Raw genomic sequence first — 115,343 nt, 5'->3', positions numbered from 1 at the left:
CAATTGGTCAGCGAAAATCCAAACTGGATTAAGTTCCTCAAAATTATTGCTGAACATCAATATTTAGAACTGGAAAAAAGAGTCTTTCAGTTACAGAAAGAATCGGCGTTACAGCGTTACTCCTCTTTACTTAAAAACCAACCTCAATATATTCAGCAAATCTCTTTGCAATATATTGCCTCTTACCTCGGGATAACACAACGACATCTTAGCCGCATTAGAAAAGAAGTTATGATTTAGACATATGTCCTATATAGGGATTGATTTTACATCTAATTTTGTTTGTATCATAACAGATAATCAATGAAAAAGATAGCAATTATCAATGGACATCCAAATAGAAATTCATTCAATTCTGGATTAGCAAATGCGTATAAAAACGGTGCTGTGGAGACTGGTGCAAGTATAAAAGAAATCAACATTTCGGAATTAGATTTTAATCCTAATCTACAATTTGGATATCAGGCAAGAATGGTGTTAGAACCCGATTTGATGGAAGCATGGGAAATTATCAAATGGGCTGATCATCTGCTGTGGATTCATCCCATTTGGTGGGGAGGATTACCCGCTATCACCAAAGGTTTTATTGATCGATTGTTTCTACCAGGATTGGCTTTTAAATATCGTCCAAATTCTGTTTTCTGGGACAAGCTTCTTTTAGGAAAAACAGCGCATATTATCAGTACTCTTGATCAACCAAGCTGGTATTACCGCATATTCTACGGGCAACCTAGCGTAAATCAACTTAAAAAAACAGTTTTACAATTTTGTGGAGTATCACCTGTAAGAGTTACTTATATAGCTATTATTAAATCTTCAAATGAAAGACAACGAAGCAAATGGTTGGATAAAGTAAAATCTTTTGGAAAAAGGCTGCTCTAACACCAATAATGCTCATTAATCTCATTCATTTACCAACTCTTAGAATCAGAGGAAGGTAAATGGATCGTTAGTATGATGATGAATAGAAAAATTCTTTACTTGTACTTGAAGTGTATTCGTTCTGATTATTGATCAGCATACGACGATACTTTAAGAATCCTTAATTTCCTAATTAAACTCATTTAAAAATTGGAGAATGACTTCTTTTTTTCTACTGGAAACAGGTATTAATTTACCATCAGTCATTTCCAATTGACCATCTTTATAATATTTTTTTATGTAGTTTACATTGATTAAATAGGATTGATGGCAACGAATAAAATCGGAATCGGGTAACATTGCTTCAAAGTGTTTGAGCACCTTAGACACCATCATTGGATTGGTGTCTTTTGTGTAAAATGTTGTATATCCTTTATCTCCATGACAATATAGAATATCTTCTACATTCAGAATTTGCGTGTATTCAAAGGTGCGCAATGCTATTCGTTTTGGTTTCGCTGGTGATTTTAAATAGTTTTCCGCCATATTCAACTGCATACTATTAAACCTAAACTCTGTATTTTTTCTGTAACACTTTTCAATCGTTTCCATAAATGTATTGGCAACCAAGGGTTTCAATAAATAACCAATGGCACCAATATTAAGGGCTTCAATAGCATATTGATTAAAGGCTGTAATAAAAATAATACTAACATCCAGTTCAAGTTTAGAAAGAAGGGATAAACTAGAACCATCTTTAAGTTGGATATCCGCCAAGATTAGATCTGGTTTGGCAACTATTAATTCTCGCTCAGCCTCTGCAATCGTTGGACTATGTCCTACAACTTGTACATAGGGAATTTCATCCAATAATGATTTTATATACAGATATATATTGTGCTCATCTTCAAGTAAGTAAATTTTCATATTATTATTTCTAATTAAAATATAAATTAAGGGGTATGTAGATTACTATTCTGTAACCACTTTCATCTTCCTTATAATTTGGTATAATTTCAATACCAGCTTTTTGATCAGGATTTGGATACAACAGATCTAATCTTTCTTTAGTGATCACTTGAGATAAAGATTTTTTGTGTTGACTTCCCTCCTTTTTTGACTGTAAACCCAATCCATTATCACAAATGGAGACATAAAGATGATTCTCTTTTTCATAGAAATCGATTTGCAAATTACCCATATAAGATAAGTTTTTAAAACCATATTCAATGGCATTTTCTACGAATGGCTGTATCAGCATCGGTGGAATCATGACATTTTCAAGATCTAAATCATGGGTATCCATATGGAAATCAAACACATCTTGATAACGCATTTGTTGTAAAAGCATATAATTCTTTAGTGACTTAATTTCTTGCTCTAGGGAGATATATTCTTCGCGATTCAATTCTAAGATATCTCGAATCTGGCGAGACAATAATATCAAATACTGATTAGCTTTTGTTTTTTGTTCGCTACTAATCAACCCTTGTAGATTCGAGATCGCATTATAGATAAAGTGAGGATTAAGCTGATTTTGTCGTGTTTTTTGTTCTAACAAAAGCTGTTTATTTTCGGCTATAATTTTTTCATGAGTACTTTTGAGTAGTTTCTGCTTATTTCGATAATATAAGAAGATCACTACACTGAGTAAAAAACCTAATAGAATCACAAACATCCACCGTTGTTGAACTAGAATTTTGTGATTAAACGCATTCGTTGTTTTCAATAAATCAATCGCTTGATCTTTTTTCTCTGTTTGATATTTTGCATTGATTTCTTGAAGTTTCTCTGTTTGAATCCGCATAAGACTACTTTTATAAACTGCAAATGTAGAATCCAATGCAGTATATGCATTTTTATAATCTCCTTTACTGGCATAGGCTCCTTGCAGATTTTTATAGAAAAACAGGGTATTATATTTTATTTTGTTTTCCTCAATAAATTCCAGTCCAGCGTTAAAGTAAAAGATTGCTGAATCCACCTGATTGTTATTCAAAAAATTCTTAGCAAAATTCGCATACGCCGTTGGATTTAAGGTTTTCGAAGTAACTAAATAATTGAAATATCTTCTAGAAGATTCAACTGCTTTTTCTGAATTTCCTTGGTTGAAAAAGTATTGTGATTCTAAGTTATGCATGCGCATGATAACAGCAGAGTCTTGTGTTTTATTCGCATAATAAATACAACTATCTAAGGTTTTCCTTAACTCCTTTTTATCATGCAGTCCTATATATTGCATGAATTTGATTTCATGATAGGCTTGGCAAATGTACACGTCTGATCGATTAGGATGATGTGCATACCAAGAATTGGTGTTTTCCAATGCTTTTCTATAATCCTCTCTATTATAATCAGCATTAGCTAACATATTATAAAACAAGAAAGTAAATACACTTTTATTCTTCAGTGCATATTCTTTGGCATTTATCAAACGTTCCATCATAGCCCCATCTGTAACATCATTAAAACTAAATTCAGCTCTAATCTTAAAATAATCTTTAAGGCTAATGAGATCGGGAGAAAGCTTATCATGATCAAGCTGCTTGAGCGCATAGCTGATCGAATCTAATTTTCTATTTAAATAATAATGATAGGCTAAAAACATCCAATTATAAGAAGATTCTTTAAAGCCATCTTCTTTGAGTAATTCATCCCGCTTTCTCTTTCCAGTCGATTTGTCCTTAAAATCCTGCACACTAAAAAAACTTAGTAAAATGTCACGGTACCTCGTCTCATTGGAATCGACCATCGTGTTGATTTTGACATCTTGCTTACTATTATTTTGTTGATGGCAAGACAATAGTAGTGTGGCGAACAAAACAACAACTAAACAACTAACTATCCAATATTTTCTATATTTTTTCATTTCAAGTTTTCAATTATCACACTATTTATCACCTTAAGCATTCTTAAAAAGAATATTTGGTTAACAAATTGATTATTCTTTTAAATAACGAAATGTTATTCGATCCGCTAATACCGATATTTCATTAAAATCAATATTTTTGTTTTATTTTTCATCAAAAACGTATTTTTTGCTAGTTTAAATAGCAAACATACTTTATAATAAAAAAAAGAAGGTTTTCAATTCATAATCGTCAATACCTAGCCAATATTCGCAACAATTTGGTCATTTCTTGTTCTTGTTTAAATTGTCAGAATGGAGTGGTATAGACATTTTTTTTAAGTCATAAATCCCAACAAATATTATGCTGTTGTGATAAAATCGTATGCTCATGAATAACATCTTGTAATCCTTATTTTTTAATTTAAGCAAAGGTATTATTGTTAATTAGCTTCGAGGTATTCTTTTAAATCTGTTATACTTTTTATATGAAGTGTCTCTGCCTGTTCTTTACGCATCATCAAGGCATAGGCATTATTGAATCCTAACGGTTTCAACCATTCTATTCCATATTGTTTCCTAAATGCTGCATCTACATACTGATACGTTTTCTCTGGACTTTTGGTGACATCTTTCATTGTTTGATTCGTTGGCTTTAAAAGAACCAAAAGACCTGTACCTGTATATTCAGGATAGAAATCAATCGCATCATTCATTAATGCATCGAAACATATTTTGGTGCCACCTAAACCTGTTTTGGTATCCACTTGATAATCTGTGTATCCCTCTATCAGCATTTTGTATATCTGGACAAGAATATATTGTTCTCCAAAAATTTTAGAGCCAATACGAACGGTGTTGGCGCTCCCATTTCTTTTATTTTGATACAACCCCGTTTGTATTAAAAAATCTTTGGCTACCTTCTCGGGTGTATGGTGTAGATGATCAGTCCGATAGTTTAGTTCAGTCATGATCGAATCATTAATTTTTCCTGCCAAAAGATTGAGTGTTTGTTTAAGTTTCGGAAACTGTTGTAACGTTTTGGTTTTTATGATGGGAACTGCATAATAGGGCGGAAATATTTTTTTATCATCCTCAAGTACATACAGATTAAAGGCTTTAATCCTACCATCTGTAGAGTATCCACTGATTACATCTAGTTCACCTTCATAAGCTGCTTTATACATGATGGCATCATTTACAACTGTAGGATTCATGTTCAAACCATAGACAGATCGCAGTCCTATATCACCATCCTGTCTACCCATAAATTCTGGTGTAAACCCTGCCTTAAGCTTATTACTTGCATCAGTAGACCATATATACACGGCAACAATACTCAGGAAAATAATGGGAATGATATAACGTAATTTATGTAGACGTTGAAAGCGAGATTTCTGCACCAATGCAATAAGCTGATCTAACAATATTGCTAACAGTGCTGCTGGAATTGCACCAGCAAGAATCATATTGATATTATTCAGTGAAATACCTCCAAAAATAAATTCACCTAAACCTCCTGCCGCGACGAAAGATGCCAACGTCGCTACTCCGACATTAATGACTGCTGCTGTTCTAATGCCTGCTATGATAACAGGTAACGCTAGCGGAAGCTCCACTTTAAAAAGTAATTGTTTCCCATTCATACCCAAAGCTTTTGCGGTCTCAGTAACGATCGGATCAACTCCAATAATACCTGTATAAGTATTGCGTATAATGGGCAGAAGTGCATAGATCAGCAAAGCAACAATGGCTGGGGTTGGTCCAATACCAAAAACGGGTATCATAAAACCAAGCAAAGCAATACTGGGTACAGTTTGCAAAATCCCCGCAACAGCAAGAATAGGATTAGCCAAAATATTCTTTTTGACGATAAGTGTGCCTAATGGAACGCCAATAGCGATTGCAAGTAATAAAGAAAGACAAGTCAATCCAAGATGTTGCACGATCTGGTTCAGCAATTTTTCATGTTGCTCGGTAATGAATTGCCATAGATTTTGTTGTATCATTGGATTTCCGTTTTTCGATAGGCATGAAATGCTTTGGTCAACTGTTCATAGCTTTCTGCATAATTGTTATGAGCAGTAAATCTTTGTAAGGTATGCCAGACACTGTCGTTTCCAGAAAAATCAATTTGCTTCTTTACTTCTTGATCAAGGACATAAGGTTGTATATCTTGTACCCTTGTTATTTTATATTCGAGTAAAAGACGATTGTTGGCAAAGAATTCACTTACAAAATCATTCTTTGGTCTATAGAGCATTTCTTTTGGCGTACCTATTTGTACAATTTTACCTTTATCCATCAAACAAATACGATGTCCTAACTCGAAGGCTTCTTGCACATCATGGGTCACCAGAATAGTGGTTTTATTTTTCAGTTCGTCCAATGATTTAAACTCGTCGTAGATGTCTGCTTTTGTGATGTTGTCTAACGCTCCAAATGGTTCATCCATCAACAAAACTGGCGTGTTCGCTACTAATGCCCTTGCAATCCCCACACGTTGTTGTTGCCCACCACTTAATTCTGCAGGAAATCTGTTAAGAAGATCTTCTGGTAGATGGAGTTTGTACATCAATTCCTCTGTTTTTGTTTGAATAATCTTTTTATCCCATTTCAATAATTCTGGAACCAAAGCTATATTTTGCTGGATGGTATAATGAGGAAATAGTCCGGCATGTTGCATCACAAAACCAATACGCATACGGAGATTTTCTATTTTTTGATTTCTTATGTTTTTACCATCAATCAAAATATCTCCGGTATCTGGTTCTATGAGTCGATTGATCATTTTTAGTGTTGTGGTTTTACCGCAACCACTAGTTCCTAAAAGCACAAACACTTCCTTATCATGAGCTTGAAAAGAAATTTGATCAACTGCGGGCTGTCCGTTATAATTTTTAGAAACTGATTCTACTGTAATCATAGGTCAAATTATTGAGCGAGTCTAATACCTGTAAATTGCCACTGTAATTTGGCTTGAAAGAAATTACGATAGGTATTTCGACTGTGTCCTTTAGGTGTTGCTACAGAAGCTCCACGCAATACCATTTGATTTACCATAAACTTACCGTTATATTCGCCCACTGCACCAGCCTCCTTTTTAAATCCTGGATAAGGTAAATATGCACTTCCTGTCCATTCCCAACGATTTCCCCAGTTAAATTTATCGGATGCTACCTCCCATTCTGCTTCTGTGGGTAAACGCATACCCTTCCATGCAGCATAAGCTGATGCTTCAAAAAAATTAACATGACAAACGGCTTCGTTAAGATTAAGTTCTTGTAAGCCCTGAAGCGTATATTGCATCCATTTTTCATCAATAAAATGCCAATAAAGTGGAGCCTTTGCTTGGGTCTGCTTAACCCAATCCCATCCTTCAGCATGCCAATGTCTGAAATCATCATAACCACCACTTTCCATAAATTGTAAATACTCACCATTTGTGACTAGACGGTTGCAGATTTCAAAATCATGCAAGTAAACCTGATGACGTCCCAACTCATTGTCAAAGCAGAAACCCGCTCCTTTAAAACCAATTTCATATACTCCTTCAGGAATTTTGATCATTTCTAATGCTTTATGATCTGCTTGGTCAGTAACAGTATCTTTTACATACACTGGAAAAAGTGGGTTATGACCTAGGATATATTTAATATCGGTCAGTAATAATTCCTGATGTTGCTGCTCATGATGAAGTCCCAACTCTAATAAAGATGCAATTGATTCGGTTATAAAATCACTTTGAAAAAAAATATGTATCTGCTGATCGACATAGGTTCTATAGCGATAAACATCGGCAACTGAAGGGCGGCTTAAATTACCCCGATCGGTACGTATTACTCTTGCCCCCACCGTTTCATAATAGCTATTAAACACAAAGTTGTACTGTGAGTCGAACACGATATAACCAGGAAAATTTGGCTGGAGTACAAAGGTTTCAAAAAACCAAGTTGTATGTCCTAAGTGCCACTTTGGAGGACTGACATCTATGATTGGCTGAACAACATAATCTTCGATTTCAAGGGGCTTACATATCGTTACGGAATGATTTCGGATGTCTATATATCTTTTTTCTAAATCAGTTATAAGACTTAATGTAGGTGTATCTGCTTTCATTATTTTCAACTTATATTTTCTTCCAGAATGAATCTACAAACCAGTTTTTTGAATCTGTAATTTCTCCTATAATATTAAAACATGAATTTTGGGCAAGTTGTTCTATATCATTCATGGAAAACTTTTGTGAAACTTCCATATAGATAGGTTCATTTTTTGCAAATGAAATCTTTTCCTCGCCGATCTGTACTTGCTGATCGACAAGACTTATCAGATAACTTCTGCAAGCACCAGTTATAGGATCGTAATGTGGATAATGTTGAAACTGATCCAATTGAAAATCGGCTTCAATTTCACGATTGATTCGCGTGAGCAGGTTCAGATTAAATGCCGCCGTGATTCCCATTTTATCATGATAAGCATTTAGAATTGTCTGCGGGTTTTTCTTCAGATCAAATCCCATCAAAAGGATATCGTCTGGAGACAAATTTTTGTTCAATTCACGACAAAAACTGAAAGTGTCTTCGAACTCCATATTCCCAATGTTACTTCCTAAAAACAATACAACTTTCTTTTTTTGAGAAAGAGAAGCGGCCTGATAGAGCATATCAAAATATTCACCTTTCAAACTGACAATAGCAAGTTTTGGCATATCTGCTTTAAGCTTGTTGTGCAATACGGTTAAGATATTGTCTGAAATATCAATAGGCATATAAGTAAAGTCTACCCCTCGTTTCATTAATTCTTTCAGCAGATAGGATGATTTCATCGCATCTCCAGCCCCCATTTCAATAAGATCGAACGGTTCGTTTTCTGCTGTTAGCATATTGGCTATTTCTACTGTTTTATTGCAAAAAATATCCAACTCACATTTTGTGAGGTAGTACTCAGGCATAGCCATGATCTGCTGAAAGAGTCCATCACCATTCTTGTCATAAAAATATTTTGATGGTAAGGTCTTGGGATTACTTTTCAGACCATCTATTACTTCTCGGTGAAACTTGATATGGGCAGTATGAGCTGTATCGTTATGGTTTGATTTTGTGTTTATATTTAATTCCATTGGCTATCCTATTATTGGTTTAGACAAGAACAACAATCTTGCCTCCTTCTGTATTGCTTTCCATAAAGATAGATGCTTCGACGATCTCCTCCAAACTTGTAAGTATGTTTAAGAACAGATATAATCTGTACTCGAAATAAACCTCTTTGAAGCAAAATCTACAATTAATCCTTATCCTGTAAGCAACCAACGATTCTGTGTTAAATGCAAAGGATACTCATGGAGTATAGCTACGATTTTTTTGTTCTTCTTTATTTATTGACATTTTATATTCTAAATTGTTTTGAATTTTTAATGTTATTAGATTTTTCGAATTGCTTGACTTCTTATCCATGCCTCGATACATAGCATAATGCTAAGTAGATATGGTATATATTGGTTAGTAATTTTAAAGTTAGCGCTATCTTTTAAGAATGAAAAACTAATTTAATTTCAAATTAAACAAGATGGAATATATACCTGATTTTTTTCTATACTTGCACATTATTATAAACTAAATATGAGCGTTAAAAGAAAAGTATTAGAACAAAAATCAAATGCGGAATTAGAGGAATACATCAAATCTGAAAGTCAATTTGTACCAGAAGCTATTGCATTTGCTTATGATATACTAAAATCAAGAGGTCGTGATTTTACAGAAGAAGAAAGTATCCATTTAGAAAACATACTTGCTAAAAGGTACAAAGAAGATGAAATAATTATTCATTCAAATCACATAAAATCTTCCAACTGTATGTTTATTTCTGCCGCATTGGGGGTAATAAATATACTACTTACACCTGCAATATTAACATCTGCCTCTTCAATTTCTGCTGCACTTCTTACACTTGCTTTTTTGGTTGGAATTGGACTTCTCATACGTAAAGGTACAGATTGGATAAAATATGTTTTATTAATCTTATTGGTAATAGGGCTATTGGGAATTCCTTATATGATTCAAAATATCTTACAAAGTCCCATCGTTGGGGTGATCAATATCATCCAAACGATATTGCAAATAATTGCACTGATTCTATTATTTACCATACCAAAGATCGATAATAAGGAGTGGATGAATGAATCGCGATCTTAGGTTTTAGAATAAATATTTATAATAATACCTATTTAACAGATGTCTAAAAAGGAATTAGTATTCCTTACTGTAAAAGATTCATTTAGCCTATGGAGGATTATTATGTAATTTGGTTATTTAACGCAATTGTTTATCTTTAAGATAACATCATATAGCATGCAAAAGCGTAACAAAAAAATTTTAGCGATCATCGGGAGTGCGACTCCAAATTCTTCCAATCAAAAGTTCGTTGAAAAAATAATTGAAAAAGTAGATCATTTCGACATCACTATGTATAATAGCTTGTCAGAATTACCGCATTTTAATACCGAATTGACCGAACACAATGTTCCAGAAAAAATAAAGAATATCCGAGAATTAATTGAACATTCGGATGGAATATTATTTTCAACACCAGAGTATATTTTCAGTATTCCAAGTGGCTTAAAAAACTTGTTGGAATGGTGTGTATCTACAATGATCTTTACGAATAAACCTATTTCTGTATTAACAGCCTCGTCAAGTGGCATAAAAGGTCATGAAGAGCTTCACCTCATATTAGAAACACTTGGCGCTATAATACGACCAGAAAATTCTATCTTGATTAAAGGTATAAAAGGAAAATTTGATCAATATGGTAACATAGATAAAGAACTACTTCAACACGTATTGTCGATCATGAACAACTTTAATAAAACAATTGAAGATTTTCGTCACTCCTCATAATAAATTTTCGTACTACAGGATAACATAGGGATTGACAACAAAATCTTAATTGAGAATAGTTAAACATTATCTTTCATATGACAGTAATTGTTGTTCTAAATGTGGAGTCATAATAAACGAGTTCAAACCAATTCCAAAAAGCTTCTATTTTTTCTTTATTAATCATTTATATCTTAAATTTAGTAAATTGGTTAACAATTAGATTGTTATTTATTTCACTATTTTATGAATATATGATTTTTCTTTATCATGAAGTATTTTATTTGTTTTTGTACGAAAAGGTAAGCAATATGATGTTGATCTAAAAAATACTATAAATGAATTTAACATAAATAGCAAAATATAATACTGAACCTAAACGACTTACAGGAACTTATTTAAATGAAAAAACAAATTATTACCGTTTTCTTTCTCTTTACAGCTTGCGGCCTCTTTGGTCAAAAAAAACTCTCTTTTAGTCCTGCACATCTTCAATGTGAATACTTTTATCAGCCAATAGGTTTGGATGAAGCACATCCTCGACTTACCTGGCAGCTTAACGATGCTAGAAAAGGAGCTAAACAAACAGCTTATCAGCTTGTTGTAGGTACCGATTCTATAGCAGTATCAAAAGGAAAATCTCTTCTTTGGAATACGAATAAAGTGACTAGTGATCGTATGTATATACGTTATCAGGGAAAGACACTTATACCATTTACAAGATATTTTTGGAAAGTCATTCTCTGGGACAAAGACGGTCAATCTGCAAGTTCTCCTATCTCTTCTTTCGAAACAGGAATGATGCAGATGCAAAACTGGCAAGGCAGCTGGATTGATGATGGTCAGAATACAGACGTAAAGCAAGCACCCTATTTTCGTAAACCTTTTCCCATAAACAAAAAAATCAAAGAGGCTCGTGCATATATTGCTGTAGCAGGTTTATATGAATTATATATCAATGGTAAAAAAATAGGTAACCATCGTTTAGATCCCATGTATACCCGATTTGACCGTAGAAATTTGTATGTTACCTATGATGTGACCAAAGAATTAAAAAAGGGTCAAAATGCTTTAGGTGTTCTATTGGGAAATGGTTGGTATAATCATCAGTCTGGAGCGGTATGGGATTTTGATAAAGCTCCTTGGCGTAATCGACCTACCTTTTGCCTAGATCTTCGGATTACCTATACTGATGGTTCTACAGAAGTTATTTCATCTGATAAAGAATGGAAAACGGCAGATGGTCCATTACGTTATAATAGCATTTATACTGGAGAACAATACGATGCTAGATTGGAACAAAAGGGATGGAATGACGTGAATTTTGATGATCGCAATTGGCAATTGGTATCCATCAGAAAAGCACCCTCTCCTCTTCTTGTTTCTCAGCAAGTTCAACCGATCCGTCTTGTTGAAACATTGAAGCCTGTGGCTATGCAAAAGTTCAATGACTCTACGTATGTTTTTGATATGGGACGAAACATTGCTGGAGTTAGCGAAATAAAAATTGTTGGAGAAGCTGGGACAATATTGAAACTTAAACATGGAGAAAGACGCTATGCAAATGGTCGTGTTGACCTTTCCAATATTGATGTTTATCACAGACCTAAAGATAGCACAGATCCTTTTCAAACAGATGTGTACATTTTAAGTGGCAAGGGGCAAGAGCATTTTCTTCCAAAATTCAATTACAAAGGCTTCCGCTATGTAGAGGTAACAAGTAATCAACCGATTCAATTAGACAAAAATAGTCTTTTAGCTTATTTTACACACAGTGATGTCACTCCAAAAGGGAGTATTAAATCGTCAAATAGTTTGTTAGATCGCTTATGGTGGGCCACAAACAATGCTTATCTATCAAATTTAATGGGATATCCTACTGATTGTCCGCAACGTGAAAAAAATGGTTGGACTGGAGATGGTCACTTTGCTATTGAAACAGCACTTTATAATTTCGATGGAATTTCTGTGTATGAAAAATGGATCGCTGATCATCGTGACGAACAACGTACGGATGGCGTACTACCCGATATTATTCCTACTGGAGGTTGGGGATATGGTACTGCAAATGGTGTTGATTGGACGAGTACTATTGCCATTATCCCATGGGAGATCTATCAATTTTACGGAGATTCTAAATTATTGGAGGATACTTATGCAAATATCAAATCATATGTTGATTATATCAAGAAACGTAGTCCTGATGACTTGACAGATTGGGGAAGAGGTGATTGGGTTCCTGTGAAATCTACTTCATCATTGGAATTGACATCTTCTTGTTATTATTATGTTGATGCCACTATTTTAGCTCGTACCGCCAAAATTTTAGGAAAAGAGCAAGATCATGTTTACTACACGTCCCTAGCTAAAAACATCAAAAATGCAATTAATAAGAAGTATTTGAATACGACAACAGGCATTTATGCAACAGGTACCCAAACCGAATTGAGTGTTCCTTTGCAATGGGGTGTTGTTCCTGAAACTCAAAAAAAACAAGTTGCTAAAAACCTAGCCTTAAAAGTAGAGCAGGCTGGTTTTCATTTAGACGTTGGTGTATTGGGTGCTAAAGCTATTTTAAATGCACTAAGTGAGAATGGTTACGCAGAAACAGCTTATCGGGTAGCTGTACAGAACACCTACCCTTCTTGGGGATGGTGGATAGAAAATGGTGCAACAACTTTATTGGAAAACTGGGATTTAGATGCCAAGCGAGATATTTCTGATAACCATATGATGTTTGGTGAAATCGGAGCTTGGTTCTTTAAAGGACTGGGAGGTATCAAACCGGATGATGAAAAGCCGGGTTTTAAACATATACAACTAAGACCTCATTTTATCGCAGACTTGAAAGCGTTTGAAGCTTCACATGATTCACCATATGGCAAGATTGTTTCTAAATGGAAATCTGAAGGAGATCAAATTAACTATGAGGTTGTTATTCCTGCAAATACAACAGCGACCTTATATGTCCCTGAAAATGTTGAAGCAGATCGTATAATGGAATTAGAAGCTGGAACTTATCATTTTAATTTCAAAAGAAAATTATAGTCATGTACTCAAAAGGTTGTCTAAAAATTTTTAGACAACCTGATCATTTCTGCTTGAAAGGATTTGTATAATTTGCTTGTTGTAAGTTTTTATTATGTACATTTGTACTAATAAATTTAGCAATCATGAGAAGTTCGGGAACTACAGATCTGCCACTCCATTACGGGAAAGTGCCTGCTTGGCTTTATGAGCGTATGTCAACCCTTGGACTTTCTATCGTGGAAGCGATATTGACAGATTATAATAAAGACGAGGTATTAAGAAGATTATCCGATCCCTTTTGGTTTCAAAGTTTTGGTGCTGTACTGGGTATGGATTGGCATTCGTCAGGAATCACAACATCCGTTATGGGGGCTCTGAAACGAGCAATTAATCCACAGTCATCTTCTTTAGGCTTATATATCTGCGGTGGCAAAGGTCGTCTTTCACGAGAAACTCCAATGGAATTGCTACGTGTTGCAGAAAAAACTGGTCTCGTTGGTGAAGAGCTTGTTCGTGCAAGTAAGTTATCTGCAAAAGTAGACAATACGGCCATTCAGGATGGTTATCAATTATATTTGCATAATTTCATCGTATCTGATAAAGGGAACTGGACCGTGATACAACAAGGAATGCATGATCAAGATGGTACCGCAAGAAGATATCATTGGCTTTCAGAAAACCTGAAATCCTTTGTTGAGGAACCTCATACAGGGATCAATGGTATATCTCAAGGTCAGATATTAAATTTAACTGCTGCTGAAGCTGCTGATAACAGAGCAGGAATATTATCGATAGTACAAGAAGATCCCAATGAGACTGTACGCGATTTTACTAAGCTCGTGATGCCTAATCGACATCATGTTTGTTCTTCAGATGTGGATCTAAAGCGGCTTGGCGCCCTCCTATATGTAACTCGCGAATTACATACGGATAATTTTGAAGAGTTATTATTATTAAAAGGTGTGGGACCAAGAACAATGCAATCTTTAGCACTTGTGAGTGAAGTAATACATGGAGGTCCCTCACGATTTAAAGATCCTGCGCGATTTTCTTTTGCACATGGAGGAAAGGATGGTCATCCTTTTCCTGTACCCATTCATATTTACGATGATAGCATTGCAATAATGAGGAAAGGTATAGAGAAATCTAAACTGGGGCAGATGGATAAACTGAAAACTATTAATAAATTGCATCAGATTGTACTTCAAGCAGAGACCAATTTCACTCCACAATTTGATGTACAGGAAATTATTCAGCAAGAACGTCGAGATTCCTGGAAATATGGGGGGAGAACTGTAATGGGAAAAGCTCAAAAACCATCGGACAATGACTCAGGATCTCAATTGTCTTTATTTTAATAATACTTAGCGGAGAATTAAAAATCTACTTAAAGCATACGTTGTCTTTCAATCATATTGAAGATTCTTTTCAATCCTATTAGCAAACGAGGTTTTGAATGATTAGCTTATTCGGGTATCAATCCAAAATTGTTCTCGATTTTTCAAAACTAATTCAGGGGTAGTACGGTTTAAGATAAATGATTGTTCTGGAGACAATAATTCTTCTAAGTCACTTTGATCTTCTACAAACAACATTCTCAAAATAGCATCATTATCGAAACATTGAATGTCTGACTCTAATAGTTTCACATCATTGTAATTGAACCAATCACGGGCCTCTTCTTTATTAAAAAATTTCAGATACATTAAACAGGAATCAAACTCACCTAATTCTTTTTCAACTTTATCTGGATAAAAACTTCTAATAAAGTCCTCATAAAGTTCACGTCTTTTATTTCGTAAAGCAAAATTACGGATAATCAATCGATGTGGATCGTATTCAATAGTAAATTTTTTGGGATTTTCTAAATATCCGTAATGTTTATTGTACTGTGCTATCCGTACATCTAAACTTTTTTTATCATTCTTCATAAACTCCCTATATATATTTGTTTATATAATAACAATCAAATACTCCTTAGTGTTTAGTTTTGAATCATTTAATTCCACGTTCTTCATTCGATACATTCCTCCGAATCAGAATTTAAGAAATAATCAAGCGTATTACCCTCGTCGAAAATAGTATGCCAGTGAATATGTGTAGAGAATCGGGCAATCTTCTAATGAAGAACGAGGAAAACAAGTATTTTATTTTATTACAAACTTTTTCACGTTTAAAGTTGTCCTTCTATTATAAGAGAAAGTTTAACTAAAGAATCATATCATGAAAAACTCAAAATTAAAAGAGGAATTTGAAAAGGTCAATGAAAGTAGTGGAACTTCACCTCATCGCTATGGTCCGGAAGCTTATAGGAAAGATAAAAAAACAATCTGCAATAAAAGTTTACTGTGGATTGGTGGTGCAATTGGTTTATTATTGATTTTGCGACATTACCAATCTGGCAAATCAATAAAAGCTTTACTTCCACTTGCAGGATTAATTGCAGGGAATTGGAAATGCCATGAAGACACAGCTCAAGTTTAATACTTATCCGTTTTATTCATTATTGTTCGCTAAAAAATACTATCGAAATTATGATTATAAATTTTAGTAACATTTACATAAAAACAAATCGATTGTTCATCAAAAATCGAAATAATCACTACACATTACTATGAGTCAAGAAAATATAAATAATAAAAGAGAAGCAGTCAAAAAATTAAAGGAATTGGCTGAAGGAATTGATTTTTGTTTTTTGTGCACAGATTTACGTAATCCTCCGTTCGAGTCAAGTCCTATGAGTGTACAAGAAGTTGATGAAGATGGCCATATTTGGTTTCTAGCATCTAAAGAAAGTGAAAAATATAAAAATTTACTAGAAAATAACCAAGCTCAACTGTATTTTTCAGACCCATCATCCATGAAGTACCTATCCATATTTGCCGTTGCTCAAATTGTTGAAGATCAAAATATAATTGACAAATATTGGAATAAGTTTGTAGAAGGCTGGTTTGAAAAAGGTCGTGAAGATCCTAATATTGTTTTATTTAAAATCATTCCTGAACATGCTCATTATTGGGATACTAAACATCATAAACTGGTTTCTTACGCGCTGACTTTGTTCAACTCGTTAGGTGGAACCCAAAATGATCAAGGTCGAGAGGGTGAGATTCGCATTTAAATTAATTTAGATATTTTAAATAAGTAAACATTATGAGAAAATTAACAGTTTTATCAGCGTTTTTATTGGGTATCATGCTGTATGCATGCAATAACAATACGCCGCAGGAAAAAGCAACAAATGAAATGGAAAAAACAGAGGAAAAAGCTCTGGATGCGGCAAATGATGCAAGAAAGGCTTCTGAAAATGCAACAACCAAAGACATGGAGAAAATCATATATTCAAACATGGCGGCTGCAAATGAAGCGATTGCTAAAATCAGTATGCCAGCTTTGGCTAATGATAAAGCGAAAGAATTGTGTGCTGATTTAGGTAAATCAATTGTAGATCGAATTAACGCAAGAACTACAGAGGAAATCATGGACTCACAAAAGGATATTCTAGAAGATAGATCTGATGTAGAAAAAGCATTAAGAGAGAAAAAAATATCTGTTGCAGATAAAGATGGTATTTTAAAATACGCTGACGATTGTATAGCAGCTGCAAGAGCAACTTTATAAGGATAATAACTTCCTAACAAATTGTAGCATGTCTCGGTAATTTAGTTTATCGAGACATTATTGTTTATGAATAAATATAATTATAACCCTATTTCAATCATTGGGCTATATACACTGGTAGGATTTAGTGACTAAAATCACAGATTATTAATTGAATGCTTGTTGCAATTTAATTTGGAATTATCTGCTATTAACTTGATATCAAAATCACAATTAATAGGGTAATAATAGGGGGTTAACAGGGGGTTAGTAGGGGATTAATAAGGGTCTACCCCTATTAAACCCCTACTAAAGCCTACTTAAATCTATCCAATCTCTATTCTACTTACGAATCTTTACCCTTTTTGAATTATTTTAAACTAAAAATAGAAATCATGGAAAAGAAACACGGTAATCAACTAAAAGATGATGCTAAATATGAGGCATTACGTCAAGCGGGAAATAGTAAGGAAAAGTCTGCGCGAATTGCAAATACTCCTGATTCAGAAAAACATAACAGCAAGGATAAATTAGAAGACAGAGCTAAAGCATCTCTTTTGAAGGAGGCTAAAACTATCGGAATAATAGGCCGTCAAAAAATGACGAAAGAAAAATTAATTACTGCAATTCGGGAACATTAGTATCTCCTTGTATACATTATGCAAGTATAACGAACAAATTGTATCTTCCAAGTTTGTTATCTCCTCCACATATACACAAAGACAATCAGCATGATAATGATTGCTACCCAAACTGCCCAATGAATGGTCTTAGCAGCAGGTACATCATCTGGTTCATTTTTAACAACTTCTGGAACTTCTTCATCTGATGAATGAGGTTTCTTATCAAAATTCTTTTCCATTTTTAATTGTTTTAATGTGGATTAGCAAGCGAATCAATAGTAGCTGAATCTGTCTTTAGCGTATCACTTTGCATAGACATCTCCTGTTGTTCACTTAAATTATAGCGGGTATTGTCACCTGCGGATGGTGGAATCTTATTATCACTACCTTCTTTATTATTTTGGCATGAGTATAAAATTCCAAAAGATAAAAATATGATGATTGCTATTCGTTTGCTGTTTTTCATAATACTATTTGGGTTTAGTTTATAACTAACTAACCTGATTTTTTTTATATTGTTTGAAACAGCTATTCATACAGGCATTAAAACATATAAAAACAAGTATAAATACGACAACATAATGTCTAGTTAAAAATTGGGTATGTTAAATTTATTGTATTAAACCATTTTTTAATGCATATTTAATTAATGAAGCTGTATTTTTGACAGATGTTTTTTCTAATAAATTTTGTCGATGTCCCTCAACAGTCCGTTTACTTAGAAAAAGTTTATCTGCAATTTGCATATTCGTAAACCCTTCTCCAATCAGTTGCAATACCTCCAGTTCTCTCGCCGTCAATCCAATCTTTTCAACGATTTGATCTACTTGCTGAAATGCTGATGGACTTCTTCGAAAATTATCTAATAACAATGTGCTCATCTCTTCACAAATAAACTTCCCACCCTTTGCTACCTGCCTTATGCAAAATAACATCTCTTCATACCCAACATTTTTAACCAAATAACCAACTATACCATTTTCAAATGCTTGCAACATAAGTTGAAGATCATTTAGCATGGAAAGTACTATTATTTTAATTGTTGGATAATCACGACGTACGTGAGAGATCAACTCCAAACCGTCCATATTCAACATATTAATATCTGTGATGAGAATATGTGGAATATTTCCATTTTTTAAAATCGCTAATATTTCATTTCCATTTTTTCCATAATCGATTACAGAAAGATCGGGCTGCGATTCTAATAATAATTTAATTCCATTTAAGACGACCTGATGATCTTCTGCTAGCATAATTTTAATCATAACTTAGTTTATTTTAAAGGAGATGTATTTTATTATTAAAAATCTGGAACTAGCTACCTCATTCTTGTATATAAAAATCCATTGTCAAAAATATGTTCGATATACACCTTTAAATTAATTGATGCAGCCTATTCATAACTTTCGATTAAAAACAAATCAAGAATTTAATCATCATTTCAGATGACTTAAAGGCAACAGGATCCTAATGTTTTAATGAGATTATATATTTTTCATTTTGATCTACTATAGCCTCCTAATTAGAATTTCCTTCTTTTCCATAGTGTATTTCATTAATTAAACGCACAAAAATCGCACCGTTAAAGATGTATTTAACTCGTAGTTAGCTCCGATGTTTTACTGATAAAATTTATATGAAATAAGTTGATTAATCTCCCGTCAGAAAGCAAATCTCTTGATGGGTATGTATATTGCGAAATTTTGCAGAAAGATAATCTTTAGCACCATGCAAACGTTCGTAGTCAGGATTTTTACTGTAACTATGTTCTATTTCAGCCAAAGCTTTTAAGACTTCTATCTCATCGATACATATTTTATATACTTGTTCAGTATAATTACCCGATTGTTGATCTTCTGTACTCTTAATGATCTTGATGAGTCTCCGGGGAAAACTTTGTTCCATAATATTGTCGTTTTTTAAGCACTTCAGTTAGTAGCTTTTTTTATTGAACAGGCCAACAACCAGCAATGTTCATTCTTTAAAAAAAGTAACATACATTATATAATAAATTGAGTATTAAAACTGAAAGAAGTGAGTTAAATACGCATTAATAATCAGACAAGAAGAAATTACGCTTTAGTACCAGACATCTCAACTTAGACTCGATCAAATTGTAAAAGTGTTTTATTATAGTAATCTATAGCTTAAACAAAAAAGACAAGCTTGACAGAATAACATGAGAAGCATTCTTAAAGTTTACTATTAAGAAAGTAAAAAAATCAATAACTTATTTCAATGTACAGGTATAAAGCCCCAATTTTTTCAGTTTTATACGGATTTAAACTTTGCTAGCTATCCCTATGTGGCAACTATTTCTTTATATAGTTTTAGTCAAACAGCTTTTAAATATATTTAAAAGCTGTTTGATGTAGTTTTATAAAGAAAACGTACTAATACGTCTAACAAAAAGTAAATAATCAAAGTCATCTTTTCTACGAAAAGATGAACATTTTTTATGTTAAAATTTCGTTCTATTATCAGGAACTCTCATCCAACGCCTAGGAAAAAATTCGATGAATCAGATAGGTATAACATGCTACACTTATGGAAACACAACTTATTAATACTGCAAAGATCATTTTATTAAAACGTCTCACACTTATCGGCGTACCCTATTTATGAATGAAAAACAAGAAAAAACAAAGGGGAATCCAATTTCTTATTGAAAGATATTGAAACTGCATTAAACCGACTGGACGAGAAGCACTATTTAGGTTTTACCATGTACTTGGAAGGATATAAATACCAGAAGATAGCCACTCATCTGCAGGCATCAGAAGGATCAAAAAAACGCATTCACAAATCTTGGAGGATGCTTCAATAGCATCATTATACTTACCGTCTGAGTACAAAGATAATCTTGTTAATATACAGCTATCAAATTGCTGTAACACGACCTATGAAGAAATTAGTAAACTAAAATTAGGAATGAATATATATAAAAAAAGAACGATTATCGTTTCCAACAGATTACCAATACGAATTGAACGTCAAGGCAATGAACTTGTATTTATTTCAAGTGAAGGAGGATTGGCTACTGGTTTGGGATCGATTTATAAGAAAGAAGAAAACATTTGGATAGGTTGGCCAGGTATTATTCCATTAAATGTAGAAGAGGAAATCTATATAAAATCTCATTTGGCCAAATTAAATTTAATTCCGGTATTTTTATCAGAAGAGGAACTAAGAGGGTATTACGAAGGATTTTCAAATGAAGTATTATGGCCCGTATTTCATTATAGTTCATCCTATGCCGTTTACAGAACGAGCGATTGGGAAATGTATAAAAAAGTAAATGAAAAATTTTCAAGACATCAATGAAAAGGATGAAGTATGGATTCATGACTATCAGTTGATGTTACTACCACAAATGGTGCGAAAATTATATCAAAATACTGCAATAGGTTATTTTCAGCATATCCCCTTTCCTAATGATGAGGTATTTAGAAGTATACCTTGGAGAGATGAATTGTTAAATGGTCTTTTAGGAGCAGATCTCATTGGTTTTCACACCTTTAATGATACGCAACATTTCTTAAATTCATGTGCACATATTCTCGGACTGAATGTACACAACAACTGTCTACACGCAGGTGGGCGTAGTATTTTTACAGAAGTTTATCCTATGGGTATCGATTTTGAAAAATTTTCCCAATTGGCACATAGTGAACCTATACTCCTACGATCTCAAGAAATAAGAGAATATTATAAAAACAGAAAAATCATCCTGAGTATTGATCGATTAGATTACAGCAAAGGAATCCTAGAGCGTCTATTGGCCTATGAAAGTCTGCTTGTGACTTATCCTGAACGACGAGAACAGGTCGTCCTCTATATGATTGTTGTACCATCACGTGATCATGTTGCTCAGTACAAGCAATTACTAGATGAGATTGATCGAACAGTGGGGCATATTAATGCTATTTATGGAAGCAACGAATGGACTCCGATTGCATATTTTTATAATTCATTTCCTATAGAAGAATTGTCTTCTCTATACGTCGCTGCAGATATCTGTTTAATAACATCCATTCGAGATGGCATGAACCTCGTATGTAAGGAATATATAGCAAGCAAAGAGACCAGCAATGGAGTTCTTATTTTGAGTGAGCTGGCTGGTGCTGCTAAAGAGCTTACTCAAGCAATCCTAATCAATCCCAATGCAACGGATCAAGTACGGGATGCCATACATACGGCTTTAGACATGCCCACTTATGAACAACGCAGAAGACTAAATGACAGTATTGAAATCGTTAAAAAATTCAACATCCGACATTGGGTAAGGTTATTCTTCAATAGACTGCGGGAGATTAAAGTATTTCAACAGAATGAAATGGCAAGAAAAATTAATCTTGACACAAAGAAAACTATTCTCAATAAATATAATCATGCTACAAGAAGGTTATTTTTTCTTGACTATGATGGTACATTAATTGGATTTCAAAATGATGCTGCTGCAGCTTCACCTACCCGATCGTTGTATGATACGCTGAATCTACTTCAGGAAAATGAAGCTAGTCAAATTGTCATCATCAGTGGAAGACCTCATGATACACTGGAAAATTGGTTTGCTAATGAGAAATACTACTTAGTGGCAGAGCACGGTGCTTGGACGAACTATCCGACACATAAATGGCATAGTGTTGCTATTTTATCTACTCGTTGGAAAATACCAGTCAAACACATCATGACAAAATTCGCTAATAATACTGCTGGTTCGGTCATTGAAGAAAAATCCTATTCTTTAGCTTGGCACTATCGTAAAGCACAACCAGGATTAGGGCAACTTCGTGCTTTAGAATTAACCGAAAGTTTACGGTATTTAGTTCAACAACATGGATTACAACTTTTAATGGGGGACAAAGTAATCGAGGTAAAAGGTAGTGAATTGAATAAAGGTAAAGCAGCGATCGAAATCGTAAATGACTATAAACCAGATTTCATTTTTGCTATCGGGGACGATGAAACAGATGAAGATATGTTTTTGGAGCTACCTCCAGAGGCCATTACCATTAAGGTTGGGAACAAAAAATCGGCAGCACAGTTCTATGTAGAAGATCAACAAGAAGCAATCCAGCTGATTGAGTATTTTGCACATAATAAAAATCAAATAGATCAGATCTCCTCACATCCTAATCACAATAAATTCAGTAATCATGAAAACAACAAAACGACATACTTACAATAGTGGAATTATTGGCAATTGTTCCTATATAGCTCATGTTAATGAAACCGGAAATATCGTATGGCTTTGTTGGCCTACATTCCAAGATTCATTTGTATTTGGAGGATTGTTGGATCAGGAAAAAGGAGGCGAATTTTCAATTCTTCCCACTTCCGACTTAACATATAAAGAACAGCATTATATTGAAAACACTAACATTCTGACAACGACATTGACATCAGCTGAGGGAACGTACCGAATTACCGATTTTGCTCCTCGATTCGAACAGTATGAACGCTATTACAAACCACTCATGTTGATTCGTAAAATAGAGCCCTTACAAGGTCAACCAAAAATTAAAGTCAGATGTATCCCAAAATATGCTTATGGAGAACAGGGGTTTGTCAAAAATAGAGGAAGCAATCATATTCAATTCGAACAAGAAGATATCAAGATCAGACTTGCAACCAATATGCCAGTCAGCCATTTTTTTGATGACATCCCCTATGTCCTAAGTGGTACTATTTATTTGGTGATGACTTTTGGAAGTCCATTTGAAGCTCCTATAGAACGTACGGCAGAAGAATTTCTGTTAAGAACAAAAGCTTATTGGCAAAAATGGATCAAGAATGCTTCCATTCCTTCCTTTTATCAAAAAGAGGTAATACGGTCTGCCTTAGTTCTTAAACTTCATCAATACGAAGATACAGGAGCCCTTATCGCGGCAAGTACAACGAGTTTACCTGAATATCCTGGTAGTGGCCGTAATTGGGATTATAGATATTGCTGGTTACGAGACAGTTATTATGTATTGACTGCCTTAAGCCATATTGGACAATTTGAAGAAATGGAAAAATATGCGTCCTATATCGCGAACATCACACAGACAGATACTGGCAGGTTGCAACCACTATATGGTATAATGGGACAGCATCGATTGGAAGAATCAACACTGGATCATCTGACAGGATATTTAGGAAATAAACCTATTCGAATCGGTAATCAGGCTTATGAACACATACAAAATGATGTATATGGACAAGCCCTAATCGCATTATTACCACTTTTTACCGACCATCGCTTTAGTCATCAAAATATGGGTTTAGCAAAATCATGGACCACTTTTATTTTAGATAAAATAAAAAATACCATCGACGAGTTGGACGTGGGAATATGGGAATTTAGAAATTTTGAAAACAGGCATTGTTATTCAAACTTATTTCAATGGGCAGGTGCTACCGCAGCACTAAAAATAGCTGAACAATATGGTTTTGAGGAGATAAAACAGGAGGCCCAACAATTAAGAGACCAAGCTACTGCTCATATCGAAAGCTGTTACGATATTAATCGACAAGTATACACGACAGCAACAGATAATGAACACTTAGATGCCTCCACCTTACAATTGATTATGATGAACTATCTGAACCCATCAAGTAACAAAGCAAAACGACATTTGGAAGAACTGGAAGCTGAATTAAAAGGAGAAAATGGATTGTTCTATCGTTATCTGTATAAAGATGATTTTGGAAAGCCAAAAGCAACATTTTTGGTTTGTGCATTTTGGTATGTGGAAGCATTGGCTTGTGTTGGGAGACTTGATGAAGCACAGGAAGTATTCAAACAGCTATTAACATATGGTAATCATTTGATGCTATTTAGTGAAGATGTAGACGATCAGGATGGAAGTCAGTGGGGTAATTTTCCACAAGCCTATAGTCATGTAGGCTTGGTAAATGCAGCTTATCGGATTTCTGTAAAATTGGATAATCCTACTTTTTTATAGTGTCTCAAGTTATTTAATGAGACATAAATTAAATTTTTTCAAACTTTTTAAAGCTGGTATAAGTTCTTTAAGTGGTATCAACCACTTAAAGCGTATTAAAGAATTTAATATTAACATAAATTTCACCCTTATAAATAGATATAGATGCGAGCAATTTGGACAGGAGCTATTGGCTTTGGGTTGGTCAATATTCCTATAAAACTATACAGCGCAACAGCAAGTAGTAGTTTAGACTTGGATATGCTGGATAGAAAGGATCAATCGAATATAAAATTCAAAAGAGTCAATGAAAAAACAGGAAAAGAAGTCGGTTGGGAAAATATCGTTAAAGGTTATTTTCTAAAGGATCATTATGTAATCTTAGAGGATGCTGATTTTGAAGAAGCCAGTCCTGAAAAAACAAAAATGATTAACCTCCATGCATTTGTACAACTCAATGAGATCGACAGTATCTATTTTGAAACTCCATACTTTATGGAACCTCAAAAAGGAGGCGAAAAAGCTTACCAACTGCTGACGAAAGCTTTAGAAAAAAGTAAAACTGCAGGTTTGGGTTCTTTTGTCATGCGCAATGTAGAGCATTTAGCTCTTGTAAAACCCTATCAAGGTGGTTTAGTTCTGAACAAAATCCGCTATCAACAAGAGATAAAGAGTATGGACGAACTTCATCTACCGAGCGCTATTAAGATTCAAAAGGCTGAAATGGATATGGCACTACAGCTTATCAAACAGCATAGTAAGGTGTTTGACATCAGCAAGTACAAAAATGAATATATGCAGGATTTGTTAAAAATCATTCAACAAAAAGATAAAGGAAAACGTGCGACCATCCGGAAGATCAATGTAGAAAATACCAAAGCAACAGAACTATTGGCTAAACTCAAAGCAAGTCTTGCTTAAAGTTTTAACAAGGCTTGCTTTAGATCAATTGGATGATCCCAAATGTTTTGCCAAGGATCAGGATTATTTTGTAGCCTGCCTGGCATGGTTTCAATATTGAAAAGAGAGATTTCTAAATTTGGATTAACTTCTTTCCAATCAAGAGGTGCACTGATCGTTGCGCCCTTCTTTGGTCGGATCGAATAAGGAGCAACCACCGTCTGTCCACTCCTATTTTGCAAGTAGTCCAGATAGATAAGACCTTTTCTTTTATCTAAATTTCTTTCTATGCTAGTCGTATCTGGATGCTTCTGTTGGACTAAGGTAGCGAGCCACTCCACAAAATTGCGAACAACTTCAAACGCATAGCGCTCTTTAAGGTAAAAATAAATATGAAGTCCTGAAGAACCTGAAGTCTTTACATGTGCCTGAACATTTACTTCATCCATGATTTCTTTAACCGTTAAAGCTACTTGAACAACTTCTTGAAAATCCATACCATTAGGATCAAGATCAAGTACAGCAAAGGTTGGTTTATCAGGTTTTTTATAAGAAGAAAGCCATGGATTGATTTCTATGGAACCTAGGTTAGCAAGATAAAGCAGCGTTTCTTTATTATTGCAGATCAGATAATTTATATCGCGATTACTACTTTCAGAAAATATACTTTTTGTTTTAATCCAACTTGGTAGATTTTTAATATCCAGATCCTTTTGAAAAAAACCTTTGCTGTTGATACCGTTTGGAAAACGATGAAGAGAAATTGGCTTATCGTGCAGGTAGGGTAACAAAAAATCACCAAACTGTTCGTAGTAAGCTAACATTTGCCCTTTGGTATATCCTTCCTCTGGCCAGTAAATTTTATCAAGATGACTTAATTGAACCAGATGTCTGTTGATTTTTAATTGTTCTTTTTCTATACTCGGAAGCTGTGTTGTTTTTATTTCTTCAGTATTCATGCTATCCTTAGTTTTATCTGTACGCAATCCCTTAAATACAGGTTGTCTCAAATGATGATCTTGTGTCCAATCACTATAATAGATTTCAGCTACTAGTTTTGGAATCAACCAAGTAACCTCTTTTTCTTTTGCGATCTTGATCGACTTATCGAATGGTTTATTCGATCTAATGAGTTTTTCAAATTCTTGATAAAGTTCTTTTAAATCACTGTCTTTAAATCCTGTACCACAATTCCCTAGATAAATAAGGCGATCATGGTCATAATAGCCCAAAACAAGTGCTCCAAAATAGTCGCGTGTACCTTGTGGTTGCGTATACCCACAGATTAACGCTTCTAGACTTTTATGTACTTTCACTTTAATCCAATCTCCTGTACGTTTGCCTCGTTGATAGCTGCTATCCCTTAATTTACCAATAATTCCTTCCCAGCCCATTTTTGCAGCAACAGATAATAAATTTGATGGTTTTTCCGCTAAGGTCTCAACAGGTAATAACGGGAAAGAAAAGTGTTTCTTCAGTGTCAAATCCAATAATTCCTTTCGCTCAAAAAGTGGAAAAGAGGTTAAATCATTTCCGTTCAATTCCAAAATATCAAATATGTAATATTTCAACAGTAAACCTGCTTTAAGTGGTTCTCCGCTTTTTAATTCCTGAAATTTAGAATAACCATTCTGATCTTCAACAACTATTTCTCCATCGAGTTGAAAATTTTGTAAAGAAATCTCTTCTAAACTTTTCACTATGCTCGGAAATAATTTATTCATTGGCAGCCCATTACGAGACACTAGATTGACTTGTTGCTTATTTACAGATGCTAACAAACGAAAACCATCATATTTCTTTTCATAAATCCAATTAACATCTTCGGGTAACTGTGAAACCAATTGGGTGAGCATGACTCCATTTTCTTTATCGGATGAATTGTCTTTTTTATTTTTAGGAGGTTCTTTGGTCTTTATACTATCTTTTTTCTTACCTTGAATTGCCGAGGTACCACGTCCTATTTTCTTGACAGCATCATCTATAAAACTCTCAATATCAAAGGATATTTGTGTTGCATATTTGTCTTTATGTTTGATCAGCAACCAGTTCTTCTCCTGACCATCCTTGATCAAAACCAATACAAATTCTCCTTTCAAGATATGTCCATGCAAGATAAATTTAAGGGAGCCATTTTCTAATTTTTTCAAAAACTGGAGAGCAGTATCGTCTTCTAAAAAATCATAATAACCAGCGTCGAAAATACTCACTTGTCCTGCCCCATAATTTCCCTCAGGAATACTTCCTTCAAAAGAAGCGTAATCGATAGGATGATCTTCTACCCTTACAGCTAATCGCTTATCTTGAGGATTCATAGATGGTCCTTTTGGCACAGCCCAGCTTTTTAAAACACCGTCTAATTCCAGTCGAAAATCATAGTGCAAACGACTAGCATGGTGGCGCTGTACCACAAAGCGCAAACGTGTTACTTTTCGAGATTTAGCGGCTCCGCTCGGTTCCTTTGTCTGATTAAAATCACGCTTGTTTTGATAGGGTGATAATTTGCCCATAACTTTTCTTTAATGAACAGCAGAATGGATCCAAATGTTCATAACATCCGCTAAAAACACATGGTATCCACTTATGATTGTAGGTGGATAGTTAAACAAAATCCATTTTCGGATGTTCTTTAAATAAAGGCAGTACAATGAAAAATATTATTCCGAAACAAAAAGAAGGAAACAAATTGGATTGTTTTGAAACAGTTGAATTCTCCACAACTGAAAATGCTGATCAAGCTTTTAAAATAGCAAAACAAAATTTATTAGAAATTAATAGCTGGCATATAATAGCAGCAATTCCAGCAGCAACATTTCAGCTAGTCGATACTACTGGACAACCATTAGAAAGGATAATACAACTGCATGACTATATAAAAATAGATATCCCAGGTCCTGGACTTCCAAGAACGGAGGGTTATGATTGGGTAAACGTTGTGCATCTGGAAGAAAAAGATATGGAGGAATTTAAAATACTATCTATCAGTCTCAAACCATGTCCTGATCCTACAAAGCAAGAAAATAAAGATACGGCACATTTTTTTGAAGGAATCGCCACCTCTACACTTATAATCGAACAACGAAATAATAGCTTATTATTTCAATATGCGGGTCGAAATGAAGTCTTGAATACCTCAAACAGTATTATTCTGGATAATGTGCGAAACTTTGTTGTTGGCTTAGGTGCAATAATGGGGGTATCTTTTCCCCAGTGGAAAGCTTTGATAAAAGGATTTGCTAATCAGGTGAAGGATTTAGATTAGTGCTTCTGTATTTTTATGTTATGCAGGTGAGGGAAAACAAAATTTTAAAACAATGTTAAGAAGCTTCTTCTTTAAGAAAATCTTCTCTACAGGGTGTAAACGAATCAATAAGCTCTCCTGCGGATATGCATTCACAACCATGTACTGAATTTGCAGGAATAATACAACTATCCCCTTCTTCTAGTGTTTGCACTACATCATCAATGATATACAGAAATTTACCTGATTTAACATACGAGATTTGTATATGTGGATGTTGATGTAGCTCACCCTTTGCCCCTTTTTCAAACTTAACTTTAGTCAGCATCATCATAGAATTAAACACGGCTACCTGCCTTTTAACTCCTTTTCCCAAATCTTCCCAAGTGTTTTGATTCTCTAGATGGAACAATTCTTCTTTCATATTTATAACAACCTATTTTACAACGGAATACTACATTAATTTAAACCTTTTTTACATAAAAAGGAATTCATTTACCATAGCTTATGAAACAATAATTAATATAATAGCAACAATAGCAGGTAATGCCTGTACAAAAAATATTTTTTTTGAGGCTGAAAATGCACCATAAATTCCTGCAATAACAACACATCCTAAAAAAAATAATGCAATATTCTTTTGCCAATACAGATCGCAAATAATAAGTGACCAAATTAAACCAGCTGCTAAAAACCCATTATATAATCCTTGATTTGCTGCCAGACCTTTGGTTGGTGTAAACAATTCTTTTGGCATAGCGTCCTTAAAGACTTCTTTTCCCTTGGTTTCCCAAGCAAACATTTCCATCCATAAAATATATAAATGCTCCACTGCAACTAAACTTATGGCAATTTTCGAATATATTTCCATTATTACTTCAATAAGGTGATCATGATAGAACTAAGATAAGTATTTTACTTTATTCTGCTTCTAAAATTATGTGTGTTGGATATATGAAGGGAATTTATCGCAATTAAAAGGGATAAGACAGAAAATTCCTCCACTTTCCCGATTCTGCAACTTCTTTTATAACAGTGTTACGCTCTTCTAAGAATCGTTTCATATATCTTTTAAGAAACATCCACTCCGCTAATCTCCCTAATATCCCCCATGGAGCGCGAAACTGAAAAATATCTTTCATTACAACTTCATCATTGATCTCTTCAAAAATATGCTGATGTTCCATAAATTCAAAAATGCCTTGAATCATTTTATCTTCAAAGAAATAAGGCTCTTTCATCTGCGTAATTCGAACTGTTAACGTTTGATAAATTCCTAAATGTTTAGCTTTCCATTTAACAGTTTCGTGCAATTTTATTAGTCCAGAGGTAACACCTGCTATTGCTTTTTCATGGGTATCCGTAGTCGATAGCATATGAAGATCAATACTTCGAGATAGATCAAATACAACTATAAGGGGTGCCTTAATGCTTGTTTCTAAAATTAAAAGGGCCATCGTTATTTTGTTTTTTATTTCTAATAGCAGCGGTTCCAATTGTTCTTTATTCTAATTTGTAGCTTAGCTTTTAGCAAATCATCCAAAAGAAATATTATGATTAATGAAGGTGAAGACGATTTAAAATTACAATTTAGGTGTTACCCATGTAATTAAACAACCTAAAAAATAACAAAAGATATCTATCCAGCTAAAACTATTTCCCAAGAGTATATAAGGAATACTTCCAGCTTGGAGGCCTAAAAAATCAGCAAACTTAAAGTATTGTAATAACTCAATAACAATAGAAAAAATGAAAATAGCTAGAAGGAGTTTTGTTTTATCTATATCACAAAAGATTTTGATCATCGTATACAATAATATAACCACAATCACATCTCCGATATAAGCCCTTAACCAAAAAATATCCTTCCATATAGTCGCTATCAAAATTTCCAAGATAAATAACAAAAAGGTCAATAGTAAATACTTGCTTGAAAATCTAAAATTAAAGCTATGTTGCATGTTTCTGAAAAAATTATTTAAAAATTCTAATGCTATGATTCTATTTCATCAACAGATTTTTTTATCTGAAGATTTTAGTGAATGAAAGGTTATCATTCATCTAAACGTTCATCTCAAATAGGGTAAATAAATTATTTTGATAATGTGTAGGCATATCTGCTGTCCCTTGTATCGAAATGGTATCTACAATGGTAAACCCACATTTTTTATAATAATCATTCAATCGATCATTTCCCGCCGTTGTATCCATTCGGATAAAAGTCTTATGTTCCTTTAGAGCTAAATCTTTTACGAAATCTATTATTTTCTTTACGAAATTCTGTCCTCTAAAGTCAGGATTAGTCGCAATACGATGAATGTAAATTGCAGGATCTGCATCCTTTTCTTTCCAAATAATAGGATCTGATGTTGTTAATAAAAATACACAAGCAATTTTACCATCAATAACTATTTTATATTGTAATTCTGATTCTATTTCTTTGAGGACAGCTTGATCGTCAAACCCTATCCAGTTAGCATTCCCTACTGAACGTTGGAATGCAATTGCTTTATGATACAACTCCATATGAGCAGATAAATCAGAGATACAGCTTTTTTCTATAATCATGACATATAAATTATGATGCAAGCAGAGACTTTGTATTAAATATTCGTATAAATATAACAGATTTGTCTTGTATTCAAATCATTTCACCTATTTCTATCGACTAAAAACAAGTTAAGTACTAAATTTTTATGATGTATATGTTTATTGAGTATAGAAGAGGATAAAATTTAACAAAAGAAGAGTAATTATATATTTTTTTGATTCATATCTTAGTAATTTTATTCCTCTTCCTTATTGCTTTTTGTATATTTGAAGCATGACTATTGAAGAACTAAAAGAATACTTTGATTCTGTTTCATTACCAAATGAGATACAAATTACGATCGATATGCATGTTTTTGATATGCCTAAATTTATTCAGTCAAATTTAGCAGCTCTTGAAAGATGGACAAAGGAAAAGGAGAAATGCCCTTCTTACTTGCGGCTCATGAACTTGAAAGATGCGCTTGAAAAGCAACATTAAAAAAGTCCGATAAAAAAAATCGGACTTTTTTAATGTTGCAATAAGCTATGCTGAGTGGCTGTAAAAATATTACGAAATACAATATTCATTTCATGCTCACGTTGAGCAGCTGCAATACCACAAAGCGGAAACAAAGCGATGATGTTTTGTTTAATTATTACTACAAAATCTCGACTTTCAACAGCAATACTGTCATATAACGACTGATTATCTTTTTTATATGTTAGATTTTGCCATGAATGTTCAGCTAATTTATAAATAGAGAGTCTGCGGGTATCAAGATCATGTTGTATCCCATCCAATAATTTAAACTTTTCCTTTCCTTTATTTTCTAACCAAATGGTATCATTAGATCGTTGAATAAAATATTTCTCAACTAAATCAAGAAAACGTTTATACATCCCTATAAAATTAGTTAATAAGGTTAATTCTGCAAATGGCATAAATGGATACTGGTACAATTGATCAGACCAAGTACTTGTTGTCTCTTTTATCAGAAAACTCCTTGATGCTTTTACAAAATGGTTTTCTACGGAAAAACTATGACTTGCGGTACATTCAAGGCCAAAAGTATCCCAGTCATAATGTATTAACACATCATCTCGATCAAAAAAGAATGATTTTACAAGTGATTCCCCATGTTCATCAAGTAACGGTATACCGTTTTCAGTTACTATACAATTTGCCGTGAAATGGGTCAAATGGGGAGCTCCTGTTGCATATTTCCAATATCCTTTAATTCGATATCCATCGTTCATTTTTTCCGCATATCCAGAAGCACGTCCGCTGCCTCCAAGACAGACCGCGGGGTTTTCAAAGATCTCTTTCCCAATTTGTGGATCAATAAACCCGACAAAAAGATTTGCTCCTGAACATAATGTGACTGTCCATGCTAGTCCCCCATCATAATAGGCTAATTCTTCTAAAAACTGGAGCCCGTCTATTAAAGGTAGTCCCATTCCACCGAGAGATTTTGGCACCCAAATCTTGAACCATTTTTCAGAAATAGCTAAATCTAATTGTTGCGAAGTCATTGATTTAGCTTGAATCGCTAATGCCTGCTGATCCTTTATTATATTAATTTGAGCTTGGTTGAGCAACATATGTAAATTCACGTTTTAAAAGTCGTTTCCAGTTAAAATAGCCAAAAAATGCCATGACAAATAAAAATAAAGTTAAAGCAGCAAACAGTAATAGACCTTTATGGTAAAGTAAAGGTATTGCCATGAGGTTACTGATGTTTAATAGTATCCAGTTTTCTATCTTCCGTTTTGCTAATAACCACATTCCTGCCCATGCTGTACAAGACACAAGTGCATCCCACAAAGGAACATCCGAATCCGTAACATGTATCAATCCAAAATAGAATATATTAAATCCAATAAAGCAAATCATCAGCACAACGATCCAATCTTTTTTCGTTGATGTCGATATAGCCTGTGATTGATTGCTGTTCTGTTCCCAATATATCCAACCGTAGATACTCATCAGCAAATAATACATATTGAGTACAATCTCTCCATACAACTTAGCAAAGAACAACGCATATATCGATATCAAGATACCAAAAATACCGAAGAGATAATTGATCGGTTTATTAGCTTTGGCAAACCATACCTGTAGAATACCAAAGCCAACAGCAAGCCATTCGGCTAAAGACGTTGCTTTGATTTGTTGAAAAAAATCTGCTAAAATTTGATCTATATGCATTCAAGTGTGTAAAATGTAAACAATACGCACTTATGGATTGGCTATAAAAACAATGTTTTTTGAAATTAAAATCCCTACGCCAGCATTATCTGGATCAGGTATATAACAACAATTGCTCGAAGTGATGAGCAATTGTTGTTATTGGGTATAATCTCAGCCTGTTTCAGTAAAAAATTACTGCAAGCACCCCATAAGTATGGTAAAAGAAATTAATCTTTAAAATTATCTAATTTCAATGCTGTATGTGTACGCTCTCTTGTCGCTTTACATAATTCAACATTATCGTTAAGGGATTGTCCATGAGAAGGGATAATCTCACGCAATTTTTTACGATACTCATCTGATTTCGCCCGATCAGGGAAACATCTTTTAAGTAATTTGATCATAATTGCTACTGAAGTAGAAGCTCCTGGTGAAGCACCAAGCAATGCAGCAATTGAACCATCTGCAGAAGACACAACCTCTGTACCGAATTCTAATACCCCACCATGTTTAGCATCTTTTTTGATTACTTGAACACGTTGGCCTGCCGCTTCAATTTTCCAATCCTCTAATTTTGCCGTTGGCATAAATTGTTTTAATGCATCCAGCTTGTCTTTTGGACTTTTCATCACTTCAGAAATGAGGTATTTCGTCAAGTCCATATTATCACGTCCTACAGATAACATAGGTTTTATATTAGACAATTTAATAGATGCAGGTAAATCAAAATACGATCCTTGTTTCAAGAATTTAGTAGAAAACCCTGCATATGGGCCAAACAGTAGCGCTTGTTTACCATCTATATAACGTGTATCTAAGTGTGGAACAGACATGGGTGGCGCACCAATTGATGCTTTTCCATACACTTTAGCATGATGTCCATTAATAACCTCTTCATTGACACATCGCAACCACTGACCACCTACTGGAAAACCTCCGTATCCTTTTGATTCTGGGATGCCTGATTTTTCTAGTAGCAACAAAGAATGTCCACCAGCACCAATAAATACAAATTTAGCATTGATTTCACGTTTTTCTCCGGTCTGTAAATCCTTTACTTCTATTTTCCAAGTGTCGTTATCATTTCTTTCAATATCACGCACTTCCTGCTTTAGATGTAAGGTAATATTATCTTTCGCATCAAGATGCTTAACTAAATCACGTGTTAATGAACCAAAATTTACATCAGTACCTAAAATCATTTTAGTCGCAGCAATTTTATCATCCGCTGGGCGACCTTTCATCATTAAAGGTATCCATTCGTTAAGAACAGCTTTATCTTCTGTAAACTCCATTCCTTTAAACAAATTATTCGGAGATAAGGCATCAAATCTTTTACGTAAAAAATCAATATCCTTTTCGCCAAATACAGCACTCATATGCGGAACTGAACGAATAAAATCTTCTGGTTTTGGAATAACTCCTTTATCAACTAAATAAGTCCAAAATTGTTTAGACACTTCAAATTGTTCAGCAATACTAATTGCTTTATCAATTTCTACAGAACCATCTTCTTTTTGTGGTGTGTAATTCAATTCACATAATGCCGAGTGGCCAGTTCCTGCATTATTCCATGCATCAGAACTTTCTGCAGCGACTACATCTAAACGTTCTAAAATCTCTATTTTAATATCTGGACTTAACTCATTAATTAGTGTGCCCAAAGTTGCGCTCATGATACCTGCGCCAATTAAAACGACATCTACCTCTTTGGTATTTTTTGTTTTTTTACTCATGTCTTTGTGATTGATGCAAATTTAATATAGATTTTTATATTAACGTAATCCTTTTGTCAAAAAACTGTACTTTTTAGAGAGACTTATTCAAAAATACCATACTTTTATTAAGAATTCCCTAACTTCCAATAAAGCGTTCATTTCCATTGGCAATTTGCCTTCAAGATCAAGGCGCTTTAAAAGCTTTAATTTCCAATTATTGTTCTAAATCATTGAATTAAATTGTGTATAATGTTGCTATTGTAGGATAGTTTTAACATTTTTGCAAGAACCCTTTATTAAATATTAATACATAAGAATGAAATTACTTGAAGGAAAAATTGCTCTTATTACTGGAGCATCAAAAGGAATAGGTAGAAAAATTGCTGAAGTATTTGCTCAAAATGGAGCAAATGTAGCATTCACATATTTATCATCTGTGGAAAAAGGTCAGGCTTTAGAGCAAGAACTTCAGGCTTTCGGAACTACTGTAAAAGGTTACCGTTCGGATGCATCAAAATTTGATGAAGCGGATAAATTAATTAGCGATATTGTAGCTGATTTTGGCACCATTGATATTGTGGTAAACAATGCTGGAATTACAAAAGATGGGTTGTTGATGCGTATGACAGAAGAAAACTGGGATGATGTTATCAATGTAAACTTGAAATCGATTTTTAATATAACAAAAGCGGCGTCTAAAGTTATGATGAAGAACCGTAAAGGGTCGTTTATCAATATGAGTTCCGTTGTTGGGGTTCAAGGGAATGCTGGTCAAGCTAATTATGCCGCTTCTAAGGCAGGTATTATTGGTTTCTCTAAATCTATCGCTAAAGAATTAGGATCAAGAAATATCCGGACTAATGTGGTTGCACCTGGATTTATTCGTACAGAAATGACGGAAGTATTAGATCCTAAAGTTGTTGAAGGATGGGAAGCAGGTATTCCATTAAAGCGTGCTGGAGAGGCTGAAGACGTTGCTAATGTTTGTTTATTTTTAGCATCAGATCTATCTGCTTATGTAACTGGCCAAGTATTACCCGTTGACGGTGGAATGTTATAAAATAATAGCATTAATGAGACAAAAAAGGTTCTTGTGTTAATTGCATAAGAACCTTTTTTGTTTTTCATTCAACTTTTAATAATATGTATATTTGCATGCAAATTTTTTAAAATCTATGAATTGGGATCGGATATTTACTATTCAAAATGAAACGGAATTTAATGAAATCTGTTTGAACACTTTTCGTTTTCAAATGGAACATGTAAGCATCTATCGGCAATATGTGCAACAATTAAATAGACCTATCAATGCGATCGATCATTTTACAAAAATCCCTTTTCTACCCATAGAACTTTTTAAAACACAGGCCATTATTGCAGATGGTTATTCACCTGAAATTACTTTTACAAGTTCAGGAACAACCGGAATGATTACAAGCAAACATTTGGTTGCAGAAAAGAGGGTCTATGAGCAAAGTTTCCGTGCAGCATTTGAGCAATTTTATGGGAAAATTGAAAATATTGCTATACTAGCATTACTTCCTTCATACTTAGAACGGACAGGCTCATCATTAATCTATATGATCAATGATTTAATGAAAAATAGTCATCAACCAGAAAGTAATTATTTTTTATATAATCATGAAGAGCTATATCAAACCTTATTACAGCTCAAAACCAAAGGCACAAAAACATTATTATTTGGAGTTACCTTTGCTTTACTGGATTTTATCGAGAAGTATCAGCTAGATTTTCCAAATTTAATCATTATGGAAACAGGTGGTATGAAAGGAAAACGTAAAGAGATGGTTCGTGAAGAAATACATGAACTCCTTTGTAATAGCTTCCATGTTCCAGGTATTCATTCTGAATATGGAATGACAGAATTATTATCTCAAGGGTACTCTGAAGCCAATGGTATATTCAGGCATCCGAATTGGATGAAGATATTAATCCGAGAAACGAATGATCCATTGACGTTAGCCGAAAACAAAAAAACTGGAGCAATTAATGTTATTGACTTAGCTAATCGCTATTCATGTTCGTTTATTGCAACCCAAGACCTCGGCAAAATCTATGATGATGGATCTTTTGAAGTCTTAGGTCGCTTTGATCAAAGTGATATAAGAGGTTGTAATCTATTAGTGCAATAATCTCTCTCTATTGCAAGCTAGGATCTTTAAAGGTATTTCCAGTACGCATATCACCAGAATCATAACCTTTCTTAAACCAAGCTCTACGTTGCGCCGAGGTGCCATGTGTAAATGAGTCTGGTACCGCATAACCTTGCGCTTCTGTTTGCAATTTATCATCCCCTACTGCTTCAGCTGCTGCCATTCCATCCATGATATCATTGTAATCAATTTTTATGTCTGACATTTCATTCACATGGTGTGCCCAAACACCAGCATAAAAATCCGCCTGTAACTCCGTCATTACCGATATCTTGTTATTTTCAGCCTCGCTCATTTTACCTCGCATCCCATTCGTTTCAGGAAGCAAGCCAACCAATTGCTGAATATGATGTCCAACTTCATGCGCGATCACATATGCCAAAGCAAATTCCCCTTTAGCGCCAAATTTGGTTGTCAATTCCTGATTAAAGGTTAAATCCAAATATATCTTTTGATCACCTGGACAATAAAAGGGTCCATACGAAGCTTTACCCAAACCGCATCCATTTGTTTCAGTACCTCCATCATAAACCACTAAAGTAGTTGGTGTATAATTTTTATTCAATTGTTGAGTAAACAGATTTGTCCATACAGCTTCTGTACTTGATAGAACTGTTCTTGAAAAATCTGTCAATTGTTGTTCTTCAGCACTAATTTCTCTAGGTTCACCAGTTTGTTCAGTTCCTGCTCCCATATTTTGAGCTTGCTGTAATAATTGAGCAGGATCACCACCCATTAAAAAACCAACAATCAATACAATAACTCCACCTATACCTCCTAAAGTCAGTTTCTGACCACCAGACATCCCTCTTCTATCTTCAAAGTTATCACTTTGTTTTCCACCTTGCCATTTCATAAATAAAAGATTTTAGTTTAATTCTAGTTAATAATTAATAGTATGCAAATATATTGTTTAGTTCATTACAAATTATATTCCAATTTCGATTTTCTTTATTATTATTCATCTTTATATGATAATTTTTCAGATACCGAATTATAAATATTCAGTATGTTTGCAACTTATCCAAATTGAGATGAAATTAGAAAATCAACTATTCGAAAGGGCGGGGAATAAATGTCAATTAAGCCAAGCAACTGAAAACTTAGTACTATATACATTACCTCCTGATTTGCAGCCCGATGTAGACAATACTATTGTTATTTCTCAAAAGTGTGCTAATCAATTAAATAAGACGGAACAACTAGACGTTGAGTATTGGAAATTTTTGCCAGACACTATGTGGTCTGAATTTCCCGCTGTTCAAGTAGCAGCATGGCGTATGTTGAGCCGTTTAAAAAATGAAGGATGGGCATCCGACGCTTTGGATATCTTGTATTTAGACGATGAAACCTTACAATGGGCAAAACAAACAGGTGATCATGAAAATGATGGATATGTAGCATTTCATTTAGATAGTATAGGTCAACAGTTATTTGATGGAGATTCAGTTGTTCTAACAAAAACATTAGATGTAAAAGGTTCTACGATACGAGCAACACTTGGTACTGTTGTTAAAAACATCAGACTTGTTTTTGATAATACGGAACAAATAGAAGGAAAGATTGATGGACAGACGATCGTAATACTGACAAAATATTTAAGAAAACAAAACTAAAAAAGAAAGGCTCCAACTATAGTTGGAGCCTTTCTTTTTTAGTTTTGTTTCGGATAATCCTTCATGTGAGCAAATTTGTAATTAGGATGTAATTTCAAGCTATCGATTAAATCACTCAATTTTTTTTGCGCTTGTCGCGTTTGAAACATATCATCATGCATCAATAACACAACATTATTCTTAGAAAATGATGTACCATTACGCAACCTGTTGTTGATTTGACGATAAACTTGACTTACCGATTCTACAGGCATACCAGATGGTTTTCCTTTTTTCCATTCACAATCCCATCCCATACTACGGTAACCGTTTTGATATAATAAATCTGCAGTACTTGACCCACTTTGCATATCAATACGCTTACGATCTGCAAAATACCAAATATTACGACCTGGAAGACGAACAATCTTATACTTCAAATTCAACGCCTTTTCATTATTATCAAAATCTTGGAATGAAGTCTCCGCATTACTATAAAAATTAGTAAACTTATTATTAGCATGACTATAACTATGATTATAACAATCCACTAACGGATTATTGAGATAACGTTCATAGTGTTTATGTAAAGTCTTACTCATTTTATCATGCTTCCCAATTAGAAAAACATTTATTTTTATATTTTTAGCCGTCGCTATTGAGTCAACAAATTGACTACCATTTAAAGGTCCATCATCAAATGTCAAATAAATATAGCGTGGAGATACCGAGTCCGTCAGTAATCTCGCGGTATCCACCTCATGATGCAGTATACTCTTTTTATCCTTAGTGGTCGTTGAATCAATTGATACTTTCTTTTCAACAGTATCTATAGGGTCTGCAACGTCTGTACTATCAACAGCGTCAATATGCTGAGCTCCATCCTTTTTTTTCTTGACATCTTCATTACATGATTGTAAAGCAATAGATGTTATTGATAATAATCCAAGGAACATCCCTAGACTGAATACTTTCTTCATTTTATAAGTTCACTGTTAACCCTTACCTAAAACCTAGTAAAAAGCTTAATTTTATGCTTAGTGGTTTTACGCTGTAAAAGTAAGATTAAATTTAACAGTAATCCAATTTTATGAAAGCTTTTTTCGTCCAAAATAAAATATTTTTTATCAAGTCATTTCCTAAACCTTATTGGATGTTTTTGAATACCTTTAAACCTTCTTTTAAATAAACAAGATATGAATTAGCTTCATAATCAGCACCTTGTGGTTTAATGAGAACTTTTTCCTTTAAAGGATCCATTAATACATAAAATGGCTGTGAATTCGATTCAAACTGATGTGCTTGCAAATAGCTCCATTTGCTTCCAATTGTTTTTAAGGTTTTACCATCAGCTGTCTTTTGCTGATCTTCAATCGCCAATTCCGTTCGGTCATCAACATATAATTGAATAATGACAATATCATTGTTTAAAACAGATCGTACATCAGGATCTGTCCATACATTGGCTTCCATTTTCCGACAATTCACACATGCATGTCCAGTAAAATCAATCATCACCATTTTATGATTTTTTTGAGCATATTCCATTCCTTCCTTGTAATCAAAAAATACATTCAATCCTAAAGGCGCATGAAATAAATTTGCATATTTACGACTTGAAACATCGACATTATGCGTAGCACTTCCTAAAGAAGCTTGATTCAAATCAAAGTCTTGTGTACTTTGTGGTGGTAAAAAGGCAGATATTGATTTTAATGGTGCTCCCCATAATCCAGGAATCATATAAACGGTAAAAGATAAGACTACAATCGCAAAAAAGGTTCTAACAACAGACAAATGTGCTAAGTTACTATCATGAGCAAATTTGATTTTACCCAACAAGTAAAGTCCCATCAATCCGAATATGACAATCCATAAACTCAAAAATATTTCCCTGTCAAACCAATTCCAATGATATGCCAAATCAACATTGGATAGAAATTTTAATGCAAAAGCTAGTTCTAAGAAACCCAACACTACTTTTACACTATTCAGCCAACCACCAGATTTTGGCATTGCTTTCATTGCACTAGGAAACAGCGCAAATAATGCGAATGGTATGGCTAAAGCCAGAGAAAAACCAAACATACCAATAGCAGGGCCTAATAAAGCGCCACTGGTTGCCGCTTGTACCAAAAGAGTACCAATGATAGGTCCTGTACAAGAAAACGAAACTAGGGCTAAAGTTGCAGCCATAAAAAAGATGCCTGCCCATCCCCCTTTATCGGACTTTTCATCCATCTTATTTACCCAAGAGCTTGGGAGGCTGATTTCAAACGCTCCTAAAAATGAAGCTCCAAAAGCTAACAACATCAAAAAGAAAAAGAAGTTAAAAATACCATTCGTAGATAATGAATTAAGAGCATCTGAACCAAAGATTAGTGTCACTGCGAGTCCTAATATCACATAAATGACAATAATAGAGATTCCATAAAACGAAGCTCGTCCAAAAGCTTTTGATCTATTTTGATTACCCTTGGTAAAAAAACTGACAGTAAGCGGTAACATCGGAAAAATACAAGGCATTAATAAAGCTGCAAACCCACCTAACAACCCGCCTAAAAATATGCCAAAAAGAGACGTTTCTTTGTTCTCTTCCCCTTTTATTATAGACTCCGCTTTCTTAACTACCGCAGCTGTATCTGCTTTTACTCCAATGACAGTATCCGCAGAAGAAGCTTCTTCCATAACACTTCCATCAACAAACTCTAACTCATCTACATTCTGTAATGTGTCGGGTTCTTGAGCATAGGAAAAAACAGGTAATATAAGCCCTATCAAAAGCAATAATTTTACGATTAAACTTTTCATAATTATACATAATAATGCCAAGAGGCAAATGGTGATTGGTTAGAAACCTGACCTCAAAAAGACGAATCCTTTTGGGTCAGATACTACTTAATTATAAACACACTACATCTAAAAATTTTTAGATGGAAACAAAAATTATATTTTCTCAGCTTTAAAAAGAGATTTTTCCAATCGACTAATTGGTTGAAATCCTGTAAAAGTCAAATCTGTAGAAATATAACCCTCCTGTATCGATTGCTCTTTAACCAGATCTGTACTTAGGTATTTTTTATTGTCATCACATAACAAGGTAACAACAACGGTATCATCAGCGAATTGTTCTTTCAGTTTAATCGCTCCAATAACATTTGCTCCCGAAGAGATGCCAACCGCTAATCCAAGCTCTTTTGCTAGTTTTTGAGCCATAATAATAGAATCGCCATCCGAAACAGAAACAATCTCATCCAATTCATTCAATTTGACAATAGCTGGAATAAACTCATCAGAAATTCCTTGAATACGATGTGAACCAATCTTATAACCAGTTGATAAAGTCGGACTTTCGGCTGGTTCCAAAGGATGTATTTTTACATTAGGATTTAAACTGCGGAGATGTTTACCAACCCCCATTACAGTCCCCCCTGTACCGACACCTGCAACAAACGCATCCGCAACTAACCCAATAGATGCTAATTGAAGACCGATCTCTTTACCAGTAGTCAATTCATGTGCCTCGGCATTAAATTGATTTTCAAATTGTCTAGGTAAAAATACACCTCCTTTTTTAGCTAGCTCTTCGCTTAACTGAATACTACCTAGAAACCCACCTTCTTCTTTACTAATCAATTGAATATCTGCACCCATGCTTTTGATAATATCAATACGCTCTTTACTCAACCAATTTGGCATAATAATCTTTACTTCATGTCCTAAAGCCTTACCTATAGCAGAAAAAGAAATACCTGTATTTCCGCTTGTCGCTTCAACAATCACATCTTCAGGTTGAATCTGACAATTCATATAAGCTTTATACATGATATATAATGCCATACGATCTTTGATACTCCCTGTTAAATTATAATTTTCACATTTTACGTAGATTTTTCCACTTTTTCCTTTATACGTATATTGCAATTCCAGCATCGGGGTATTGCCGACTAAACACCACAAATGTTTAAATCGACTATCAAGCTCAGGAGATAGACATTTACTAAATATTGCTTCGTTATTCATAATTCACTGTTTTATTGATTGTAGATGTTATTAAATTTCAATAAATAAAATTTAATTTCATCAGCAAATTTGACGTAAAACAAAATATTATTCAACATCAATTATAAAAAACAATAAATTTCGTTGAAATACCATTATATTTAAAATATTATTCAGTTTTAACCAAAGCATGCTCTACATATCAATAAAAAAAACAATATGCAATTAGATGAGACAGATATTAAATTATTAAGGTTATTGCAACATGATGCAACTTTAAGTAATAAAGAATTAGCTTTTCAAGTGCATAAATCTATCGCAGCTATTCATGAGCGAGTGAAAAAACTTAAACAACAAGGGTATATCAAAAAAACTGTTGCCATTCTAAATAGGCATAAAATCAATATCGATTTGATTTCATTTTCACAAGTATTTTTGAAAGCACACACAGCAGAAGTATTGAACGAATTTGAAAAAGAAGTCGCTAAATTTCCTGAAGTAATGGAATGTTATCAAATGGCAGGTTCCTATGATTTTATGCTTCGTATAGCAACTAAAGATATGCAAGCTTATCATGAATTTTTAAGATATCGATTAGCTGTATTACCGCATGTCAATACGGTGCAGACTTATTTTGTCTTATCTGAAACCAAAAGTGAGACGGCTTATCCTATCTAATATAACATGATAAAAACAAAAAAAGAGGAAACCGAAGTTTCCTCTTTTACTCAAACATCTATAAAAACTAACGCTTATCTTCTGCCATGTCCTTCACCTCTATTTGATCTATGATCATAGTCTTTTTTACCATGTTTATATTTTCCATTTTTATCACCATATCTATTGTCTCTATGATCTCTATGGTTATCATAACGATCATGGTCGTGACCACGGTCATGGTCATATGAATAACGGTTTCCTCTTCTAGAATCTCGTAAATTTACTTGATTTCTAGCATGAGCATACTGTCCGTAATTTCTACTATATCGATCATGATGGCTCCATGGATTTCTATCATTTACAACTACCTTATAGGTATTATAAAAATTAAAGTTACGGTATCTTCCTGGCAGATTTCCACGAGTGATCCATCTTCGACCTTCATAATAAGTATATCTTCTGTTGGGAACATCATAATATACATTTATTTCTGGAATGTAGTAATAACGTACATAATCATAACCAACAGGTCCCCATAAAGGTTGGCTACCGATATTAATGTTGACATTAACTTGAGCTTCTGCAGGTTTTGCAAAAAATAAACCGCCAACTAAAACCGCCAAGTAAACTAACTTTTTCATAACTGCTCCTCCTTATTTTTTAATATTATATTATCAATTTGTTGTAGATATGACTATACTTTGACTTAGAGGATTAATCCTCTACTGTTAATTTTTGTTAAAAGAATAAAATCCAGTGTTAATCAAGAGATTGAAAAAAACTTATCTATACATCTTCAATATTTTTCCACGATAAAAGTTTAAAATAGTTTGAAACAAAAACAAATCATTGTTTACTTTTGTCAGACCATCAATATTGATAAGTGTGATAGAAGATCCAATCTCCATGTGCCCATGCGGCCATTTGCTTCCGTATAGTGATTGTTGTCAAAAAGTTCATCTTGACCAAAAACAAGCAACATCAGCAGAACAATTAATGCGAGCAAGATATGCTGCTTTTGTCGTTGGAAATATTAATTTTCTATATGCTAGTTTTCATCCAGCTACCCGTAGGTTTCAAAACAAAAAACATATTGAAGCATGGGCAAAAGAATCCAAATGGATGCAATTACATATTTTAAGAAGTACCGTAAATGTAGTGGAATTTGAAGCACATTACTTAGATAGCCAGCTTAATTTACAAATCCATCATGAAAGATCGAATTTCAAAGAAATTCAAGGAATTTGGTATTATGTAGATGGAAAACTCCTATAGATAAAAAAGGATCTTAAAATAATATTAAGATCCTTTTTTATACTTGCAAAATGATTAGCTCAGCAATTCAGATTTTTCATCATCTTCTCTAAAAGGAGCCTCTTCATCAAATTCTCCCTCCCATTTAGCAACAACAACTGTTGCTAAACAGTTCCCAATTACATTAACTGATGTTCTGGCCATATCCATCAACTCATCAATACCTAAAATTGCTGCAATAACAAAAGTAGGTAAGCCAAACTGATCTGCGGTGGCAATTAATATAATTAATGAAGCACGTGGCACAGCTGCCACACCTTTGGAAGTAATCATCAACGTAAAAGCAATCATCAATTGTTCACCGAAAGATAAATGAATTCCAGCTGCTTGCGCAACAAAAATAGCAGCCAACGATAAATATAAAGACGTTCCATCAAGGTTAAAACTATAACCCGTTGGTATAACGAATGATACAATCTTACGCGGAACTCCAAATTTTTCCATTGCAGACATGGCTTTTGGCAAAGCAGCGTCAGAACTTGTTGTCGCAAAAGCGATGGATACGGGTTCTTTGATTGCATTTATAAACTTTAATACTGGAATTTTTAAGTAAAGTGCTACGGGTAACAAAACCAAAAGCAAGAAACCAAATAATGCTAAATACAAAGTCGCCAATAACATAAATAAATTCTTCAGAATGTCCACACCAAGATGTCCGACTGTAAATGCCATTGCTGCTCCTACACCTATCGGAGCAAAGTACATGATTAAGTTCGTAAACTTAAACATCGTTTCGGAAAGGCTTTCCGTAAAATCCACCAATGGTTTTCGTTTTTTCTCGTCCACCATAGCAAGACCGATACCGAACAAAACTGAAAAGACAACAATCTGCAAGACTTGATTATCATAAACAGCCTTTACAATATTTTCTGGAAAAAGATCCCTGAAAAAAGCGGTGAGCTTATAGACAGGATGAACATGTTGAGGTAAAGTCTCTAAAATTTGGGCATCATTGCTGATTTTAGCCACAGGCAATTCTTCGTGTGGCATATGTGCAACATCTACTCCAACACCTGCTTTGGTTAAATTTATAGCCCCTAGTCCAATGAAAATAGCACAGGTAGTTGCGCAAAAGAAATACAACATAGACTTCCATGCCATACGTCCCACTTGCTTTAAATCTGAATGCCCAGCAATACCATAAACTAAAGTCGCAAATAGAATAGGACCTACAATTGTTTTTACTAATTTAATGAAACCCTTACTCAAAGGTTGAAGTGATATCGCAATATTAGGAAAATCTAAACCCACGAAAATACCTAAGATCATACAGGTCAAGATCCAGGTCGTCAGATTTCTTCTAACAAAAGCATTCACCACCAACACTGTTGCAACAATCCATCTTACTGCCATTAAAAATGATGGAGAAAAATTGACCCAACTAAATTCGTAACAGATTGCAATAAGGACAGCAATAGTGATCGAAACAAGGGTAATTAGCCCCATTTTTGATTTAAACATCAGCAAACTTTTAAAAAGGTTAAATACAAAAATAAAAAAATACTAGGCATTCACAAATATAAATATGGCTGTTTGTAATAACTACAAACTTAGTAGAAAGGTAAAAGCATAAAAAAAGGTAGAATATTTTAATATTCTACCTTTTTCGAAATTTTATTTTAAATAGCAATTATTCAGCGTGTAACCAAGCTTTTTTTGCTAATAATTCTTCTTGAGATTCACGAACTTCTTCGTCATCTACACAACAATCTACTGGACAAACCGCTGCACATTGTGGTTCATCATGAAAACCAACACACTCTGTACATTTGTCAGAAACAATATAATACACTTCATTAGATACAGCAGCTTGGGAATCGTCAGCATCTAATGTCACCCCATCTCCGAAGTCAATAATACCATCCAATGATGTTCCATCGGAAAATTTCCAGCTCACACCTGCATCATATATTGCATTATTTGGGCACTCCGGTTCACAAGCACCACAGTTAATACACTCGTCTGTAATTTTAATCGCCATTTATAACCTCAAAATTATGATAAAAAACTATTTTTGTATTGATTTATACAATCAAATCTTTTTACACATGTTAAAATAAGAGTAATTTGGATTTTGTTGATTGTATTTAATACGACAAATATAAAACAAATTTGTGTATACACGTTTATTAATTTTTACATTTTGACAAAGAAACAACGAATAGAAGCTTTTGTAAAACTCGCAGACTTATTTCATAAGGATAATGATGAGTTAAATCAATTAATACAATCTGCTCAATATAAAAACGCATGGTATACATCTGATCATGTTGAAAAAGCTTTTGCGACTTGGAAGAGCAATTTAACTTTTGATCAATTAGAAAACTGGTTATCCTGCTATCCAGATCTTCAAAGCAATAAAACAGTAGGTTTAGTATTAGCAGGTAATATTCCTTTAGTCGGGTTTCATGATATCTTATGTGTTTTAGCTGCTGGTTTCCATGCTCAGATAAAAGTTTCTTCTGATGATGCTTCTTTGACGACTTATATTGTCAATACATTAATAGCACTAGAACCACGTTTTAAAGAAAAAATAGAATTGGTGGAGCGTCTAACAAATTTTGATCTAGTTATTGCAACAGGATCGAACAATTCATCCCGTTATTTCGAACACTACTTTGGTCAGAAACCACATATCATCAGAAAAAATAGAAATAGTGTTGCTGTAATTACCGGAAATGAATCTCCAGAACAATTAGAGGCATTGGGACATGATATTTTTGACTATTATGGTTTAGGTTGTCGATCCGTATCTAAGCTATTCTTTCCAAAAAATTATAATATCAGTCATTTTTATGAAGGAATTGAATCTTTTGAACCGGTAAATAAGCATTTCAAATACAATAATAATTACGATTATAACAAATCCATTTATCTCATCAATGCAGATAAACATTATGATAATGGATTTTTACTATTAAAGGAGGATAAAAAAATCGCTTCACCTCTAGCAGTCGTTTATTATGAAGAGTATGAAAATTTAAATGATGTCGTACAATACTTAAATGCAGAAAATGATCGTTTGCAATGTGTGACTTCAGAAACAGAATTAAAAATCAAAACACCAACTTTTAAATTCGGTTCAAGTCAGAATCCCGCATTAAATGACTATGCTGATGGTGTAAATACATTAGATTTTTTATTTGCAAACCAATAAGCATAGCCTTATATTCGTAAAAGGATTTTGAAATAAAAAGTACTAACTTTGTCAATAGATGTATATAATCAAAGTAAAAGGAGTTGCTAAAATCCCAGACTATGTCCAATTAAGAGACGATGCATTCACGTTATTAGCATATTTCAGGGTTGATCGTCCTGATAAGTCTTTAGACAAAATTGGATTGGGTGACAAATCGGAATACATTATGCAAATGGTAAAGGAATTACCGTTTGGAAAAATAAAAAAATTAGAATTATAGTTCAATGTCTGGAAATACAGTAATCACATTAAAAAACGTCGATATCTACCAACAAAAGCATTTGGTTTTATCCAATGTGAATTTGAATATCAATAAAGGGGAGTTTCTTTATCTTATCGGTCAATCTGGTAGCGGAAAAAGTAGTTTGCTTAAAATTATTTATGGAGATTTATACATTGGTAACGGTGAAGGATTAATCGCTGGTTTTGACCTTAAAAAACTTCATGACAATGATGTACCTTACTTAAGACGTAAACTAGGAATTGTTTTTCAAGACTTTCACTTATTATCAGATCGTTCGGTAGAGAAAAATTTAGAATTCGCTCTTAGAGCAACAGGTTGGAAAGATAAATCTCAAATCGAGCACAGAATGCTAGACGTATTGGAAAAAGTAGGTCTTCGTTCGAAATTGAAAAAAATGCCCCACGAACTTTCTGGAGGAGAACAACAGCGTATTGTTATTGCCCGCGCATTGTTAAATAATCCCGAAATTATATTAGCCGATGAACCAACAGGAAATCTTGACCCGGCTACTTCCGAAGAAATCGTCTTACTTTTACGTGATATCGCTTCCTCTGGGACGGCTATTTTAATGGCAACACATGATTACCAAATCATTCGAAATATGCCTTCTCGCATTATCAAAACCGCAGATGGTGTGTTATTAGATCAAGTCGAAATATAAACGTCAAGACTGACAGAAAACCCTCTCATCCGACATTTTGTTAGTACAATTTCCAGGTTACTGACAAGGTGTCGGATTTTATTGTTTTGGCAACAACTTTGACTATAATTAATTTTTAAGACAGAACATGAGTTTCCAACTTAGAATTTAGAAAGATATGAGCGAACAAGAAAATAATAACGAGACTATTCAAGATCCTATTGAGGATAATACAGCAGAAAATCAAGAAGAAACAATTGAACTTTCTGTTGAAGAAAAATTAAGTGCTGAATTGGCAGAAGCAAAGGATAAATATGTCCGTTTGTCAGCTGAATTTGATAATTATAGAAAACGTACAAGCAAAGAACGTGTTGAACTGATTCAATCTGCTGGAAAAGATGTTATCACCAAACTATTATCCACATTAGATGATTTCGATAGAGCTTTAAAAGCGATGGAAACCGCTACGGATGTAGAATCTGTAAAAACAGGTATTGATATTGTCAATAATAAATTCAGACAGACTTTGGAACACCAAGGACTACAAGAAATGGATGTATTGGGTAAAGAATTCGATGCTGACTTACAAGAAGCAATTACCGCTATCCCAGCCCCCACTCCAGATTTAAAAAATAAAATTATTGATGTTATTGAGAAAGGTTACTATTTAAATGATAAAGTAATCCGTCATGCAAAAGTAATTATAGGTCAATAAGATAAAAAGCAATGTCAAAAAGAGATTATTACGATATATTAGGTGTAGCTCGTGGTGCAGATGAAAAAGAAATTAAATCTGCTTATCGTAAACTAGCCGTAAAGTATCATCCGGATAAAAATCCTGGTGATCATGAAGCTGAAGAAAAATTCAAAGAGGCTGCCGAGGCATATGATGTATTAAGCAATCCTCAGAAAAAGCAACGATATGACCAATTTGGTCATGCAGGTAACTCGGCTTCCGGTGGTGGTTATGGTGGTGGTATGAATATGGATGATATATTCAGCCAATTCGGAGATATATTTGGTGGAGGTGGTCATCCTTTCGAAAGCTTCTTTGGTGGCGGAGGAGGCGGTTCAAGAGGTGGTCGTCGTGTTGCCAAAGGAACAAACCTACGCATTAAGGTAAAATTGACACTAGAGGAAATTGCTAAAGGAGTCGAGAAAAAAGTTAAAGTAAATAAGCAAGTAAACTGTCATACATGTGACGGAACTGGCGCAAAAGATAAATCTTCCTCCCATACTTGTAATACTTGTGGTGGTTCTGGATCTGTACGTCGCGTAACCAACACCATCTTAGGACAGATGCAAACAACCAGCACCTGCCCTACTTGTAATGGAGAAGGAGTCGAAATTACAGCGAAATGTACAACATGTAGAGGAGAAGGATTAGAAAGAGGAGAAGAAACGATTGCAATTAATATTCCTGCAGGTGTAAGTGAAGGCATGCAATTGTCGATGAGCGGAAAAGGAAATGCAGCTCCCCGTGGAGGTATTGCAGGTGATTTAATTATCTTAATTGAAGAGATACCACATGAATCATTAAAAAGAGATGGTCTCAATGTTATCTATGACTTGTACATTAATTTTGTTGATGCAACTTTAGGTACTAACATAGAAGTTCCAACAATCGATGGAAAAGCAAAAATTAAAATCGACCCTGGAACACAAGCTGGTAAAATATTAAGATTAAAAGGGAAAGGTATTCCAGAAGTTAATTCTTATCATAAAGGAGATCAACTGGTGTATGTTAATATTTGGACTCCTAAAGCTGTATCTTCTGATGAAAAAGAAATTTTACAGAAATTGAAAGAATCACCAAATTTCAAACCTCAACCTGGCAAAGCAGAAAAATCATTCTTTGAAAGAATTAAAGAATACTTCGAATAAATAATAAAAATTTCTACTATAGAAAAGGCGATATATCAATAATGATCTATCGCCTTTTTTATGTTAATTTGAAAATTTTCTTATCCCTTTGAGTAAACGCACACAAACAACTCGCAATCAAAAGAAGATTATCTCTAAACTTTTCGAAACGTTCATTTCCAACACACCTTTTGAATAAAGAAACATTTCATGGACGTTTTTCAGAAACTAAAATGATCTGCTTAAAAAGTCACGAACCAATTAATACAAAATAAAAGATTAAATAGCTTAACTGACATTTGGTCATTTTTTGTCAGATTATTAAAACTGACATTTTTTCACAAAAAGTTAATACAGTATGAATTTCAAAAAATTAGAATATAAATTTTAAATTATCAGCAATATAAACTATTTATAAAGCATTAATAGTGTGTAATTTATATTTACACCCTATTATTTCATACATTTTTATGACAATGTACAATAACTTTGGTCTCGGTATTGATAATATCTATCAAATAGTCAAAAGGATTGATTATTAAAATTACAATCACAAATCATTAAAAAGATGAAAAAATTATTACTTACTTTAACTGCTGTAGCTGGTTTAACATTTGCTTCTAACGCTCAAGAATTTGGCTTCAAAAAAACTGACTTTATCATAGAAGGCAATTTATCTGCAAACACTTCTGATGATAAAGGAGACAAAGAAAAAACAAGCACTTTCAATTTTAACCCTTCTGTAGGATATTTTGTATCAGATAAATTTGCTGTTGGATTAGATTTCAATTTTGGTAATCACAAAGAAACTGATTATTCAGGAAGCGAAGATACTTATGCAAAAAGCAACAAGTTTGGTGTAGGTGCTTATGGTCGTTATTACTTTTTAGAATTAGGTTCACGTTTCAAAACTTATGCACAATTAGCTGCAGGTTATAACCAAACAACTGGGGAAATTAATAACGGTACAACTACAGTAGATATTCCTAAAAGCAAAGGATTTGGTGCTGGTGCTGGATTAGGAGTTAATTACTTCGTAACATCTAATATTGCGATCAACTTTGGATTAACAGATTTATTATCTTACCACTCAGAAAAACCTGAAGGAGGAAAATCACAAAATACATTCAATGCTAATATCAACAGCTTCAACAACTTTTTTGATACAGCTAAATTTGGTTTGACTTTCAAATTTTAAGGTTCACTAACCCGATAAAATAAAAGGCTCGCGAGCCTTTTATTTTATCTTTATTCTGAGATATATCGCTTTACTATCCGGAGCTTATGTGTGTATTTGTTTAATTCCTTATTAAATATTCCTTCCTGATCCATTCGGTCTATACGCACACAAGATGAAGCATGAATAATTGTTCCTGAGTCCAACATCACACCGACATGTGTTATCTTTCCTTCTTCATTATCAAAAAAAGCTAAATCCCCCACTTGAATCTCGGTTAGAAAGTCAACCGTGTTTCCAATTTCAGCTTGTTGATAAGCATCTCTAGGTAATTGGTAACCGAATGACTGATAAACCAGCTGTGAAAAACCAGAACAATCAATTCCAAACTTTGATCGACCTCCCCATAGATAAGGAGCACCCCAATATTGCTTAGCGATATGACTTACTTTATTGACAAAATCTTCTTGCCCCAAAGTTAATACCTGAACTGTAAACTCCTGCGAGTCATTTTCCTGACAATACGAGAAACCTTCTCGAAGAAAAGTTCCATGTAAAAGCTGAATATGATGATCACTATAAGATAAAAAACCACCTTCAAAGCCAATATACTTTTTATTTAACAGCTGATATGCACAAAAACCAACATCATCTACCGTCAAAAATTGGCCATTCTGTATCCAGCCTATATAGCTATCAGATGTTGTTCGAACTTTTGTCCAATTTATTGACCTGGCTAATATTTCAAAAGTTTCTCCAAAAATAACTTGCGAAACCATTTCACTACGGTGTGCCTCATCCGCTCGAAGAGGAACAACCGTTAAATTACAAATTCCGTATTCCATGTATATATCAAAACAAAAAAACGTATATTCCGTTATTATATACGAATATAAACTTTAATACGATAACCATGGAAACGAATGCAGTAAAAATCACAAGAATATTAGTAGCTGTAGAAGATGAACCTTGTGTTCTTAAGTGTATTGCCTATGCAAAAGAGATGGTTAAAAAATTTGGAACTTCGGTAGCATTAGTTACCGTTACTTCCCCGACCTCTCCAGCGAGTTATGGTGCAGATCCTTTGCTCGGACAACAACCAATCATCATACCTGAGGTATCGGAGATTGAGCAACAGAATGCCCAAAAATATTTAGAAGAACTTGGACAAGAATTTGAAGGGGCCCACGAAGTTTTTCTATTCAATAGAATCGGCTCTATCAAAGAAGAAATATTAGCAACAGCAGTCGAATGGTCCGCAGATTTCATTGTAATGGGATCTCATGGAAGAACAGGATTTGACCATTTTATATCCGGGTCGGTTTCAGAATCAGTGATCAGAAAAGCAACTTGCCCAGTACTTGTTGTACCCAGCAAATGCGAATAACTTATAATTTGATCAGGCGGGCAACGAACATGCTGTCTGCCTTTTCATTATATCCTTTCAAAACTTGATAAGCTTCTAGCTGATAGCCTAATTCCCCCTGTATATATTGAATAACCTCTTCGTTTTCTTTTTCAAAAACAGAACAAGTGATATAAACCAAAGGTTTTCCAACTTTTAAATGTCTGGAGACATTTTTAGCAATTTCTTTTTGTAAACTAGAAAATTCCGCTATTTTCTTAATATCGAAATAACTAATATTTTCAGGAGTACGCCCCCAAGTACCTGAACCTGTGCACGGAGCATCTAAAATAATCCCATCAAAAAGTTCATTACCTAAAATAGTAGTTGTGTCTTTCGTTAAATCAACTATTTTTTTTCGATAATTTCTAATACCTGCGCGATCAAATCGTTCATCCAGATTACGCAAAATACTCATACGTACATCTGAAACCATCAAATTGATTGTTGGGTTAGCATCCAAAAACAATAATGCCTTCCCTCCTGATGCTGCACAAGCATCCCACCAACTCTCTTTTGGAAAGGCCTTCATAAAATCTAACGTACGCTGTGAAGATAAATCCTGAACCTCGATTTCTCCATCCAAATCTTTAAATCGTTGTAAAGAAGTACCATTTTCCAAGGCCACAGTTTGAGATGTAACAAAATGGTAAGCTATTTTTTCTGATTCAAAAATAGCTTTCACAAACTGTTCCTTACCTTTTCTAACGCGAATAAATAAATCAGGCTGGACAAATTGATTTTGAATAAAACGATCTTGATCAATCTCCTTTGATAGATATTTTTTAAATGGGAAAATGCTGTCCAGTTCTAAAATCTTTTGTTCTTTTAAAAAATGAAATTTCTCATCTAATGATAAATCCAAATTCCATTCTGGTTCTAATAAGGAAACAAAAGGGCTTTCTGTTTCACACAAATATTCTGCAAGAATTAATCTTTTTTGTTGCGATAATTGCTTAGCAGCTTTTCCCAACCGAAAATAATTATAACACAAACGGGAAGTCCATTTTCGGTCCTTAGAACCCATTTGTTTATTTATTTTAAAGAATGAGGTAAGGTACCGGGCAAAAGGTTCATTCCCTTCATATCCGTCTATAGCTCTTTCAAAATTACGAATTTGCTGATGAACCCTCTTTTCGCTAAAATCACTCATGCTTACTTGCTATCAAAACGATTATTATGGTAAACCATAAACCTAACCCCTCTATTTATGTATCCCCAGTTTGGAAAATAATCAAAACTGAATTCGTTATTTATTCCTGTATATGTTTCCTTCACCAAATATTGAGCAATATCTGACCCATATTTAGACAGGAGATTACCAAAATAAATTGCAGCATCATATCCTTTATAAGAAAAATCAGAGGGACTTACCGTAAATTTAGCTTTATAATTATTGTCAAATCTTCTAGTCTTTTCGGCATATTCGTCCACTAATGAAGAGGTCGTAACAGTCAACTCATAACTATCCATATTGGTATATTCATCAAAAGACAATTTTGCCCAATTGGGATGACCGTATAATTTAAATGCATAACCAGATTCAGAACTCTGTACATCCATATTTGCAAGCAAAGCTCTTATTTGGTTCTTATTCGTTGTTCCACAAACAAGATGATTAGTACCTGCAACCACTAGATTTTCATTTAGTTCTGCAATCGTAGTAACTACTTTAATCTGAACATTTTTATTATAACCTAATACTTCTGAAGTAAAATTATCTAAAAACTGTTTGCTATCTGCATCCTGTATATTGTAGACCAAAACAACATCACCGTAACCATATTGTTTCGACACGTACTTAGCCATCACTTCCGAATGAGTACGAATAGAGGGTGTTAAAGACACTAAATTTGGAATGGAGAAATCCGAAGCTAAACTCGCTGCTAAAGGAGAAATTTGAAGAATATTTTTGTCCTTAAAAGACTGAGCAAAAGCTTTAATTTCCTTTGGATAAACAGGTCCAACAATCAAATTAGCATTTTTAATAATTGAAGAGGTCGCTAAAGAAGCATTTCTAAAATTATCATCTTCAGAATCGACAACCTGAAGATTAAATTTACTTCCTTTTGCACCGAGTTCCTCTATCCCCAATTGAAAACCTTGATAAAAATCCAAAGCCAGAGCCGATCTTTTCACGTCTTCAGATGTTGGTCTATAGCCTGAGATATGGTTTAATTGAAATGGTAAAAGTAGTGCAATTGTCTTTTGCTTTTTCAGATTTTCACTCGCTTTTGCGGCATCCAATTTTTTAGTTTCTTCTGCTTTTTGAGTTGCAGAAGGCGCTCCAGTAGAAACCGTACCTTGCTCACCCTTTGTATAAGAAGGTGAGCGAAGTACGCCTTTTTTTTGTGTTGTACAGCTTGCCAGGCTTAATGCCAATGCTACTGCTAGAACAACCTTATTCCCACTCAATCGTTGCTGGTGGTTTAGAACTGATGTCATATACTACTCTATTAATTCCTTTAACATGGTTAATAATTTCATTTGAAATCTTAGCCAACAAGTCATAAGGTAAGTGAATCCAATCTGCAGTCATTCCATCCAATGAACCTACCGCACGTAAACTAACCACATGTTCATAAGTACGCTCATCTCCCATCACACCTACAGAACGAACGGGAAGAAAAATCGTGCCAGCTTGCCAAACTTTATCATACCATCCTGCCTCTTTTAGATTACGGATAAAAATATCATCTGCTTCTTGTACAATGCGAACGCGATCTTCCGTAATATCACCCAAAATACGAATCGCTAAACCAGGTCCAGGAAAAGGATGTCTTCCTAAAATAGCAGGATCAACACCTAACGTTTTTCCCACACGTCTTACCTCATCTTTAAATAAAGTTTTCAAGGGTTCTACCACTTTCAATTTCATGAAATCAGGTAAACCTCCAACATTGTGGTGTGATTTGATCGTTGCCGATGGACCCTTTACTGAAACGGATTCAATAATATCTGGATAGATCGTACCTTGACCTAACCATTTCGCTTCAACACCTTCTGGCAATTCTTTTTGAATCTCTTTCGCAGCTTCATCAAATACATCAATGAAAGAATTACCAATAATTTTACGTTTTTGCTCAGGTTCAGAAACACCAGCTAAACGACTAAAGAATAATTCTTTTGCGTTTATACCTTTGATGTTAAGTCCCATATTCTTATAGGAATCCAACACTTGTTCGAATTCATTTTTACGTAGTAAACCATGATCTACAAATATACAATGTAGATTTTTTCCTATCGCCTGATGTAATAAAACTGCAGCAACAGTAGAGTCCACTCCTCCTGACAAAGCCAAGATAACATGATCATCACCCAATTGTTCCTTTAAAGCAGCCACTGTTGTTTCAGCAAAAGCATCTGGTGTCCATGCTTGCTCACATCCACAAATATTGACAACAAAATTCTTCAATAGCACAACACCATCTGTACTATGCGTCACCTCTGGATGAAACTGAATACCATAAGTTCTCGTACCCACCACTTGATAAGCAGCAACGCGAACTTTATCTGTACTTGCTATAATTTCAAAATTAGCAGGAACTTCTTTTATTGTATCACCATGTGACATCCATACTTGAGATTGAACAGGTACACCTGTTAATAATTCATTCTCAGCATTCACAAATTGTAAATTAGCACGACCATATTCGCGAATCTCAGAAGGTAAAACTTCACCTCCAGATTGTTGAGCGATATATTGTGCACCATAACAAACTCCCAATAAAGGAAAACGCTCTTGAATTGATTTAAAATCTATTTGAGGAGCATCCTCTTGTCTTACTGAATAGGGACTTCCTGATAGGATAACACCTTTTACAGTTTCGTCAAATTCAGGCAGATTGTTGAAAGGATGAATTTCACAGTATACATTAAGTTCTCTTACACGACGCGCAATTAATTGCGTGTATTGCGAACCAAAGTCAAGAATTATAATTTTTTCTGGCATGCCGCAAAGGTACGCATTTGATATGAATTTATAGAATGGAAATTTGACTAAAATCAATTCAAAACACTGGATTCATCACAAAAACATCTATTATTTTTACAGTAATGAGATTATATAGAAGCCAGCTAAAAAGTATCAACTAACCTTTTGATTTATTGCCACTAAACTTTTCAAAACGTTCACTCTATATCCTCCCTATTTAAAATAGTTTTTCCCAAGCCGATTTAAACTTTGAAGAGAACTTATAATCTTCTTTCTCTAGCGTTTGTAATAGATTTTTGTTTAATTGGTAACTCGTTTTTGTCTTGATGTCTTTAACGATCTCTTCAGATTTAGACTCTTTTCCATCCAAATGATACAAGGTCGCGAGACCTACTAAAACATCTATCTCCGAGGGATCTAAAACAAGCGCACGCTCAAACATTTCAATTGATTTCGGGATTTGATTCAATTCAAATAAAGCATAAGCATAATTACCAAGCACAACTCGTTGTTTTGGACTTTTTTGTAAAACCAAATCATAATATTCAGCTGCTTTTGAATAATTATTAAGAACATCGTAGGTCAGCGCTAATGATGCATATATATCTAAATCCGAATTACCTAAACTAATAACTTTCAACAAATCATTTTGAGCTTCCTGATATTTCTTTAAATCAAAAAGAATAGAATATCTATTTTCATAATAAACAGGATTGTCATTATCCAATTCAATAGCTTTATCCAAATCTTTCTTTGCTGGTAATAATTTCTCCAGATCTTGAAAAATCAAGCCCCTATTATTATAGTACATAGCGGCCTCAGGAGAATTTTCAATTGCTTTGCTCAGAAGTTCAACCGCTTTTAAATTATCCTTTTTGCGTTGATAAGCCAATGCTCCATAAAAATAAACATCTGCGATATAGTGAGGCTCTTCAATATCTTCTCCACTTTTAACACTATTCTCAAAAAGCTCAAACACATTTATCATGTCATCATCCTTACGCATTTCATTAAGTAATTTCAGAAAATTGTTAAAATACCGCGCATTATCTTGTTTGAGTTGGATCATCTTTTGATAATCGGATCTCGCTAATTCTGGTTTCAAATCAAAATAATAGGTATTTCCACGAATATCATAAAAAGAATGATATTCAGCATCCAATTCAAGTCCTTTAGTTGCTGTTGTAATGATATCCGCATTTCTCTTTAAGCCAATCAGAATGTAACATTTTACCTGATAATATGCCACATTCCCTTTATCTTTAGCGATAAGTTTATTGATAACTTTTAGGGCTTCCTCATACTTTTCCGCCTTGTAAAGATCCCATGCGACTTGGTATGAGTCATCGCTAGAATTACTTAGAGAGCTTACTTCTGGCACTACAACTTCCGCTGTCGTGGCGACATTAGCTTCTTTCTCTTGTGCAGATAGTACATGGCTTGCCGTTAACAGACAAGTCAATAGCAGTACATTTATTGTTTTAATCATCTGTAGTATTCTTATAATAAGTTATTCTTAAATATACGATACCCGCTCTGGGAATAATCAACTTTATTCATTCCACATTCGAAATTATTTATAATGTTCATAAAATTTATTGCTGAAAATCTCACTAGGATCATATTTCAGTTTCTGTTTAAAAAACAAATCAGCTTGCGGATAAGCTTTCCTCATTTTATCCTTATCAATATGTAAGCGATAAGGCAAATAAAATGTTCCATCATTTTTTAATACTTGATCCAGAATCTGGTTTGTTAGTATTTTCATTTCCTGCTCCTGCTTTTTCGTTTTCTTTTGATTAAATAAGAATACAAATCCAAACATATCTTCTTTTGCATAATTCATGAAGCTATCATTATCCTGATTTACAACACGAATGGTTATATTTAAAAGGTCAATAGGCGTTTCTCTCAAATTGTTTAATTTCCTCTTTATTTTCTGGAACCTGTATAATAGTATCTACTTTTGTTAAATTCAGTTGACTAGCATCATTCGTATAGCCATAAGGTATTTCCGAATGATGATCATCTTCATTCCACTTTGTTTTCAAAACATGAAAAACAGGAATAGAAATGAAAATCACGATGATTAATACAAGAAGAATCCAACTATTTTTTCTTTTCATTATTTTCATTTACATTATATCTGTGTGGTATACAACATCCACTCTGCCAACATAATTTTAACTCTAGTTACTAAAAATTTCTCAAAATATAAAATTTGTGACAAAAAAAAGCTTCATATATTTCGACATGAAGCTTTTCAGTATATTTTAATGGATCAATCTAGTTGATAATTCCAGCTTTAATTAATTCAGCTTCCATTTCCTTTTGCAATTTCAGAGCTTCTTCTCGTGCTTTTTCAGCAAAATCGAGCCCATTAGAAGCATAAATTATTCCACGCGTACTATTCACTAAAAGACCACAATCTTTGTTCATTCCGTACTGACAAACATCTTGAAGAGAACCACCTTGAGCACCAACTCCAGGTACCAATAGAAAATGTTCTGGTGCATGTTCACGGATTTTGATGAATCCCTCTCCACGGGTGGCCCCCACTACGTACATCAAATTTTCGATCGTTCCCCAGGTATTTACCTTATCAATCACCTGTTCAAATAATTGTGTCCCTGAAGCATTTTCAAAATTCTGAAAGTCCAAACTTCCTTGATTAGAGGTCAATGCCAATACAATCGCCCATTTTCCTTCAAAATCCAAAAAAGGAGTTACAGAATCATTTCCCATGTAAGGAGCAATAGTAATCGAATCAAAACCTAATCCGGATTGCTTCTCATCAAAAAAGGCCTGAGCATACATTTTTGATGTATTTCCAATATCCCCACGCTTGGCGTCCGCAATACTCAAGCAATCTTTAGGCAAAGCAGCCCAAGTTTTCTGTAGTGATTGCCACCCTTTAACTCCATAGCTTTCATAAAAAGCGATATTGGGCTTATAAGCAACACATAAATCTGCTGTAGCATCAATAATTGCTTTGTTAAAAGCATAAATTGGATCTTCCTCAGCCAATAAATGTTCAGGTATTTTCGTGATATCTGTATCCAAGCCAACACAAAGAAATGTCTTCTTTATTTTGATCTGTTGAATAAGTTCTGCTCTTGTCATACTGATTATTGTCTTCTTACTTTTTTGTTAATTCAATAATAAAATCGAAAACCTCTTGACGGGAATAGTCTGCTAAGCCTTCGTGTTTAGCTGCAATTTCCCCATACTTGTTTATCATTAATGTTGTAGGTATTGAACCACCTAACCAATCTTGAGGAATTTCAGAATTTGGATAGTATACCGGTAAGTTCAATTTCTTTTCCTGCATAAAAGCTTTTGCCTTTTCTGCCTCTCCTTCGATTTCTACAATAAGAAAAACAACATCTTTATTATCTTTCAATTTTTCATATAAAGTTCCAATGGAAGGCATCTCAGCAACACAAGGAGGACACCATGTCGCCCAAAAATTAATAAATACAACTTTTCCCTTCAAATCATCCATATGGACAATCTCTCCTTTATCATTTTTAAAAGAAATTGCTTTTGCAGTAGGTACAACTTTTTTTAAATCAGCCTCTTTAGGTTTTTCGAGTGAAGGTTTAAATAAACCAATCTTCATTAAACCTTGTTGAAAATAAGCTCTACTAGTTGGCCAAATCAATAACAAAATAAGCACCACAAATAAAGAATTTCCTATTATTTTTTTCGTTTTTGGAGTCATGTCTTACAAAATTTTAAGAATCAAATTTTTCCAATTGCTTTAATAAAGTAGCAAAATCTTTTGGATAAGGGGCTTCAAATTCATACTTCTTACCATCTATTGTAAAATCCACATATTTGGAGTGAAGAGCAAAACGTTTCATAATCGGTTGTTCTTCCTCATTTTTAGACATGGTAAATCCACGTTTTTTGATCTGCGATAAATACACAGGTTTTCCACGATACATATCATCTCCCACGATAGCAGCATGTTGAGTTGCTAAGTGAATACGTATCTGATGCATACGACCAGTAATCGGTTTACATTCGACTAATGTAAAATGATTAAAATATCGAATTGAATTAAAAATTGTTACCGCAGCTTTACCATTTGTACGATCAATAGATACATTTTTATTGCCCTGATTTAAAATTGGAAGATCAACCTTAAGATCTGTAAAAGTATGTGTGCCTCCAATTATGGCATGGTAAGTTTTATTGACCCGACGTTTTTCAAATTCAATAGATACAGCACGATAAGTTTCTGGATTTTTCGCAATCAGCAACAAACCTGAAGTTTCCTTATCTAACCGATGACAAATTTGAGCGTCAGCATAATATTTTTTTGCCAATCGTAAAACATTAACCTCTCCTCCCTCTCGTTCATCCAAAGATGCCACAAAAGGCGGTTTATTGATGACAATCAAGTTATCATCTTCAAAAACAATTAGATCAGAAAATTTCGGAAATTTAAATAAGCGAGTTTCGTTTTCTCTCATCCTACAAAAATAATAAAATCAAAACAATTTAGCCTCCAAATTAGCAAACTATCATTTTTAAATCGATAATTAATGACCTTAATTCAACGAATTTCTCTAATTTTGACTAATTAAATAAATCAGTAATGTCTGTAAACAAAGAAATAAAACGTATCACAACAGTACAAGTACAGGAGATGAAACATCGTCAAGAAAAAATAGCGATGTTAACGGGTTATGATTTCACAATGGCAAAAGCACTTGACGAAGGTGGAATCGACATTATTTTAGTCGGAGATTCTGCTGCCAATGTATTTGCAGGTTATGAAACCACATTACCTATCACATTGGACCAAATGATTTATCATGCTGCATCTGTTGTCCGAGGTACAAATAGAGCTATGGTTTTAGTAGATCTTCCATTTGGTGAATACCAAGGCAGTGTTGACCAAGCATACCAATCTGCAGTACGTGTCATGAAAGAATCTGGAGCACATGCATTGAAATTGGAAGGTGGACTCGAAATTATAGATAACATCAAAAAAATTATAAATGCAGGTATTCCCGTTTGTGGTCATCTGGGATTAACCCCACAAGCCATTAACAAATTTGGTAGTTTTGGCGTACGCGCAAAAGAAGAGACGGAAGCCGAAAAACTAAAAGCAGATGCCTTAGCTCTTCAAGAAGCAGGATGTTTTGCAATTGTATTGGAAAAAATTCCAGCGACACTAACAGCAGAAGTAACTGCCTCTTTACACATCCCAATCATTGGTATTGGAGCAGGTCACGATTGTGATGGACAAGTGCTTGTGGTAAATGATATGTTAGGAATGACAAAGGGGTTTAAACCAAAATTCTTAAGACAGTATGCCAACTTGTATCAAGGAATAACGGATGCAGTTGGACAATATGTAGCTGATGTGAAAGCTATAAGCTATCCAAATGATGACGAACAATATTAGTAAATAAGCTATCATGACCAAAATTATTTTAATAGCTGGACTGCTTCTTTTTTTATTATACTTCATCAGTAAAAAACTAAAAGCAACATTTACAGAAAGCAATAGTCCAGCTATTATTGTAAAAAATGGTTATCAAAAAATAGATACGACAAAGGTCATCATTGCAGATACTTCTCAAAAAGTACTGAAAAATGCTGGAATAGGATTTGTTCTGCTGATTATTATGTTGGCGCTAATTGTCAAAGTTAAAATATTACTATTTCTACTCCCTATAGCTATTTATATGATTGGCTATCTATTTCTATTTACCAATCATTTAAAAAGGACAAAAAATCAAGTGATTTGGTACAATCAACAAAATAATGAGGTTATCGTTGAATCTCTCACAAAAGAACCCTATCGATTTAATATCTTAAAAGATGTAAGAATGGTTCAACAAGTTGAATCTATACAACATACGAAAGGACTATTATTTGGTTATTTTAGATTGAAAACTAAAGACGAAATCATTGAAATACCGTATTTGATATGGGAAAATCTTCCCAATAATGAGACCTTTTTTAATACTTTAAAAAGTAATTTTAAGATCGACATACAGAAAAAAATATTTCCTACACTATAATATTCGACTTGAAATTTAATTTTAATTTTTTTAAATTAGAATATTCGGCGGTAAAAAAGTCGAATAAAATATTTTATCACTAAATTTTATATCTTTCAATATGGGAAAAGGCGATATCAAAAGTAAAAAAGGAAAAATTGCAAATGGATCTTATGGTAACAGGCGTCCACAAGAAAAACCAAAGGTAGAAATTGCTGCGAAACCAGCTCGGGTTGCGAAAGAAAAACCTCCAAAAACAGAAAAGCCAAAAGCGAAGGCTAAAAAATAATTACATAAAAAAGCTCTTATTTTTAGAAATAAGAGCTTTTTTATGTAATTAAGGCTACCCGTTAAAAGTCATCCTCAATAATCTCTGCTACGCGACCTATTTGCCCGTCCATCAAGCGAACTTTTATTCCTCTGTGATGATAAGCAGCGGAGGTTAATAAATCCTTTACGATACCCTCTGTAAGTTCACCTGAACGTTGATCTTTCTTCAGAATAATATGAACCAACATCCCTGGTTTAATAGCTGCTCTTGTTTTTCCATCCATAACACAAATATCTAAAAATAAACAAGGTCTTACAAATTCTGCAAGACCTTATCCAATATCTTTTATTTTATATTATTTAAATAATTTAAAAATATCATTCCCAAAAATAAAGACCATCAAAGCAAGCAGAATGAAGAAGCCAACCATTTGTGCTTTCTCCAAAAATTTCTCACTTAATGGTTTTCCTTGAATCATCTCAATCAATAAGAAAACAACGTGACCACCGTCTAATGCTGGAATAGGCAATAAATTCATAAATGCCAAAGCCATTGACAACATCCCTACTAATGACCAAAATCTTACCCAGTCAACTTCAGTTCCAAATAATTGCGCAATACCTACTGGTCCTGAAAGCGCTTTATCTGCCCGTATTTCTCCTTTGAAAATTTTACCAAAACCTTTTGCATTGTCCGTAATTACAGTAAAAGCTCTCTTCGCACCCAAAGGTAAAGATTCCAACAGTCCGTATTGCACGGTAAAGGTTTTAATAGAATAATCTGGATTAACGTTAAAACCTAAGATAGCATCAGCTGGAACTGTACCTTTCAGCGTTTGCTCTTGTCCATTGCGAATAAGTTTTAATTCGACAGTCTTACCAACCTTCGTTTTTAATTGATCCTTTAATTGATCAAAGAAGCTTATCGGCATATTATCAACAGCAATAATACTATCTCCTTTAACAAGCCCCATCTTCACGGCCTCAGATCCTGGCTGAGTTGCAGCAAGACCAGTCATCCGCATACGAGGTTCGATAAACTTTTCATCTTTTTTATCAGCAATGGTATTCAGGATATCAGCAGGAACATGAATTTTAGTCTCTGCACCCGCACGGTTAACAGTTAAATCAACACCACCCATTAACAATTTCGAACTGATTAAATCTGAATAATTCTCGATTTTTGTCCCATCTATAGCTAAAATTCGGTCACCTGTTTGTAGACCTATAGATTTACCTATTTCACCAGGAACGATTCCATTTACCAACTGATCGATTTTAATATCTGTAGTTCCCATTTTGAATAGTAACATCCAAAAGACAACCACTCCCACGATCACGTTAACAATGATACCACCAAGCATCACGATCAAACGTTGCCAAGCTGGTTTTGAACGGAATTCCCATTCTTGAGGTTCGCCTTTCAATTGCTCGGTATCCATTGACTCATCAATCATACCTGCAATTTTAACATAGCCACCTAATGGCAACCAACCAATACCATACTCACATCCTTTATAATTGAACTTAAATAACTTTACACCCCAAGCATCAAAAAATAAATAAAACTTTTCTACTTTGATTCCAAAAGCTCGTGCCGCTAAAAAGTGTCCCAGCTCATGTAACACAATTAAAATTGACAAGCCTAAAATCACTTGTCCGACCATAATTAAAACACCCATGTATCTTCTTCTATAATTTTACTTAATTGATTATTTCTTTTGCAATCCTCCTTGCCATATAATCGGTCTCAATATAATCATCTAGACTTGGTCTTGCAAGATAATTTACTTTTGCTAATACCTCTTCGATCACATCACTCATACCTAAAAAGCTAATCTTATCCTTCAAGAAAGAATCAACAACAATCTCATTAGCAGCATTTAAAACACATGCACAGTTACCTTTTTTTCGCAAAGAATCATAGGCTAAAGCCAGATTTTTGAAAGTTTCCAAATCTGGCTTTTCAAATGTCAATTGTGGGTAATCCAAGAAATTGAAACGCTCAAAACTATTTTGTAAACGATTTGGATAAGTCAGTGCATATTGTATGGGTAATTTCATATCGGGTAATCCCAATTGTGCTTTCATTGATCCATCTTGAAATTGGACAAGTGAATGTACAATCGATTGGGGATGCACAATAACATCAACTTGATCAACCTCTAAATCAAATAACCATTTTGCTTCAATAACCTCTAAACCTTTATTCATTAAAGAAGCAGAATCGATTGTAATCTTTGCTCCCATTACCCAGTTCGGATGTTTTAAGGCATGCTCTTTTTTAACTGTTGCTAATAAAGAACGATTCATTCCTCGAAAAGGACCTCCTGAAGCCGTTATATATATTTTTTCAATCGGATTTGTCTCTTCCCCTGCCAGGCATTGAAAGATAGCCGAATGCTCCGAATCAACAGGTAACATCTTCACCTGATATTTTCTCGCCAAATCCATCACCAATTCTCCAGCAACAACCAAAGTCTCTTTATTAGCAAGAGCAATATCTTTCCCAGAGGCAATAGCTTTTACAGTTGGGCGTAATCCAGCAGCTCCGACTATGGCATTTAAAACCATGGCAATCTCTTCAAATTGCACCACCTCTTCCAACGCGTCCATACCACTATAAACCGAAATTGAGGTATGATGTAATTTAGACTTTACAAAATCAGATTGCGCAGTATCGGTAATCACAACTGCTTTAGGAGAGAATTCTAAGGCCTGTGCGACTAACAGTTCCGCATTTGAACCACAAGTCAATACAACAACCTTAAAACGATCAGGAAAAGCTCTAACCACATCTAAGGTTTGTGTACCAATACTACCCGTCGAACCTAAAACAGCAATTCCCTTTATGTTCAAAATCAAAATTCTTTATTAAAAAATATTACTTAAAATTTCGGGATCTTCACTCCCTTTGTATTCTTGCACCATATCTCGATAAGCAACTGTATAAACGACAGAGGTTAAAGGAATGATCAAGAACGAATTTATTAAGCTAAATATAATCGCCATAATGGAATAATCCATATAAACCCAATAAATATTCAAGACACTCACAAACGCCAGACTCAGCAAAATTAAAAATAAACGTATGACATTTCCTTTTGTAATTGCCAGGCTCCAACGCAAGGATTTAGTTACATTCGTACCCTTATCAATAATAAAAAACGGGAAAAATGAGATTCGAAGTAAAATAAAGAATGACAAAACCGCTCCTACATTTGGTACGATCTCAAATGATACTACTTCTGTATCGATACCCATATAAATAAGTGGAAAGCAAACAATCATTGAAAAAACAAGAATCAATATAGAAGCTAAAGTGAATAACACTATTCCTCCTAAAAAAGAAGCCAATTCTGTCCAAGAAGGCCAAGTTTGAACAAATCCTACATGTTCTTTATGATCTAATAAATTCAAAATATATTTAAACAAGAAGAGCTGTAATCCAAGCAAACTAATGGCAAAAAGTAACATTAAAGGAATTTTAACGAGAAAGCTGGACATTTCCAAATAAAAAGTCAATTCATGTGCGATTACAAACAGCAAAAAAATCGACAATAATAAACCTCCAATCGAAAAATAGTGACCTTTTAAGATATTTATTGACTTACTTAAAACATCATTAACAGCAAAAGTGCTCTCCTTGAGAAACTGAATCATTGAAATAAAAAATAGATTGTACAAAGATGATATATTTTTTGGTTATCAACAATTTATGCACCCAATATTTCTACTTTTTTACAGACAAAAGACGACAATATAAAAAAGCCTTCTCAAATAATCATTGAGAAGACTTTTTTATATTTATGTTGGATTATTTCAATTCCTTAGGAACGGGTTTTTCTAACAAATACTGATAATAAAAACGCACACGTTCTTTAAAGTCATATGCACTTTTGGATCTTTCAAATCCATGTCTACTACCTGGATAAATCATTAACTCAAAAGGAACTGCACGATTCGTCAACGAATCTACCAATTGTATAGTATTTTGCAAATGTACATTATCATCCATATCGCCATGCATAATTCTTAACACACCTTTATAGTTGTTGGCATACGTCAGTACTGAGCCATTCTTATATCCTTCCGGATTATCTTTAGGAGTATCCATCCAACGCTCTGTATAATGGCTATCATACAAATCCCATGAAGTTACAGGAGCACCTGCAATACCAAAATCAAATACATCTGCCGCTTTCGTCATAGCCAAACAAGTCATATAACCACCATAGCTATGCCCTGTAATTAGAAACTTATGTTTCGCTACCCAAGATTTTGCTTTGAACCATTTAGCAATGGTGGAATAATCAATGATTTCCCAATGACCTAAATTGCGATGCATATTTGCTACCCCTTCTTTACCAAATTGCCCTGAAGCACGATGATCAGCAGTTACTTGGATAATCCCTTCATTCGCCCAATATTGACTTCTTGTACCTTTCCAAGTATCCTTTACAGTACCCGCATCAGGACCTCCATAAATACTGAAAATAACTGGATATTCTTTTGTCTCATCAAAATCAGTTGGATAAGTGACAATAATTGGCAAATCATATTTACCATCATCAGATTTAATAGTAAAATAGGTGGTTTTACCAAACTTATAGTCATTAAAATCAGCTGATTTACTATCCGCTAACTCTTTTAAAACTTTACCCTTATTATCCACTAATGCGATTTTATTTGGCGTGCTTACATTGGAATAATTGGTAATAAAATATTGACCATTAGGAGAGACTTTTACATCATGAGAATAATCTCCAAAAGTTAATCTTTTCATATTCTTCCCCGAAAAATCAACACGGTACAAGTCATATCGAGTCGAATTTTCTTTACGAGCCATGAAATAAACCACCTTTGCCTGCTCATCAATATATTCCAAAGAAGTCACTTGCCAAGCCCCAGAAGTAATCGGGTTTAACAGTTTCCCATCTAATGTATACAGATAATAGTGTGCCCATCCCGTCTTATCAGACTTCAATATGTAATGTTTATTATCGGCCAAATAAGTAATCCGTTCATCATGATCCAAGTTGATCCAAGAATCTTGTTTCTCATCATAAATTTCCTTCTTCGAACCGGAATTTGGATCCACCTGATAAAATTTTAAATTATTCTGATCACGATTCATCCATTGCACCATAATATTTTTACTATCAAAACTCCAATAAGGCTGACCAAAATATTGATCATCCTTTTCATTAAAATCTGACCACGTAACTTGACCACCAGTTGTATTCACAAATCCTACCTTCACTTCAGGATTTGGATCTCCAGCTTTAGGATAGCGCGTTTCTTCCAGATAACCATGTTGTCCTTTGGATACATAAATTGGGAACATAGGTACCTTAGTATCATCAAAACGCATAAAAGCCAATTTCTTACTATCCGGAGACCACCAAAAAGCTTTATAATTTGTAACTCTACCTAAAATTTCTTCGTAGTATACCCAAGAAGACCAACCATTATAGATCACATCAGTTCCATCGTTTGTATACCTAATTTCTTTTCCTGATCCTAAATCAACAGCATATAAATCACTTTTTCGCGTAAATGCAACGAATTTACCATCGGGCGAAAGTGTTGGATTTTGTTCTGCCACATCAGGTGAGTTGGTTAATTGTTTCTCTGCCTGATTACCATCCTGAATAAATATATCATTCTTTGAAACATATACTTTAATCGAAGATTTAGCTGGAGCTACATACAATTCACGCTTACCGGTTTTTACATCGACTTGGTAAGTCTTATTATCTTTCGCATCCAGTTCTAAATAAGCGGTATTATTTGCCCAGCCCTGATAGCTGTTGATGCTTTGTGTTAATGAATTTTTATTTCCCCAGGATTGATCAAAATCCAATCGTTTTTGTTGTGCTTGAATGGGGGATTCTGAAACCAGAATAAAAGCCGTCAGACTAAGTGCTGTTATTAATTTATTCATTTAAATATCAAGATTATTTAAGTTTGTGTACGAATATAGGAAATTGGCCTTATTTATAAGAAATTTAGCTTGTAACAAGCTTATTGAATTAGGTCAAATCAGAACTCTTTAAAAAGCGATAACTGATACCCCTCGAATCTTTCTTCCTTGTCCTCTTGAAAGTTTGAAATGGAGATCCCCATTAATCGTACTTTTTTATCAAGTTCCAATTTAGACAATAATGAATTTGCTATTTGATAGATCTCTTCCTGATCTTCTAGATAATGTAAAAGAGAAGAACTTCTTGTCAGAACAGAAAAATCTGCATATTTTACCTTTAAGGTTAATGTCCTCCCCTTCTTATTTCCTTTTTCAAGTCGATTATATAATTTTATACTTAGATCTTTTAAAATAGATTGCAACTCTTCAATTTGTCCAATATCTTCAGAAAAAGTATCTTCAATACCAATTGATTTTCGAATCCGATTTGGGAGAACTGCTCGATTATCAACTCCACGAACAATTTGATAAAAAAACTCTCCAGACTTACCAAACCATCGAACTAAATCTTCTTTAGATTGCTTCTTTAAATCTAATCCTTTAAAGATGCCCAAAGATCGCATTTTATTGGCGGTTACTTTACCCACTCCAAAAAACCTTTCAACAGGAAGTTCTTCCATGAATTTCAAAATTTTTGAAGGACCAACAAATGTCAACCCATCAGGTTTATTCATATCAGAGGCTATTTTTGCGACAAACTTATTGACAGATACACCTGCTGATACAGTCAAATTTAGTTCCTCTTTAATTTCAGATTTAATTCTTTTAGCAATTTCCAATGCAGATCCAATACGTTGCTTATCCTCCGAAACATCTAGAAAAGCTTCATCCAACGACAACGGTTCTATTAAATCGGTGTAGCGACTAAAAATTTCACGAATATGATCAGACACCTCTTTGTATACATCGAACCTAGGTTTTGTGAAAATTAAATTTGGACATAACTTGATCGCCTGAATAGAGGACATGGCGGATTTAACACCATATTTTCGAGCTTCATAACTTGCTGCAGCCACAACACCTCGTCCATCAGGTGTTCCACCGACAGCAATAGGCTTACCCCTTAATTCTTCAAAATCACGTTGATCAACAGAAGCAAAAAATGCATCCATGTCCAGATGTATAATTTTTCGCTTTTTATTTATTGTTGTGTCCATCTTGATTGCTTTCAAAAACAAATTTATAGAATATTATACAGAGATTTTGAATCATTTTTTTTAGCCAAATCGCTACTTTTAAACAAAAACAACGTGCTCATTTTTATTAAAAACATAATTTCATTCAATAAAACTGATATATTTACATTAAAAATAAATGTATTATGACTAATTCTGTAGATACAAAAAAGAAATCCAGTGGTTTCAAAAAATTTCTAATCATTATCATTTTGCTCATTATAGCTATCGGAGCGGGTGCTACCTATTATAAATATTTCTTTGTTTTCGGTGAAGGTGTTAAATCAGGTTATTTGAATTTTGCTGTTAAAAAAGGCAATATTTTTAAAACATATGAAGGAAAACTAATTCAAGAAGGTTTCGGACAAATAAAAAATGGAGGTGTTGCGAGCAATCAATTTGAATTCTCAATTGAAGATGACATCATCTTCAAACAATTAGAAACCAATAGTGGTAAATATTTTGACTTACATTATAAAGAGTATCATGGTGTGTTACCTTGGAGAGGTAACACCGTTTATGTTGTCGACAAAATAGTCAATATGAAATAAAAAGATAAGCGATCAAAAAAGCACTGTTACAAAACAGTGCTTTTTTGTTATATCATTAGAACTACATATCAAGCTTATAATAAGCAGATTAAAATGGTGCATCATCAGGCATATCATTCATTCGAGAAGGCATCGTGATCCCTCCAGCCATACCACCGCCCGGTTCTCCCGTACTGAACATCGAAGATGGGCTCATGGCAGAAGAATTAAATGGACCTGGATCACTATTAAATGTATCAGCACTTCCCATTCCGGAAAATTCATCCTCTAGATCCACAAACTTCACATATTTACCAATGAAACGAAGTGGTACAATACCAGTTTCACCATTACGATGTTTTGCAATAATAACTTCCCCAACTCCAGCAGTAGATCTTCCTTCTTCATCTTCAGTCATACCATAATATTCTGGACGATATAAGAACAATACCATATCCGCATCCTGCTCAATAGATCCAGATTCACGTAAATCAGAAAGCATTGGTCGTTTTGAATTTCCTGGACGAGATTCCACAGCACGACTTAACTGTGATAAGGCCAATACAGGAACATTCAATTCTTTTGCTACAGATTTCAACGCCCTTGAAATACTACCAATCTCTTGCTCACGGTTCCCCCCTCCTTTGCCATCTGCCTTACCATGCATCAATTGCAAATAATCGACAATAACCATTTGGATATCATGTTGCGCTTTTAAACGGCGACATTTAGCTCTAAATTCAAAAACGTTTAACGCAGGAGTATCGTCAATGATCAACGGAGCCTCTGTCAAACGACCAATCCTAGAATGCAATTGTTGCCATTCGTGATCCGCTAAATTTCCCTTTTTTAGTTTTTCTTGTTCAATTTCTGTTTCACCAGCAATCAAACGATTCACCAATTGTACAGATGACATCTCTAGAGAAAAAACAGCTACGGGTTTATGGTGATCTACCGCAGCATTACGTGCTACAGATAACACGAAAGCTGTTTTTCCCATAGCCGGACGAGCAGCAATGATGACTAAATCGGATGGTTGCCAACCAGAAGTCATCCGATCCAGAGCTGTTAAACCTGAAGGAACACCTGTCAAACCATCAGTTCGATCACGCAACAACTCCAGATTTGATATTGCCTCACGCATGATATCATCCATTTTTCGAGAATCTCTCCTTAAATTATTTTGAGCAATATCAAATAAGCTTTTTTCAGCATGATCTAATAAGTCAAAAATATCCGAAGTTTCATCGTAAGCACTATTGATAATCTCTGTTGATACTTTTATCAACTCACGTTGAATATATTTTTGAGAGATGATACGCGCATGAAATTCAATGTTGGCCGCAGAAACAACCCGATCTGTTAATTGCGTAATATAATAAGCACCACCAATCATTTCCAAAGCTCCCATTTTTCGAAGCTCTGCAGTTACCGTTAATAGATCTATTGGTGAAGTTTTTTGGAATAAACTAAAAATAGCCTCGAAAATTTTCTGATGGGCATCTTTGTAAAAAGACTCTGGTTTTAGGATATCTATGACTTCACTTAATGCATTTTTCTCTAACATCAAAGCACCTAAAACTGCCTCTTCCAAATCCAGCGCTTGAGGAGGCAATTTACCAAGACCACTAACCAGATTATTCAGCTTTGTTCTACGCTCTCCGAAGTTGGTCTTTTTACCAGTTCCAGCATTATTCTCTTCAAAATTATTATCGTTGCTCATCTTATAATGTGATATCGAAACTTGTGCATATACGCTAAAAAGTGTTAGCGGATAGCAAATGTATAAAAAATACAGTAGACATTTTTCAAGAGTTGTACACAGCTAAATTAGTTGTGAAAACAATCATCCTAAAAACTTTTGATAAACATCATTTTACCACCTGTCTTTTCCACAACATATGTGGAAAAAATGTTTATAAATAATTATCACACCTAAATATCAACAAGTTACAAACCTGTTAATAACTTTAGTTATTGTTAACAAAGTTAAGAAATTTATTAGGCTATTACCCTAATGCTATCTTTAAAAATATAAAAAAGAAGTCTATCCTGTTTCTCGACATATTTATTTTATACGGAAATTTTCCGATTTCATTTTTTCCTTTTCTATCCATTAAAGCTCAACGAGAATATTGTATCTTTGCTACTATGACAAATGAAGCATCCTCATTAAAACCATACAAAGACGCGAAAGACGGTAAAAAACAACAAGTTGCAGATATGTTTAATAACATTTCCAAAACGTATGATTTTTTAAATCATTTTCTGTCCTTAGGTATCGATATAATTTGGCGTAAGAAAGCAATTAATGCTTTAAAAACGATCGCTCCTCAGCACATGTTGGATGTGGCTACAGGAACTGGAGATTTTGCCCTAGAATCCATTAAAATATTGAATCCCAAGAAAATAATAGGCGTTGATATTTCCCAAGGTATGTTAGATGTTGCAAAACAAAAAATTGAACAAAAAGGACTACAGCATCAGTTCGAAGTACAACTGGGAGATTCAGAACATTTACAATTTGAGGACAATACCTTTGATGCTGTGACGGTAGCTTTTGGCGTTCGTAATTTTGAAAATCTAGACAAAGGCTTAGCCGATATCTGTCGTGTACTAAAACCCGGAGGAAAGGCTGTTATTCTGGAATTTTCAAACCCTAAAAAATTCCCGATAAAACAATTGTATAATTTTTATTTTAAAAGAATTACGCCGACCATCGGAAAAATATTCTCAAAAGATTCAAGTGCTTATTCTTATCTGCCAGAATCTGTTGCGAGATTTCCTGATGGTGAAAAATTTGCAGAAATCACTAAATCTGTTGGGTTTTCAAACACAATTATCCGTCCTCAGACTTTTGGAGTTTGTACCATTTATATTGCGACAAAATAGAAATATTACAATCATTTTTTAACTAAAAAATATGTCAAAGACAGTATTCATCACAGGGGCAAGTTCAGGCATTGGAGAAGCTTGTGCTGAGGTCTTAGCCAGCGAAGGATATAACCTTTTACTGTGTGCACGTCGTTTCCAGCGATTAGAAGAAATCAAAGATAGGCTAACAAAACAATATCCAGAGATCAATATCTACATCTTCGAACTAGACGTTCGCAATTATGATGAAGTGAAATCCAAAATTGAGAATCTCCCTTCAGCATGGAAAAATATCAATGTGTTGATTAATAATGCAGGCTTAAGCCAAGGATTGGATCCTATTCAGGATGGCGATATTGGTGACTGGGATCGAATGATTGATACGAATGTCAAAGGACTATTGTATGTTACCAAAACGGTTATCCCACTTTTAGAAAATCAAGAAGATGCCCATATTGTCAACTTGGGCTCCATTGCTGCAAAAGAAGTGTATCCAAATGGGAATGTCTATTGTGCAAGTAAACATGCCGTAGATGCTCTAAATCAAGCCATGCGAATTGACTTGTTAGCAAAAGGAATAAAAGTAACGGGAATAAATCCGGGCATGGTTGAAACAGAATTTTCAGAGGTACGTTTCAAAGGCGATAAAGACCGCGCAAAAAATGTATACAACGGACTGCAGGCATTATCTGGAAAAGATATAGCAGAGACAATATCTTTCGTCATCAGTAGACCAAAACATGTTAACATTAATGATTTAATCATTATGCCTACCGCACAAGCAACAGGAACGATTGTAAATAGAAAATAATAAAATTGAATAGCATATGGCTTTAGAAGAGAAAATCAATCAAGATATCAAAGCGGCAATGATCGCAAAAGATGCAAATAAATTACGTGGCCTTCGTGCCATCAAAGCAGCGATTTTATTAGCTAAAACTGAAAAAGGACATACCGAAGACTTGAACGAAGAAACGGAGATCAAAGTGCTTCAAAAATTAGTGAAACAACGTAAAGAATCTGCAGAAATCTATAAGAACCAAAATAGAGAAGATCTGTATACAATCGAAGTCGAAGAACAACAGGTTATTGAAGCCTATTTACCACAACAATTAAGTAAAGAAGAAGTTGAAAAAATCATTAAGGATATCATCAGCTCAACGGGTGCAACTTCAGTAAAAGACATGGGAAAAGTAATGGGTGCTGCCAATCAACAGTTGGCTGGAAAAGCTGATGGACGTACCATATCAGAAGTGGTAAAAGGTTTATTGGCATAATTGATCACAACCTTATTGCAAAAAGAGCTATAGCAATATAGCTCTATATTTTTATATGGAATTACGCTGGAATCATAAATCCTTCTCCCAATTAAGTGTAGAAGAATTGTATCAAATCCTCAAATTACGAGTTGATGTTTTTGTCAATGAACAACAGTGTTTCTACCCTGAACTGGATGATAAAGATCAATATTCTACCCACCTATGGACAGAGAACAAGGGGGAAATCATTGCTTATGCTAGACTAGTACCTCCAGGAATTTCCTATCCAGAACCTGCGATTGGACGTGTGATAACCAATCCAATTTTTAGAGGTAATCGCTATGGAAAGCTACTTGTACAAAAATCAATAAACATGATTTACGAAAAGCACGGAAAAACACCGATCCAAATTGGCGCGCAAACTCATTTGAAAAACTTCTATGGAAGTTTTGGATTTGAACAAGCATCAGATGAGTATTTAGATTATGGAATCCCACATATCGACATGATAAAACCCTAACTGAAAGAACGACAATGAATAATATAGTTATCATCACTGCAGCACTTCTTGGTTCAACAGCTATTATGTTGGGTGCTTTTGGTGCACATGCTTTTAAAAAATTAATTAGTGAAGAAAAATTGGCTTCATTTGAAGTCGGCGTCCGTTATCAGATGTATACGGCACTAACTTTATTAATCCTTGGTTTCAATTTACATTTTGATGTGTATAGCGAACGTTTTGCATTCTACAGCATCACTGCAGGCACGTTATTATTTTCTGTTAGTATTTATTTTTTATCTTTTGCACAGTACTGGAATAAAAACTTAAAATTCTTAGGTCCCATTACTCCCTTGGGAGGACTTTTAATGATAGCAGGATGGCTTGCATTAATCGTTCGTTTTATCTAAATTTAGATCATAAGGCAATGATGTCTGCCCTAAACCGCTTAACCGAGCTGATGACGTCTACTTTAACTATTGCAAAGTGCAATAGTTATAATTATTTTATACTATAATTAAAGTAGACATGTTTGCAAAACACATTTTTTCAAAAACCTTATGGAACAGATTAATCCTTTATTCTTTAAAATGGATAGGGTTAGCTCTACTCGTAGGATCAATAGTTGGTTCCATTTCCGCTTTCTTCTTGACGAGTTTATCTTGGGTAACCGAATATCGAGAGACCCATCTTTGGATTATTGCAGGATTACCAATCGCAGGATTACTTATCGGTTTACTTTATTATTATTACGGAGGATCGTCCAATAAAGGTAACAACCTGTTAATAAGCGAATATTACCAAAATAATCAAGCTATTCCATTAAAAATGGCGCCACTTGTATTGCTAAGTACGCTACTTACCCATCTTTTTGGTGGATCAGCAGGTAGAGAAGGAACTGCTGTGCAAATTGGAGGAACTATTGCCGATCAGTGCACAAAAATTTTTAAATTAAATCAGCAAGACAGAAGGATTTTAATCATCATCGGTATTAGTGCTGGGTTTGCTTCTGTTTTTGGCACTCCTTGGGCTGGAGCTATATTCGGGCTAGAGGTTATTACTGGCGGTAAAAATAGATTACGAGGTCTTATTCCGAGTATGTTGACTGCTTTTATAGCAGATTACGCTTGTTCCTTTTGGCATGTCGCACACACGCATTATAAAATTCAAGATGTTATTCCAGTAATAAGTCTTCAAATGATGGGTTATGCAACTTTAACGGGTATTGTTTTCGGATTAACAGCTTATTTATTTACAAAATCCAGTGATCTATTTACCACCCTTTTTAAAGCCATACCCTATCCACCCATTCGTCCATTCATTGGAGGATTGGTTTTAGTATTTGTTATATGGACTTTAGGTACAACCAAGTATATCGGATTAGGCATACCAACAATTTTAGAATCTTTTAAAATTCCATTAAATTCTACTGACTTTATCATCAAACTTTTACTCACCACCTTTACCCTATCAGCCGGTTTTAAAGGAGGAGAAGTAACCCCTCTCTTCTTTATTGGAGCAACCTTAGGAAATGCCTTGTTCGGATTTATACCATTACCCATGGGGTTATTAGCCGCAATGGGATTTATTGCAGTTTTTTCTGGAGCAACCAACACCCCTTTTGCTTGTTTACTGATGGGTATAGAATTGTTTGGATATGAAGCATGGCCTTATTTTGCTATCGTCTGTTTTGTCGCCTATCTATTTTCAGGAAAAAAAGGCATCTATGCTGCTCAGCTATTAAGTGGACCCAAACACTACTTATTTCTTCAATGGCAAAAAGCAAAGGACAAATATGCGAAGAATACAAAACTGTAAAAGTAGTTTAAAGATTTTTATCAATAAAAATCTTTAAACTACTATCACCCTATATTTTAGCTAGAGTTCCTTTAAGTGCTTATAGTTGGATTTGATGGTATCGATCACTTCTTGCATCTTCCCTCCTAACATTAATTTTGACATCGACTTGGCCATACCGACCATTTGATCCAAATCTACTTTTGGAGGCATCGCCAATGCATTCGGATTCGTAAATACATTTAACAATACTGGTCCTGGATGAGACAACGCAAATTCAACAGCATTTCGAACCTCCTCTGGCTTGTGTACATTAATTCCTTTAAAACCCATCGCCTGAGCAATCGCACCAAAATCTGGATTAACCATAGTGGTTTCATTGTCAGGCAATCCTGCAACTTCCATTTCTAGTTTCACCATTCCCAAAGCTCTATTGTTAAAAACGATTATTTTAACAGGTAGTTGATACTGATGGATAGTTGCCAAATCACCTAATAACATAGATAATCCGCCATCACCACACATCGCAATAACCTGACGATCCGGATGAGATAAAGCAGCACCTATTGCCATGGGCATTGCATTAGCCATAGAACCATGATTGAAAGAACCCAATAACTGTCTCTTACCCGTTCCCGAAATAAAACGGGCTCCCCAGACACAAGTCATACCCGTATCAACTGTAAATATGGCATTATCTGTCGCAAGTTCATTAATGGTATGTGCCAAGAATTCTGGCTGAATGGTATCTTCTGCCCCTTGTTCCTCCATATAGGTTTTCATATTTTCCTTGACTTTCTCATAGATTTTCAATTGAGATTCAAGAAAACTGCTGTCTTCCTTTTCTTCCAACAGAGGAAGCAAAGCCTGTAACGTATGTTTAATATCACCACATAAACCCATTTCCAATTTTGCCCTTCTTCCCAATCGCTCAACCTGGATATCAATTTGAATGATTTTATTATCTGTTGGCATAAAACTGTCGTAAGGGAAATCCGTGCCTAACAATAAGACCAAATCAGATTCATGCATGCTTTGATAAGCGGAAGCTTGTCCCAGCAATCCTGTCATTCCTATTTCGTATGGATTATCATGCTGAATCCCCATCTTAGCTCTAAAAGAATATCCGACAGGAGCTAATATCTTTTGTGATAACTGTACCACCTCTTTATGTGCACCTGTCGCCCCTATTCCGCAAAAAACAGTGATGCACTTACTTGTATTAATTGCAGCTGCAAGTGCCTCCAATTCTTGATCAGAAGGCCTGATCACTGGATCTGTATGAAATAATTGCGTAGAAACAGAAGAATCTACAGCCTTCATTTCAGACACATCACCTGGCAATCCAATAACAGCCACTCCCTTTTGTCCAATAGCATGTTGGATAGCTGTTTGAATAATTTTAGGCGCCTGTTCAGTAGTTGTAATCATTTGGTTATAACAACTACAATCATCAAAAAGCTTGATGGTATTTGTTTCTTGAAAGTAATTCATACCCATTTCAGCTGTATTGATCGTAGATGCGATAACAATCATCGGAACATGAGAGCGATGCGCATCGTACATGCCATTAATAAGGTGCACATGTCCCGGACCGCAACTTCCTGCGCAACAGGAAATTCCATCTAGTTCTGCTTCCGCTGCTGCTGCATAAGCCCCCACCTCTTCATGACGAACATGAATCCACTTGATTCGACCATCTTTTCGGATGGCATCATTAAAAAAATTAAGACTATCTCCCGTAACTGCATATACACGTTTTACACCTGCTTCAGCAAGCATCTCAACCAATTGCTCCGCAACAATCTTTGCCATATTAAATTTATTTAAGTCATTAGGATAACCAATCTATCCACTAACTTAAATAACAACTAAATACAGAATCAGTTTTAAATGACGTAAACAAATAACTATTACAATAATTTACCAGCCAAGAATATACCAGCGATAGTAAAATAAATAATCAATCCCGAAACATCGACCAAAGTAGCTACAAATGGTGCAGAAGCTGTTGCTGGATCTAATCCAAATCTGCGTAAAACAAATGGAATAATGGAGCCGGACAATGTACCCCAAAGCACAATAAATAAAAGAGAAAAAGAAACACTTAAAGCAATGTATAACGAATAGACCCCATAATCATAAATACCTAGTTCTTGCCAAATCAGAATCCTGAGGAAACCGATAATTCCAAGAATTCCACCTAAAATAAGACCTGAAGAAATCTCTCTTTTCACAACGTACCACCAATCTTTGAGCTTGATTTCTCCCAAAGCCATCGCACGAATAATTAAAGAAGCTGCCTGTGAGCCCGAGTTCCCTCCACTGGAAATAATCAGGGGAACGAATAGTGCTAAAACAACGGCCTTTTCAATTTCTCCATCAAAATAAGCCATCGCAGAGGCCGTTAACATTTCGCTCAAGAAGAGTATCACTAACCAACCCGCTCTTTTTTGAACCAATTTCAATAAAGGAGTCTTTGTATATGCTACATCCAATTCGTCCATACCCCCAAAACGATGGATATCTTCCGTATCCCGATCTTCAATTTGATCTAAGACATCATCAAAAGTAACGATACCAACCAAAACAGCATTTTCCGTAATAATAGGTAAAGCACTTCGATCATATTTTTGAAAGATTTCAAAAGCCTCCTCCATCGGAGTTGCCGCTTTTATCGCAACAAAATTATAATCGATTAATTCTGATATTTTGGTAGTTGCATCTGCCAATAACAATTCTCCAATCTTTAAATCATCAATCAACACATTATTTTCATCTACGACATAGATAAAGTTTAATGTTTCTGCTTTTTTACCAAACAATTTGATGTGTTTGAAGACATCTTCAACGGTAAAATAAGGTCGTACTTGCACATACATTGGCGTCATCAAACGCGCAATACTATTTTCATTATAGCCAATCAGCTTGAGCGCCAATTGTTTTTCACGCTCATTCAATAAATTGATCAAATATTTAATCAAATCATCAGGCAATTCCGAAAACAGTTGATTTCTGGTATCTGGTTTCAGATTATTTAGTAATTCAGAAAGCTGCGATTCGGAAAGTGATCTAACCAAACGATATTGGATATCAATATCCAAAAAAGAAAATATTTCTAATCTCAATTCAAGATCATATTGATTGAATTGTTCATATAATGCTTCTCTATCGAGTTCAGCTAATACTTCGGCAATATCAGCAGGATGTAAGTTCATTTTTTTATCCATTACAAATTACGTTATCTTATTACTTACTTATCAGTTTTGAAATAAAGCACTTTCCTTGTCAACAAAACTTCATCCGATATCAAAAATTAACTTGACCAGGGTTCAATTCAATAGGCTCTTTTCCTTGTTGAAATAATCTAGCTTGCAATTTACCTCGCAGCTCCACCACAGCATTAGACACATATAGCCAACTCCCCTCTCTTAACCCCAACACCGCCTGATTATTGAATTGATGAAATTCATGTATTCTCGTTTCTCTGGTCTCACCCTTATGCGTAGAATTTGGGTCGGGATCCAAATAATGTGGATTCAGATTAAAAGGTAATAATTGCAAAGCATCAAAACTAGGTGGATAAACAATAGGCATATCATTCGTGGTTCCTATTGTTAGTCCCGTCAAATTCGATCCTGCTGAAGTTCCTACATAAGGTATTCCGTTGGCAATAGCATTTTTCAAATCCTCCATAAGATCAAGGTCATATAATGTTTTAAGCAAAAGAAAAGTATTCCCACCCCCAATAAAAATTGCCTTAGCCTCTTGTATCGCTTCTTTTTTATTTTCGAATACATGCAATCCCTTTACCTGAATCCCTTTCTCCACTAAAGCAGCTTGGACATTTGCTGTATAATTGTCGTAAGAAATTCCAGAAGGTCGTGCAAAAGGAACAAAAATCAATTCATCTGTTTCAATAAAATCAACCAATTCATCTTTTATATAAGCTAAAAAAGGACTTCCATGAATAGTACTTGTACTAATAACTAGCAACTTATAATTAGTATTAACTTCCATAATCTCAATCTTTCAAAAAATCAATCAAATCTATTATTTATCCTGCAATAAAATGTAAAAAAGCTACAGTAAAATGAAGATTTCTAATCATCATTTTACTGTAGCTTTTATCTGAATGTTATCCTATGCTATCTGATGTAGCTTGTTAAGAAAAATTAAATTCCACAATTAACATCAATTATTCCGTTGATTTCTTCGAAGTTGAGTTCATTTTTGTATGATCTAAGCGTCTTGCCTCCTTCAAAGCTTTATTCAACAAATATTCAATTTGCCCGTTCACACTCCTAAATTCGTCGGCAGACCATTTTTCCAATGCTTTATAAACATCACTCTCTATTCGGAGCATGAAATTCTTTTTTTCCGCCATACTGTTAATCTTTATTGATATAAAGTTCCTGTATTTACTATTGGAGAAGCAGCTTTCTCACCACACAATACCACCATTAAATTACTAACCATTGCTGCTTTTTTATCATTGTCAAGTACGACAATATCTTTTTCAGACAATTTCTGCAAAGCCATCTCCACCATACCAACAGCACCTTCTACAATTTTTGCTCGGGCCGCAACTATCGCTGTTGCCTGTTGACGCTGCAACATCGCTCCTGCTATTTCAGATGCATAGGCCAAGTGACTGATACGCGCTTCTTTAATAATAATTCCTGCTGGAGCTAATCGTTCTAATAATTCCTGCTCTAAAATATGATTAACGGTATCTCCACCTTCACGCAAAGTAATTGATTCCTCATTGTCTGCTTGTAACTCTAGATTATCGTATGGAAAACTGCCCGCTAAATGTCTCACAGCAGCTTCACTTTGGGTACGTACATATGACGTATAGTTAGTCACATCATAGGTTGCTTTATACGTATCGCCAACTTGCCAAACAATTACAGCTCCAATCTCAATAGGATTACCCATTTTATCGTTCACTTTTAATGTTTGTCCTTGTAAATTATCTGATCTTAAACTTACTTTTACAGTAGAGTACAGTGGATTAACAAAAAAGAGCCCATTCTCTTTTACCGTTCCAACATATCGACCAAAAAAATTCAATACGCGTGAGTGATTCGGGTTAATGATCATTAATCCTTTTAATAAAAACAAAGCGGTTAAGATCATTAAAATTCCTACTGCAGCAAGCCAAGGAGCATTCTCTACTTGAAAGAAAGCAACAATAGCTCCCACAAAAAGAACAATAGCCATCAATAAGGCCAAATAACCGGAAAGAGGTTTAATTAATTTTTCCATAATTTTTAAGTTTTTGATATTAATTTGATATCAAATATACATCATTATGTAAACATTTTTAAAACTTTTATTCTTTCTAAAAAGTAATTTTTAAATTCGTAGCGGATCAACGACTTCCAACATGATAAAACAATGCTTTTTGCCACTTGAAAATCAAGATATTCGACTATTAATATTAGGATCGTTACCTGGAGACAAATCCCTTCAAGAACAACAATATTATGCACATCCACAAAATCGATTTTGGAAACTGATGAAACTTATTTTTAATGTTGCAGAGATTCATTCCTACACAGACAAGCTAGACTTACTTTTGGAGCATCATATCGGACTATGGGATGTCTGTGCTCAAGCGCAAAGAAAAGGAAGCATGGATTTAGATATTATAGATGAAGAACCCAATGATCTGGATGTATTCCTTGCTGATCATCCACATATTCATACTATTATCTTTAATGGGCAAAAAGCACAGAAAGTGTTTGATAAATATTTTAAGAAGAACCCTAATTACCGATATTTCACTTTACCCAGTACAAGTCCCGCAAATGCACAATATTCTTTAGAGAAATTACTTCAGGAATGGCGAACTGTTTTAAAAAAAGATTAACAAATATTTCGCACAATAAAAAGCTTAAAATTCACAGCGAATCATTATTTTTGCAGCAACATGTCAGATTTAAAATATAACCAAAGAGGTGTGTCCGCAGGAAAAGAGGATGTACACAATGCTATTAAGAACATCGATAAAGGATTGTATCCTAAAGCTTTTTGTAAAATCATTCCTGATATCTTAGGCGGTGATGAGCAGTGGTGCAACATCATGCATGCCGATGGCGCAGGTACAAAATCTTCATTGGCCTATGTCTATTGGAAAGAAACGGGTGACATTTCTGTCTGGAGAGGAATCGCACAAGATGCCATCATCATGAATTTAGATGATTTACTATGTGTTGGCGCTACGGACAATATTTTATTATCTTCGACTATTGGACGTAACAAAAATGTTATTCCCGGAGAAGTTATCGCTGAAATCATCAATGGTACCGAAGAAATCTTAAAAGATCTTCGTGAAATGGGGATTGGTATTTATTCAACAGGTGGTGAAACTGCAGATGTGGGGGATTTGGTACGTACGATTATTGTGGACAGTACGGTAACTTGTCGTATGAAACGTGAAGATGTGATTTCCAATCACAAGATAAAAGCTGGGAATATTATTGTCGGCTTATCTTCTTCAGGAAAAGCAACTTACGAAAACGAATACAATGGCGGAATGGGATCTAATGGTCTAACATCAGCCAGACATGATGTTTTCAATAAATATATCGCAGAAAAATACACGGAAAGTTTTGATCCAGCAGTTCCCTATGATTTGGTTTTCGCAGGTAGTCAACATTTAACAGATAAAATTATAATTGAAACAGGTGAAGAGATTACAGCAGGAAAATTAGTACTCTCTCCTACACGCACTTATGCTCCTGTTATCAAACAGATACTTGACCGGTACCGTTCGCAAATTGATGGTATGGTGCATTGTTCAGGAGGAGCGCAAACAAAAGTATTGCACTTTGTCGACAATGTTCATATTGTCAAAGATAATTTATTTCCTATTCCTCCGTTATTTGAATTGATTCAAAAAGAATCCAATACGGATTGGAAAGAAATGTATAAAGTATTTAATATGGGACATCGTATGGAATTATATGTTCCTCAAGAAATAGCACAAGATATTATTGCCATTTCAGAGTCTTTTGGTATTCCGGCACAGATTATCGGTCATGTAGAAGAATCTGCTATAAAACAAGTAACAGTAAAATCTCCATACGGCGAATTTATTTACGAATAAAACAATAAGGTTTGATCAAAATTCAAACCTTATTATTAAAAATAGCAATGAAAGATAAACTAATCGTCGGATGGAAAGAATCAATAGATCTACCAGAATTAGGTATTCATCACATTGAAGCGAAGGTAGATACTGGCGCTGGGTCGTCTGTATTACATTGCGAATCCTATGAAATTGAGGTAATAGATCATCAAGAATGGATTATCTGTCACATTGTTGTTAATTTTAAAACTCGAGAATTACGTATATTTAAATTCCCGGTATATAAAGAAAAAATCGTTAAAAGTTCATTTGGCCACCAAGAGAAACGTTATTATATTTTGACAAAAGCCAAATTATACAATCAATTATTTGATATTAAATTATCTTTTAGAAATCGTTCGTCCATGCGGTATCCTATGTTATTAGGAAAAAACTTCCTTTACAAAAATTTTATCGTGGACGTTTCAAAATCAAATTTATCTCAAAAATCTTTGGGATAGAAACCAATATCCATTCATATTTGTTTCTATACGAATATTACAATTAAACTATTCTAATCATAGCAAAGTGAAAATCGCTGTATTATCAACAGTTAAAAGCCTATACTCGACACGTCGATTAGTAGAAGCTGCAGAAAAACGTGGACATGAATGCGTTGTGATCGATCATAGCAAATGCTATGTTGGTATTCAACAAGGCAAACCCAGCATCCACTATAAAGGTCAAGATATTTCGGATATTGATGCCGTTATTCCTCGTATAGGTGCTTCCGTAACTTTTTATGGTTCCGCTATTGTCAGACAATTTGAAGTCATGGATGTGATATCGGCCAATCCGAGTCAAGCGATTACACGTTCTAGAGACAAACTTCGTTGTATGCAAATTCTTTCTGGAGCTGGCATAGGTCTTCCCATTACTGGATTTGCCAGAACCGCTTCGGATGTTGACGATTTGATCAGCATGGTTGGAGGAGCACCATTAGTGATCAAGCTATTAGAAGGTACACAAGGAATTGGGGTTGTACTAGCAGAAACTAAAAAAGCAGCTTCTTCTGTCATCGAAGCTTTTTATGGTCTTGGAAATAATATATTAATTCAAGAATATATTAAAGAAGCCAAGGGAACTGATATCCGTGCATTTGTCGTTGGAGGAAAAGTTGTAGGTGCCATGAAAAGAACTGCCAAGGAAGGAGAATTTAGATCGAATATCCATCGTGGAGGAACAGCAGAAATCATTAAATTAACAAAAAGCGAACGGGAAACTGCTATCGCAGCTGCGGCTTCTATGGGATTAACCGTATGCGGCGTTGATATGATGCCTTCAGACAGAGGTCCTCTTGTCTTGGAAGTAAACTCTTCTCCAGGATTAGAAGGAATAGAGAAAGCAACAAAAAAGGATATTGCTGCAGAAATTATCATCTATCTCGAGAAGCAATTTGATCTTAAAAAAGCAGCTAAACCTGAAGTTCGAAAAAAGAAAAAAAAGGAAAGTAATTTATAATACTGTATAAAAATCAAATCACATGGTTATAACCATGTGATTTGATTTTTATACAGGTAAATCTCTTATTTATAATTGATTGTTCCGCCCGCTATTTTTTTCTCAGATTTATGGACCGGATTTCCATATACATCGATTACACCACCTGCACGTGTCTTAGCAACAACAGAATCCTTCGCATAAATCTCCGCTTTGCCACCCCCATTTACCGTCACATTGCTGACATCCGTTTTTAAATCTTTTCCTTCATATTTACCCCCAAAATTAGAAACAACATCTTGTGTTATGCTTTTACCCATAAGCGAAATCGTAGATCCCGATGTGGATTTAACATCCACTTTTTTAGCTTCCAGATACAACACAACCAATCCTCCTTCAGCAGCCGAGATATTCAATTGATCTGAAACAATTACTTGATTTTCTCGGTTAACAACCTTTGCCCCTTTTTTGGCTAAAATATTATTCAAGGACTGAAAATAAACTTTAACACTGACGTTATTACCTTGTAACGCGTTTAAAGTATTCATCTTAATACGCAATGAACCGTTATTATTGATGACCTGAATATTTTCGGAATTAGCCCCTTCTATAACAACCTCATTTGAAGTCCCTTTTAGCAATTCAACTTGGATCTTATCCGTCACCTCTACAGCGTTAAAAGTACCTACATTTTGTTTTGTCTGCGCAAAACTTAATTGTGCAATAAAAAATAAAATAGCACCTAATCCTAATTTTTTCATATCGATAAATCTTGTATTCATATAATCGTTCTGCAAAATATACAGCATAAATAACATTCCAGTAATTTTTAGCACATTTTAACACAATATAGACAAAAACATGAAACCGTTACGCCTTGTTATATAGTATTCTGAAATTAAGCTCATACTAGACTTCCTTATAGGAAAGATGACAATCCTGAAAATCAATCTTACAAAAAAACGCATCAAGTCATGACTTGATGCGTCCTAAAATTAACAGTCTCTGTAATTTTGAATATTATAATTTGCTGTGGATATCAATCGCATTTAGCTCTTCGAACGCTTGTTTCAAACGCGTAACAAAAGACTCCTCTCCTTTACGTAACCAAACGCGAGGATCATAATATTTCTTGTTTGGAGAATCAGCTCCTTCAGGATTACCAATTTGGCTTTGTAGATAATCGTGGTTTTTAGCTTCATATCCACGAATACCATCCCACATTGCCCATTGCATATCAGTATCAATGTTCATTTTGATTGCACCATAAGAGATTGCCTCTGCAATTTCTTCAGCTGAAGAACCTGAACCACCATGGAATACAAAATTAACTGGCTTTTCTGCCGTTAAATTAAATTTCTCACGAATGTATTCTTGTGAATTATGTAAAATAACAGGTTGTAATTTTACGTTTCCAGGTTTATAAACACCATGTACATTACCAAAAGCAGCAGCTACTGTAAATTTATCAGAAACTTTTAATAATTCCTCGTAAGCGTACGCTACTTCTTCAGGTTGTGTATATAATTTTGAGCTATCCACATCAGAATTATCAACACCGTCTTCTTCCCCACCAGTAACTCCTAATTCGATTTCTACAGTCATTCCTAGCGGTTTCATACGTGCTAAGTATTTTGCAGAAATTTCAATATTTTCTTCGATCGGCTCTTCCGATAAATCCAACATATGAGAAGAAAATAAAGGTTTACCATGTTGCGCAAAAAATCGCTCACCAGCATCTAATAAACCGTCGATCCAAGGCAATAATTTTTTTGCAGCATGGTCTGTATGTAATATAACTGCAACACCATAATGCTCTGCTAATAAATGAACATGCTGAGCTGCAGCCACAGCACCAAGAATACAAGCTTTTAAACCATCATTGTTTAATGTTTTACCTGCATAAAATTGTGCTCCACCATTTGATAATTGAATAATTACAGGTGAGTTAACTGCTTTTGCAGTTTCCATAACAGCGTTGATCGAATTTGTACCTGTAACGTTAACTGCAGGTAATGCAAATTTGTGCTTTTTTGCTAATTCAAATAATTCTTGTACTTGATCTCCTGTCAATACACCTTTAAAATCTTTTAGGCTCATATTATATTTGCTTTTGTAATTTATAATCTTATTATTATGTACTAAGGTAGAAAAAAAATATTATTTTACATAATGCATAAAGTGTATATACTACACTAACTAGTTTTATTCACCTTTCAATAAAAAAAAGCACGTGAAATGTGATTAAAAACGTTACAATAGGACTTAATAAATCTATTTTAATATATTTGGTTAACAATAACAAGAACGACATGCTACAGGTATACGGTATTAAGAATTGCAACACAGTAAAAAAAGCGCTGAATTGGTTAGAAGAAAATCAAATTGCCTATATTTTTCATGATTTTAAAAAGGAAGGTATTTCGGAAAAACAATTACAGGACTGGGAAAAACAAATTAGTTGGGAGAAACTGCTGAATAAAAAAGGAACCACTTGGAAGAAACTAGATGCCGAAGAACAAGCAACAGTAATGGATGCAACTTCTGCTAATCAAGTTCTCATTCAACATACCAGTATGATCAAACGTCCCGTAATTGAGGGAGGTAAACAAATTATAGTAGGGTTTGATGAAAACGAATATGCTTCTTTTCTAAAATAATTGTTACAATCGGATAAAATAATCGTTACAATTTGATAATTTTAAGGAAAAAGGTTCAACAACACATCTTTTCATACTATATTTAGGCAAAACAAGATCTACAATAATAAAGTATGAAAAGATTAACATTGCTATCACTAGGTATTTTATCATTATCGTTATCTACTTCAACTTTTGCTCAGCAAAAGAATAATTATAGCTACACAGCAGCATTTGCACCCTTGTTTTTTAAGAATAATGGAGATGAATTTCGTTCAGCAAGTGGCAAACCGGGACCAGCTTACTGGCAAAATAACGCGGACTATAAAATAGCTGCAACTTTAGATGACCAGAAAAAAACCATTACTGGAAAAGTAGAAATTAACTATACGAATAACAGTCCTGATCAATTGGATTATATTTGGCTGCAATTGGATCAAAACATGTTTTCAAAAAAAGGACGTGGTCAAGCCATCTCTCCCTTAACAAAAAGCAGATATGGAGATGCCAATAGTAGTTTTGATGGTGGTTATACCGTCAGCTCTGTGACCGATTTAGCAGGCAAAGCTGTGGATTATATCATTACAGATACACGTCTTCAAATCAGACTTCCTCAACCTCTTCAAGCTCAAGGTGGTAAAATAGGTTTTAAAATACAATACTCCTATCCCATACCTGAATATGGTGCTGATCGAACCGGTATATTGAAAACTGCAAAAGGTGATATTTTTGCAATTGCCCAATGGTTTCCTCGATTATGTGTGTATGACAATATAAGAGGTTGGAATACCATGCCCTATACAGGCCCAGGTGAATTTTATCGTGAGTTTGGTGATTATCAGGTCGAAATTACGGCGCCTGCAAACCATATCGTTATACTGGGTGGAGAATTGTTAAATCCACAAGAAGTCTTTACATCAGAACAGCTTAAACGATACGAACAAGCAAAAACAAGTGATCAGACGGTCATTATCCGTTCTGCAACGGAGGTTGCAGATAGCCATTCAAGACCTCATAAAAAAAGTTTAACTTGGAAATATACCCTCAATCATGCACAAGATATTGCCTGGGCTTCATCCGCATCTTTTATCATCGATGCAGCTCGTATTAATTTACCTAGTGGCAAAAAGTCATTGGCTATTTCTGCTTATCCAGAAGAAAGCAATGGCAATAATGCTTGGGAACGTTCTTCCGAGTATACAAAAGCAGCCATTGAAAACTATTCCAACAAATGGTTTGAATATCCCTACCCTGTTGCCGTTAATGTTGCTTCCAATGTTGGAGGAATGGAATACCCTGCCCTATCCTTTTGCGGCAATAAAGCAAAAGCTGAGTCCTTATGGGGAGTAACCAATCATGAGTTTGGCCATAATTGGTTTCCAATGATTGTTTCAAGTAATGAAAGAGAGTTTGGCTGGATGGATGAAGGTTTTAACACCTTTATAAATGAAATCTCAACCGAGAACTTCAATAATGGTGAATACGTCAAAAAAGTTGGGGATGAGAATAGTCAAGCAGTCCGATTTACGGATCCTCGCCTTGAAGCGATGATGACGACCCCTCAAAATATGAATGAAGGAAATATAGGTATTTTACTTTACTATAAACCTGCCTATGGGCTTAAGTTATTGCGCAATCAGATTATTGGAAAAGAACGTTTTGATTTTGCCTTTAAAAAATACATCGCGGATTGGGCGTACAAACACCCTACTCCTGAAGATTTTTTCCGTTCTATGGAAAATGGTACAGGTGAAAATCTAAATTGGTTTTGGCGTGGATGGTTTGTAAATAATTGGCAATTGGACCAAGCCATTACAAAAGTGAACTATTTAAATAATGATCCCAAACAAGGGGCAGTTATTACCGTAGAAAATTTAGAAAAACTCCCAATGCCTGTTGTCATAGAAGCCACAACAGTATCTGGACAAAAAATACGTAAAAAATTACCAGTGGAAATTTGGGAAAGAAATAAGTCATTTGATTTCAAAATAGATTCCAAAGAACCACTACAGTCTGTGCAGTTAGATCCAGACAAAGTTTTTCCTGACCACGATCCTGAAAATAATACCTGGACTTCTAAATAATAGTAGAAAATGTCATAGTCAACCAAAGGCTATGACATTTTTTTTGTTAAAATAATTTGTTGCGAACCGATTAGTACTTATTATTATGTAATTTTGATCATAAACAATTCAACATGAAAACATCATTCATATATAGTATAAGTATATTTTCAATTCTGGGTTTAAGTAGCTTTTTCTCGGTGTTACATGCACAAGAAAAGATTAAAGGTATTGCAATGGAATTGGTAAGCAGTCAAAAAATTTCTGACGTATCCATTAAAAACGTACGTACAAATACAGAAGTAAGAACGGATCAAGAAGGTAATTTCAGCATTGATGCACAAATAAATGATTACTTGGCAATAGAAGCTGTAGGCTATGAAAAAGATACCGTATATGTTTACGATTACGGTGTAAAAAGAATTTACCTCAACAGAGAAAATACAGCTATTGAATTGAATGAAGTTTATATTGAAAGAATGACGGATAGCAGATTGCATGCAGAAATAAATGCGACAAAACTAGCTGGAAAATATGCAGATGCAAGCCAAGTACGCGGAGGTATCCGCGTTTCACCTTCTCGTGTTTTTGGAAAAAATGCAAAGAGAGCACGCGAAAATTACAAATTACTTATTGAAGAGCAACATAAGCGAGCCATTGATCGTAAATTCACTGAAGATCTTATTCAATCTTTAACTCCGCTTAAAAATCCAGAACTAGCGCTGTTTAAAGAGCAATACAGACCAAGCTATAAATTCATCGAACAAGCATCAAAAGATGATATCAAACTATATATCATAGACTCCTATAAAAAATTTAACACTAAAACTGGAAAATAATTATTTTACATAAAAAATGTGACAGCAATACATCACAGAGAAATCTTTAACGAATCAAGAATGGGAAGAAAAAAAACTTCCCATTTTTCATTTAATAGACTATATTTGACATTAAGAAGACAATCAATTTTAAATTTAAAAAACCAACTTAAAATATACTTATGCTTTTTAAAAAATCAATTAGCAAATTAATTGCAGAAGCAGAACAGAATGGTCAAGGTACCTTAAAACGTACACTCTCTAGTTCTGGGCTTATTGCATTAGGAGTAGGTGCTATTATTGGCGCTGGACTATTCTCGCTTACAGGTATAGCAGCAGCAGATCATGCTGGTCCCGCCGTAGTCCTCTCTTTCATTATAGCAGCTGTAGGTTGTGGATTTGCAGGGTTATGTTATGCAGAATTTGCCTCTATGATTCCTGTTGCAGGATCAGCATACACCTATTCATATGCCACTATGGGTGAATTTATGGCTTGGATAATTGGCTGGGATCTTGTTTTAGAATATGCACTTGCAGCTGCGACGGTATCCGTTAGTTGGTCACAATATTTCAATCAACTCTTATTGACCTTAGGTGTAGAACTCCCTACACAGTTTTTACATGGTCCCTGGGAAGGAGGTGTCGTCAATGTACCTGCTATCGTTATCGTCTGTTTACTTTCTTTGCTTTTAATGCGAGGAACACAGGAATCTTCCTTTGTTAACAATATTTTAGTGATTTTAAAAGTTGCTGTTGTTCTCATTTTTATTGTATTGGGTTGGGGATTCATTACCGAAGCTAATCACACACCATTTATTCCCGTTAACCATGGAGAAGAATTGGTAAAAAGTGGTCAGTTAGGTTTTTGGAGTTTCTTAAAAAGTGATGATTTTGGTCATTTTGGTATTAGTGGGATTTTAAGAGCTGCTGGAGTTGTATTTTTTGCCTTTATTGGATTTGATGCGGTAAGTACAGCTGCTCAAGAGGCAAAAAACCCGAAAAAAGGAATGCCTATTGGTATCATTGGTTCTTTAATTATCTGTACACTATTGTATGTGCTCTTTTCTTACGTATTGACAGGCTTAGCTCCTTATACTGAATTTAAAGGGGATGCAAAACCAGTTGCTACCGCTTTTGCAAAAACAGGATATACCTTTTTAAATACCGCTTTAATTGTAACGATTATCGCTGGATATACTTCTGTTATCTTAGTGATGCTGTTGGGTCAAAGCCGTGTCTTTTATTCTATGAGTAAAGATGGTTTATTACCGAAACTCTTTTCTGACCTATCGAAAAGACAAACCCCATGGAAAACAAACTTAATCTTCATGGTTTTCGTAAGTATTTTTGCAGGTTTTGTTCCCGTATCCGATTTGGGTCATATGGTGAGTATCGGTACTTTATTTGCCTTTACTTTAGTCTGCATTGGTATCCTGGTGTTACGAAAAACTGAACCTAATTTAGATAGACCATTTAAAACACCATTTGTACCAGTGATTCCTATTTTGGGTATTTTGGTATGTGTGTTAATGATGGCTTCCCTGCCAATAGAATCATGGGAACGCTTAGCGATCTGGATGGTCGTAGGTGTGGTCATCTATTTTGTATACAGTAAAAAGAATTCCAAGATTCGAAAAGAATATGCCGAAGAGCATAAGCTAGAAGATTAAAAAAATAGGGCTGTTTTTACAAACAGCCCTATTTTTTTAATCCCGTAATAAATCCTCCTCTTTAACAAAAAGACATATACTTTTACTATAGATTATGGTAAAACCTGAGTATATATTTTTTTTCTTAGTTCATCTTTTCTTACATCAATTATCTCCATATTTCCATTAGGATAAATGAATAAACAATGCGGTATTCCCTTTACAAAGTACAGATCTTTAACTCCTTGAGGATTCTCATAAGCAAATAATGATCGCCATGGAATATTATACGTAACGAGTAATTTTTGAAATGCTTTTAAATCTTTCTCTTCATCAATAGAAATATATGTCAAATTTAAATTTTCTTGTAAGTCTTGATATATTTTCTTCAATATAGGAATCTCTTCGATACAAGGTTTACACCAGGAAGCAGAAAAAACTACTAAATTGTACTTCGTTGTATCTTGAATAATCTCTTCACGTGTTCCCAAAGTCAAATTTGGTAAAGAAATATTATAAAATTTGTCAAATAAAAACCGTTCGATTTTCTTTGCCCATTTTGACTGCTTATGCTTTTCAGAAAAATTATCATAAATATCCTTCACATCCTTTTTTGATTTATAATTATCAAGATTACCAGATAAAGAGGAAATCAAAAACCTTGAATCAGGATATCTTTTCGATAAGTTTACATACGATGACAAATAATCTTCATAAGAGATATTTTTTTTATTATCGTATGATAAAAACCAACTAAAGTAAGGATCTTGCGAGCGAATGGCTATATCTGAACTATCATTTGTAACGATCAATTCAAAATCTTCACAAACGATATCGCCTAAAATTATGGAGTCTTTATTATTTATCTGTACAGAGAACTTTTCATCTTTAAATATTGTCTTTCCTTCGTAACGAGCATTAATATAATTAATACTGTCCTCAACACCTACATTTGATATTATTTTCCTTTCCCCATATTTCCTTGAAAAAAAACGTACATTTCTAGTGGCATTACTGGTTGAATCATATTGGGAAATCAACAACATCATGCGTTCCGAATTCAATGCTATTGAATCAGGAATTAAAAACATCCAAGTAAATTCACTAACTTTTCTCCCTGTAAATAAAATAGTCTTGTTCTCCGTATAGTCTTGTAAAGACAAAGAATCAAATGGAGCTTTCTCTAAATTGACAAATAGTTTATATCCATTAGCAGAGTCATTCTGAGTGTAAGCAGAAAATCCAAATAAACTCATTAAAAATAGAAGGAAAAAACTTTTCATAAACTCAAATTCTAAATAAATATTTCACCTTTCATATACAATATTGCTTGGCCCCCCAATTCCACTCTGTCGTTTAATAAGCGACAGTATAGTCGTCCAGATCGCTCAGAGATTTGCATAGCTATTAATTCGTATTTATTAAGTTGTTCAGTCCAATAAGGAGTGATTGTGGTATGAGCAGAGCCGCACACAGGATCTTCATTTACCCCTACCGCAGGTGCAAAGAAGCGAGAAACAAAGTCATAGGTCGTACTTTTTGCTGTTACAATAACTCCTCTTGCATTTAATCCTGCAATCAGCGGCAGATTCGGTTGTATATCCCTAATATCTTCTTCTTGCTCGAAGACCAACATATAATCTGTCTTACCTTTGTAAGCAGCAATAGGTTTCTTATTTGTAGTAGATAACAGTTCTTGGCTCAACTCTGTTTTGAAAAAATTATCTGTTGGAAAATTTAATACAAACAAATCCTGTTGTACAGCGACTGATAAGTTACCACTACGGGGGAGAGTAAAAGTTAATAATAGGTTGTTGGTAATTTTCGTGGTGATACAAAACAAATGCTGTGGCAAGTGTTGCATGTCCACAGAGGTCAACCTCTACATGAGGTGTAAACCAACGTATTTCAAATGTGTTTTCTTTGCGAATGTAAAAAGCAGTCTCTGAAAGATTGTTTTCTGCAGCGATTCTCAATAACAATTCATCAGACAACCATTCATTCAACGGACAGACTGCTGCAGGGTTTCCCTTAAATACCTCATCTGTAAAAGTATCTACCTGATAGATTGTCAGTTTCATATTCTTATTTTTTATTATAAAGCTAGGAGTCCTAAAATAATAAATAAAGGTACAGTTATATATTTTTAAATATTTAAAAATAAAATTTATCGTTCCACATCAAACTCTTTTACAATCAATTTTTCTTATTTCAACTTGATGATAGAAAATAAACAAACCAATTTGACAAAAGCTATTTTACGACGAGACACTGAAATATCCGAATGTTATTATAGGATTCTATACACAAGGTGTATAGCTAATCTAGGATAATCAAACATACGACGAGACACCAAGCTGTTCATAGATAGGTGTAAAGCAGTGCATAAGTAGGGACTAAGCAGGGTATAAGCGTAGACTAAGCGTACATACAGTATTAAAAGTATACCTATAATGCACTATCAACGCACTTACCACGCTCTTACTACCTTCAAATACTGTGCTCTCTTGAATAACGCTTTTAGTCTGCTTATACCCTGCAGTATTCCTACCTAGGGAATGGATTAATATGGGATGGTTGATAAAATATGATAGCGATCAGATTTCCGAAAATTAGGACATAAAAAAAGAGGATTGTTTTCCTCTTTTTATTTTTCTAGCGGTTCAACCTCCGTCACCACATATACATCTTCATTTTCCTTCTTCATCTTATACTTCTCTCGGGCGATTCTTTGAACTTCCTTTTGATCAGATCGAATATCAGCGATTGTCTCAATAATATTCTGATTTTCTTTTTCATAGAAAGCCTTCTCTTTCTCCAAATTACTTTTCTGATGTTGGTAACTGTATTGTGTTGCCAAATCATTGCGGTCAAAAAAACACATCCATACGGTGAATGCGATTCCTGCTAAAAAATATTTATTTCGAATAAGTGCTAAAAATCTATCCATAAGACAAAAGTAATATTTAAGATCCAAACTAGCTAAATCTTAATTAAAGATAAAAACATTTATTCGAAAAATTAACAAAATATGCTATTGATACCGATCTTTTGTGGAAAAATAGGGCTTCGATCATCCATAAAGAAAAGAATAATCTTATCTTTAACCTTATTAAAACAGCATCACGCAAATGAAATACTATCTTATAGCAGGCGAAACTTCCGGAGATCTACATGGTTCAAACTTAATCAATGCGTTAAAAGCGGAAGATGCTGAAGCTACTTTTAAAATTGTGGGTGGAGACCAAATGGAACAGGCTACACAACAAAAGGCACTGATTCACACTTCTGAAATGGCTTTTATGGGCTTTGTAGAAGTATTGAAAAATTTGGGAACCATTTCTAGAAATCTAAAGAAAGTCAAAGAAGACATTCTTAAAGAACGACCTGATTGTGTTATTTTAATAGATTTTCCAGGATTTAATCTCAAGATTGCTGATTTTGCAAAGAAAAAAGGGATCAAAACCTGTTACTATATCTCTCCAAAGGTATGGGCTTGGAATCAAAAACGGGTCGTTAAAATCAAGCGGATAGTCGATCATATGTTTTGTATTCTACCTTTTGAAGTTGATTTTTATAAAAAGTGGAAAATGCCCGTTGATTATGTAGGAAATCCTTTGTTAGATGCCATTTCTGCATACAAATTTAATCCGAACTTTATTGCAGATCAGCAACTATCAGAAAGACCCATCATAGCTCTGTTGCCTGGAAGCCGTAAGATGGAAATCGCCAAGTTATTACCCATTATGGCAAATTTGACTTACCTCTTCCCTATGCATCAATTTGTCATTGCAGGTGCTCCAAATTTTGATAAAACCTATTATCAGCAATATATAGGTGAACAGCAAATTCCTGTTGTCTTTAATGCAACCTACGATTTATTAAAACATGCTGAGGCAGCAGTGGTAACAAGTGGAACAGCAACGTTGGAGACCGGGATCTTAAAAGTTCCGCAAGTTGTGGTCTATAAAGCCAATGTGATCTCGATTTGGATTGCCAAACAAGTGATCAAAGTAAAATTTATCTCGTTGGTCAATTTGATCAATGATTTTTTATCCGTTCGCGAATTGATTCAAGACGATTGCACGACGTATGATATTGCAGAAGAATTAGCGCAATTAATCAATAAGCCGGAATACCGCGCAAGTGTGATGGAAAATTATGATATTTTAGCTGAAAAACTAGGACAACCAGGTGCCTCTCAGAAAACAGCAAAATTGATTGTTCAGTATTTAAAGTAAAATATTAAACTTTTCGTAGGTTAGATTGTCTAATGGTTATTGTTTTATACAAAACTACCATTCACTATGAAAAAACTATTAACAATTACAGTATTTGCTTTTTTTGCATTGCAGTCTTATGCACAAAGCAACATGGAACATATCAGTAAATTAGAAATCGGGAAAAAGGCTAAAAAAGTCTTTAACAATAAATCTTCCGATTCGATAAGCAGCATTCATATTGACACCTTGATTATGGATGATAAGGCTTCTTTAATTTTTTATGGTCAGAAAAATGTGAATCTAACCATTGGTAATGCCATAATCGGTAACAATGTCTCCATCTCGGGAACAGATGGAAAAAACAACGGGTCTCATTTCAATATCCAATCAAATTTCAAGAAATTAGGTTCGCTTTATATTATCGCCAAAGGTGACAATGCATTTAACGGTACTAAAACATATCCAAATGGAAATGGTGGCAATGTCAAACTAGAGCTTTTGGATAATAGCATTCATCCACAACTAAAGGATAAAAAGGAAACAAATTATCTACGTGTCTCCAATGAAGCTGGAGGAAAAGCGGTAAATGCTACTAGCGATTTAAGAAATATTTATGATCGTGTAAGACAGGCTCCTGCTGGACTCAGAGGGCTTCCACAGGGTCAAATTTATTCAGGTAGTCCTGGAATAGATGGTAAAACAGAAATCATAAGTACACAATAGAAAAAGCGAGCAGTGCTCGCTTTTTCTATTTGGTCGTCTTAGGTTTGACTAGACAACCATGTTGCTTTAATTCATAAGCAAGCACCAGTCTGGTCATTCTATCATAACGGGCGAGTCCCTCCGATTGGTTATTATGCTTCAAATAGCCATTATAAAACAAATCAGAGACTTTATTAATCCAACCTGTATAGGTACTCCAAAATTCAGCTTCCTCCTTCAAATCGCTTAAAACTGCGCTTGAGAGTCGATCTTTATACGTAAGGAATAAATCTTTATCAATTCCTCTTAATTCACGCAACAAATAAGAGGTTGTCTGCAAGTAGTTGGAGTAACGATAAAACGTTTCGGGATGATTTTTTAATCGCACATAGGCGATAAAATTAGCCTCATCTTCAAAACCAATTCCCTGCTGATGTGCGAGTTCATGCACATAGGTAAATGGACTTGAAAAAACAGGCATTGCTTGATTAACATGCGCCTCATGCGTGAAAGGATTAAAATAGCCTGATACACCAAAATAGGATACCCAAGAACTGTTTAATGGTCCTTTTGCATGAATTAATGTCGTCGACAGAAAATATTGGAATGTGGTATCAGTTATCACTAATCGTTCCATATCATCTTTAATTTTTTCAGACTTAGCTACCCAATCTTTTGGATTAACTTGAGAGCGTAAATAATTGGTAGAATCCAAACTCTTCTCTAATAGAATCAAATAATCGGCTAACTTAAGACTATCTGTACTTAAATCCGTATTTTGTGCAATCGGAGATCGATAATAATTCATTCCCCAACTGATATAAAAAAACAGATATAAACCTAAGATCATATTGATCAAATAAATAGCTGATTGAATAGATTTTGTATAAGTTTTTTTTAATAAATACTTAAAGATAGAAATGAATAGCACAAGTAGATAAACGATAATTCCTGCATAAAATAGATCACCAAAACTAAAGGGTAAATAACCCAATACAAATTGTGGTAAGTAAGAAAATAAAGGGTACCATGATCTCGAAAAATAATGCTCCACAAAAGCAGTATTGCCTTCCAGTAAGGAAAGTATTCCGATCATGATAAGAAGGATGATCGTACAAATCAAAGGTTTCCTATAGCTGGATTTCATCTAAATATTAGCTTTCGTTTTCAAAATATAACTTATAGTAATTCATACCTTTATCTTCATCAAAACCTCTCTCCACATATTCCCGTTTACCGTGGAGGTAGATATGAAAGTTTTTATCCAATTTTAAAACAGTTTTGTAAGACGCCTCCATTTTTTTCACGGCTTTATCCGCGATATCAAAGCTACTTTGAAAAGGAGTTTCAAATTCGTCTTCAAAACCAGCTCGGAAATCATTGAACATCGTCGCTGCAATAGGGTTGCCGATTACTTCTTCTTCAAATTCCTCTTGGTCAAAAGTTTCTTTCTCTTTGAAGTAATTCATTGATTTATTAAGCAGATCAATTTTATCAGCCTTTCCTAATTCAAACATATCATCTAATTTTTCCGTAACAAAGTTCTTATAGACTTTCAGGTAGTTACCTGTTTGATTAAAATCATCATTACGGATTTTGATCTTTAAGAAATCATCTTTCCAATACACGGCTTCAGTTTTATTGGTTTGATCGACTACCAAAACCTTATACCCTTCTTCCTCTTCTACATTGACAATAATAACACCTTTATCCAATTTATTGATATTGATTGCCTCTTGCTCGTAATCCAATTGAAAACCACCTTGATTCGGGTATACTTTTAGATAAGTTTCCTTATTCTCAGATTTGAAAATACCAATGGCATCGTGATTTTCTCCCTCAATTTGTACATTTTTCAAAGATACAATGTAGACCTCTCCTGGTTTAATCTTCGGATGCATACACACTTCATAGAGATGTTTGGCCACTTGTTGTGAAAATTCATGAAAGGGTAATTGACCTTTAAAAAACTGCTTGGTGAAATAATAGATTTCATTCAATTCCAATTCGCCATTAGGATGGAATAACCGATATACTTCATTTATTTTTGCAAATGGCCCCATAAAATATTGCATCAATAAAGGTGGCAATACCTCATCATTTTCCAATGAAACAGACTGTTCTGATAAAATGTAAAACTCTTCTTGCGATTTATTTCCTACACGATGGATGGAAAGTTGTTCAAAAGTAGCATCTTGATGAAAAAACATATTTCTTATTTAAGTCTTATTTTAAAATTTATATAAATCAATTGCCGTTTTATAAGTTTGACAATGTGCATTGACAATATCTTTCATATGAACGGAATATCCACCTCCCATACTTACCTGAACAGGGACTTGCTGTTGCAGACAATGCTCAAAAACCAGTGCATCCCTCATTTTACAAGCTGCTGCTGTTAGCTTCAGTTTACCCAATTTGTCCGTTTCTAAAATATCAACACCAGCTTGGTAAAAAACAAAATTAGGTTTTACTTTCTCAAAAAGCTGCGGTAAATGTGTTTCTAATAGCGCTAAGTAGGTCACATCGGTTATACCATCTGCCACAGGAATATCTAAGTCTGATCGTTCTTTAATAAATGGAAAGTTCTTTTCACCATGTATTGAGAAAGTAAAAACGCGATCATCATCTGCAAATATATGTGCCGTACCATTTCCTTGATGCACATCCAAATCAATGATTAAGATCCGTGTTGCTAATTGCTGTTCCAATAAATAGCGAGCAGCGACAGCTTGATCATTGAGCAAACAAAACCCTTCTCCAAAATCATAACCTGCATGATGGGTTCCTCCAGCAATATTAAATGCTACTCCATATTCCTGTGCATATAACGCTGCTTGTATCGTTCCATTCAATAGATATCGTTCACGATCGACCAAACTTTTGGTCAATGGAAAGCCAATTCTGCGGATCATCTTAGCATCCAAAGCAAGGTCAAAAACGGATTTCACATACTCAGGATCATGGGCTAAACATGCTGTTTCAAATGTAGCCAAAGCAGGTTGAAAAAAATTCTCCTTTTTCACCAGTCCTTCATGCAGCAATTGCAAGGGAATCAATTCATATTTTCCCATCGGAAACCGATGACCTTCACGTACGGGATGAATATATTCAGGATGAAAAGCGATCTTTAACAAAACAGTGGAATTAAAAACATTACGAAGATAGCAAAAAGCAACTTTATCGCTTTTTATTGTGGATAATATTTTAAGAAATAATTGTTTGCCCTTCTAAAAAACAGCATATTTGATTTCAATTAAAATGAAATTTATGGAACCTATCTCAATACCTCAATTATCCGCTGAAGAGCAACGTATATTAGGTGCTTTGATCGAGAAATCAAGAACTACCCCAGAGTATTATCCGATGTCACTGAATGGTCTTCAAAGTGCATGTAATCAAAAAACAGCGCGTAGACCTGTTGTCAATTATTCCGAAGACACGATTATCAAGACGTTAGATATTTTGAGAAAAAAAGGGCTCATTGCGCATGTTGTTGGTGGAGGAAGTCGCGTAACAAAATATAAACACAATTTCGCTATACAATTTCCTTTGGTTCCTTCAGAATTAGCCATTATCTGCCTACTTTTACTTCGAGGTCCATTAACTGCTGGAGAAATAAATTCAAATTCAGGACGTCTTTATGATTTTGATACCTTGGAAGACATCAATGAGCATCTGGAGAAATTAGCTTCAGAAGGATTCGTAAAAGCATTAACGAAGCAACCCGGTCACAAGGAGATTCGTTACATCCATGTCCTAGGTGAAATTAATCTGGAACAATTCGAACAGTCTACTACTTCATCAGAAAACACAGAACAGCTCCATAAAAGAATAGAAACATTAGAACAAGAAGTATCGCAATTGAAACAACAACTTCAAGACCTTTGGGATGAGCTTCATTAAATAACTTCACATGCATGAAAAAACAAAGCCAACTTTAACCAATAGCTTACTGTGGTTAATGACCATTGCTACTGGTTTAGTTGTCGCCAATAATTATTACAATCAACCACTCTTAGCGCTTATTGCCAAAGATATACAGGTATCTGAATCTGTAGCCAGCAATATTGCTATGCTCACCCAAATCGGATATGCTTGCGGATTGCTCTTCATCGTGCCTCTTGGTGATATGTTTAAGCGGAAACGAATGATTTTAATTGACTTTGTATTCATTATTATCGCTTTAATTGGAATGGCCTTATCGCCTAATATTCAAATGCTTTCAATTTTTAGTTTCTTCATCGGATTCACATCCGTTATCCCGCAAGTCTTTGTACCCATGGCAGCAGAACTTGCTTCAAAAGACAAGCAATCTTCAGCCATAGGAATGGTGATGTCTGGGCTTTTGATCGGTATATTATTATCACGCGTCATCAGTGGTTTTGTAGGCTCTTGGTTAGGTTGGCGGGAGATGTATTGGATTGCAGCTGCTATTATGCTTTTAACGGCTTCCATCTTAGCCTTTAAGCTACCCGAATTAAATCCTAGTTTTAAAGGCACCTATACCGAATTAATGAAATCTATTTGGTCTTTTGCAAAATCTCAACCTGTTTTGCAATTAGCTTCTTTTCGAGGAGCCATGGGTTTTGGTTCGTTTTCAGCCTTCTTTACAACCTTAGTTTTTCATCTACAAGGACCTCCATTTTTTGATGGAGCTGCCATGGCAGGATCATTTGGACTCTTTGGAGCTTGTGGAGCGTTGGCTGCTGCATTTGTTAATAAATTTACAGTACGGTACAACCAGCGTCATATCATCACGGCAGGTATCTGCATCATGTTGCTCAGCTGGTTCTTCTTTTCCGTGCTAGGTTCTTTTTATATCGGTCTGATTATCGGCATTATTTTAATCGATCTTGGATTACAATCGATGCATATCCTTAATCAAGGTGACTTTTATGCTCTAAATTTAGGAGCCAATAATCGTTTGAATACGGTTTACATGGTCAGTTATTTTATTGGAGGTGCATCAGGTACTTATTTTGCAGCTCAAGCTTGGCAACATTATGAATGGAACGGAGTTATTGTAGTAGGACTAATATATAGCATAGCAGCTTTAATTGCTCATTTACTTTTTGATAAACAATTAAGAAATCAGACAATATGAAATTTGGACAAGTTGAACATCCTGAAGAAGTAGACTTTAAATTACCGCCTGTTTCTTCCGATACAATAAAATTATTAAACCAATATAAAAATGATCAACCTTTTGAAGTCTCTGTGGGTTGTGCGAAGTGGAATAAGGCTGATTTAAAGGGTTTTTACCCCAGAGGAACAAAAGATGAGTTAGTATATTATAGTCAACAATTTAATAGCGTAGAGCTCAATGCTACCTTCTATAATAGTCCTTCCAAAGAACAGGTGAACACTTGGAAAGAAAAAACACCTGCAGATTTTAAGTTTTTCCCAAAGATACCACAATCCATCAGTCACTATAGCCGTTTACTTCAGACGGATGAGAAAGTACGTGCTTTTACTGATGCCATTGCTTTTTTTGAAGAAAAATTAGGCATGATATTCTTGCAAATGCACGATAATTATAAGCCCAAAGACATCGCACGTTTAGAAGAATTTTTAAAGAATTTTCCAAAGGGTATGCCTCTAGCGTTAGAAGTACGAAACGAGGAATGGTTTGCTAATGGAGAAATCGCCCAATCTTTTTATAAACTATTGGAAGATCATGGCGTCACCAATATTTTGGTAGACACGGCTGGCCGACGTGATATGCTACATATGCGATTGACAACCCCAATAGCCTTTGTTCGTTATGTTGGAGCTAATCATCCCTCCGATTATCAGCGTTTGGATGATTGGATACAAGTTATCAAACAATGGAGAGCAGCTGGTTTACAAAAGTTATATTTCTTTATTCACCAAAATATTGAAGTAGAATCTCCCCTATTGGCCACCTACTTTATCGATCAATTGAATAAAGAATTTGATCTTAACTTGAGGGGTCCACATAAAACCACCTTATTCTAACACAAAAAAAGCGACTTTTACCTCGGTAAAGTCGCTTTTTTATATAGATTCGATTACTTATTACTTTTTAGCAAATCGGAAGCTTTTGCCAATGAAACGAGCATTAGCACCTAGTTCTTCTTCAATACGCAATAATTGATTGTATTTTGCCATACGATCTGAACGAGAAGCAGAACCTGTTTTAATCTGACCACAGTTCAACGCTACTGCTAAATCAGCAATCGTTGCATCTTCTGTCTCTCCAGAACGGTGAGACATAACAGAAGTATAGTTTGAATTTTGCGCCAAAGTAACCGCGTTAATTGTTTCTGTTAACGATCCAATTTGGTTTACTTTTACTAAGATAGAGTTTGCAGTATCCGTATCGATACCTTGTTGCAAACGTTTTGTATTGGTTACAAATAAATCATCCCCTACCAATTGAATAGTAGCGCCAATTTTTTCTGTTAATAATTTCCAGCCAGCCCAATCATCCTCATGCATACCATCTTCGATAGAAATAATTGGATATTTTTGAGTCAATTCTGCTAAGTAAGCCACTTGTTCTTCAGAAGAACGGATAGCACCTTTATCACCTTCAAATTTTGTGTAATCGTATTTACCATTGACATAAAATTCAGATGCAGCACAATCCAATGCTAAACAGATCTCAGCACCTGGTTTGTAACCTGCTGCTTCAATTGCTTTTAACACCGTTTCAATCGCATCTTCAGTACCATCAAAAGTTGGGGCGAAACCACCTTCATCACCTACTGCAGTAGATAAGCCACGGTCATGTAAAATCTTTTTCAAGTTATGGAATACTTCTGCTCCCCAACGCAAAGCTTCAGAAAATGAAGGAGCGCCAACAGGCATGATCATAAATTCTTGGAAAGCAATAGGAGCATCTGAGTGAGAACCACCATTGATGATGTTCATCATTGGAATCGGTAGTGTATTCGCATTTACACCACCAATATAACGGTATAAAGGTTGACGAGACTCTTGCGCAGCAGCTTTTGCAACAGCTAAAGAAACACCTAAAATTGCATTGGCACCTAAGTTTCCTTTATTTTCTGTTCCGTCCAAATCGATCATGATTTTATCAATCGCGTTTTGTTCAAATACATCAATACCTTCTAAAGCAGCAGCAATTTTAGTATTTACATTTTCTACTGCTTTCAAAACACCTTTACCTAAGTATTTCGACTTGTCACCATCACGTAACTCTACAGCCTCATGAACACCTGTAGAAGCACCAGAAGGTACTGCTGCACGTCCAACGAAACCATTTTGTGTTGTTACATCTACTTCAATAGTAGGATTTCCGCGCGAATCCAGAATCTGACGCGCATGTACATCAATAATTAAACTCATTGTAATATTTGGTTTAAATTTTTTATAGTATTTTATACAATACTTAGTGTGATTTTTACACTAAAAAATTATATTCTAATTTAACAATCAAATATAAATAAAATTGAGCTTATTAAAAAACGTTAGCGACAATTTTATAACATAAAGGAACATATTTAAAATAAAAAAGAGGTTAGCAAAAGCTAACCTCTTCGATATATGGATCAATTATTTTTTAATCAACTGAATGAAATCGTCAAACAAATAACGTGAATCGTGTGGTCCAGGTGATGATTCTGGGTGATATTGTACCGAAAATGCATTTTTTCCTTTTATACGGATACCTTCTATCGATTGATCATTTAAGTTGACGTGTGTGATCTCTACTTTATCTGATCGCTTAATATCTTCTGCAACAACCCCAAAACCATGGTTTTGTGACGTAATTTCACAACGGTTAGCAATGATGTTTTTCACAGGATGGTTAATTCCACGGTGACCGTTATGCATTTTTTGCGTACGGATATCATTTGCCAATGCTAATATTTGGTGTCCTAGACAGATACCAAACATCGGTTGATCTGCAGCTAAGATCTCTTTTACTGTTTGAATAGCATAATCCATTGCTGCAGGATCGCCAGGACCATTAGAGATAAAATATCCAGATGGGCTCCATTCTTCCATCTCTGCAAAAGTTGTTTTCGCTGGGAATACCTTAGCATATACTTCTCTTGCATCAAAATTGCGAAGGATGTTCTTTTTAATCCCTAAGTCCAATACTGCAACACGAACTGCAGCATCTTCATTTCCGTAAAAATAAGGCTCTGTAGTCGTTACATGGGAAGACAATTCCAATCCGTCCATGGAAGGTACTGTTGATAATTTTGCTTTCAACGCGTCTACATCCAGATTTTCTGATGAGATGATGGCATTCATCGCACCTTTATCACGAATATGACGAACCAATGAACGGGTGTCAATATCTGAAATACCAACTAAATTTCCTTCTTCAAAATAGCTTTGAATAGATTCATCTGCCATTTTACGGCTATAGTTAATATTATAATTCTTACAAACTAACCCTGCTATTTGAATCTTATTCGATTCAGTATCATCTTCGTCAATTCCATAGTTACCAATGTGGGCATTGGTCGTTACCATGATTTGTCCAAAGTAAGAAGGATCGGTAAAAATCTCTTGGTAACCTGTCGTTCCGGTATTGAAACAAATCTCACCAGTAGTCGTTCCAATTTTACCAGCAGCTTTTCCGTGGTAAACTGTTCCGTCTTCTAAAACTAAAATTGCAGGCAATTTGCTGTAGTTGGTCATTATTTATAAATTATAAATTGTTTTTTCCTTATTTTAAATCCTTCCTATAAGGTTATAAAAAAAGCCCTTAAACGGGCCAGTTCATCAATTAAATAATTGATTCAACGATACAATTACATCGTTTTTTATAACATTTGCGAAAGGATTTACGTCAATTTTCACAGGAGACAAAGGTACAATAAAAGCAACAATTTAAAAAGAGTTTTTTTTATTATTTACATTTTACCTTTGAAAGCTAAAAAATCCTTTCAAATATCTATCTATCAAAATCTACAATCCCCCATTGCTAATGACATTTCCTTCCGAATCCGTAAACTTCCCAATAATAATAAATACCATATCGATCAGATACCAAATCCCACAACCACCCAACGTAACGAGTTGAAGGATACCTGTACCGATCTTACCTACATAAAAACGATGAACACCAAGTGGACCTAAAAAAATACAAAATAAGAGACAGGCCAACCAACGTTCATCTTTCAATGGACCGTTAAAATTTTGCTGCTGATAGCCATAAACAGGTTGTCTTACTCCACAGGTTGGACAAATTTCAGCTTGCCCATTAATTAAAGTACCACAAGAAACACAATATTTTTGACCTAATTGATTCATAATTTACCTTTTAATTTGATTAAAGATATTATTTATAGCTGTAAAACGCAATATCAAACAATAAAAAAAGCGATTACAAAAATTTGCAATCGCTTGATATATATACCTTATTTGTCCTACGAATTTATCGCTTTCCAAATCATATCTTTCAGCTGTACAATATTTTTGCCAGCTACGGAAGAGATAAAAATATACGGCAATCCTTCTGGAACTTCTTTTTCCATCTCGCGCTCCAACTCATCATCTAACATATCCGATTTGGTAATGGCCAATAGCTTTGGTTTATCACGTAGTTCAGGATTGTAAACCGATAGTTCATTCAATAGAATATCATATTCTTGTTTGATTGTTCGCTCGGTATCAGCAGGTACCATAAATAATAAAACGGAATTACGCTCAATATGTCTTAAGAATCGGTAACCTAATCCTTTTCCTTCTGATGCTCCTTCAATAATACCTGGAATATCTGCCATCACAAAAGATTTGCTATCGCGATAGCTGACAATCCCCAAGTTGGGAACTAACGTTGTAAATGGATAATTCGCAATCTCTGGTTTTGCTGCAGAAACAACGGATAATAACGTAGATTTTCCAGCATTTGGAAAACCAACTAAACCAACGTCTGCCAATACTTTCAACTCCAAAATAATCCAACGCTCTTGTCCTGGCATACCAGGTTGTGCAAAGCGAGGTGTTTGTTGTGTCGAAGATTTGAAATGCCAGTTACCAAGACCACCTCTCCCACCTGGAGTCAGAATTTTCGTTTCGCCATCTTCTGTGATTTCGAATAAAACCTCACCCGTTTCAGCATCTTTAGCAACTGTACCAGCAGGGACCTCCAAAATCTCGTCTTTCCCCGAAGCACCTGTACTTGTAGCCGAACTTCCGGACTCTCCACCAGAAGCAATAATATGCTTTCTGTACTTGAGATGCAATAATGTCCACAACTGGGTATTACCTTTTAAAATAATATGACCACCACGACCACCATCACCACCATCAGGTCCTCCCTTCATGGTTGTCTTATCTCGATGTAAATGCGCAGAACCTGACCCACCGTGTCCTGATCGACAACACACCTTCACATAATCAACAAAATTCGAGCCTTGCGCCATAGAAATAAAATATGTTTTTTTAAAACGTTTCCGTTTTATTAATAATTGTCAATAATAGCGGTTAACTCTCCAAAGATAAAATCAATATCACCGATACCGTTTACTTTAGACAATTTACCTTGTGCTTCATAATAAGGTAATACATGAATCGTTTTTGTAAAATACTCATCTATACGTTTTACCAATTTATCTGCAGCATCATCCGCGCGTCCAGAAATTTCCTGACGTTTAGCAATGCGTGTTTTCAATTCGTCTTCATTAACATCTAAAGCAATAACAACTGAAATAGAAGAATTAATACCTGCTAAAAAAGCGTCCAAAGCCTCTGCTTGCGCCACCGTACGTGGGAAACCATCAAAAATAAATCCTTTTGCATCGGGATTTTTCTTCACTTCCTCTTCCAACATTGCAATCGTAATCGAGTCAGGTACCAAATTTCCTTCAGCAATAATCTGACTTACTTGTTGACCTAGAGCTGTCTGATCTTGAATATGAGCTCTAAAGATATCACCTGTAGAAACATGAACTAATTGATATTTATCGATAAGTTTCTGTGATTGTGTTCCCTTCCCTGCCCCCGGAGGGCCAAATATTACAAGGTTTAGCATAGTAGTATTTAGAGTAATAGAGTTAAAAAAATAAAAGCCTAATCGTTATATTGATTAGGCTTTTCAAAATAGTGCGCTCAAAGGGAGTCGAACCCCTAACCTCCTGATCCGTAGTCAGGTGCTCTATCCAATTGAGCCATGAGCGCGGCAACCATTACGGCCTATTCATTGCTGTTATTCCGTTTTGGTGATGCAAATATAGGTAAAATAGCAGTCTCTCCAAATTTTTTTTTCAATTAATACGTAATTAACTGAAAATGAAAGTAAATAATTGTAGATCATTCAACGACAAAAAAAAGCGCCTCACCTATCCTAGCATACGATACAAATTCAACTAGATCGATTTGACCATTTTACTTTTCGTTTAAATTCATTAATTTAGAAAACGTCAAACGAGATCATTCAGAGGACTCAAAACATGAGATCATTGCAGCTCAACGCTTTGTTAATTGATAATACGTTTGCTTGAAGACAAAAAAATATGCATTACATATCTTGGAAAATCAATACTATGAAGATGGTGTGCAATTATTAACATACAAAGTCAATTATTAATCCTGTCTATAGCCAATGATGGTTTTACACAATAACGGACTAACACATAATAAAAACTTAAATGATGATAGCGGGACAAAAAACATTGCCAAAATGGATATTGATCATTTCGGGGGTATTTGCCCTCATGGAGATTATGGTAAGTTTATCAATATGGTTCTCACCAAAATCGGTACTGGAAACTGTTGATCTGAATGCAACAGGTGTGGATTATTTAATTCGTATGTGGGCAGTCAGACAATTTGCTCTTGGATTTATTTTTGCTTTTGCAACTTTTAAAAAATCACTCCCTATGCTTACTATAGTCTATATTTTCTTTTTAGTCATGTTTGTTGGTGATTTTTTCATCGGCATCTTACAAAAAGAAAATGCACTTATTATTGCTGCTGTAGTCATGTGTATCCTTTCTTCAGCTTTATTATTTGCTATAAATAAAGAACGTGTTGATTAACTCCGACCTTCTTTTACAACTGATCTATTCGTTTTTCAATTGCAATAGCCTATAATAGACGCTCCTCTGGTTGAAGTGTTCCAAAGGGTCACTTCAATCTTCTTTGAAAATTAGGTCTCCAGACCGAAATACTATTGCATACATGTTATAGGTGGAAACTGCAAAAATTATGCATTAATTGTTCTCCCGATTTTTGGAATTACTTTTACACGAAATACATGTTGAAAAACTTGATTGTGGTAGGTTATAAAAAAAGTGCACTCAAAGGGAGTCGAACCCCTAACCTCCTGATCCGTAGTCAGGTGCTCTATCCAATTGAGCCATGAGTGCATTTTTTAATGACTTGCGATGGAAGTCATACCGTTTTGTTTGGTGATACAAATATCGGCACTTTTTTCATTTTTGCAAACTATTTTACATCTTTTTTTACTACAAAAACCAATATTTTTATTATCTTATTGATAATATTATATTTACAAAGTCTATTTTTTTATATTCTATTTCACAAAAACGACGATATGTTCAAAAAAGAAACGAAACTAAGCCGAGTACGTATTGATGACATCAGCATTTCCTACATAGTAAAAAATAGTAAAGTAAAAGAAACGGAAAAAACAGTCATCTTTTTACATGGTTTTCCCTTTAACAAAAACACCTGGAGAAATCAATTGAATGCTTTAGAAGACAACATCACTGGAATTGCTATTGATATTCGAGGACATGGACAGACTACAAGTGGTCATGGATTTTTTAGCGTTGATGTTTTTGCCAAAGATTTGATCAAATTCATCAAGCATTTTAATTTAAAAAATGTCATACTGTGTGGGGTTTCTATGGGTGGTTATATTGCACTGAGAACTTACGAATTGATCGGTTCTGAATTAAAAGGACTTATCTTAAGTGATACGCATTCTTTTGCCGATGATAATAAAGGAAAACAAAAGCGTTTTGATTCCATTCAAGCCTTATTAAAATATGGTAAGCGTCCCTTTTCCTTAGGGTTTATTGAAACCATATTTTCAGAAAAAACACGTACAGAAAACCAAGAAGCGATTGAATTGATCAAAAGTGCGATTAGAAGAAATAGTGTGGAGAGCATTTGTGCGACACAACTTGCATTAGCAGCACGAACGGATACGTCAGCTATATTACCAACCATAACAATACCGACTTTAGTTATTAAAGGTAAGGACGATAAATTGGTGAACGACATACAAGTAAAAGCATTACTCGATCTTATATCTGCAGTACAATATGTTGAATTCATGGGATCAGGTCATTTACCCAATCTAGAAGAGTCGGATAAGTTTAATACAGAGATTAACAATTTTCTACGCTCTTTTTAGATAGTATTCTTTTTGGGGAAGGAAAATTCTTTACAACTTTTTGTCTTTTAAAGCTTCTTGTGTAAGCTGCCTCCCCTTTTCAATTAAAAATTGCGCTTTCTCGTATTCCCAAATTCCACAAATATTATGGGGTACATGAATCACATAATCAGGTTGATATAATTCGAGTGTTAAAGCACTTAATTTTCTTCTCATAGCAAAATAAGCGAGTTGCAAGATATCGAGTGCATGGAGCTTCTTTGACTTCTGTTTTTCAGACATCAGTTGTTCATCAGGACTTCCATCAAGATTAACGGCAATCACGATGTGATCTGATTTTTTGGACACTAAATTTACAGGTAGTGGATTGAGCACACCACCATCAAATAAAGTCATCTCATCGCGTTTAACAGCTGTAAATACGGCTGGAATTGAGATTGAAGCGCGTATGGCATCGTACATACTTCCTGAATCGAAGATAACATCTTTTTCATCTTTTAAATCATTGGCAACCGCTTTAAAGGAAATCGGAAATGACTCAATAGCGGTATCCGGTATAATTTTTTTAAGCGTTTCCATAATTTTAGTGCCTTTCATAAATCCTGCAGGTTCCATCGTAAAGTCCATCAATTGAAAAACTGATTTCCTGTTCAACTGCAACATCCATTCTTCCAGAATATCCAATCCGCCCTGTGCATAGATAGCGCCGATAAGAGCCCCTATAGAACAACCGATCACTTCATCAATACGATAACCTTGTACTTCCAATTCTCGGATGACTCCGATATGAGCCAATCCTCTCGCTCCCCCACCTCCGAGCACAAGTGTAACTTTTTTTTCGTTCCATTTTTCCACCTATCTAATTTAACTTATTTTTTGGTAGGAAATTAAAAAAACAGCAATCTGTCATTTAAATGTATAATGTTTGTTGACCAGATATGATTTAATAAAATCATTGTTACTTTTGCTAACACTGTTAACTAATGTGTAAAATGGGTGTATCAGAGCGTAAATTAAGAGATCAGGAAAAAATTAAACAGCAGATTATTGATCAGTCTTGGCTAATCGTACAAGAGGAAGGATGGCATTCGCTTTCCATCCGTAAGATAGCCGATGCCATTGAATACAGTATCCCTGTCATCTATAAACATTTTGAAAATAAGGATGCTATTGTTGAATATTTTACAAAAATTGGCTTTGCCTTATTGGCAGATCAATTAGCATTGACTGTAAAACAAAATAAACCTGCAGATCAACAGTTAAACAATTTGGCTGTATCCTATTGGAATTTTGCTTTTGAAAACAAGAAATATTACGAAATCATGTTTGGATTAGGTATTCCAAAATGTGAGGTCGTCAATAGCGTCAAAGAAATGAAAGCAGCATCCGATGTCATGATGAATTGCATTGCACGATGCATGGAAGAACATCAGATAGATAACAGTAATTTATATTTAAAATTAAAGACATTCTGGTCTATTCTACACGGTATTATTGCCATAGAGTTGATCTCAAATCAAGAAACTAATCCTGAAGAGGTATCTCCTATATTAAAGGATGCTATTCAGGGATTTATTATATCATTAAAATACAAGCAAAACTAACATGAGTTTATTAGAAGATTTAAAATGGAGATATGCTACCAAAAAGATGAATGGCACTCCCGTATCACAAGAAAAAATTGATTACATCATAGAAGCAGCGCGCTTAGCCCCTACTTCTTCAGGCTTACATCCATACAAAGTGATTGAAATTAGTAATCCTGAGTTAAAAGCAAAAATTCAACCTGTTGCCTATGGTCAATCGCAAATCGTAGATAGTTCACATCTTTTGATATTTGCTGCATACGATGAATATACAAAAGACCGTGTAGATGCACCATTTGCACAACAAGCGGAAGAAAGAGGATTACCAGCAGGTTTTGCCGATGATTATAAAAATAATCTTTTTGCTAATATTTCTAAACAAACAAAAGAGCAACACTTTAACCATGCCGCTCGTCAAGCCTATATTGGCTTTGGACTAGCTTTAGCAGCTGCTGCAGAACAAAAAGTAGATGCAACTCCTATGGAAGGATTTGTCAATGCACAATTAGATGAACTTCTTGAACTTGATAAATTAGGTCTTAAATCTGTCACTATTTTAGCTTTAGGTTACCGTGATGAAGAAAATGATTGGTTAGTGAACTTGAAAAAAGTGAGACCAAATCATGAAGATTTTATCATCAAATTAAAATAATTCACCTCTTTTTAGGAACTCAATTTTTTGGGTTCCTAATCTTAAATGTATACTATGAAAATAGAGATTTGGTCTGACATTGTTTGTCCATTTTGTTATATTGGTAAAAAAAGATTAGAAAAAGCTTTAGAAACTTTTCCTCACCGGGATGAAGTTGATATCATTTGGAAATCGTATCAATTACATCCACAGTTTCCTAAAGATTCCGATGGTGTTGCTTGTATCAAGTACATAAAAGAATCAAAAGGGCTTACTCAAGAGGAAACGCTCGCGATGATGCATCAGGTTCAATCCATAGGAAAGTCACTTGACATTGATCTTAATTTTGAAAAAGCGATCATCGTCAATACCTTAAATGCACATCGTTTAATCCATTTCGCACAAGAAAACGGAAAGGGCAATGAAATGAAGGAGAAACTATTTCAAGCTCATTTTAGCGAAGGATTGGATGTCAACCATTCGGAAACTTTAATAAAATTGGCAACAGAAGTTGGCTTAGACAGCTCACAGGTTGAGCAACTACTCGATAGTGACCAATATGCATATGAAGTGTCTCAGGATATTCAAGAAGGTGTAAATTTGGGTTTACGTGGCGTTCCTTTCTTTGTATTTAATCAAAAGTTTGGCGTTGCTGGTGCTCAACCGCTTGAAATATTTGAGAAAACACTTCGACAAGCTTATGATGATGCGAAACAGGTGATCATTATGAATGACAATGAAGGTCCTAGTTGTGACATCGAAACTGGAAATTGCGAATAGTCAACGATTCGCAATTTTTCATTTTCAACTCTTCCAAAACTTTAACAGCACTTCTTGCCTTGAATCACAAAATCGTGCAAATAAGTTGAACTTATTTCTTAATTTCGTCAGCTATTTAATGCAGAAAAATTGTAGTATAAATGCAGTTAATGAAACTAGAAATAAAAGGATTCAAAAGCTTCGGCGACAAGATTACAATCAATTTCAATGAAGGTGTCACCGCTATTGTGGGCCCTAATGGTTGTGGTAAATCGAATGTTGTTGATGCAATACGGTGGGTTTTGGGGGAGCAAAGTACACGAATGCTCCGTTCGGAGAAAATGGAAAACATCATTTTTAATGGAACCAAAAATCGTAAAGCAGCTAATCTAGCAGAAGTCTC

The 115,343-nt window shown here is 34.6% G+C and carries 119 protein-coding genes, 2 tRNA genes, 1 pseudogene and 2 riboswitches (2 of these 124 running past the window's edge); of the genes and pseudogenes, 56 read left to right on the top strand and 66 right to left on the bottom strand.

Annotated features, from left to right (window positions below; all coding sequences use genetic code 11):
* Both LZQ00_RS05610 and LZQ00_RS05605 read left to right on the top strand, forming a co-directional pair.
* Positions 1-240: the end of a Crp/Fnr family transcriptional regulator gene (locus LZQ00_RS05610; protein WP_234512822.1), read on the top strand. The gene continues 357 nt to the left of window position 1, outside the view; the window shows 240 of its 597 coding nt (coding positions 358-597); the start codon falls outside the window, past its left edge; the stop codon is at positions 238-240.
* Positions 241-303: 63 nt separating this feature from the next.
* A complete protein-coding gene (locus LZQ00_RS05605; RefSeq protein ID WP_234512820.1) occupies positions 304-882 on the top strand; it encodes an NAD(P)H-dependent oxidoreductase in 579 nt (192 codons plus the stop codon).
* Between the two features lie 168 nt (positions 883-1,050).
* On the opposite strand, the gene LZQ00_RS05600 is transcribed toward LZQ00_RS05605, so the two are convergent.
* From LZQ00_RS05600 to LZQ00_RS05575, 6 genes are all read right to left on the bottom strand, one after another.
* On the bottom strand, positions 1,051-1,788 hold the full coding sequence (locus LZQ00_RS05600) for a LytR/AlgR family response regulator transcription factor (RefSeq protein ID WP_234512808.1): 738 nt from the start codon (positions 1,786-1,788) through the stop codon (positions 1,051-1,053).
* 10 nt (positions 1,789-1,798) lie between these two features.
* Complete coding sequence (locus tag LZQ00_RS05595) at positions 1,799-3,730, bottom strand: sensor histidine kinase (protein WP_234512799.1); 1,932 nt, start codon at positions 3,728-3,730, stop codon at positions 1,799-1,801.
* A 422-nt stretch (positions 3,731-4,152) separates the two neighbouring features.
* Entirely contained in the window at positions 4,153-5,718 is a 1,566-nt protein-coding gene (locus LZQ00_RS05590; protein ID WP_234512797.1) for an ABC transporter permease/substrate-binding protein, read from the bottom strand.
* Complete coding sequence (locus tag LZQ00_RS05585; protein WP_234512795.1) at positions 5,715-6,635, bottom strand: ABC transporter ATP-binding protein; 921 nt, start codon at positions 6,633-6,635, stop codon at positions 5,715-5,717. Before LZQ00_RS05585 ends, LZQ00_RS05590 begins: the two co-directional genes overlap by 4 nt.
* An 8-nt stretch (positions 6,636-6,643) precedes the next feature.
* Positions 6,644-7,828 carry an ergothioneine biosynthesis protein EgtB gene (egtB, locus tag LZQ00_RS05580; protein WP_234512793.1) on the bottom strand — a complete coding sequence of 395 codons (1,185 nt, stop codon included), beginning with the start codon at positions 7,826-7,828 and terminating at the stop codon, positions 6,644-6,646.
* 10 nt (positions 7,829-7,838) lie between these two features.
* Positions 7,839-8,831: an L-histidine N(alpha)-methyltransferase gene (locus tag LZQ00_RS05575; RefSeq protein WP_234512774.1), complete on the bottom strand. Its 993-nt coding sequence runs from the start codon at positions 8,829-8,831 to the stop codon at positions 7,839-7,841.
* 499 nt (positions 8,832-9,330) lie between these two features.
* On the opposite strand from LZQ00_RS05575, the gene LZQ00_RS05570 reads away from it, so the two are divergent.
* The 4 genes from LZQ00_RS05570 (at position 9,331) to LZQ00_RS05555 (ending at position 14,975) form a co-directional block, all read left to right on the top strand.
* Positions 9,331-9,903 carry a hypothetical protein gene (locus tag LZQ00_RS05570; RefSeq protein WP_234512772.1) on the top strand — a complete coding sequence of 191 codons (573 nt, stop codon included), beginning with the start codon at positions 9,331-9,333 and terminating at the stop codon, positions 9,901-9,903.
* Between the two features lie 156 nt (positions 9,904-10,059).
* Entirely contained in the window at positions 10,060-10,608 is a 549-nt protein-coding gene (locus LZQ00_RS05565) for an NADPH-dependent FMN reductase (protein ID WP_234512770.1), read from the top strand.
* Positions 10,609-10,989: 381 nt separating this feature from the next.
* Entirely contained in the window at positions 10,990-13,635 is a 2,646-nt protein-coding gene (locus LZQ00_RS05560; RefSeq protein WP_234512768.1) for a glycoside hydrolase family 78 protein, read from the top strand.
* 125 nt (positions 13,636-13,760) lie between these two features.
* Positions 13,761-14,975 carry a DUF763 domain-containing protein gene (locus tag LZQ00_RS05555; RefSeq protein WP_234512761.1) on the top strand — a complete coding sequence of 405 codons (1,215 nt, stop codon included), beginning with the start codon at positions 13,761-13,763 and terminating at the stop codon, positions 14,973-14,975.
* Positions 14,976-15,077: 102 nt separating this feature from the next.
* Here LZQ00_RS05555 and LZQ00_RS05550 read toward each other — a convergent pair whose 3' ends face one another.
* Positions 15,078-15,548, bottom strand: coding sequence for a hypothetical protein (locus LZQ00_RS05550; protein ID WP_234512759.1), 471 nt, complete (start codon positions 15,546-15,548; stop codon positions 15,078-15,080).
* Between the two features lie 292 nt (positions 15,549-15,840).
* Here LZQ00_RS05550 and LZQ00_RS05545 point away from each other — a divergent pair, with 292 nt between their 5' ends.
* The 4 genes from LZQ00_RS05545 to LZQ00_RS05530 all read left to right on the top strand — a co-directional run bounded on the left by LZQ00_RS05545 (position 15,841) and on the right by LZQ00_RS05530 (position 17,858).
* Positions 15,841-16,101, top strand: coding sequence for a hypothetical protein (locus tag LZQ00_RS05545; RefSeq protein ID WP_234512757.1), 261 nt, complete (start codon positions 15,841-15,843; stop codon positions 16,099-16,101).
* A 130-nt stretch (positions 16,102-16,231) separates the two neighbouring features.
* The gene (locus LZQ00_RS05540) at positions 16,232-16,738 is read left to right on the top strand and encodes a pyridoxamine 5'-phosphate oxidase family protein (RefSeq protein ID WP_234512740.1); all 507 of its coding nucleotides are present in this window, start codon (positions 16,232-16,234) and stop codon (positions 16,736-16,738) included.
* A 32-nt stretch (positions 16,739-16,770) separates the two neighbouring features.
* Positions 16,771-17,238, top strand: coding sequence for a hypothetical protein (locus LZQ00_RS05535; protein ID WP_234512738.1), 468 nt, complete (start codon positions 16,771-16,773; stop codon positions 17,236-17,238).
* A gap of 374 nt (positions 17,239-17,612) precedes the next feature.
* Entirely contained in the window at positions 17,613-17,858 is a 246-nt protein-coding gene (locus tag LZQ00_RS05530; protein ID WP_234512736.1) for a Rho termination factor, read from the top strand.
* Positions 17,859-17,914: 56 nt separating this feature from the next.
* Here the strand turns inward: LZQ00_RS05530 and LZQ00_RS05525 are convergent, their stop codons facing one another.
* The 4 genes from LZQ00_RS05525 to LZQ00_RS05510 form a co-directional block, all read right to left on the bottom strand.
* The gene (locus LZQ00_RS05525; protein WP_234512734.1) at positions 17,915-18,079 is read right to left on the bottom strand and encodes a hypothetical protein; all 165 of its coding nucleotides are present in this window, start codon (positions 18,077-18,079) and stop codon (positions 17,915-17,917) included.
* Positions 18,080-18,090: 11 nt separating this feature from the next.
* A complete protein-coding gene (locus tag LZQ00_RS05520; protein ID WP_234512724.1) occupies positions 18,091-18,306 on the bottom strand; it encodes a hypothetical protein in 216 nt (71 codons plus the stop codon).
* A gap of 145 nt (positions 18,307-18,451) precedes the next feature.
* Positions 18,452-19,108, bottom strand: coding sequence for a response regulator (locus LZQ00_RS05515; RefSeq protein WP_234512722.1), 657 nt, complete (start codon positions 19,106-19,108; stop codon positions 18,452-18,454).
* Positions 19,109-19,493: 385 nt separating this feature from the next.
* Positions 19,494-19,748: a hypothetical protein gene (locus tag LZQ00_RS05510; protein ID WP_234512720.1), complete on the bottom strand. Its 255-nt coding sequence runs from the start codon at positions 19,746-19,748 to the stop codon at positions 19,494-19,496.
* A 1,026-nt stretch (positions 19,749-20,774) separates the two neighbouring features.
* Here LZQ00_RS05510 and LZQ00_RS05505 point away from each other — a divergent pair.
* From LZQ00_RS05505 to LZQ00_RS05495, 3 genes and pseudogenes are all read left to right on the top strand, one after another.
* Positions 20,775-23,034: pseudogene (locus LZQ00_RS05505) on the top strand (bifunctional alpha,alpha-trehalose-phosphate synthase (UDP-forming)/trehalose-phosphatase).
* Positions 23,003-24,796, top strand: coding sequence for a glycoside hydrolase family 15 protein (locus LZQ00_RS05500; RefSeq protein WP_234512719.1), 1,794 nt, complete (start codon positions 23,003-23,005; stop codon positions 24,794-24,796). The pseudogene LZQ00_RS05505 and the gene LZQ00_RS05500 overlap by 32 nt, the downstream one beginning before the upstream one ends.
* Before the next feature lie 144 nt (positions 24,797-24,940).
* Positions 24,941-25,696 (top strand): Ku protein, encoded by a 756-nt coding sequence (locus tag LZQ00_RS05495; RefSeq protein WP_234512717.1) that lies wholly within the window; start codon positions 24,941-24,943, stop codon positions 25,694-25,696.
* Here the strand turns inward: LZQ00_RS05495 and ligD are convergent.
* A complete protein-coding gene (gene ligD, locus LZQ00_RS05490) occupies positions 25,693-28,185 on the bottom strand; it encodes a DNA ligase D (RefSeq protein WP_234512707.1) in 2,493 nt (830 codons plus the stop codon). The genes LZQ00_RS05495 and ligD overlap by 4 nt on opposite strands.
* Before the next feature lie 137 nt (positions 28,186-28,322).
* Here ligD and LZQ00_RS05485 point away from each other — a divergent pair, with 137 nt between their 5' ends.
* A complete protein-coding gene (locus LZQ00_RS05485; protein ID WP_234512699.1) occupies positions 28,323-28,937 on the top strand; it encodes a hypothetical protein in 615 nt (204 codons plus the stop codon).
* Between the two features lie 55 nt (positions 28,938-28,992).
* Here LZQ00_RS05485 and LZQ00_RS05480 read toward each other — a convergent pair whose 3' ends face one another.
* The 5 genes from LZQ00_RS05480 to LZQ00_RS05465 form a co-directional block, all read right to left on the bottom strand.
* Positions 28,993-29,340 carry a cupin domain-containing protein gene (locus LZQ00_RS05480; protein WP_234512697.1) on the bottom strand — a complete coding sequence of 116 codons (348 nt, stop codon included), beginning with the start codon at positions 29,338-29,340 and terminating at the stop codon, positions 28,993-28,995.
* A gap of 81 nt (positions 29,341-29,421) precedes the next feature.
* Entirely contained in the window at positions 29,422-29,787 is a 366-nt protein-coding gene (locus LZQ00_RS05475) for a DUF1304 domain-containing protein (protein WP_234512695.1), read from the bottom strand.
* Between the two features lie 103 nt (positions 29,788-29,890).
* The gene (locus LZQ00_RS05470; protein ID WP_234512693.1) at positions 29,891-30,373 is read right to left on the bottom strand and encodes an SRPBCC family protein; all 483 of its coding nucleotides are present in this window, start codon (positions 30,371-30,373) and stop codon (positions 29,891-29,893) included.
* A 126-nt stretch (positions 30,374-30,499) separates the two neighbouring features.
* A complete protein-coding gene (locus tag LZQ00_RS18495) occupies positions 30,500-30,877 on the bottom strand; it encodes a DUF2809 domain-containing protein (protein WP_411028060.1) in 378 nt (125 codons plus the stop codon).
* A 100-nt stretch (positions 30,878-30,977) separates the two neighbouring features.
* Positions 30,978-31,484 carry a GNAT family N-acetyltransferase gene (locus LZQ00_RS05465; protein WP_234512691.1) on the bottom strand — a complete coding sequence of 169 codons (507 nt, stop codon included), beginning with the start codon at positions 31,482-31,484 and terminating at the stop codon, positions 30,978-30,980.
* 256 nt (positions 31,485-31,740) lie between these two features.
* Between LZQ00_RS05465 and LZQ00_RS05460 the strand changes: the two genes are divergently transcribed.
* On the top strand, positions 31,741-31,947 hold the full coding sequence (locus LZQ00_RS05460; protein ID WP_234512689.1) for a DUF6965 family protein: 207 nt from the start codon (positions 31,741-31,743) through the stop codon (positions 31,945-31,947).
* Between the two features lie 29 nt (positions 31,948-31,976).
* On the opposite strand, the gene LZQ00_RS05455 is transcribed toward LZQ00_RS05460, so the two are convergent.
* The 3 genes from LZQ00_RS05455 to LZQ00_RS05445 all read right to left on the bottom strand — a co-directional run bounded on the left by LZQ00_RS05455 (position 31,977) and on the right by LZQ00_RS05445 (position 35,375).
* The gene (locus LZQ00_RS05455; RefSeq protein WP_234512687.1) at positions 31,977-33,050 is read right to left on the bottom strand and encodes an acyl-CoA dehydrogenase; all 1,074 of its coding nucleotides are present in this window, start codon (positions 33,048-33,050) and stop codon (positions 31,977-31,979) included.
* Positions 33,025-33,657, bottom strand: coding sequence for a nicotinamide riboside transporter PnuC (pnuC, locus tag LZQ00_RS05450; protein ID WP_234512685.1), 633 nt, complete (start codon positions 33,655-33,657; stop codon positions 33,025-33,027). Before pnuC ends, LZQ00_RS05455 begins: the two co-directional genes overlap by 26 nt.
* A 54-nt stretch (positions 33,658-33,711) precedes the next feature.
* A riboswitch (TPP riboswitch) is annotated at positions 33,712-33,855 on the bottom strand.
* Positions 33,856-33,866: 11 nt separating this feature from the next.
* A complete protein-coding gene (locus tag LZQ00_RS05445; RefSeq protein ID WP_234512683.1) occupies positions 33,867-35,375 on the bottom strand; it encodes a malate:quinone oxidoreductase in 1,509 nt (502 codons plus the stop codon).
* Between the two features lie 298 nt (positions 35,376-35,673).
* Between LZQ00_RS05445 and fabG the strand changes: the two genes are divergently transcribed.
* Both fabG and LZQ00_RS05435 read left to right on the top strand, forming a co-directional pair.
* On the top strand, positions 35,674-36,417 hold the full coding sequence (fabG, locus tag LZQ00_RS05440) for a 3-oxoacyl-[acyl-carrier-protein] reductase (protein WP_234512682.1): 744 nt from the start codon (positions 35,674-35,676) through the stop codon (positions 36,415-36,417).
* 115 nt (positions 36,418-36,532) lie between these two features.
* Positions 36,533-37,510, top strand: coding sequence for an acyl transferase (locus LZQ00_RS05435; protein WP_234512680.1), 978 nt, complete (start codon positions 36,533-36,535; stop codon positions 37,508-37,510).
* Positions 37,511-37,517: 7 nt separating this feature from the next.
* Here LZQ00_RS05435 and LZQ00_RS05430 read toward each other — a convergent pair whose 3' ends face one another.
* Positions 37,518-38,387 carry a neutral zinc metallopeptidase gene (locus tag LZQ00_RS05430; RefSeq protein WP_234512669.1) on the bottom strand — a complete coding sequence of 290 codons (870 nt, stop codon included), beginning with the start codon at positions 38,385-38,387 and terminating at the stop codon, positions 37,518-37,520.
* Positions 38,388-38,565: 178 nt separating this feature from the next.
* Between LZQ00_RS05430 and LZQ00_RS05425 the strand changes: the two genes are divergently transcribed.
* Complete coding sequence (locus tag LZQ00_RS05425; RefSeq protein ID WP_234512658.1) at positions 38,566-39,147, top strand: PhnA domain-containing protein; 582 nt, start codon at positions 38,566-38,568, stop codon at positions 39,145-39,147.
* 38 nt (positions 39,148-39,185) lie between these two features.
* On the opposite strand, the gene LZQ00_RS05420 is transcribed toward LZQ00_RS05425, so the two are convergent.
* The 3 genes from LZQ00_RS05420 to LZQ00_RS05410 all read right to left on the bottom strand — a co-directional run bounded on the left by LZQ00_RS05420 (position 39,186) and on the right by LZQ00_RS05410 (position 43,149).
* Positions 39,186-40,106 (bottom strand): polysaccharide deacetylase family protein, encoded by a 921-nt coding sequence (locus LZQ00_RS05420; RefSeq protein WP_234512648.1) that lies wholly within the window; start codon positions 40,104-40,106, stop codon positions 39,186-39,188.
* 166 nt (positions 40,107-40,272) lie between these two features.
* On the bottom strand, positions 40,273-41,937 hold the full coding sequence (locus tag LZQ00_RS05415; RefSeq protein ID WP_234512641.1) for a protein-disulfide reductase DsbD family protein: 1,665 nt from the start codon (positions 41,935-41,937) through the stop codon (positions 40,273-40,275).
* 135 nt (positions 41,938-42,072) lie between these two features.
* Positions 42,073-43,149 carry a PLP-dependent cysteine synthase family protein gene (locus LZQ00_RS05410; protein WP_234512635.1) on the bottom strand — a complete coding sequence of 359 codons (1,077 nt, stop codon included), beginning with the start codon at positions 43,147-43,149 and terminating at the stop codon, positions 42,073-42,075.
* 198 nt (positions 43,150-43,347) lie between these two features.
* Here LZQ00_RS05410 and LZQ00_RS05405 point away from each other — a divergent pair, with 198 nt between their 5' ends.
* Positions 43,348-43,806, top strand: a complete 459-nt coding sequence (locus LZQ00_RS05405; protein WP_234512625.1) for an Lrp/AsnC family transcriptional regulator — start codon at positions 43,348-43,350, stop codon at positions 43,804-43,806.
* Between the two features lie 74 nt (positions 43,807-43,880).
* On the opposite strand, the gene LZQ00_RS05400 is transcribed toward LZQ00_RS05405, so the two are convergent.
* Entirely contained in the window at positions 43,881-44,429 is a 549-nt protein-coding gene (locus tag LZQ00_RS05400) for a hypothetical protein (RefSeq protein WP_234512623.1), read from the bottom strand.
* A 244-nt stretch (positions 44,430-44,673) separates the two neighbouring features.
* Here LZQ00_RS05400 and LZQ00_RS05395 point away from each other — a divergent pair, with 244 nt between their 5' ends.
* A complete protein-coding gene (locus LZQ00_RS05395) occupies positions 44,674-45,063 on the top strand; it encodes a YchJ family protein (RefSeq protein WP_234512622.1) in 390 nt (129 codons plus the stop codon).
* 54 nt (positions 45,064-45,117) lie between these two features.
* Here LZQ00_RS05395 and LZQ00_RS05390 read toward each other — a convergent pair whose 3' ends face one another.
* Entirely contained in the window at positions 45,118-46,563 is a 1,446-nt protein-coding gene (locus LZQ00_RS05390) for a dicarboxylate/amino acid:cation symporter (protein WP_234512620.1), read from the bottom strand.
* A 169-nt stretch (positions 46,564-46,732) separates the two neighbouring features.
* Entirely contained in the window at positions 46,733-47,083 is a 351-nt protein-coding gene (locus tag LZQ00_RS05385; RefSeq protein WP_234512618.1) for a 4Fe-4S dicluster domain-containing protein, read from the bottom strand.
* A 162-nt stretch (positions 47,084-47,245) separates the two neighbouring features.
* On the opposite strand from LZQ00_RS05385, the gene LZQ00_RS05380 reads away from it, so the two are divergent.
* From LZQ00_RS05380 to LZQ00_RS05355, 6 genes are all read left to right on the top strand, one after another.
* Positions 47,246-48,259 carry an acyl-CoA reductase gene (locus tag LZQ00_RS05380; RefSeq protein ID WP_234512616.1) on the top strand — a complete coding sequence of 338 codons (1,014 nt, stop codon included), beginning with the start codon at positions 47,246-47,248 and terminating at the stop codon, positions 48,257-48,259.
* A gap of 58 nt (positions 48,260-48,317) precedes the next feature.
* Entirely contained in the window at positions 48,318-48,521 is a 204-nt protein-coding gene (locus tag LZQ00_RS05375; RefSeq protein ID WP_234512614.1) for a fructose-6-phosphate aldolase, read from the top strand.
* Between the two features lie 4 nt (positions 48,522-48,525).
* Positions 48,526-49,206, top strand: a complete 681-nt coding sequence (locus LZQ00_RS05370) for a cell division ATP-binding protein FtsE (protein ID WP_234512612.1) — start codon at positions 48,526-48,528, stop codon at positions 49,204-49,206.
* A gap of 157 nt (positions 49,207-49,363) precedes the next feature.
* Complete coding sequence (locus tag LZQ00_RS05365) at positions 49,364-49,900, top strand: nucleotide exchange factor GrpE (protein WP_234512610.1); 537 nt, start codon at positions 49,364-49,366, stop codon at positions 49,898-49,900.
* A gap of 11 nt (positions 49,901-49,911) precedes the next feature.
* Complete coding sequence (gene dnaJ / locus LZQ00_RS05360; protein WP_234512609.1) at positions 49,912-51,069, top strand: molecular chaperone DnaJ; 1,158 nt, start codon at positions 49,912-49,914, stop codon at positions 51,067-51,069.
* 547 nt (positions 51,070-51,616) lie between these two features.
* Positions 51,617-52,246 carry an outer membrane beta-barrel protein gene (locus LZQ00_RS05355; protein ID WP_234512607.1) on the top strand — a complete coding sequence of 210 codons (630 nt, stop codon included), beginning with the start codon at positions 51,617-51,619 and terminating at the stop codon, positions 52,244-52,246.
* 50 nt (positions 52,247-52,296) lie between these two features.
* On the opposite strand, the gene LZQ00_RS05350 is transcribed toward LZQ00_RS05355, so the two are convergent.
* The gene (locus LZQ00_RS05350) at positions 52,297-53,070 is read right to left on the bottom strand and encodes a C40 family peptidase (protein WP_234512605.1); all 774 of its coding nucleotides are present in this window, start codon (positions 53,068-53,070) and stop codon (positions 52,297-52,299) included.
* Positions 53,071-53,138: 68 nt separating this feature from the next.
* Between LZQ00_RS05350 and LZQ00_RS05345 the strand changes: the two genes are divergently transcribed.
* On the top strand, positions 53,139-53,612 hold the full coding sequence (locus LZQ00_RS05345; protein ID WP_234512603.1) for a universal stress protein: 474 nt from the start codon (positions 53,139-53,141) through the stop codon (positions 53,610-53,612).
* Position 53,613: 1 nt separating this feature from the next.
* On the opposite strand, the gene LZQ00_RS05340 is transcribed toward LZQ00_RS05345, so the two are convergent.
* The 9 genes from LZQ00_RS05340 to LZQ00_RS05300 form a co-directional block, all read right to left on the bottom strand.
* Positions 53,614-54,783 carry an RsmB/NOP family class I SAM-dependent RNA methyltransferase gene (locus LZQ00_RS05340; RefSeq protein ID WP_234512578.1) on the bottom strand — a complete coding sequence of 390 codons (1,170 nt, stop codon included), beginning with the start codon at positions 54,781-54,783 and terminating at the stop codon, positions 53,614-53,616.
* A 2-nt stretch (positions 54,784-54,785) separates the two neighbouring features.
* The gene (locus LZQ00_RS05335) at positions 54,786-56,075 is read right to left on the bottom strand and encodes an ABC transporter substrate-binding protein (protein WP_234512577.1); all 1,290 of its coding nucleotides are present in this window, start codon (positions 56,073-56,075) and stop codon (positions 54,786-54,788) included.
* Complete coding sequence (gene guaA / locus LZQ00_RS05330; protein ID WP_234512576.1) at positions 56,032-57,582, bottom strand: glutamine-hydrolyzing GMP synthase; 1,551 nt, start codon at positions 57,580-57,582, stop codon at positions 56,032-56,034. The genes LZQ00_RS05335 and guaA overlap by 44 nt, the downstream gene beginning before the upstream one ends.
* Positions 57,583-57,781: 199 nt before the next feature.
* Positions 57,782-59,053, bottom strand: a complete 1,272-nt coding sequence (locus LZQ00_RS05325) for a tetratricopeptide repeat protein (RefSeq protein WP_234512575.1) — start codon at positions 59,051-59,053, stop codon at positions 57,782-57,784.
* Between the two features lie 84 nt (positions 59,054-59,137).
* Complete coding sequence (locus LZQ00_RS05320) at positions 59,138-59,479, bottom strand: hypothetical protein (protein ID WP_234512573.1); 342 nt, start codon at positions 59,477-59,479, stop codon at positions 59,138-59,140.
* On the bottom strand, positions 59,460-59,690 hold the full coding sequence (locus tag LZQ00_RS05315; protein WP_234512571.1) for a hypothetical protein: 231 nt from the start codon (positions 59,688-59,690) through the stop codon (positions 59,460-59,462). The genes LZQ00_RS05320 and LZQ00_RS05315 overlap by 20 nt, the downstream gene beginning before the upstream one ends.
* 160 nt (positions 59,691-59,850) lie before the next feature.
* A complete protein-coding gene (gene pyrF / locus LZQ00_RS05310) occupies positions 59,851-60,687 on the bottom strand; it encodes an orotidine-5'-phosphate decarboxylase (RefSeq protein WP_234512569.1) in 837 nt (278 codons plus the stop codon).
* A 16-nt stretch (positions 60,688-60,703) separates the two neighbouring features.
* Positions 60,704-61,288, bottom strand: a complete 585-nt coding sequence (locus LZQ00_RS05305; RefSeq protein ID WP_234512567.1) for a TlpA family protein disulfide reductase — start codon at positions 61,286-61,288, stop codon at positions 60,704-60,706.
* Between the two features lie 13 nt (positions 61,289-61,301).
* Positions 61,302-62,045 (bottom strand): RluA family pseudouridine synthase, encoded by a 744-nt coding sequence (locus LZQ00_RS05300; protein WP_234512565.1) that lies wholly within the window; start codon positions 62,043-62,045, stop codon positions 61,302-61,304.
* A 125-nt stretch (positions 62,046-62,170) separates the two neighbouring features.
* Between LZQ00_RS05300 and panB the strand changes: the two genes are divergently transcribed.
* The 3 genes from panB (at position 62,171) to LZQ00_RS05285 (ending at position 63,876) form a co-directional block, all read left to right on the top strand.
* Positions 62,171-62,986: a 3-methyl-2-oxobutanoate hydroxymethyltransferase gene (gene panB / locus LZQ00_RS05295; protein ID WP_234512563.1), complete on the top strand. Its 816-nt coding sequence runs from the start codon at positions 62,171-62,173 to the stop codon at positions 62,984-62,986.
* A 13-nt stretch (positions 62,987-62,999) separates the two neighbouring features.
* Positions 63,000-63,608, top strand: coding sequence for a hypothetical protein (locus LZQ00_RS05290; protein WP_234512562.1), 609 nt, complete (start codon positions 63,000-63,002; stop codon positions 63,606-63,608).
* Positions 63,609-63,708: 100 nt separating this feature from the next.
* Positions 63,709-63,876 carry a 30S ribosomal protein THX gene (locus LZQ00_RS05285; protein WP_234512560.1) on the top strand — a complete coding sequence of 56 codons (168 nt, stop codon included), beginning with the start codon at positions 63,709-63,711 and terminating at the stop codon, positions 63,874-63,876.
* 61 nt (positions 63,877-63,937) lie between these two features.
* Here LZQ00_RS05285 and LZQ00_RS05280 read toward each other — a convergent pair whose 3' ends face one another.
* From LZQ00_RS05280 to dinB, 6 genes are all read right to left on the bottom strand, one after another.
* Complete coding sequence (locus tag LZQ00_RS05280; protein WP_234512558.1) at positions 63,938-64,141, bottom strand: YwbE family protein; 204 nt, start codon at positions 64,139-64,141, stop codon at positions 63,938-63,940.
* 72 nt (positions 64,142-64,213) lie between these two features.
* The gene (gene rseP, locus LZQ00_RS05275; protein WP_234512556.1) at positions 64,214-65,539 is read right to left on the bottom strand and encodes an RIP metalloprotease RseP; all 1,326 of its coding nucleotides are present in this window, start codon (positions 65,537-65,539) and stop codon (positions 64,214-64,216) included.
* Between the two features lie 22 nt (positions 65,540-65,561).
* Positions 65,562-66,716, bottom strand: a complete 1,155-nt coding sequence (locus LZQ00_RS05270; RefSeq protein ID WP_234512554.1) for a 1-deoxy-D-xylulose-5-phosphate reductoisomerase — start codon at positions 66,714-66,716, stop codon at positions 65,562-65,564.
* 15 nt (positions 66,717-66,731) lie between these two features.
* Positions 66,732-67,520, bottom strand: a complete 789-nt coding sequence (locus tag LZQ00_RS05265) for a beta-carotene 15,15'-monooxygenase (protein ID WP_234512552.1) — start codon at positions 67,518-67,520, stop codon at positions 66,732-66,734.
* A gap of 154 nt (positions 67,521-67,674) precedes the next feature.
* Entirely contained in the window at positions 67,675-69,804 is a 2,130-nt protein-coding gene (locus tag LZQ00_RS05260) for a S9 family peptidase (RefSeq protein WP_234512550.1), read from the bottom strand.
* Positions 69,805-69,902: 98 nt separating this feature from the next.
* The gene (gene dinB / locus LZQ00_RS05255; RefSeq protein WP_234512548.1) at positions 69,903-71,000 is read right to left on the bottom strand and encodes a DNA polymerase IV; all 1,098 of its coding nucleotides are present in this window, start codon (positions 70,998-71,000) and stop codon (positions 69,903-69,905) included.
* Between the two features lie 164 nt (positions 71,001-71,164).
* On the opposite strand from dinB, the gene LZQ00_RS05250 reads away from it, so the two are divergent.
* A complete protein-coding gene (locus LZQ00_RS05250; protein ID WP_234512546.1) occupies positions 71,165-71,569 on the top strand; it encodes a hypothetical protein in 405 nt (134 codons plus the stop codon).
* Between the two features lie 88 nt (positions 71,570-71,657).
* Here the strand turns inward: LZQ00_RS05250 and dnaB are convergent, their stop codons facing one another.
* The gene (gene dnaB, locus LZQ00_RS05245) at positions 71,658-73,271 is read right to left on the bottom strand and encodes a replicative DNA helicase (protein ID WP_234512544.1); all 1,614 of its coding nucleotides are present in this window, start codon (positions 73,269-73,271) and stop codon (positions 71,658-71,660) included.
* 428 nt (positions 73,272-73,699) lie between these two features.
* Between dnaB and ubiE the strand changes: the two genes are divergently transcribed.
* The 6 genes from ubiE to LZQ00_RS05215 all read left to right on the top strand — a co-directional run bounded on the left by ubiE (position 73,700) and on the right by LZQ00_RS05215 (position 77,998).
* A complete protein-coding gene (ubiE, locus tag LZQ00_RS05240) occupies positions 73,700-74,440 on the top strand; it encodes a bifunctional demethylmenaquinone methyltransferase/2-methoxy-6-polyprenyl-1,4-benzoquinol methylase UbiE (protein ID WP_234512542.1) in 741 nt (246 codons plus the stop codon).
* A gap of 31 nt (positions 74,441-74,471) precedes the next feature.
* Entirely contained in the window at positions 74,472-75,233 is a 762-nt protein-coding gene (locus tag LZQ00_RS05235) for an SDR family NAD(P)-dependent oxidoreductase (protein ID WP_234512540.1), read from the top strand.
* A 16-nt stretch (positions 75,234-75,249) separates the two neighbouring features.
* Positions 75,250-75,699, top strand: coding sequence for a GatB/YqeY domain-containing protein (locus tag LZQ00_RS05230; protein ID WP_234512539.1), 450 nt, complete (start codon positions 75,250-75,252; stop codon positions 75,697-75,699).
* 55 nt (positions 75,700-75,754) lie between these two features.
* On the top strand, positions 75,755-76,201 hold the full coding sequence (locus LZQ00_RS05225) for a GNAT family N-acetyltransferase (RefSeq protein ID WP_234512537.1): 447 nt from the start codon (positions 75,755-75,757) through the stop codon (positions 76,199-76,201).
* A gap of 14 nt (positions 76,202-76,215) precedes the next feature.
* On the top strand, positions 76,216-76,590 hold the full coding sequence (locus tag LZQ00_RS05220) for a DUF423 domain-containing protein (protein ID WP_234512535.1): 375 nt from the start codon (positions 76,216-76,218) through the stop codon (positions 76,588-76,590).
* A 4-nt stretch (positions 76,591-76,594) separates the two neighbouring features.
* A riboswitch (Fluoride riboswitch) is annotated at positions 76,595-76,657 on the top strand.
* Positions 76,658-76,708: 51 nt separating this feature from the next.
* Positions 76,709-77,998, top strand: a complete 1,290-nt coding sequence (locus LZQ00_RS05215) for a chloride channel protein (protein ID WP_234512533.1) — start codon at positions 76,709-76,711, stop codon at positions 77,996-77,998.
* A 60-nt stretch (positions 77,999-78,058) separates the two neighbouring features.
* On the opposite strand, the gene LZQ00_RS05210 is transcribed toward LZQ00_RS05215, so the two are convergent.
* The 5 genes from LZQ00_RS05210 to LZQ00_RS05190 all read right to left on the bottom strand — a co-directional run bounded on the left by LZQ00_RS05210 (position 78,059) and on the right by LZQ00_RS05190 (position 83,248).
* A complete protein-coding gene (locus LZQ00_RS05210; RefSeq protein ID WP_234512531.1) occupies positions 78,059-79,792 on the bottom strand; it encodes a thiamine pyrophosphate-dependent enzyme in 1,734 nt (577 codons plus the stop codon).
* 98 nt (positions 79,793-79,890) lie between these two features.
* The gene (mgtE, locus tag LZQ00_RS05205) at positions 79,891-81,195 is read right to left on the bottom strand and encodes a magnesium transporter (RefSeq protein WP_234512530.1); all 1,305 of its coding nucleotides are present in this window, start codon (positions 81,193-81,195) and stop codon (positions 79,891-79,893) included.
* Positions 81,196-81,286: 91 nt separating this feature from the next.
* The gene (gene pepE, locus LZQ00_RS05200; protein ID WP_234512528.1) at positions 81,287-81,997 is read right to left on the bottom strand and encodes a dipeptidase PepE; all 711 of its coding nucleotides are present in this window, start codon (positions 81,995-81,997) and stop codon (positions 81,287-81,289) included.
* Positions 81,998-82,175: 178 nt separating this feature from the next.
* Positions 82,176-82,364, bottom strand: a complete 189-nt coding sequence (locus tag LZQ00_RS05195) for an Arc family DNA binding domain-containing protein (protein ID WP_234512526.1) — start codon at positions 82,362-82,364, stop codon at positions 82,176-82,178.
* Positions 82,365-82,375: 11 nt separating this feature from the next.
* A complete protein-coding gene (locus tag LZQ00_RS05190; RefSeq protein ID WP_234512524.1) occupies positions 82,376-83,248 on the bottom strand; it encodes an SPFH domain-containing protein in 873 nt (290 codons plus the stop codon).
* A 121-nt stretch (positions 83,249-83,369) separates the two neighbouring features.
* On the opposite strand from LZQ00_RS05190, the gene LZQ00_RS05185 reads away from it, so the two are divergent.
* The 4 genes from LZQ00_RS05185 to rimK all read left to right on the top strand — a co-directional run bounded on the left by LZQ00_RS05185 (position 83,370) and on the right by rimK (position 86,576).
* Complete coding sequence (locus LZQ00_RS05185) at positions 83,370-83,855, top strand: DNA-deoxyinosine glycosylase (protein ID WP_234512522.1); 486 nt, start codon at positions 83,370-83,372, stop codon at positions 83,853-83,855.
* Positions 83,856-83,915: 60 nt separating this feature from the next.
* Positions 83,916-85,094: an AIR synthase related protein gene (locus LZQ00_RS05180; RefSeq protein WP_234512521.1), complete on the top strand. Its 1,179-nt coding sequence runs from the start codon at positions 83,916-83,918 to the stop codon at positions 85,092-85,094.
* A 47-nt stretch (positions 85,095-85,141) separates the two neighbouring features.
* The gene (locus tag LZQ00_RS05175; protein WP_234512519.1) at positions 85,142-85,576 is read left to right on the top strand and encodes an ATP-dependent zinc protease; all 435 of its coding nucleotides are present in this window, start codon (positions 85,142-85,144) and stop codon (positions 85,574-85,576) included.
* 67 nt (positions 85,577-85,643) lie between these two features.
* On the top strand, positions 85,644-86,576 hold the full coding sequence (gene rimK / locus LZQ00_RS05170; RefSeq protein ID WP_234512518.1) for a 30S ribosomal protein S6--L-glutamate ligase: 933 nt from the start codon (positions 85,644-85,646) through the stop codon (positions 86,574-86,576).
* A gap of 65 nt (positions 86,577-86,641) precedes the next feature.
* Here the strand turns inward: rimK and LZQ00_RS05165 are convergent, their stop codons facing one another.
* Together LZQ00_RS05165 and fbaA are read right to left on the bottom strand one after the other, a co-directional pair.
* Positions 86,642-87,316 carry a head GIN domain-containing protein gene (locus LZQ00_RS05165; RefSeq protein ID WP_234512516.1) on the bottom strand — a complete coding sequence of 225 codons (675 nt, stop codon included), beginning with the start codon at positions 87,314-87,316 and terminating at the stop codon, positions 86,642-86,644.
* Between the two features lie 259 nt (positions 87,317-87,575).
* Positions 87,576-88,655, bottom strand: coding sequence for a class II fructose-bisphosphate aldolase (gene fbaA / locus LZQ00_RS05160; RefSeq protein WP_234512514.1), 1,080 nt, complete (start codon positions 88,653-88,655; stop codon positions 87,576-87,578).
* A gap of 212 nt (positions 88,656-88,867) precedes the next feature.
* Here fbaA and LZQ00_RS05155 point away from each other — a divergent pair, with 212 nt between their 5' ends.
* From LZQ00_RS05155 to LZQ00_RS05140, 4 genes are all read left to right on the top strand, one after another.
* Complete coding sequence (locus LZQ00_RS05155; RefSeq protein ID WP_234512513.1) at positions 88,868-89,215, top strand: ArsC family reductase; 348 nt, start codon at positions 88,868-88,870, stop codon at positions 89,213-89,215.
* Positions 89,216-89,328: 113 nt separating this feature from the next.
* On the top strand, positions 89,329-91,278 hold the full coding sequence (locus LZQ00_RS05150) for a M1 family metallopeptidase (RefSeq protein ID WP_234512511.1): 1,950 nt from the start codon (positions 89,329-89,331) through the stop codon (positions 91,276-91,278).
* A 113-nt stretch (positions 91,279-91,391) separates the two neighbouring features.
* Positions 91,392-92,096: a hypothetical protein gene (locus tag LZQ00_RS05145; protein WP_234512509.1), complete on the top strand. Its 705-nt coding sequence runs from the start codon at positions 91,392-91,394 to the stop codon at positions 92,094-92,096.
* Between the two features lie 161 nt (positions 92,097-92,257).
* On the top strand, positions 92,258-93,745 hold the full coding sequence (locus LZQ00_RS05140; RefSeq protein ID WP_234512507.1) for an amino acid permease: 1,488 nt from the start codon (positions 92,258-92,260) through the stop codon (positions 93,743-93,745).
* Between the two features lie 92 nt (positions 93,746-93,837).
* Here LZQ00_RS05140 and LZQ00_RS05135 read toward each other — a convergent pair whose 3' ends face one another.
* From LZQ00_RS05135 to LZQ00_RS05125, 4 genes are all read right to left on the bottom strand, one after another.
* Positions 93,838-95,007 (bottom strand): TlpA family protein disulfide reductase, encoded by a 1,170-nt coding sequence (locus tag LZQ00_RS05135; RefSeq protein WP_234512505.1) that lies wholly within the window; start codon positions 95,005-95,007, stop codon positions 93,838-93,840.
* An 11-nt stretch (positions 95,008-95,018) separates the two neighbouring features.
* Positions 95,019-95,474: a PhzF family phenazine biosynthesis protein gene (locus LZQ00_RS18455; RefSeq protein WP_262910924.1), complete on the bottom strand. Its 456-nt coding sequence runs from the start codon at positions 95,472-95,474 to the stop codon at positions 95,019-95,021.
* A gap of 31 nt (positions 95,475-95,505) precedes the next feature.
* Positions 95,506-95,805, bottom strand: a complete 300-nt coding sequence (locus tag LZQ00_RS18450; RefSeq protein ID WP_262910923.1) for a PhzF family phenazine biosynthesis protein — start codon at positions 95,803-95,805, stop codon at positions 95,506-95,508.
* A gap of 566 nt (positions 95,806-96,371) precedes the next feature.
* Positions 96,372-96,674, bottom strand: a complete 303-nt coding sequence (locus LZQ00_RS05125; protein ID WP_234512504.1) for an FtsB family cell division protein — start codon at positions 96,672-96,674, stop codon at positions 96,372-96,374.
* Positions 96,675-96,855: 181 nt separating this feature from the next.
* Here LZQ00_RS05125 and lpxB point away from each other — a divergent pair, with 181 nt between their 5' ends.
* A complete protein-coding gene (gene lpxB / locus LZQ00_RS05120; protein ID WP_234512502.1) occupies positions 96,856-97,965 on the top strand; it encodes a lipid-A-disaccharide synthase in 1,110 nt (369 codons plus the stop codon).
* A gap of 66 nt (positions 97,966-98,031) precedes the next feature.
* Complete coding sequence (locus LZQ00_RS05115; RefSeq protein WP_234512500.1) at positions 98,032-98,670, top strand: hypothetical protein; 639 nt, start codon at positions 98,032-98,034, stop codon at positions 98,668-98,670.
* 25 nt (positions 98,671-98,695) lie between these two features.
* Here LZQ00_RS05115 and LZQ00_RS05110 read toward each other — a convergent pair whose 3' ends face one another.
* Genes LZQ00_RS05110 through LZQ00_RS05100 form a run of 3 tightly spaced genes read right to left on the bottom strand, consistent with a single transcriptional unit; the run spans position 98,696 to position 101,786 of the window.
* Positions 98,696-99,796 carry a DUF3810 domain-containing protein gene (locus tag LZQ00_RS05110; protein ID WP_234512498.1) on the bottom strand — a complete coding sequence of 367 codons (1,101 nt, stop codon included), beginning with the start codon at positions 99,794-99,796 and terminating at the stop codon, positions 98,696-98,698.
* Positions 99,797-99,803: 7 nt separating this feature from the next.
* Entirely contained in the window at positions 99,804-100,859 is a 1,056-nt protein-coding gene (locus LZQ00_RS05105; RefSeq protein WP_234512496.1) for a nucleoid-associated protein, read from the bottom strand.
* A gap of 21 nt (positions 100,860-100,880) precedes the next feature.
* Complete coding sequence (locus LZQ00_RS05100) at positions 100,881-101,786, bottom strand: histone deacetylase (protein WP_234512494.1); 906 nt, start codon at positions 101,784-101,786, stop codon at positions 100,881-100,883.
* Between the two features lie 124 nt (positions 101,787-101,910).
* Here LZQ00_RS05100 and LZQ00_RS05095 point away from each other — a divergent pair, with 124 nt between their 5' ends.
* The 3 genes from LZQ00_RS05095 to LZQ00_RS05085 are packed head-to-tail and all read left to right on the top strand — an operon-like array spanning position 101,911 to position 104,631.
* Positions 101,911-102,555: a YceH family protein gene (locus tag LZQ00_RS05095; RefSeq protein ID WP_317259290.1), complete on the top strand. Its 645-nt coding sequence runs from the start codon at positions 101,911-101,913 to the stop codon at positions 102,553-102,555.
* A gap of 10 nt (positions 102,556-102,565) precedes the next feature.
* A complete protein-coding gene (locus LZQ00_RS05090; RefSeq protein WP_234512492.1) occupies positions 102,566-103,756 on the top strand; it encodes an MFS transporter in 1,191 nt (396 codons plus the stop codon).
* The gene (locus LZQ00_RS05085) at positions 103,753-104,631 is read left to right on the top strand and encodes a DUF72 domain-containing protein (RefSeq protein WP_234512490.1); all 879 of its coding nucleotides are present in this window, start codon (positions 103,753-103,755) and stop codon (positions 104,629-104,631) included. The genes LZQ00_RS05090 and LZQ00_RS05085 overlap by 4 nt, the downstream gene beginning before the upstream one ends.
* 60 nt (positions 104,632-104,691) lie before the next feature.
* Here the strand turns inward: LZQ00_RS05085 and eno are convergent, their stop codons facing one another.
* From eno to LZQ00_RS05055, 6 genes are all read right to left on the bottom strand, one after another.
* Positions 104,692-105,987 (bottom strand): phosphopyruvate hydratase, encoded by a 1,296-nt coding sequence (gene eno / locus LZQ00_RS05080; RefSeq protein WP_234512488.1) that lies wholly within the window; start codon positions 105,985-105,987, stop codon positions 104,692-104,694.
* A 207-nt stretch (positions 105,988-106,194) separates the two neighbouring features.
* Positions 106,195-107,295, bottom strand: a complete 1,101-nt coding sequence (carA, locus tag LZQ00_RS05075) for a glutamine-hydrolyzing carbamoyl-phosphate synthase small subunit (protein WP_234512486.1) — start codon at positions 107,293-107,295, stop codon at positions 106,195-106,197.
* 270 nt (positions 107,296-107,565) lie between these two features.
* A complete protein-coding gene (locus tag LZQ00_RS05070) occupies positions 107,566-107,910 on the bottom strand; it encodes a TM2 domain-containing protein (RefSeq protein ID WP_234512484.1) in 345 nt (114 codons plus the stop codon).
* Positions 107,911-108,026: 116 nt separating this feature from the next.
* Positions 108,027-109,025 (bottom strand): GTPase ObgE, encoded by a 999-nt coding sequence (gene obgE / locus LZQ00_RS05065; RefSeq protein WP_234512482.1) that lies wholly within the window; start codon positions 109,023-109,025, stop codon positions 108,027-108,029.
* 38 nt (positions 109,026-109,063) lie between these two features.
* The gene (locus tag LZQ00_RS05060) at positions 109,064-109,633 is read right to left on the bottom strand and encodes an adenylate kinase (protein ID WP_234512480.1); all 570 of its coding nucleotides are present in this window, start codon (positions 109,631-109,633) and stop codon (positions 109,064-109,066) included.
* A 72-nt stretch (positions 109,634-109,705) separates the two neighbouring features.
* Positions 109,706-109,779: transfer RNA gene (locus LZQ00_RS05055), tRNA-Arg, on the bottom strand.
* 470 nt (positions 109,780-110,249) lie between these two features.
* Here LZQ00_RS05055 and LZQ00_RS05050 point away from each other — a divergent pair.
* On the top strand, positions 110,250-110,639 hold the full coding sequence (locus LZQ00_RS05050; protein ID WP_234512478.1) for a hypothetical protein: 390 nt from the start codon (positions 110,250-110,252) through the stop codon (positions 110,637-110,639).
* Between the two features lie 256 nt (positions 110,640-110,895).
* Here the strand turns inward: LZQ00_RS05050 and LZQ00_RS05045 are convergent.
* Positions 110,896-110,969: transfer RNA gene (locus tag LZQ00_RS05045), tRNA-Arg, on the bottom strand.
* 188 nt (positions 110,970-111,157) lie between these two features.
* Here LZQ00_RS05045 and LZQ00_RS05040 point away from each other — a divergent pair.
* Positions 111,158-111,985 (top strand): alpha/beta fold hydrolase, encoded by an 828-nt coding sequence (locus tag LZQ00_RS05040; RefSeq protein WP_234512477.1) that lies wholly within the window; start codon positions 111,158-111,160, stop codon positions 111,983-111,985.
* A gap of 30 nt (positions 111,986-112,015) precedes the next feature.
* Here LZQ00_RS05040 and LZQ00_RS05035 read toward each other — a convergent pair whose 3' ends face one another.
* On the bottom strand, positions 112,016-112,819 hold the full coding sequence (locus LZQ00_RS05035) for a patatin-like phospholipase family protein (RefSeq protein ID WP_234512475.1): 804 nt from the start codon (positions 112,817-112,819) through the stop codon (positions 112,016-112,018).
* 137 nt (positions 112,820-112,956) lie between these two features.
* Here LZQ00_RS05035 and LZQ00_RS05030 point away from each other — a divergent pair, with 137 nt between their 5' ends.
* The 4 genes from LZQ00_RS05030 to smc form a co-directional block, all read left to right on the top strand.
* The gene (locus LZQ00_RS05030; RefSeq protein WP_234512473.1) at positions 112,957-113,568 is read left to right on the top strand and encodes a TetR/AcrR family transcriptional regulator; all 612 of its coding nucleotides are present in this window, start codon (positions 112,957-112,959) and stop codon (positions 113,566-113,568) included.
* 1 nt (position 113,569) lies between these two features.
* The gene (locus LZQ00_RS05025; protein WP_234512471.1) at positions 113,570-114,202 is read left to right on the top strand and encodes a nitroreductase family protein; all 633 of its coding nucleotides are present in this window, start codon (positions 113,570-113,572) and stop codon (positions 114,200-114,202) included.
* A gap of 54 nt (positions 114,203-114,256) precedes the next feature.
* Positions 114,257-114,961, top strand: coding sequence for a DsbA family oxidoreductase (locus LZQ00_RS05020; protein WP_234512469.1), 705 nt, complete (start codon positions 114,257-114,259; stop codon positions 114,959-114,961).
* A 140-nt stretch (positions 114,962-115,101) separates the two neighbouring features.
* On the top strand, positions 115,102-115,343 hold the beginning of the coding sequence (gene smc / locus LZQ00_RS05015) for a chromosome segregation protein SMC (RefSeq protein WP_234512468.1). It continues 3,301 nt past the right edge of the window; 242 of the gene's 3,543 nt are visible here — the first part of the coding sequence; the start codon lies at positions 115,102-115,104; its stop codon lies beyond the right edge, outside the window.

The organism is Sphingobacterium sp. SRCM116780 (genome assembly GCF_021442025.1).
GTDB lineage: Bacteria > Bacteroidota > Bacteroidia > Sphingobacteriales > Sphingobacteriaceae > Sphingobacterium.
This window is presented reverse-complemented; position numbering and strand designations above follow the sequence as displayed.

Excerpts from the sequence above, each read along its gene's own strand:
- LZQ00_RS05605 (WP_234512820.1), top strand. The coding sequence starts at position 304 with ATGAAAAAGATAGCAATTATCAATGGACATCCAAATAGAAATTCATTC.
- LZQ00_RS05600 (WP_234512808.1), bottom strand. The coding sequence starts at position 1,788 with ATGAAAATTTACTTACTTGAAGATGAGCACAATATATATCTGTATATA.
- LZQ00_RS05595 (WP_234512799.1), bottom strand. The coding sequence starts at position 3,730 with ATGAAAAAATATAGAAAATATTGGATAGTTAGTTGTTTAGTTGTTGTT.
- LZQ00_RS05590 (WP_234512797.1), bottom strand. The coding sequence starts at position 5,718 with ATGATACAACAAAATCTATGGCAATTCATTACCGAGCAACATGAAAAA.
- LZQ00_RS05585 (WP_234512795.1), bottom strand. The coding sequence starts at position 6,635 with ATGATTACAGTAGAATCAGTTTCTAAAAATTATAACGGACAGCCCGCA.
- egtB (WP_234512793.1), bottom strand. The coding sequence starts at position 7,828 with ATGAAAGCAGATACACCTACATTAAGTCTTATAACTGATTTAGAAAAA.
- LZQ00_RS05575 (WP_234512774.1), bottom strand. The coding sequence starts at position 8,831 with ATGGAATTAAATATAAACACAAAATCAAACCATAACGATACAGCTCAT.
- LZQ00_RS05570 (WP_234512772.1), top strand. The coding sequence starts at position 9,331 with ATGAGCGTTAAAAGAAAAGTATTAGAACAAAAATCAAATGCGGAATTA.
- LZQ00_RS05565 (WP_234512770.1), top strand. The coding sequence starts at position 10,060 with ATGCAAAAGCGTAACAAAAAAATTTTAGCGATCATCGGGAGTGCGACT.
- LZQ00_RS05560 (WP_234512768.1), top strand. The coding sequence starts at position 10,990 with ATGAAAAAACAAATTATTACCGTTTTCTTTCTCTTTACAGCTTGCGGC.
- LZQ00_RS05555 (WP_234512761.1), top strand. The coding sequence starts at position 13,761 with ATGAGAAGTTCGGGAACTACAGATCTGCCACTCCATTACGGGAAAGTG.
- LZQ00_RS05550 (WP_234512759.1), bottom strand. The coding sequence starts at position 15,548 with ATGAAGAATGATAAAAAAAGTTTAGATGTACGGATAGCACAGTACAAT.
- LZQ00_RS05545 (WP_234512757.1), top strand. The coding sequence starts at position 15,841 with ATGAAAAACTCAAAATTAAAAGAGGAATTTGAAAAGGTCAATGAAAGT.
- LZQ00_RS05540 (WP_234512740.1), top strand. The coding sequence starts at position 16,232 with ATGAGTCAAGAAAATATAAATAATAAAAGAGAAGCAGTCAAAAAATTA.
- LZQ00_RS05535 (WP_234512738.1), top strand. The coding sequence starts at position 16,771 with ATGAGAAAATTAACAGTTTTATCAGCGTTTTTATTGGGTATCATGCTG.
- LZQ00_RS05530 (WP_234512736.1), top strand. The coding sequence starts at position 17,613 with ATGGAAAAGAAACACGGTAATCAACTAAAAGATGATGCTAAATATGAG.
- LZQ00_RS05525 (WP_234512734.1), bottom strand. The coding sequence starts at position 18,079 with ATGGAAAAGAATTTTGATAAGAAACCTCATTCATCAGATGAAGAAGTT.
- LZQ00_RS05520 (WP_234512724.1), bottom strand. The coding sequence starts at position 18,306 with ATGAAAAACAGCAAACGAATAGCAATCATCATATTTTTATCTTTTGGA.
- LZQ00_RS05515 (WP_234512722.1), bottom strand. The coding sequence starts at position 19,108 with ATGATTAAAATTATGCTAGCAGAAGATCATCAGGTCGTCTTAAATGGA.
- LZQ00_RS05510 (WP_234512720.1), bottom strand. The coding sequence starts at position 19,748 with ATGGAACAAAGTTTTCCCCGGAGACTCATCAAGATCATTAAGAGTACA.
- LZQ00_RS05500 (WP_234512719.1), top strand. The coding sequence starts at position 23,003 with ATGAAAACAACAAAACGACATACTTACAATAGTGGAATTATTGGCAAT.
- LZQ00_RS05495 (WP_234512717.1), top strand. The coding sequence starts at position 24,941 with ATGCGAGCAATTTGGACAGGAGCTATTGGCTTTGGGTTGGTCAATATT.
- ligD (WP_234512707.1), bottom strand. The coding sequence starts at position 28,185 with ATGGGCAAATTATCACCCTATCAAAACAAGCGTGATTTTAATCAGACA.
- LZQ00_RS05485 (WP_234512699.1), top strand. The coding sequence starts at position 28,323 with ATGAAAAATATTATTCCGAAACAAAAAGAAGGAAACAAATTGGATTGT.
- LZQ00_RS05480 (WP_234512697.1), bottom strand. The coding sequence starts at position 29,340 with ATGAAAGAAGAATTGTTCCATCTAGAGAATCAAAACACTTGGGAAGAT.
- LZQ00_RS05475 (WP_234512695.1), bottom strand. The coding sequence starts at position 29,787 with ATGGAAATATATTCGAAAATTGCCATAAGTTTAGTTGCAGTGGAGCAT.
- LZQ00_RS05470 (WP_234512693.1), bottom strand. The coding sequence starts at position 30,373 with ATGGCCCTTTTAATTTTAGAAACAAGCATTAAGGCACCCCTTATAGTT.
- LZQ00_RS18495 (WP_411028060.1), bottom strand. The coding sequence starts at position 30,877 with ATGCAACATAGCTTTAATTTTAGATTTTCAAGCAAGTATTTACTATTG.
- LZQ00_RS05465 (WP_234512691.1), bottom strand. The coding sequence starts at position 31,484 with ATGATTATAGAAAAAAGCTGTATCTCTGATTTATCTGCTCATATGGAG.
- LZQ00_RS05460 (WP_234512689.1), top strand. The coding sequence starts at position 31,741 with ATGACTATTGAAGAACTAAAAGAATACTTTGATTCTGTTTCATTACCA.
- LZQ00_RS05455 (WP_234512687.1), bottom strand. The coding sequence starts at position 33,050 with ATGTTGCTCAACCAAGCTCAAATTAATATAATAAAGGATCAGCAGGCA.
- pnuC (WP_234512685.1), bottom strand. The coding sequence starts at position 33,657 with ATGCATATAGATCAAATTTTAGCAGATTTTTTTCAACAAATCAAAGCA.
- LZQ00_RS05445 (WP_234512683.1), bottom strand. The coding sequence starts at position 35,375 with ATGAGTAAAAAAACAAAAAATACCAAAGAGGTAGATGTCGTTTTAATT.
- fabG (WP_234512682.1), top strand. The coding sequence starts at position 35,674 with ATGAAATTACTTGAAGGAAAAATTGCTCTTATTACTGGAGCATCAAAA.
- LZQ00_RS05435 (WP_234512680.1), top strand. The coding sequence starts at position 36,533 with ATGAATTGGGATCGGATATTTACTATTCAAAATGAAACGGAATTTAAT.
- LZQ00_RS05430 (WP_234512669.1), bottom strand. The coding sequence starts at position 38,387 with ATGAAATGGCAAGGTGGAAAACAAAGTGATAACTTTGAAGATAGAAGA.
- LZQ00_RS05425 (WP_234512658.1), top strand. The coding sequence starts at position 38,566 with ATGAAATTAGAAAATCAACTATTCGAAAGGGCGGGGAATAAATGTCAA.
- LZQ00_RS05420 (WP_234512648.1), bottom strand. The coding sequence starts at position 40,106 with ATGAAGAAAGTATTCAGTCTAGGGATGTTCCTTGGATTATTATCAATA.
- LZQ00_RS05415 (WP_234512641.1), bottom strand. The coding sequence starts at position 41,937 with ATGAAAAGTTTAATCGTAAAATTATTGCTTTTGATAGGGCTTATATTA.
- LZQ00_RS05410 (WP_234512635.1), bottom strand. The coding sequence starts at position 43,149 with ATGAATAACGAAGCAATATTTAGTAAATGTCTATCTCCTGAGCTTGAT.
- LZQ00_RS05405 (WP_234512625.1), top strand. The coding sequence starts at position 43,348 with ATGCAATTAGATGAGACAGATATTAAATTATTAAGGTTATTGCAACAT.
- LZQ00_RS05400 (WP_234512623.1), bottom strand. The coding sequence starts at position 44,429 with ATGAAAAAGTTAGTTTACTTGGCGGTTTTAGTTGGCGGTTTATTTTTT.
- LZQ00_RS05390 (WP_234512620.1), bottom strand. The coding sequence starts at position 46,563 with ATGTTTAAATCAAAAATGGGGCTAATTACCCTTGTTTCGATCACTATT.
- LZQ00_RS05385 (WP_234512618.1), bottom strand. The coding sequence starts at position 47,083 with ATGGCGATTAAAATTACAGACGAGTGTATTAACTGTGGTGCTTGTGAA.
- LZQ00_RS05375 (WP_234512614.1), top strand. The coding sequence starts at position 48,318 with ATGTATATAATCAAAGTAAAAGGAGTTGCTAAAATCCCAGACTATGTC.
- LZQ00_RS05370 (WP_234512612.1), top strand. The coding sequence starts at position 48,526 with ATGTCTGGAAATACAGTAATCACATTAAAAAACGTCGATATCTACCAA.
- LZQ00_RS05365 (WP_234512610.1), top strand. The coding sequence starts at position 49,364 with ATGAGCGAACAAGAAAATAATAACGAGACTATTCAAGATCCTATTGAG.
- dnaJ (WP_234512609.1), top strand. The coding sequence starts at position 49,912 with ATGTCAAAAAGAGATTATTACGATATATTAGGTGTAGCTCGTGGTGCA.
- LZQ00_RS05355 (WP_234512607.1), top strand. The coding sequence starts at position 51,617 with ATGAAAAAATTATTACTTACTTTAACTGCTGTAGCTGGTTTAACATTT.
- LZQ00_RS05350 (WP_234512605.1), bottom strand. The coding sequence starts at position 53,070 with ATGGAATACGGAATTTGTAATTTAACGGTTGTTCCTCTTCGAGCGGAT.
- LZQ00_RS05345 (WP_234512603.1), top strand. The coding sequence starts at position 53,139 with ATGGAAACGAATGCAGTAAAAATCACAAGAATATTAGTAGCTGTAGAA.
- LZQ00_RS05340 (WP_234512578.1), bottom strand. The coding sequence starts at position 54,783 with ATGAGTGATTTTAGCGAAAAGAGGGTTCATCAGCAAATTCGTAATTTT.
- LZQ00_RS05335 (WP_234512577.1), bottom strand. The coding sequence starts at position 56,075 with ATGACATCAGTTCTAAACCACCAGCAACGATTGAGTGGGAATAAGGTT.
- guaA (WP_234512576.1), bottom strand. The coding sequence starts at position 57,582 with ATGCCAGAAAAAATTATAATTCTTGACTTTGGTTCGCAATACACGCAA.
- LZQ00_RS05325 (WP_234512575.1), bottom strand. The coding sequence starts at position 59,053 with ATGATTAAAACAATAAATGTACTGCTATTGACTTGTCTGTTAACGGCA.
- LZQ00_RS05315 (WP_234512571.1), bottom strand. The coding sequence starts at position 59,690 with ATGAAAAGAAAAAATAGTTGGATTCTTCTTGTATTAATCATCGTGATT.
- pyrF (WP_234512569.1), bottom strand. The coding sequence starts at position 60,687 with ATGACAAGAGCAGAACTTATTCAACAGATCAAAATAAAGAAGACATTT.
- LZQ00_RS05305 (WP_234512567.1), bottom strand. The coding sequence starts at position 61,288 with ATGACTCCAAAAACGAAAAAAATAATAGGAAATTCTTTATTTGTGGTG.
- LZQ00_RS05300 (WP_234512565.1), bottom strand. The coding sequence starts at position 62,045 with ATGAGAGAAAACGAAACTCGCTTATTTAAATTTCCGAAATTTTCTGAT.
- panB (WP_234512563.1), top strand. The coding sequence starts at position 62,171 with ATGTCTGTAAACAAAGAAATAAAACGTATCACAACAGTACAAGTACAG.
- LZQ00_RS05290 (WP_234512562.1), top strand. The coding sequence starts at position 63,000 with ATGACCAAAATTATTTTAATAGCTGGACTGCTTCTTTTTTTATTATAC.
- LZQ00_RS05285 (WP_234512560.1), top strand. The coding sequence starts at position 63,709 with ATGGGAAAAGGCGATATCAAAAGTAAAAAAGGAAAAATTGCAAATGGA.
- LZQ00_RS05280 (WP_234512558.1), bottom strand. The coding sequence starts at position 64,141 with ATGGATGGAAAAACAAGAGCAGCTATTAAACCAGGGATGTTGGTTCAT.
- rseP (WP_234512556.1), bottom strand. The coding sequence starts at position 65,539 with ATGGGTGTTTTAATTATGGTCGGACAAGTGATTTTAGGCTTGTCAATT.
- LZQ00_RS05265 (WP_234512552.1), bottom strand. The coding sequence starts at position 67,520 with ATGATTCAGTTTCTCAAGGAGAGCACTTTTGCTGTTAATGATGTTTTA.
- LZQ00_RS05260 (WP_234512550.1), bottom strand. The coding sequence starts at position 69,804 with ATGAATAAATTAATAACAGCACTTAGTCTGACGGCTTTTATTCTGGTT.
- dinB (WP_234512548.1), bottom strand. The coding sequence starts at position 71,000 with ATGGACACAACAATAAATAAAAAGCGAAAAATTATACATCTGGACATG.
- LZQ00_RS05250 (WP_234512546.1), top strand. The coding sequence starts at position 71,165 with ATGACTAATTCTGTAGATACAAAAAAGAAATCCAGTGGTTTCAAAAAA.
- dnaB (WP_234512544.1), bottom strand. The coding sequence starts at position 73,271 with ATGAGCAACGATAATAATTTTGAAGAGAATAATGCTGGAACTGGTAAA.
- ubiE (WP_234512542.1), top strand. The coding sequence starts at position 73,700 with ATGACAAATGAAGCATCCTCATTAAAACCATACAAAGACGCGAAAGAC.
- LZQ00_RS05235 (WP_234512540.1), top strand. The coding sequence starts at position 74,472 with ATGTCAAAGACAGTATTCATCACAGGGGCAAGTTCAGGCATTGGAGAA.
- LZQ00_RS05230 (WP_234512539.1), top strand. The coding sequence starts at position 75,250 with ATGGCTTTAGAAGAGAAAATCAATCAAGATATCAAAGCGGCAATGATC.
- LZQ00_RS05225 (WP_234512537.1), top strand. The coding sequence starts at position 75,755 with ATGGAATTACGCTGGAATCATAAATCCTTCTCCCAATTAAGTGTAGAA.
- LZQ00_RS05220 (WP_234512535.1), top strand. The coding sequence starts at position 76,216 with ATGAATAATATAGTTATCATCACTGCAGCACTTCTTGGTTCAACAGCT.
- LZQ00_RS05215 (WP_234512533.1), top strand. The coding sequence starts at position 76,709 with ATGTTTGCAAAACACATTTTTTCAAAAACCTTATGGAACAGATTAATC.
- LZQ00_RS05210 (WP_234512531.1), bottom strand. The coding sequence starts at position 79,792 with ATGGCAAAGATTGTTGCGGAGCAATTGGTTGAGATGCTTGCTGAAGCA.
- mgtE (WP_234512530.1), bottom strand. The coding sequence starts at position 81,195 with ATGAACTTACATCCTGCTGATATTGCCGAAGTATTAGCTGAACTCGAT.
- pepE (WP_234512528.1), bottom strand. The coding sequence starts at position 81,997 with ATGGAAGTTAATACTAATTATAAGTTGCTAGTTATTAGTACAAGTACT.
- LZQ00_RS05195 (WP_234512526.1), bottom strand. The coding sequence starts at position 82,364 with ATGGCGGAAAAAAAGAATTTCATGCTCCGAATAGAGAGTGATGTTTAT.
- LZQ00_RS05190 (WP_234512524.1), bottom strand. The coding sequence starts at position 83,248 with ATGGAAAAATTAATTAAACCTCTTTCCGGTTATTTGGCCTTATTGATG.
- LZQ00_RS05185 (WP_234512522.1), top strand. The coding sequence starts at position 83,370 with ATGATAAAACAATGCTTTTTGCCACTTGAAAATCAAGATATTCGACTA.
- LZQ00_RS05180 (WP_234512521.1), top strand. The coding sequence starts at position 83,916 with ATGTCAGATTTAAAATATAACCAAAGAGGTGTGTCCGCAGGAAAAGAG.
- LZQ00_RS05175 (WP_234512519.1), top strand. The coding sequence starts at position 85,142 with ATGAAAGATAAACTAATCGTCGGATGGAAAGAATCAATAGATCTACCA.
- LZQ00_RS05165 (WP_234512516.1), bottom strand. The coding sequence starts at position 87,316 with ATGAAAAAATTAGGATTAGGTGCTATTTTATTTTTTATTGCACAATTA.
- fbaA (WP_234512514.1), bottom strand. The coding sequence starts at position 88,655 with ATGAGCCTAAAAGATTTTAAAGGTGTATTGACAGGAGATCAAGTACAA.
- LZQ00_RS05155 (WP_234512513.1), top strand. The coding sequence starts at position 88,868 with ATGCTACAGGTATACGGTATTAAGAATTGCAACACAGTAAAAAAAGCG.
- LZQ00_RS05150 (WP_234512511.1), top strand. The coding sequence starts at position 89,329 with ATGAAAAGATTAACATTGCTATCACTAGGTATTTTATCATTATCGTTA.
- LZQ00_RS05145 (WP_234512509.1), top strand. The coding sequence starts at position 91,392 with ATGAAAACATCATTCATATATAGTATAAGTATATTTTCAATTCTGGGT.
- LZQ00_RS05140 (WP_234512507.1), top strand. The coding sequence starts at position 92,258 with ATGCTTTTTAAAAAATCAATTAGCAAATTAATTGCAGAAGCAGAACAG.
- LZQ00_RS05135 (WP_234512505.1), bottom strand. The coding sequence starts at position 95,007 with ATGAAAAGTTTTTTCCTTCTATTTTTAATGAGTTTATTTGGATTTTCT.
- LZQ00_RS18450 (WP_262910923.1), bottom strand. The coding sequence starts at position 95,805 with ATGAAACTGACAATCTATCAGGTAGATACTTTTACAGATGAGGTATTT.
- LZQ00_RS05125 (WP_234512504.1), bottom strand. The coding sequence starts at position 96,674 with ATGGATAGATTTTTAGCACTTATTCGAAATAAATATTTTTTAGCAGGA.
- lpxB (WP_234512502.1), top strand. The coding sequence starts at position 96,856 with ATGAAATACTATCTTATAGCAGGCGAAACTTCCGGAGATCTACATGGT.
- LZQ00_RS05115 (WP_234512500.1), top strand. The coding sequence starts at position 98,032 with ATGAAAAAACTATTAACAATTACAGTATTTGCTTTTTTTGCATTGCAG.
- LZQ00_RS05110 (WP_234512498.1), bottom strand. The coding sequence starts at position 99,796 with ATGAAATCCAGCTATAGGAAACCTTTGATTTGTACGATCATCCTTCTT.
- LZQ00_RS05105 (WP_234512496.1), bottom strand. The coding sequence starts at position 100,859 with ATGTTTTTTCATCAAGATGCTACTTTTGAACAACTTTCCATCCATCGT.
- LZQ00_RS05095 (WP_317259290.1), top strand. The coding sequence starts at position 101,911 with ATGAAATTTATGGAACCTATCTCAATACCTCAATTATCCGCTGAAGAG.
- LZQ00_RS05090 (WP_234512492.1), top strand. The coding sequence starts at position 102,566 with ATGCATGAAAAAACAAAGCCAACTTTAACCAATAGCTTACTGTGGTTA.
- LZQ00_RS05085 (WP_234512490.1), top strand. The coding sequence starts at position 103,753 with ATGAAATTTGGACAAGTTGAACATCCTGAAGAAGTAGACTTTAAATTA.
- eno (WP_234512488.1), bottom strand. The coding sequence starts at position 105,987 with ATGAGTTTAATTATTGATGTACATGCGCGTCAGATTCTGGATTCGCGC.
- carA (WP_234512486.1), bottom strand. The coding sequence starts at position 107,295 with ATGACCAACTACAGCAAATTGCCTGCAATTTTAGTTTTAGAAGACGGA.
- LZQ00_RS05070 (WP_234512484.1), bottom strand. The coding sequence starts at position 107,910 with ATGAATCAATTAGGTCAAAAATATTGTGTTTCTTGTGGTACTTTAATT.
- obgE (WP_234512482.1), bottom strand. The coding sequence starts at position 109,025 with ATGGCGCAAGGCTCGAATTTTGTTGATTATGTGAAGGTGTGTTGTCGA.
- LZQ00_RS05060 (WP_234512480.1), bottom strand. The coding sequence starts at position 109,633 with ATGCTAAACCTTGTAATATTTGGCCCTCCGGGGGCAGGGAAGGGAACA.
- LZQ00_RS05050 (WP_234512478.1), top strand. The coding sequence starts at position 110,250 with ATGATGATAGCGGGACAAAAAACATTGCCAAAATGGATATTGATCATT.
- LZQ00_RS05040 (WP_234512477.1), top strand. The coding sequence starts at position 111,158 with ATGTTCAAAAAAGAAACGAAACTAAGCCGAGTACGTATTGATGACATC.
- LZQ00_RS05030 (WP_234512473.1), top strand. The coding sequence starts at position 112,957 with ATGGGTGTATCAGAGCGTAAATTAAGAGATCAGGAAAAAATTAAACAG.
- LZQ00_RS05025 (WP_234512471.1), top strand. The coding sequence starts at position 113,570 with ATGAGTTTATTAGAAGATTTAAAATGGAGATATGCTACCAAAAAGATG.
- LZQ00_RS05020 (WP_234512469.1), top strand. The coding sequence starts at position 114,257 with ATGAAAATAGAGATTTGGTCTGACATTGTTTGTCCATTTTGTTATATT.